The sequence below is a fragment of the Acinetobacter sp. ANC_7588 genome, from assembly GCF_056783995.1.
Genome location: NZ_JBWYIU010000003.1, coordinates 115,343 through 230,685 on the forward strand (window position 1 = coordinate 115,343; position 115,343 = coordinate 230,685).

Sequence of the window (115,343 nt, forward strand, 5' to 3'; positions counted from 1 at the left end):
TTTTGATTAATTTCTTCTAGGTTATAACTGTCTGATGGACGGATGCGATTAACGAGTTCAATGAGTATGTTTTCGTCTGGAGCAGCTTGATGATGGTCAAGTTGCTCCTGCATTTGTTTAAAAAGATCATTAAAGTTTATATGCATACGCAAATTTTTTTAGTTGAAGTTTATTGGATTCGATCTAATGCTAATTGAGCCAAATTATCAAGCGCTTGACGATAAATACTTTCAGGCAGTTGTAACAATGCCTCACGAGCTGCTGTAGTTTCTTCAACAGCACGTTCGCGACAGTAATCTAGTGCACCAGAGTTTTGAACAATTTGAATCACTTGATCCAAATGTTCAGTACCACCTGTAGTGATGCTACGACGGATAATATCGTGCTCTGCTCCAGAAGTTTTTTGTAGAGCAGCAATCAGTGGCAGTGTTGGCTTACCTTCCATTAAGTCATCGCCAATATTTTTACCAAGTGTTTCTGCGTCAGAGGTGTAATCGAGTATGTCATCTATGATTTGAAATGCATTCCCGAAATGACCTGCGTATTTTCTGAGTGCTTCACGATATTGATGTTGATTGGCAAGAATCGCAGCGCCTTCAGTCGCCAATTCAAACAAACGAGATGTTTTGCCGTGAATAATATCTAAATAAGTCGCTTCAGTGGTTTCAGGTTGATGTTGAGATTGCAGTTGAAGTACTTCTCCTTCAGCAATTTCACATGTTCCTGTTGAGAAGTCTTTTAATAACACCATATTGTTCAAATCTACGAGCAAATCGAAAGCTCTAGAAATCAGGAAGTCTCCAACGAGGACAGCGGTTTGGTTATTCCATGTTGCATTCGCTGTAGGACGACCACGGCGTAACCCAGACTCATCTACGACATCATCATGTACCAGTGTAGCGGTATGCAGCATTTCAATAATTGCAGCTAACTTTTGGGCATGCTCTAGGTTAGTTTCACCGCAAGCGCGAGCAGCCAATAAACACATAATAGGACGCATGCGTTTACCACCTGCCTCAACCACATGTTTGCTGACTGACATCACCAAAGCAACTTTAGAGCTGATTCCTTCATTAATAAGTTGGTCCATCGCAGCAAAGTCTGTAGCAACAGGTGCGAGAATGTCTTGCTTAAAATCGATGGCCATAACAATGAAGTCCTTATACAAACAGTAGATGTTACTCAGCTAGTGTAACAATTTAAGTGAAAGTTTTGGTCGCTTTGCCACATGAATATGCATGATTTTCTTAATGTTGTTCAGTTTCTATTCATGTTTGTGATTTAATCTTCATAATACCAATAAAACTTGATACGTTATTTGATATTCGAAGTAGTTCATTTTGTGAATAAATATAGTTTAATCAATCAGCAAATTGTTATTTTCATGTAAGAAATAGATATTTCGGGATGAAAGTTAACTTTTAGACAAAAGACCTTGTTGTTTATTTCATTATCACTTAAAATCTTTGCCCTTGAATAACCCCCAGTGGCGTTCGTTTTAAGATCGATATATTCCTTTATCGGCACGACGACACGGGCCTGTTGGAGTACATTATGTACGCAGTAATCCAAAGCGGTGGTAAACAACACCGTGTTGTTGAGGGTGAAACCCTTAAAGTTGAATTATTGAAAGCTGAAACTGGTTCTACTATTACGTTTGATGACGTATTAATGTTAGTGAACGGTGATAGCATTCAAATTGGTGCTCCAGTTGTTGCTGGTGCTAAAGTAACTGCTGAAGTAGTTAGCCATGGTCGTCACGACAAAATCCGCATCATCAAAATGCGTCGTCGTAAACACTATCGTAAACAACAAGGTCACCGTCAATGGTTCACTGAGTTGAAAATTACAGCTATTTCAGGCTAATTACGAGGAGTAAATAGACATGGCAACTAAAAAAGCCGGTGGTTCGACACGTAACGGTCGTGACTCAAATCCTAAAATGTTAGGTGTTAAAATGTTCGGTGGTCAAGCTGTGACTGCTGGTAACATTATCGTTCGTCAACGTGGTACAGAGTTCCACGCTGGTGCTAACGTTGGTATGGGTCGTGACCATACTTTATTTGCTACCGCTGATGGCGTGATCAAATTCGAAGTTAAAGGTCAATTTGGCCGTCGTTATGTATCTGTTGAAACTGTATAAGTTTTATCAGGCATAATCAAAAAACCCACTCTTGAGTGGGTTTTTTTATATCTGAAAGAAAGTTATTGAACTGAAGTGAATCTTCATCATGATGAAGTATTTTCAACAATTTAGCTAAATAACAATACAAAAGTTCTTATTTTCTCAATTATTAGCGATCAAATTTGGTTTAAGATGACTCCATATCAAATGATGATCAATAACAAAAGGTGGGATCATGACAATGCTTCGTAAAACGATTGGTGCAATTACAATGAGTGCTGCAATGATGGCACCAGTCGCAAGCACTCAAGTTTTCGCAGCGCCAGTGGCTGCTTCGGAGCAACAAGCGACCGCAAACTTGGTTCGTCAATTAAACGGAATAAAAAGTTTAACGGCAAATTTTGAACAAACAACGAAAGCAACTAAATCTAGTAAAGCACCACAAAAACAAGGTTTGAGTGCTCAACATATGAATCAGACTTTTACTGGGGTGATGAAAGTTGCTCGTCCAGGTAAGTTCTATTGGGAAACTACAGCACCAGCAAAACAAACAATTGTGACTTCTGGAAAGATGATTTGGATCTATGACCCAGATCTACAGCAGGCAATTCGTCAAAATATGGATGAGCAAGTTGCCAATACACCAGCATTATTATTGTCTGGTAATACCAACCAAATTATGCAGTCATATCGTGTAACACAGCCAAATAAAGCTAAAACTTATTACACGTTATATCCTAAGCAGAAAGATGGTGCCTTTCAGAGTCTGACCATTAGTTTCGGTGCAAATAAAGCGCCAAGCTTAATGATTTTAGAAGATTCATTAGGACAAACTACACACGTTAAATTTAGTAATGTGAAAGTGAATGAAGGTATTCCGGATTCAACATTTAACTTTACACCGCCTAAAGGCACAGACATTATTGACCAATAATATAAAAGCAGCGTTTATCGCTGCTTTTTTTAACTACAAATTTCAACTGAATTCATGTCATCTAGAATTTATAGTCTCTGTGTTAAACACTCATTTTTATTGGAGGCTATATGCTAAAACACATGAATCGGTTTGGAAAATTGAGTGTTATTTGTGCATCAATGATCATGTTAGGCGCTTGTCAGCCTAAATCAGATGCAGAAACTAAAAAAAGCAATGAGACTGCTGTGCAAGCAAAACAATCAGAATCTTGGTATATCGAATCGAAGAACGTCGAATTAAAGCCTAAACAGAAGCAAGTATGCGATGAGGCAGGGTGTACAGAATATTCATTCCAAACGGTTGAAACTAATCATCCGTGGATTAATACGTATTTTAAAAATCGAATTGAAAAAGCAGACCCTATACCATTCCAATCGGCTACTAAGAATACAGAGACAACTACTGTGGATCCGCTGAAGTTGAGTCAGAGTCAGACTGTGGTACGTTATTTAAGTCAACATCAGAATATAGCGAGTTTTGAATATCTGAGCTATGTATATCCTGCTGGTGCAGCACATGGGATGTACCACAAAGAATATGTTCATTTCGATTTAAAAACTAAAAAAAGAATAGCACTACAAGATTTAATTGTGAAAGGTCAAAATAAAAAGCTATTAGAAACACTTTATAGTGCTAATAGTATGTGGCTTACAGATCACAATATTGAACAAGATAAACTCGAATTAAGTGACAATTTCTATTACGGAGTTGATGGTATCGTCTTTGTTTATCCGCTGTATGAACTCGCGTCCTATGCTGAAGGAATGTCTGAACTCACTTTACCTTATGTGAGTGTGAATGGTTTGATACAGTCAGAATATCTTCCAAACCTACCCAAACTCGCTGCTGAGTAATTGACTCTATTTTAATTTGATTCAATAAGCTTCAGCTGTCAGCGCTTCGACTGTATTTTTTTCAACGAAGCGCTTACACTATAGGCAGTTTTTTTCCCTGAAAAGATTAACCATGATCGACCCGAAATTACTTAGAAATAATATAGAGGCTGTAAATTTAGCCTTAGCTAAACGTGGCGTGCAACTCAACGTAGAAGAATGGGCATCTTTAGAGGCTCGTCGTAAAGAAATTCAGTCTAAGACTGAAGCTTTACAAGCAGAACGTAATTCGGGTGCTAAACAAGTTGGTCAAATCAAAAAAGCAGGTGGTGATGCCTCTGAAATCATGGCTCGTATGAGCGCGATCGGAGATGAAATTAAAGCCGCTGAGCTTGCGTTAACAGAACTACAAGCTGAAATTGAAGCAAAATCACTTTCTATTCCAAACCTACCTCATGAGTCGGTGCCAGAGGGCAAAGATGAGAATGACAACGTTGAAATTTTAAAATGGGGTACGCCTCGTGAATTCAACTTTGAAATTAAAGATCACACTGATCTTGGTGAGTGGATGGGTGGACTCGAGTTTGAAACAGCGACTAAGTTAACAGGTACTCGTTTCAGTGTGCTCAAGGGCCCGCTTGCACGTTTACAACGTGCACTAACGCAGTTCATGTTAGATACACATACATTGAAAAATGGCTATACAGAAGCTTATGTACCGTATTTAGTAAATGCTGATTCATTACGTGGAACTGGTCAGTTGCCTAAATTTGAAGAAGATTTGTTCAAGCTCCAAGGTGACAAAGAATATTACTTGATCCCAACTGCTGAAGTACCTGTGACTAACTTTGTGCGTGATGAGATTATTGATCCTGAGCGTCTACCGTTAAAATATGCTGCTCATACACCTTGTTTCCGTAGTGAAGCTGGTTCTTATGGTCGTGATACACGCGGTTTGATTCGTCAGCACCAATTTGACAAAGTAGAAATGGTTCAAATTGTTAAACCTGAAGACTCTATGCAAGCATTGGAAGAGTTGACAGGGCATGCTGAGGGTATTTTACAGGCGCTTGGATTGCCATATCGTAAAATCATCCTATGCGGTGGTGATATGGGCTTTGGTGCAACGAAGACTTATGACTTAGAAGTTTGGGTACCAAGCCAAAATACCTATCGTGAAATTTCATCGTGTTCAAACATGGGGGATTTCCAGGCTCGTCGTATGAAAGCTCGTTACCGTGCTGATCAAAAGAAAACAGAGTTTGTTCATACTTTGAATGGTTCAGGTTTAGCAGTTGGTCGTACTTTGCTCGCGGTGATGGAAAACTATCAACGTGAAGATGGTTCGATTGAGATTCCTGAAGTCTTACGTCCTTATATGGGTGGACAAAATTTTATCGATTAATCGATAAAACACAAAAAAGCTAACTCAATTGAGTTAGCTTTTTTTTTAGTGTTTTAATGAATGAGTTGAGCACTGCCTGTTTGCCTTTCAATAATTTTTTTTAAGGTCTCACTCGGTTTTTCCCCAAATGCATCTTTATACTCAAGTGAAAAACGACCTAAATGTGTAACACCCCATTTATAAGCAATTTCAGTAATATTAATTTTATGCGTAGACTGTGAAATTTCATTATAAATACATTTAAGTCGGTAATGGCGTATATAAGCATTTGGACTGCATTTTAAATATTTTTTGAAAATTGTATTCAGCTTTTTTTTGCTTAATCCAGATGCATATTCTAAATCTGAAATTTCAATTTTTTGATGTATATTTTTTTGTATGAATTCTAATAAGCGAGTAAAGAAGTCAGGATAATCTAAAGTATTTTTATAAATTAAATCACTATAGTTATTGGGTTGAGATAATAATAATGACTTCACGATAATATATTCAAAATCTGAGCGCATTTCTTGAAAAAATGAAGTATTGGTAAAATTGTTTGTGAAATTTTTAATACTGTCAATTAAATCCCACCATGCTTTAATTTTCGGGTTGTTTTGATCCATCACATTTTGAAATACCAAAGGTTCGGTAACTGGCTGAGAGATTAAATCTGAAAGTATTTTTTCAACAAAAGTCTTTGAAAAAGAAATGAATGTTTGCACACAGTCTTTGTCAATAATTAGTTCAAATTTATCTTCAGGTGAAACAATGGATGCTTGATCATAACAGGCGTAAAAAGTTTGACCATCTTTTTTAAATAGTGGTCGCCCATTTTTAGGGCGCGTTATACAAAAGTGGTTCATATTTTCATGCGTATGCGTTTTGAAAATTACATCTTTACCATATGTTAAATCCCCAATAATCATACGACCGATTTGCGATCCATTAAAACTAAAATCCAATGGTTCATATTGATTAAAATCGACTAAATCATGTGGGCCAATGATTAAATCAAGACAATGGTTGGCATCATGAATATTCTGCGTATGTGATTGAATCGTAGAAATAGACCTGTGTTGCTGGCTATACATAAATACCTCTATCCTTAGCTTGCTTATCATTACTTATGCAAAAATCAATCCATGATTTTGCTTTTTTTGTTTTATCTCAAATAAATAAATTAATCTAAAATAGTAGAATATAAAAATACTCTTTTGGTACTAAATTAGATTAATTTGATATGTTATTTAAAAGTGGTAAGCGACACGTAACATAGGGCTACTCGCGGTCGCTCCTGAACCAGCAACACCAGTTGCATCATTACCATATTTATTTTTCCAGTATTGATAAGCAATCCCAGCTTTCAATTTTGGTTGATTGGCAGATTTATCTTTAAGTAAAGAATACATTAAAGACATGTCTACAAAGATTTCACTGGCGGTAGGCTCACCAAAAGGATCTTTCCCTTTGGTACTCATCCAAACACCTATGCCTTGATAATTCCAATTCGATTGCATAATAGGAAAATCCCAAAGCACTTGAAGTGCTAAGTAAGGATCATAGGTATATTTTTTACTCAGTACATTAGCATCATTGCTCTCGTAATAGCCTAGCAAACTGAGATTAAGATAGCCTGGTGTATTTAATGTAACACTTGGACCAGCAACATACATTTGTCGATTTGAACCATAATCATCATTCTTTGTATTCCAGTCAAAACCTACTGTAAAACCATATGTCTTGAACCAACTAGAATCATTCGGTTTGTGTTGCGTGATACTTGGGATATCTAAGGTATGACGATAAATTGCATATGCCTCTTGAGCTCCTCGACCAGAAGCTTTGTTTGCATTTGGTTCAGCTGAGGATTGATGCATATTGAGTTGAAAAAAATTGGTGCCATATTTATAGCCGCTTAGGTGTACAAGACTAAAAATATATTTGTCAAAATCACCGTCTTTAAATGGTTCTGAGAAATCTTGACCATAACTGACAGCCAGTGAAGTATCACTCCAATTTGCCGCTTGAACTGCAGTGCCTAATGCAAAGCAGATTGATCCAGTGAATAACCCCTTTAAAATATAATTCACAGCTAAATTCCCTCTTAAAATAAATAAGCCGACAGTGAAACGGTCGGCTTAAGTGGTGGATTAACGAATATTATGCTTTTCCAAAATTGGTAAAACATGATCACGGAAATACGGAAATTCGCGGCTATAATCGAGGAATGAAAGAGTCGTTCCTCTAAAACCAGCTTCATGTAAATCTAAAATACCTTGCGCGACTTGTTCAGGTGTACCGACTAATGGAAAGCCACCATGGCCTACACTCATTGCATCACGAATGGATTGTTGAACCTCTTTTGGGAAACTTTGAGCATGTGCAAACATTAAGCTCATCAGATTGTCAACGGCAACAGTATCAGCATTGTTTAATTGACGATCCCATTCTGCTTTGGCTTCCTCTTGTGTAGGTCTGCAAATGACATGGGAGAAGGTCATCACATTGACTTCTCGGTTTACGTCGCGACCTGCTTGTTTAAGCTCATCAATTTCAATCTTGCTTCTGCCCAAGTCTGAAGCTGGTGTAAAAAGAAAGTCCGCATTATTAACGGCAAATTCACGTCCATTTTTTGAACCAGCAGCATTGAAGATAGGCGGATGTACAAGTGGTTTTGGTTTTCCATAAGTTCCTTTGGTTTTGAAAAACTTACTTTCAAAATCAAATTTTTCTTCACTGGTCCATACTTTTTTAATCAGGTCATACCAGTCTTGTGCATAACCATAACGAGTTTCGTGATCATCAGGTAAATGTAGACCGAGTGCTTCATATTCAGGTTTATTCCAGCCTGCAACAATGTTGAGTCCAATACGACCTTGACTAATCTCAGATAGCGTTGCAATCTGCTTGGCAACTACAACTGGATGATTGGGGACAGTCTGAATTGTCGCAAAAACTGTAATGTCTTTGGTTAAAGCCAATAATGCGGCCGCCCAAGTCATGGTCTCTAAAATTGTTCCCTGAAAGTCTGTTTCACCGCCATAGCCTGTAAAGCGAGCAATCGGTAACATGAAGTCGATACCAGCTTCATCTAGCATTTTTCCAAGTTCGAGATTCTTTTCCCAGCTCGCACTCCATCGATCTTCAAGAGTTGAAATGGTCATTCCACCTGAGCAGTTAGAAGCAAATGAGCCGAGTAGAAAGCGATTATCATTGAAAAAGTGATGTTGATTCATTTTAAAAAATCCTTAAATTTCGTGAATTCGCTATACACCAGCAAATGCTTGATGAAGATTTGCTTGTTTATATTGCCCGTTATGGAACACCAATGGATTTCCAAGCTGATTACGGCAGGCTTCAATTTGTCCCACAATAATGTAGTGATCCCCAGCTTCATGAAGCTCATACTGACGACAAACAAAAGTGGTTAAGGATTTATTTAGAATGGGGATGCCCATATACTCATCAACGTCATCTAAGCCTTCGAATTTGTCATCAGAAGATTTTGAGAAATGCTTAGACTCTTGATACTGATCTTCACTCAAGATATTGATGGCAAAATATTCTGCCTGTTTGAAATCTTCGAAATGTGTCGCAGATTTTGCGATGTTCCATAAAATTAAAGGTGGATCAAGCGATACAGAAGTAAATGAGTTCGCTGTCATTCCAATTTTTTTATGATTTGAATCTAATGCAGTTACTACTGTAATCCCAGTTGCATACTGACCTAAGAGTTGGCGTAACGAGCGTTGCTCCAACTGTATTACAGGTGTCATTTCATTTAACATGATCATAATCCTTCATCTTAATTCTGATTGTCAGAATGAGTTCCTTTATTCGCCAATCGGTTTATTTTCACTGGATGGCCAAGTTGGCATCAGTTCATTTGAGGGTAAAGTTTCATCTAAAAGTTTCTTGGCAGTTTCAACACCTGCAACAGGTAGTCCAGTTGGATCTAATACGCCAATTTGCACCAGTAAACTTGCCTGATCCCAATAGATATGCTCATGACATAGTTTCGGTCCACGGAACTTGATAATGCCGAGCATTGGAATCTCTACATATTTTCCCGTCGGTTTAATTCCAGGAATTAACCAATCAATTTCCTCATCATGAGTGAAACTCATAATGAATTCATCAACGACTTGAGTTGCGCCTACAGTTCGTGAAATAGGCGTCAGTTTCATATCTTTTGGATTGTTATGAACAAAATGGTATTGATAGAAGCGAGCTAATTGTTTGTAGCCGACGCCACCTGTCAATGTTGGAATGTGATTGACATAAGGCTCTGCCACCATTGTTGCCATCGTGTCTGGAACATTTCGAGTGTCAAATTCAAATCGAACATGCTCTTCCCATAGCGCAGCAAGGTCGTAATTTGGTCCTATTGCTTTGCGTAAAGCTGTAATGGTTCTTTCATGTGCCATGAGTGCACTAGGCTTGTGATAATGCATACTCTGTGGGCGAGCAAAGGCATGATCGACATCTGGATAAATATATGTTTCGACTTTTGAGTTGTTTTGCAGAGCAAGTAGGATTTGTTCACGAGTGTTAGAATCACAGAATTGATCTTGTTCAGCAAAATGAAGAACCAGTTTGGATTGAATGTTGACTGCTTCTTCTAGGTTTTGCTCGATTCCTACACCGTAGTAAGAAACAGAACACTTTAAATCTGGAATGCGGCAAGCTGCGAGATATGCCAATTTACCGCCTAGGCAGTATCCGACCAATCCAGTACCTGCATCTTGATCAACTGTTTCAAGGGATTTGAGTGTTTCAATTGTAGATTTGATATCCTCAATACCCAGATCTTGATTAAATTGAGTATATAAGTCATATGCTTTTTGAAAGTCTTCTTCGGTATAACCGAGTTCTACATTAGGTTGAATACGCCAAAATAAATCAGGAACAATAACGGTATAACCTTCTTCAGCCAAAAAGTCTGCCTTTTGACGCATAACTTCATTAACACCGAAAATTTCCTGACATAACACAAGACCAGGACCTTTACCTGCTTCAGGTACTGAAAGATATGCTTTAAACGAACCTGCTGATGAATGTACATCAATATATGAACCAGCCATCTCGATAATCTCCTTTACTGTTGAACTTATCATCGGCATCAGCAGGATTTTTGACTATCCAAATAGAGTTCAAGTTTTATCCGTTTTAGGTCCCTTCATCGATATGCATCTGTTAAAAAAGCTACCACTTGCTTACTTTTAAGCAGCTTGAGTCGTGGAGAAGGTGCTAAAATAGAGTGGGCATATGAGGATCGATTCAGTGGATATTTTTCCAATTTCATTAAAATTGCAGCAGCAACCTTGTTTGATTGTCGGTGGAGGGCATATTGCTTATCGCAAAGCACTGTTACTGCAAAAATCAGGAGCAAAAATTTCGGTTATTTCACCTGAGATTGAGGCGCAACTTTTAGAAATTGTCGAGAAAAGCTCTGGTCAATATATTCAAGCTCATTTTGAAGATCACGATTTAAAATTAAACGATTACCGTTTAGTGATTGCTGCCACAGATCAGCCTTTAGTGAATCAACAAGTTTTTGAAGAATGTGAAAACTTAAATGTATTGGTGAATAGTGTTGATGATCCACCACATTGCCGATTTATGGTCCCTGCAATTGTTGATCGCTCTCCACTTGTTATTTCAATTGCGAGTAATGGGACATCCCCAGTATTGTCCAGACAGATTAGAACTCAACTTGAGACTGTAATCCCGCATGGAATCGGAACATTAGCTAAAATCTCTGGTGAATGGCGAAAACGTGTAAAACAAAAAATTGAAAATCCTGATGAACGCCGTATCTTTTGGGAAGAGCTGTATGCTGGACCTTTCAAAGAGCGTGTATTTAATAATAATCTGGCTGAAGCAGAAAAAATTATTCATCAGTCTTTAATAGAATGGAACAAACCCAAAGGTGAAGTTTATTTAGTTGGGGCAGGTCCAGGTGATCCCGAGCTTCTCACACTCAAAGCTTTAAGGTTGATGCAACAAGCAGATGTTGTGATTTATGACCGTTTAGTTTCTGGTGCTATTATGGAGTTATGCCGCCGGGATGCTGAAAAAATCTATGTGGGTAAAGCAAGGTCAAATCATGCTGTTCCACAAGAAGGTATTAATGCTTTACTCGTGAAATATGCGAATGAAGGCAAACGTGTCTGCCGTTTAAAAGGAGGAGATCCTTTTATTTTTGGGCGAGGTGGTGAGGAAATTCAAGAACTCTATGAGGCAGGAATTTCATTTCAGGTCGTTCCCGGAATTACCGCAGCATCAGGGTGTTCAGCATATGCGGGTATCCCTTTAACTCATCGTGATTACGCACAAAGTGTTCGCTTCTTGACTGGACATTTGAAGGAAGGTTCTCCTGAACTTCCATGGAATGAACTCGTGTATGAACACCAAACATTGGTACTGTACATGGGACTTGTTGGATTAGAAAAAATCTGTGAAAAGCTTATTCAACATGGTCAACGAGCAGACATGCCTGTTGCTTTAATTTCTAAAGGTACGACACCAGAACAAAAAGTTGTTGTGGGGACTTTGGCAGATATCGCTTCGAAAGTGTTAGAAAATCAAATTCAGGCGCCAACTTTGACCATTATTGGTGAGGTGGTGAAATTAAGAGAACAGTTGAAATGGCAAGACGAACTGTAAAAGTCTGCTATAAAGTTGAGAAATTATTGTGATTCATGTTGTTTTATACGAACCAGAAATTCCTGCAAATACAGGAAACATTATCCGTTTATGTGCAAATACAGGAGCACAATTACATTTGGTCAAACCGCTAGGTTTTGAGCTGGATGATAAGAAGTTAAAGCGTGCTGGATTAGATTACCATGAATGGGCTCGCATGCAGATATGGGATAATATTGAAGCATGTCTGGAAAATCTAGCGAGTCAAGGTGTGGATCAAGATTCGATTTATCCGTTAACGACCAAAGGTACCGAAACACCACATACCTCGAATCTGAATAGGCCAGTTGCTTTACTCATGGGGCCTGAAACGCGCGGACTACCTGAACATGTCCGTATGATGTTCCCAAAGCAACATTGGATTCGTTTGCCCATGGCACCAAATTCTAGAAGCTTAAATTTATCTAATGCTACGGCAGTGATTGTTTATGAAGCATGGCGACAACAAGGATTTAAAGATTTAACTTAAGTCAGTAAGGTCATCGAAAGGTGACCTTTTTTAATGCATAAAAGTTTAGTAAAACTTGGCTAATATAATGAAATATTCATTAAGAATAAAATTAAAATAATGATTTTAAATACGATTTGATTTTATATTTCGGGAATCCAATTTTTTTGAGTAAAAGTTTAAAAAATATACAAAATGGTCAAATTTTTTATTTGTTAATGAATTTAATATTTATATAAAACAGAGTGTTAGGTTTGATTTTTGTTGATCTTAAACTAGCTGTCATCCAAACGAGATATTAGAAATTCGACCAATTGGTATATTTGTTGCTTAGTTAAAGTGAATATATGGTTCCGATAAATTTGATAGACGAACTGTGATTTGTACTTAAACGAAATGAATTTATCATTGTACAGCCAATGTCTAAAGATGTTCGACATTGGCTCACATTACCAATGGGGTGGTATGTGATGAAAGAGAATTGGTTTTCCAAATTTACTCCTTTTCAAGGAGATATTGAAAAAACTCCCGTTGCCATGAACGAGTACTTGCCTACAGGACAAAGTATTGTACTTGGACTTCAACATACATTTGCCATGTTTGGTGCAACAGTGTTGGCACCGCTGCTCATGGGGTTTGATCCTAGTCTAACGATCCTGTTATCTGGTATAGGCACGATATTATTTTTCCTTATCACAGGGGGGAGAGTGCCAAGCTATCTTGGGGGTAGTTTTGCTTTTATTGGTGCTGTGGTTGCTGTAACAGGCTATACCGGTTCAGGGTTAAATCCAAATATTGGGATTGCCTTAGGTGCAATAGTGGTATGTGGTATTTTCTATGCCTTGATGGGTTTACTTGTAATGAAAACGGGTTCTCAATGGATGGAGAATCTTTTACCACCAGTTGTTGCTGGTGCAATCATTATGATTGTTGGATTAAATTTAGCACCTGGGGCGATTAAAGCCGTATCAGGTAATGAGTTTGATACATGGATGGCTTTATTGACCGCAATGTGTATTGGTGGTGTCGCAGTATTTACAAGAGGAATGTTGAGACGATTATTGCTATTGGTGGGTTTGATAGTTTCGTATCTTGTATATTTTGTTTTAGCTAACATGATGGGAATGGGCAAACCAATCGATTTTAGCTCGGTTTCAAATGCGGCATGGTTTGGTTTACCAACTTTATATCAACCTGAATTTCAAATGAATGCAATTCTGCTGATTCTACCTATCGCATTTATTCTTATTGCTGAAAATCTTGCGCATTTCAAAGTTGTAAGTGAAATGACAGGCAAAAATATTACACCCTATATGGGTAGAGCATTTTTGGCAGATGGGGTATGTACCTCTATGTCTGGTGCAGTAGGAGGAACAGGATTAACTACATATGCAGAGAATATTGGGGTCATGGCGGCAACGCGTATTTACTCTACAGTGGTTTTTGTAATTGCGGGTATTGTCGCCATTATTCTGGGATTATCACCAAAATTTGGAGCACTCATTAGCACATTACCTGTCGCAATTTTGACAGGGACTTCAATGATTGTTTTCGGCTTAATTGTAATCGCTGGTGCGAAAATCTGGATCGAAAATAAAGTCGATTTTACTCAAAACGGCAACATTATTGTGGCATCAGTGACTGTGATTATGGGCGCAGGGAACTATTCGATTATGGTTGGTGGACTTGATCTCGGCGGCATTACAACGGCGACATTTGCGGGAATTATTCTAAATCTGATTTTTAATCGAGCTAAGCAAAAGCAGAATCAAATAGTAGCAGACGTTGTACCAGAAAAAACTTAAGTTTGAGACTTAGCTTTTAAGACAAATTTTAGTCAATCCTAAATTGTCGAAAGTTTCAGCAAGATAATGAAAACGTAAAAGATATATACCTGATACAAGGGGATAAAAATGGGAATACCAGTAATTGATTTAGCAGGCGTAGATATAAACAAACCAGAAAGTGAGGCGACTAAACGTGCAGTTGCTGAACTGAGAAAAGCTGCGATGCATTCAGGTTTTTTCTATGTGAAGAATCATACAGTTCCTTTAGAAATGATGACGCGACAGTTTGCATTAGCAAAAGAATTATTGGCGCTTCCAGAAGACGTTAAGCAAAAATATGATGTACGTAATTTTTTTGGATTCCGTGGATTTGATAAACTAAATGGTCAGCAATTAGACCCTTACGGCAAGCCAGATTATAAAGAAGGGTTTTATTGTGGTCGTAATTATCCTCAAGATCATCCTTTTGCAATCGCTAAATATCAAAACTATGGTCCAAATCAGTGGCCTGAAGAATTACCTCAATGTGAATTGATTTGTCAGGAGTACATCGATGAAATGTATAAACTGGCAAATTTTCTGATGCAACTTTTGGCATTAACGTTAAATCTGCCATCGAACTATTTTGATGCTTCTAGTAAAGATCCTATGGGAACATTACGCATGTTGCGTTATCCACCTACACCTAGAGATGATGAAACATATGGCGTTGGCGCGCATACAGATTGGGGGTCAGTCACCATTTTGGCACAAGATCAAATAGGCGGATTAGAAGTGTGCATGCCTGACGGAGAGTGGGTTGCAGCACCACCAATTGAAGGAACATTTGTAGTTAATCTAGGTGATATGATTCCAAAATGGACCAATGGTCTATATCACTCCAATCCACATCGAGTAAAAAATAGTTTTTCAAATGGTGCTTATCGTTACTCAATTCCATTTTTTTATGAACCAGACTATCACGCTGTGATTGAGCCAGTTCCAGGAACATTGAAAGAAGGTGAATTACCTTTATATGCACCATGTACAGTAGGGGAGCATTTAGAAGAAATGTATAATCGTTCATATAAAAAAGCGGAAGAGAATGCAGTAGCTTAAATCTCGCGATACAAAAAAAGCATTATCTATATAATGCTTTTTTTTAATTATTCTAATGATTTATGAGCGATATTGATTGATAAAGTCCTCAGAACTTAGCCCTTTTTTAGCATAATGAATTGATGCTCTTTCCGCATATATTTGTCTAATATAGCGCGCTATGTCGCAGCTATCTGCAAACATATTATATTTCCAACCCAAACCATAGGACCATAAATTAATATTATCCACGGTCATGATTTCAATATTTGTATCCTCATGATCCAAATAATGGTCAATCATCTTGCGAATGACCTCTTGGGTGCAGCTTAATTTATATGCATGCCATTCATCATGGGGACACGCATTTTTTGGTGGCTGCCTAAATGGGTATTGAATGCCTCTTCCAGGGCGATTAAGACCGTGACCTTCCCATGGGCTGTATTCTTGGGACCATGTATTTAATGGCCCGTTTGGAACCGCAGGACGTATTTGCCCCCAATGTACCAAATTTTGATTTAACCAATCATCTGCAAAACTATCGCAGTTGAAAGGATCAAGCTTTCTAATGGCTTCTTGGTCATGTTGAAAAGAGATATAAGATTCGATTGGATTTTCGATTTTGAAAATACAGTGGCTATAGTCCATCGCCATTTTAAATGGAATACCTTGATGATTGACTAAAGCTGCAACTTTCTCTACCCGGCGATAATCTTCAGACCAATTATCTACGTGATTTTCAAAGGTAATGGTTATACCCTTACTTTGAGCATACTCATAAAAATATAAATAGGCATCAGCAACTTGTTGATCATTAAGATAGTTGAATTTACTGTCTTTTGCTGCAAGCATAATGTTGTGGTATTTGGCGCCTACGGCACATGTAAGCTCGATATTTTCTTTGAATATTTTTTCATGTTCTCCCCAAATATAGCATCCGTAACCTGAATAAACTGGAATATTGTATTTTTGACTCCCTTTAATGTAATCATCAATCATTTCACGATGAGTCGGAATGTGATCGATAAAATCCCACACGCTCGATTCTGCAAGTAGATCGAATTTTTCCATTATTGATGGTTCTTCAAGAGATACTGGATTTTCAAATGATGAGGCTTGTATGCCTAGTCCAGCACAGCCTAATGGAAACATTTTTTTCATAAATTCAATACCAAAAATATATAATTAAATCAGTGAATTGATAATGCAAAAAAAATGCCTTAATCCCTTAATATTTCAATCTATTACATTATTAAAATGGCTTTTTAAAAATATCAGTTGTCTAATACGAACATAAATTTATCGAAATAAATTAGATACGGGGATGTATGATTAAAAACATTAAAAAATACAGCTATGGAATTATAGTAATCATCTGTGCAGGAATGACGACCTCTAAAGTGATGGCACAAAATGAAAATAAAGAACAAGCGGATTTAAATAATATTAATCCATTGACTCAACAGGAAATCGATCAAGCATTAGCTCAGATGAAAGCAAAAATGTTCAAAAATTTGGAAAATTGGAGTGCGGCGTTAAAACGAAATGATTTCGAGCGGACAGGAAAAAATTTGGTGTTAAAAAGTAAGAAACAGCTTGAATTATGTCATATATATCAAGCTTCTGTAGATGAAACATATTCTTTAGCGCAAAAAAATCGCCATCGTATGTCTATAGATGAACAGAAAATTGTGGATGATCGAAATAGGTTTATTGAGTATTTAGGATTCAAAGATAATCAAATTGATACTAAATTAGGTTTTAGTTGTCGATTAATTTAAAAAAAAGCACGGATGAAAAATCCGTGCTTTTTAAACTCTAGAAACGGTAACCAATTTTAAAGCTATATCCAATAGCTGTATTGTCTTTAAAATCTGCATCATAGCGATCGGTTCCGAACCAACTAGCAGATTGAGCTTTTGCATCACCTAACCAAAAATATCGTGCACCCGCTTGAATGAATGTATTTTTATTAAAGCTGTACTGACCACCTAATCCTGCACTCCAAAAACCTTCAGATGGACCTAAGGTAGAAACATATTCACCTGCACCAGAGTCCCATCCTCCGATAATGGTCAATGCGAGTTTTTCATTTAATTTTCTTGCAATACCGAATGTTGCAGATATTTGATCTTTTTCATAAGCGATTAAGTCGAAACCACGAGGTCCTTTACCTTGTCCCTCCGTAATAGAAGAAGTTAAAACTCCAAATTTGTATGGACGGATTTTGAACTCAGACCAATCTACCCAACGTAAATTGATATAAGCTAATGTATCAGCCATGATACCTGATTGGAAATCTAGGTTAACTGATTGTGGAGTTGATGCTGAGGTTTTACCTTCTGTATATTGGTAGTCGGTACCAAGTGCCCCAATTTTATCTACAATATGCCACCCAGGATGTACAATAGGTAATGTATCTGTAATCACTTCAGGCATACTTTCTTCAGCTTGAACTGAATAAGAAATTTTTGATCTGTAGGTTAATGAAGCTCTTAATGCAATTTCAGGAATTTGAAATGCAGCACCCGCTAGCCAACCAAAAGCACCTTCTTCAGGCATACTTGCTTTATAGCCTTGATAATCTTTTCTTGTATCACGACCAAGAAGATCTCTTGAACCTGTACCTTTTTCCTTAAAAGTACTACACAGTGCTACACCACTAGTCTGTGAATTACATAAATAACCTCCCAACAGACTGTAAGCAGTTCCTTGTAAACTAAGATCACCTTTTACTGTTTGATAAACTGGGCCTGCATAAAAATTAAGGTGTTCATTAGGTTGGAAGCCTACGACTAGAGATAAACTATTTGTCGAAACTTCAGCCTCTGTACTGCCATACTCACTGTGAAATGCACCATATTTTGTCGCAGATTCAAGGTCACCTAATGGCAATCGTCCTGAGCTGTTGACTCTGGAATGTTTTTTATCAGAATTTGAATAAGAGGCTTTTGCTCCGAAAGGTTGGTCATAAATTAAACCTAATGAAATATTGTCAGTCACTTGAAATTTTAAATTAATATTTGCAAATCCGAACGTGTCTGCAATATCACTTAAATTTGAGCCCGCAATTTCCCCACCTGCGTTAATATCATCTGCTGTAGGCATATTCCAACCATTCGGGTCTCTTAATCCTGCAGATGCAGGGCCCGAAGGTTCAGTTCTCATTGTTCCTGAAAGATCAGCATCCAAAATTGAATAACTAAAATCAACATAGTTTCCTGGCTGTAAAAAGCCATTCATCGATTGGCCTGAACGATCCATAGCTGCAGCATAAGCGCCCGCGGTTGGAAACATTGCGACCAAAATCGCCCCAGTAAGTGTATTCAAACGCATTATTACATTCCCTGTGTAATGAATATTATTAGAGCTTTTACTCAAATATTTTGCTCTTTATACACATCGTGTAATTTTTGGTCAATGAGTATCCTGACAAATATGTAATTTTTTGCCAATCATTTTTTATTTAATTTCATGTATTTGCGTTTAAATGTGTTATTTGTCTCATTGTTTTGAAATAAAGCTGCCTATTAGGATGTAGAGTTTATTTTTTAAATCAGAAATTTTGATTGATGTTTGATCATTTTGGTCAATTTGCATAATAAAAAAAGGCGCCTAAGCGCCTTTCTAAAAAATCAATTTTTAACGATCATTAAACTCATCATGTTGTGGAGCAGGGTATTTAAAGCCTTTGGTTTTATAACCTAAATACAAAATACCACCAATCGCCCAAATCAAACCATATTTAAGCGATGCTTGATCGACCTCTAACCACAATGCAAATACTGCAATAAAGCCGAGTAATGGTACGATAACGAAATTAATAATTTCTTTCGCTGTTTTAGTACGACCATCGCGTAACGCATAGCGTGAGATAACAGATAAGTTCACAAAGCTAAATGCTGTTAACGCACCGAAGCTAATTAATGAAATGACAAAGTCTAAATCCATAAAACCAGCGGTTAATGCGACTGCACCTACAATCATGATGTTATATGATGGAGTGAAGTTTTTAGGGCTGATGTGACCAAAAATTTTCTTATTGATGACACCATCGCGTCCCATAACATACATAAGGCGTGATACACCTGCATGTGCAGAAATACCTGATGCCATAACAGTAATGATGGCAAATGCAAGCACATAAGACTGGAACAAAGATCCACCAACCAACAACAAAATTTCAGGTTGAGTTTCTGCAATATTCTGGAAGTATGATCCCGGATTATTAGGGAAATAGATCTGCATGAAGTAAGTGCTGACGATAAAGATAATCCCTGCAATTAAAGCAGTTAAGAAAATTGCTTTTGGTAGCGTTTTCTCAGTATCTTTAGTTTCTTCAGCGAGAGAACTGAGTGAGTCAAATCCTGTAAATGAGAAGCAGAGTAATGTTGCACCTGTGATCAAGGCACCCACTGAAGTTAACTCATTCCAAAATGGTTCTAAACTCCAAAGTTGGTAGCGTTGTTCAGCAGAGATTGGACCATCCGCGTTATATCCCATTTGGAGCTTGGTATAGACCATCCATGTAAATACAGCGATCACAATTAATTGTACGAATACAATTAAGCTGTTGAAATTTGCAACAAATCGCGCACCACGAAGGTTAATACCTGTCATAAATGCTGTTAACACAATGACCCAGACCCAATGATTGACATCAGGGAATAAAGCCTCAAGATAAATCACCGCAAGGATGATGTTGACCATGGGGGAGAGCAGGTAATCTAACCATGATGACCAGCCAACCATAAAACCAACGTTAGGGTGGATAGATTTTTGAGCATAGGTATACGCTGAACCTGAAGATGGATATCTACGGATCATATGACCATAACTCAATGAAGTCAGTAGGATTGCAACAAGTGCAAAAATATATGATGTAGGAACGTGGAAATTACTTTCTTCTGATACCAAACCGAAAGTATCAAACAACGTCATTGGCTGAATATAAGCTAAACCGATAATAATGATGTGCCAGAGTCCTAGCGTTTTTTGCAGTTTAGCTGCCGATTGAGTCCCAGTTATATTAGTCAACGGCTTTATCCTCTTAATCGTTGATCAAGGATCAGTCAAATCAATTAAGGATCGTTTGAGACGAACGATCCCCCCTAATGTTTTTTCAAAAGTGCGCCAATCTAAACCAAATTGATGCAGTTTGTCAGTAGTTTGTGCGAGTTTTTTTAGCAGGATTTATGCCAAAGGTATTGAACTCATGAGTTAAAACAACTAACAAATGAAAAGCCTGATGTCTAAAAAAACATCAGGCTAGTTTTAAGCGTATCTTTACTTATTTTGAGAAAATTACCAAGCTTTTTCTAAGATAGATTTCAAATCTTTTAATGTCGCTTCTTTAGGGTTGAAAATGATAGATCCGTCATTTAACGCTTTTTCGGCAACTTCATCTAATTGAGATTGCGTAACTTTGCCTGTCTCACGTAATGTACGTGGCAGTTTAGTTAAATCATAAATGCGATCACGCATTGTGTTGATAATCGCAATAGCTTTATCTGCACGTTGATTTGCTGGTGTCTGTGCATAGATATCAGTACCTGCAAGCGGTAGTAACAGGTCAGCAATCTTATCGCCATTCACATCCTTGTTGTAATCGAGCACATAAGGGAGGAATAAGTTCATGCACAAACCATGTGGTAAGTGAGCAACTGCACCTAGAGCGTGTCCAAGGGAGTGAACAATACCGACCATTGCATTTGAGAATGCAATTCCAGCCATGGTTGATGCTTGAGCAAGTTCTAAACGGGCATCAGCATCTTTTGGATTTTCCAAAACTCTAAACAAGTTTTCACTAATTTTTTTAATTGCAGCAGTAGCGTAAGCATCACTGATAGGATTCGCTGCCAAACACGTATAGGCCTCAACTGCATGTGTCATTGCATCCATTCCTGTCATTGCTGTCAGGTGTGGAGGTAATGTTAAAGTCATACGTGGATCTAAAATTGCAGCACTAGGCATTAAATATTTTGAAGCAAATGCCATTTTTTGATTATTCGCTGTATCTGAAACCACAGCAACCATCGTGACTTCAGAGCCTGTACCTGATGTTGTTGGGATAACAAAAAAAGGCTTTAATGGGCGAGGTAGGTTGTGAGCTCCTGAATATTTCAGCAGATCATCGCCTCCTTCGGAGACGAGAATATTGGCAGCTTTTGCTGTGTCGATGACTGAACCACCCCCAATTGCAATGATGGCATCGCATTGATTGTTACGATACATCTCAGTCACGGCTTTTACTGTTTCTAAACTTGAGTCCGGTGGAACTTCATCAAAAATTGAGCCAATTTTAACTTCTGTCGCTGCAAAAGCAGCTTCCACTGGTTCAAGTAGACCATTGGCACGTACGCCTTTGTCTGTGATGATGAGTGGTTTTTTTGAACCCATTGAATCTAGCTCAAATGGAATGTGTTCAAGCGCAGCATTACCAGCAATCACTTTAACTGGACAGAAAAATTCATAATATGGTTTAGCCATGCTTAAGCACTCCCTTTAATATATGACTGAGCTACTTTGAGATAAATATTTGCTGCACCTGTCAATTTTTCTTTTAATGACAGATTGACCGGATATTCTTTGACTGCAAGTTCAGCGACTAATTTTGGAAGAATAAGGGCTTCCATTTTATTCAGACAACGCACTAAACGTATTGCATGACCTAAATCGCCATCAGCAATCATACGGTCATTTGCAAATGCTTGTGCAGTACTTTCTTGGAAAGAAAATACCAAAAAAGCATGATGCATATGTTTAAAGGTAATCGTTAAATCTGGTTTTTTTGATGCATGGTCGATTAAGACAAGTTGATGTTGTGGATTCACTTGTGCAATAAATGCTGCATCACTGTTGAAAACGTCCATTGAAATCGTGAAGCCGACAGGAAATTTAGCAATTTCCTGTTTTATTTCTTCATCGACTTGACTTGCCATCGCTAAGCCTCTGCCAATCACATCAAGCATGAGTTTGACATAAGCTTGTTCTAGCGCGGGCTTTACAGAGTTAATAGAAATCACTCACTTGTCCCTTATCACATAGTTTTATAATTTAGAGTAAATACTCTAAAATTATCTAATGACAAAGTAAAGGAGTTTTAATGATCATTCACGATAATTTGACTGAACAGGTCACTTTTTTTTAGATAGGCAATGAGGTCTTGAACTAACATATCAAAACTTGGGTAGGGATTTATCAAATCAGAGATTCTGACCATTTCAAGACCTGCATAACCACATGGATTAATAGTTTGGAAGCCTTTCAGGTCACAATCTATATTAAGTGAGAGTCCATGATAACTGCGACCTTTTCGGATTTTAAAGCCCAGAGATCCAATTTTTCTACCATCAACATAAACACCAGGTGCATCTGGTTTAGCATAAGCTTCGATACCGTATTTTTTTAATAAATCGATCATGACATTTTCTGCATAGCTGACTAAAGTACGGACATTCCAGCCTAATCGATTTAAATCAAACATAAAATATGCAACTAATTGTCCTGGACCATGCCAAGTGACTTGTCCACCACGATCAGTTTGAACAACTGGGATATGGCTAGGCACTAATATATGTTCTGGTTTGCCAGCTTGTCCTTGGGTAAGCACAGAATTGTGCTGCAAAATCCAAAATTCATCTGCTGTTTGTTCGTCACGCTGTTCTGTCATCAGCTTCATTTCTTGGAAGCGATCTTCATAAGAAGTGGTTTGGGTATAGTGACGAATAATCAATTGAGGTTTGGTTTTGACATCCACGGAGGTTAAGGCTCACATTCAAAAATGAGTTTTATTATAGACAATATTGTTGAATTAAGTGTGACCTAGGCACATACTTGATGAATAATTAACAAACATAAAAAAACACGCATGAAGCGTGTTTTTTTATTAAAGTGCAGTTTTAATTAAAGGGCAAGCAGCCAAGTCTGCATATACTTGATGTACTTGCTCAAGCTCTTCAAAACGAAGTTGCGCAGTAATTGAATGATACTTGCCTGTACGCGATGGTGTCACTGTCATTGCATTCCCATCAAAATCAGGGAAATGTTTAACAAAAATGTCATTCACGGCTTTGCGTAAATCCTCACCTGCAAGACCAATCAATTTAATTGGATAATCCATCGGAAACACCCAAAGATGTTCTTGTAGTTCGCGTGATGGAGTGCGATCGATCATGTCAGTCATAGGACACCTCATTAGTAAAAATACCTGCTAGGCGCAGGTATTTAGAATTATTTGCTACATGCTTTATATTATGGGGGAGTGTCCCCCATATTCAAGCCTGTATTATCCTATGGATAGATTAGTCATTCTCAAGGAACGAGCGTAAATGTTCAGAACGCGATGGATGACGTAATTTACGTAACGCTTTTGCTTCGATCTGTCGAATACGTTCGCGTGTTACATCAAACTGTTTACCAACTTCTTCCAACGTGTGGTCCGTCGGCATATCAATACCAAAACGCATCTTCAAGACTTTAGCTTCACGTTCAGTGAGGTTTTCAAGTACCTCACGTGTTGCTTCTTTCAAGCCTTCTGAAGTTGCAGCATCAACTGGTGAAGTGATGTTACCATCTTCAATGAAGTCACCAAGATGTGAGTCTTCATCATCACCGATCGGTGTTTCCATCGAAATTGGTTCTTTAGCGATCTTAAGCACTTTACGAACTTTGACTTCGTCCATTTCGAGGCGTTCACCTAACTCTTCAGGTGTAGGTTCACGTCCCATTTCTTGAAGTAATTGACGAGATACGCGGTTGATCTTGTTAATGGTTTCAATCATATGCACAGGAATACGAATTGTGCGTGCTTGGTCAGCAATTGAACGTGTAATCGCCTGACGAATCCACCAAGTTGCATAAGTCGAGAACTTATAACCACGACGGTATTCAAACTTATCTACGGCTTTCATCAAGCCAATGTTACCTTCCTGAATCAGATCGAGGAACTGTAAACCACGGTTGGTATATTTTTTCGCGATGGAGATTACCAAACGTAAGTTCGCCTCAACCATTTCTTTTTTAGCACGACGTGCTTTTGCTTCACCAATCGCCATACGTTTAGAAATATCTTTAATTTCACGTACAGTAAGGTCGAGATCTTTTTCGATATCAGCGATTTTTTGTTGGAAAGCAAGAACGTCAGGGCGTACTTTCTCTAAGTATGGTTTTTGGTCAGCAGTGGCTTTAGCAATTTGCTCATCTAACCAAGCTGGATTTGATTCTTGACCAGGGAACGTTGTACGGAATTGAGTACGATCCATACGACCACGACGAACTGCGTAGCGCATTACTTCACGTTCTGCTGTACGAATTTGTTCATGCGTGCCACGAATCATTTCAGAAATGATGTCAAACAAACGTGGTGTGAACTTAAACATCATAAAGACGGTTGCGAGCGACTCAAGAGCTGCTTTACCTTCTTTACTGTTACGACCATGTTTTGCGATCGCATCTTTAGTCGCATTCCACGCAGCTTCTAGCTCTGCAAAACGCACTTTTGCGATTTCAGGGTCTGGACCTGAATCACCCTCAGAATCATCATCACTTTCAGACTCTTCTTCATCATCGTCATCAAGTTTTACATCTTTAGTTGGTTTAGTCTCTGTTTCTTCTTCAAGATCAGCATCAACTTCTTCTAAAACTTCTGGAATTTCTTCATCAGACTCTGGATCTAAATAGCCTGAAAGGATATCGGCTAAACGACGCTCGCCAGTTTCGTAATCTTTATATTCTTGTAATACAACTTCAACCGCATTTGGCCAATAAGCAATTGAGTTTAAAACGTCACGAATACCTTCTTCGATACGTTTTGCAATCTGAATTTCGCCTTCACGAGTCAACAGTTCAACTGTTCCCATTTCTCGCATATACATACGAACAGGGTCAGTTGTACGACCAGGCTCATTTTCTACAGATGCTAAAACTGCAGCTGCTTCTTCTTCAGCAACTTCGTCAGTCGTTTCTGCGCTACTACCATCAAACATTGCATCGTCAGATTCTGGCGCACGTTCGTGTACAGGAATACCGACGTCTTGAAGCATCTGGATGATATCTTCAATCTGTTCGCTTTCAGTGATCGAGTCTGGGAGATGATCGTTAACCTCAGCGTAGGTTAAGTAACCTTGTTCTTTGCCTCGGCTAATCAGAGCCGCTACTTGTGAAGTAGGGGAATGCATATCGCTCATCTTTGCTCTCTTCTCGTTGAATCTGTGGCGGGGAAAAACCGTGCATTCTAGCACAATTAACTTATCTTTAGTATCGTATTAACTCAGTATAATTGGTTTTGAAAACCAATGAATTAAGTTGTTTAAGTCAATATTGGGTCAAAATTGTTGATTTCAAGCACATCATGCTTTTTATTTTAAACCAGCAATAAGGCTCTGATCCTTGATTAAATAATGACATATTTTTTTGTCCAAAAAAAACTAAAATTTGTATAAATATCAGCGAAAAATAAAATAAAACTTGACAAGTATTCTGAACAAAGATAAATAGCGCCTAGCCCCATTCATTTTTTCACACATGAGGTAGTTTTAGTGTCTTCTACAGATTTTGAACTAGATGATAACTACGGTGATGATGATGTTAGTTTTGATGAAACTACGAGCAAAATTAGCGCCAAAGAATCATTAGAAAAGCGTCGCTTGATTGATGACTTACTTGCACAGCGTCGTTTAGATCGTGAATTGAAAGATCTTGAATATGATTTTGACGATGATGATTTCGACGATGATGAAGACTAAATTAGATTGGGTATCCTGATCTAAAATGTTATTCTACGGAATTAAGATACAACCTTTGGAAATACAATGAGTGCATTAGATTTAGACTTGTTAAGTGACTACTTAGATGGCGACCAAAATGAGCATGGTCTAGATTTTGCTGCAACTCATGGTTTTTTGTGTGCGACAGCTGTAGGTCCTCAATTTGATCGTTGGTTGGATGAGTTATTTGACAATAATCAAAAGAAAGTGCCTGCAGAGATCGTAGCTCAAATTAAACTTTGGTTAGAAGATTTACGTCAAAAACTTGCCAATGAAGAAGGTATTGAATTTCCTTTTGAAATTGAAGAAGCAGATGTAGAGTCAAGCCTTGGGGATTGGAGTGTAGGCTTTGTCGATGCAATGTTCTTAAATGAAGATGCATGGTTCACACCTGAGTTTGAAGAGCAATTGGTTGATCTCACTCTGCCAATCATGGTGTTTAGTGGAGTTGACGAAGAAGATCCTCAAATGGAGTCTTTCCGCCGTAACGGTCAATTGATGGATGAGCTTGCAGAAGAAATTCCAGATAACTTGAATGAATTGTATTTGATGTATCACACGCCGAACTAATTAAAAAGCACCGTAAGGTGCTTTTTTTATTTTGAGTGCTTTCTTTTTTGTCTGCGGTACACAATCCAAATGATTATGCTGATCACAATAGCAATAATTAGATAGCTGACTTGGCTAAATATTTTGTGCATCATTTCAGTATTATTTCCAAAATAATAACCCACATATGCTAAAAAGGTAGTCCATATAATCGTGCCTAAACCACTATAAAACATAAACTTTGCAAAAGGCATTTTGCTCATGCCTGCAGGTATGCTAATCAGAGATCGTACTGCTGGAACCATACGTCCAAAAAAAACGATTCGATGTCCATATCTTTCAAACCATTCTAATGATTTATCAACATCAGCTACTTTAATAAATAAATACTTTCCATATTTATCAACGAATGCATAGAGCTTTTGATCAGAGATCTTACGTCCTAACCAATACAGCGTAGCGGCAGCTAAGAGCGAACCTATACTTCCTGAAATAATGACACCGATCAAAAGTAATTGACCCTGAGAAGCGGTATAGCCAGCTGAAGGCATAATAATCTCAGAGGGTATAGGTGGAAACACATTATCGAGAAACATCAATAGAGCAATGCCGAAATAGCCCAATTGCTCCATCACTGAAATGATCCAATCTTTCATAAGTGATTTGTATTTTAAAGTTAAACCTATGCTAGATGTTTTTAGGAAAAAATACAGTGAAATTAAGTTAATGCATTAATTCAGGATGTTGAATTTGTATAAGTGTATGAACATAGACTTCTCGTAGGATATAGCTGACGAGAAGGGGAGCTATGCTGATGATGAAGATAAGACTCATTGAATTTCTCATCTGAAAACCGATTGCTAAAGCAATAATTGCGCCGATACAAGCACCTAACGTTACGATAAAATAATGGGATTGGTTACGTATATGCAATTTAACACCAGAATTATGTGAATCGATATATGTAAATGTTAAATGTGTCGGTACAGCTGATACACGATCTAAATGATTATGGTGAGCAAAATTCCGTCGAACAGGAAGATATTTGAATGGCACTCGATTCATGACTTTCATCCTTGAGCTAAATTTATTTCCTTCGTATTAAATTTATCTGAATGACTTCATGTGTTTTGTGTTGTTCTAAAATAACTTTGTAATGGTGATATAGCAGAATTGAAATTTTGTTTGTTCAATGTAAAAAGCGTCATCTACACTGTAATGTAGACAACGCTTTTGTAAGTTAAATAAAATATTTTTTATTTATAGGCGTTTACGTTTTGCCGCAATAATCTGAGACTGGCGCATACGGAATCCTTCTTTCTGCTTTTCTGTTGTTTTATCGATACAATAAAGACATGATACGCCATGTTCGTAACTTGGTAATGCTACTTCTTCAGGGGTTAATGGCCAACCACAAGCATGGCACTTCACATTTTGACCTTCTTCCACTCCGTGTGTAACCGCAGTACGACCATCAAAAACAAAGCATTCACCTTCCCATAAACTTTCTTCAGGAGGGGTTTCTTCTAAATATTTAAGAATACCACCTTTGAGGTGATATACCTCTTTAAAGCCTTCTTGAAGAAGTAGTGAAGTTGATTTTTCACAACGAATCCCGCCTGTACAAAACATGGCAATCTTTTTATCTTTATGCTGTTCAAGATTGTTTTTTACATATTCAGGGAATTCGCGGAACGTTTCAGTTTTTGGATCAATTGCCCCTTTGAATGTGCCTGCTTTGTATTCGTAATCATTTCTTGTATCGACTAAGATCACGTCATCACGTGCAATGAGTTCGTTCCATTCTTTAGGGTCTAGATAGTGACCAACTAAGTCGCGTGGCTTCACTGGAACACCTAAAGTCACGATTTCTTTTTTATGTTTGATTTTCATTTTACGGAATGGTTTTTCGTCACTGTGTGACTCTTTATATTCCATATCATTAAATCCTTCATTTAAAAGGAATTGATGAATGACATCAATTGCATGACGGTCACCTGCAACTGTTCCGTTAATCCCTTCATGGGCAACAATAAGAGTACCGCATAGGTTGATGGTTTTTACCAACTCAAGTAATTTTTGTTGAAGTGCTAGAGAATCTTCAACCTCTTTAAATTGATAAAGTGCCGCAACAACCCAACCAGTGGTCGCTTGCTGTTCTACAGGTGCAAGCTGTTCTACAGTAGCGTTCATGGAGTACTCCAAATGTATTAATATAGGGATAAAATCAGGCGCGTATTCTAACGCGATTTTTGAAAATATGCGAGAAAGCCATAGAAAATTTATGGTTTTATATGAGGAAAATATTTTGAATACAGCGCGTCGAATCCCATCATTAACACCATGTGCGGGACGTTGTTCAACAGTGTTTGGTGACGCGGTATGTCGTGGTTGTCGACGTTTTAATCATGAAGTGATTCAATGGAATACTTATAATGAAGAACAACGACTGAGTATTTGGAAGCGTTTAGATCAACAACTGGATCAAATTTTGGTTCCAATGCTTCCTCATGCTCAACTTTCTGAGGTGGAAAAATTCATTGAATCAAAAAGAATCCGAGTATTGGAGAATGCTTCAAAAGGCCGAAAATTATATCATGCGCTTAAAATTTGCGAAAAAAACAAGCATTTAGCAGAGCAGAGTGGTTTAGGTATTTCAGCTCCACATGTTAAACCGATCTGGACTGAGTTTGAACGTCGGGTTCTTGCGTTGGCGAATGCCAGTTATGAATTAGCTTGGTTAAGAGCAGATGGGATTAGCCAGAGCTTGCAGTTGGTGGATGAAGAGTAATTCTATGATAATTTGTTATAAAAAAACTCGCTCAAGTAAGCGAGTTTTTAGTCAATCATTAAGCAACTTGGACAGGAATACAGTTTGCTGTGTGATTCACAGTGTTATCTGGATTTGCATAAACCAAACGTGGTTTATGTGCATCAGCTTCTGCAACAGTAAAATCACCGAAAGTCGCGATAATAATAATGTCACCTAAATCTGCTTGGTGAGCAGCACCACCATTTACAGAAATAATGCCTGAGTTTTCTTCACCACGGATTGCGTAAGTTGTAAAACGCTTGCCATTAGTTACATTCCAAATATGAATTTCTTCATATTCACGAATACCAGCTAAATCTAGTAATACACCATCAATTGCACATGAACCTTCATAATGAAGTTCAGCTTGTGTTACAACTGCACGGTGGATTTTAGCTTTTAATAAACGAGATAGCATGGGAAGCGTCTCCTGAGTTGTTCTAAGATTGTTTTATTATCTAGAAACAACAGTTTTTTAATTTGGGTGAAGCATTTGAAAGCGCATTTTGCCCTCAAATTTTCATCGTGGCAAGAAAAATTGTTGAACAAAAATTAAATTTATCAACTACGGCTTGTAGGCATTTATTTGATTCATTGCCTGCTGAATTTCACCATTCACTAATAATTTTGTACGACTTAGTGCGTGATGAATTGCATCGTCAATGAGCGTTTGTTCACTTGAGGGTGCTTTACCTAGAACATGACCTGATACACGGTCTTTTGATCCAGGGTGTCCAAGTCCAATACGTAAACGATGGAAGTTAGGGCCAGTATGAGGAACAATGTCACGTAAACCGTTATGACCACCATGACCACCACCCGTTTTGAGGCGAATGATACCTGGATCCATATCAAGTTCATCGTGAGCAATAAGCATTGCTTCTGGAGAGATTTGGTAGAATTTTGCGAAGGGTACAACACTTTGACCAGAACGGTTCATAAAGGTTGAAGGTAATAAAAGTCGAACATCTTGTCCTTCTACATTACCGCGACCACTTAATCCATTAAACTTAGGGTCATTTTTAAGTGTTATGCCATATTGTTCTGCAAGACGTTCTACATACCAGAAGCCTGCATTATGGCGGGTTTGAGCATACTCTTTACCAGGGTTGCCCAAACCAACAATCAGTGAAATATGAGACACTAATTTACACCATCAACACTTATGCGCGTTTGAAGTCAGCGTGCATTGGAGTGTTTTTAGCTGGGTGACGTTGTAAAGCTTGGATTTTAACGCTTTCAACTTTACCATCAACATCAATTTCAATTACTTCTTCAAAGAAAGCGTTGTCTTCTAAGTATTTAACAAGCTGACGAAGCTCAAGTGTAATTGCTACAGGTGCAGCATCACCACCATAGATGATAGCAGGAACTTTAGATTGAAGACGAAGGCGGCGGCTCGCACCTTTCCCTTGTACTGCTTCTTCACGTGCTACTGCATTTAATACGAAGTTTGCCATGAGAGACATCCTATTTAAGTTAAGTGAACTAGATCTGCGACCGATCTAGTGATAGAAAGCCCTACCAAAAGGCAGGGCTTTAAAATTTTAGCGCTCTATTATAGATAAGAATCGAACATTGCGCTAATAGATTCTTCGTTGTTAATACGACGAATTGTTTCAGCAACCATACTCGCAACTGAAACTTGGCGAATCTTACCAAGAGCTAAAGCTTCTTCTGAAAGCGGAATTGTATCTGTCACAACAAGTTCATCGATAACAGAGTTTTTCAAATTCTCGATCGCTTTACCAGATAAAACAGGGTGAGTAGCATATGCTACGACACGACGCGCACCAAAAGTCTTCAATGCATCAGCGGCTTTACATAAAGTACCAGCTGTATCAACCATGTCATCAACGATCACACAGTCGCGATCTTTAACATCACCAATCAAATGCATCACTTGTGATTCATTTGCTTTTTGACGACGTTTGTCGATGATAGCTAAATCGATATCGCCCATTTGTTTCGCAACAGCACGAGCACGAACAACACCACCAACGTCTGGCGAAACAACCATAAGGTTGTCATGAGACTGTTGACGTAAGTCAGCTAAAAGCGCTGGCGTACCGTAAATGTTGTCTACAGGGATGTCGAAGAAACCTTGAATTTGGTCAGCATGAAGATCGATCATCACAACACGGTCAATACCTACAGTTGTTAGCATATCTGCTACTACTTTTGCAGTAATTGGAACACGTGAAGAACGAGGACGACGGTCTTGGCGAGCATAACCGAAATAAGGAATCACAGCAGTGATACGACCAGCACTTGCACGACGCAATGCATCTGCCATTACTAAGATTTCCATAAGGTTATCATTAGTTGGAGCACAAGTAGGCTGAACGATGAATACGTCTTTACCACGGACATTCTCAGTGATTTCGACAGCGATTTCACCATCAGAGAATTGACCTACAGATGCAGCACCTAGAGGGATATGCAAGTGGCTAACGACTTTTTGGGCGAATTGTGGATGCGCAGTTCCACTAAAAACGACAAGATTGGGCATGAAGCACCCTTGGCGGTTGAAATGTATATAATGAGATGGCAGGGGCGGCTGGATTCGAACCAACGGATGGCGAGATCAAAACCCGCTGCCTTACCACTTGGCGACGCCCCTAATGCGGCAGAACTTTAATGGTTTTATATGGGTTTGTCAAGATTGTTTGACTCAACTCATGATACCAATGTTCTGTCTTTTTGAACTAAATTGGCAGGGGCGGCTGGATTCGAACCAACGGATGGCGAGATCAAAACCCGCTGCCTTACCACTTGGCGACGCCCCTATCATTTAAACGATGATTTGATTCAATGGTGATTGTTCTAAACTATTCACTAAGTAAGCTTTACAAGGTGAATGAGCAAGAATGTCATCAATGTTCATTTCAGTCGTTACTTCAGTAAAAACACAAGCACCTGTACCTGTAAGTTTTGCAACACCGAACTGATCTAAATATTGCATTGCTTCATCGACTTCAGCATATAGACTTCTTGCCAGAGGTTCAAAGTTATTTCTGAAATCAGATGGCTTTATCTGATAGGCGCAAAATTTAGAGGTCTTCGTGTCTCTTGTCAACGATTTTTGTGAAAAAAGCAGTTGAGTGCTGATAAAACAGTCAGGTTTTAACACAATGTATTGTTTTTGATCTAAGTCTATGAATGTTAAGTGTTCACCAATACCTTCTGCCCATGCATTACGACCATGGATGAAGATGGGAACATCAGCACCCAGTTGTACACCAATTTCTGCTAATTGATCACGATTTAAGCCACATTGCCAAAGTTGATTCATGATTAATAACGCGGTAGCCGCATTTGAAGAGCCACCACCGAGTCCTGCACCCATCGGTATATTTTTTTCGATGTTGACATGAATGCCTAATTTTTCACTTTTGGCATAGGGTTTCAGCATCATCATTGCACGATAAATCAAATTTTGTTCAAGACTTACTTCTGATAGGCCTGAAATGGAGATAGATTGGTTAGAGATTGGAGTAAATTCCATCCAATCACAAAGATCTATCAACTGAAAAATAGTTTGCAACTCATGGTAACCATTTTCACGGCGCCCCGTAATGTGTAAAAACAAATTCAGTTTTGCAGGGGAGGGTACACGAATCATAAATAATCAAACTTAACGATTTTGAATTACCATTGTAATACGATTTTCAGTTCCATCTTCAAGTTGTTGCTTTAAAATCAAACGGTTTGGTTGTGTAGATTGACCGTTGTAAGATAATTGAATATGCCAACCTTGTTCTTTAATTTCACTGATTCGCATCGATTCGTCTTTTTGAATTTCAGCTTCTTCAGTCGCTTGCTTAGCTTGTACCCAATCGACTAAATAAGTAATTGGTGCTTCCCAACCTGTTGCACGAAACAATAACTCTTCAGGTGAGTTGGCTGTAATTTCACCAGTTTTGGCACTGTTCAGTGTCACTTGACCAGGTTGACCTGAGATTTGAGTTTTACCGACTCCAAGAATTCCGCTTAACTCGATATCAAACTGTTCATCTTGCTGTTGCCAAGTAAAAAAAGCACTGCCTGATTGCTTGGGGGTCTTGACGCCAATTTTACCCTGAAGATTAAATTGATTTGATTGTTCAAGGTTTTGCGTTGTTGGCGGTGATGGTTGAGTTTGAATTGCTTGACAGCCAGTTAACCCAAGAAGTGCACTACTTGTGGCAATCAGCAATAATGATTTTAAATTTAAGATCATACAGTATTAACTCTTTTTGATATTTTGTGGCAACAATAAACTATCGAGTTGATCCAATTGAGGATGATTTGGATGATTTTTATGGAGTTGATGTAACACTTGGCTAAATTCTTCCAGTGAACCCAGCATATAAAGCGATTTAGCATATCGAATGCCGATATTTGGACTTTGGCTGAGTTGATATGCTTTCGCAAGTACACGGGTGGAAGTGTCAAAATCGTTTTGAAGAAAGCAGATATAGCCTAAGGTATCTAAGATAGATGCTTGTTCTGGGGCATTGTCTAAAGCTTGTTCGGCATATTGTCTCGCCTCATCTAAACGACGATTTTGCAACGCCAGAGTATATGCATACGCATTCAGATATGTTGGACTATTGGGTTCGATCGTGAGTAATTTTTTAAGCAATTCATCTAATTGATCGCGGTCCGTAAATGGATCAAGTAATAAGACTTGAGAATATAAAATTTCAGGGTCATCAGTTAAATTTTTAGCCGCTTCTTTGAGTAAGCCCAAGGCAGCTTTGTTATTGCCCATTTTTTTGAGTATTTCAGCTTGTGCTTGATATAAGAAACTCGCATGTTGGGGGTAATTCACCCGTTCCTGAGTCAGAAAGCGCAGCGCATCACTTAAGCGATTTTGTTTGTCATAGATTGAAATTAGATTTCGTCTAGAAACCATATATAAATTACCATCTACAAGTCGATAATAAGCTTTAGCTGTTTCAAAATGTTGTTTTCGTTCAGCATTTAATGCCAAATAAAAATAAGCATCATTTTGATACTGTCCAGATGCACGTAGTTCGACCAAATACTGTTCAGCAAGCTCATATTCTTTGAGATCAATTGATGTTAGACCAGCGATAAAAAGAGCTTCTTCCGAATCAGGCCATTTTTTTATGATGCGTTTTAATTTGCTTAACGCCTGTTCATTTTTATTTAGTTTAATTAAGTAGCGGATTTCAGCCAGACTGAGCTCTAAATTATTACGATTTTTACGAGCACTTTTTTCAAACCATTTTAGCGTCTCTTCTTCGTCGCCTAAAGCCATGAGTAAGTTTGCTTTCAGTAAGATAAACCCTGTTGATTTGGGGCGTTTTTTTAATGCTTTATTTAAAGTAATTAAGGCATTTTCGATTTCATTATTTTGTGCTTGTAAACTCGCAATCAAAACGAGAATTGAAGGATTGTTACGCGTTTTACTATTACGCAAAGTGTTTAATAAATATGCTCGATCCTCAGGGGATTCCGGAGAAATTCCTTCAAGAATTTGTTCTAAATCTGATTCAGGATCTAAATTTAAAATATCATCGAGCACATCAGCAGCAAGTTCATATTCGTGTGACTTTAATGCGATATGCGCAAGATAGAATTTTGCAGGTACATCTTTGGGTTCTTGCACGACCCAATGGGTTGCAATATCTAAAGCGGCTTGTAAGTCGTTTTGTTCGAGTGCGACGTTAAGTGCACGTTGTTTTAAAGCTGTTGAACTGGTTTGGATTGCAAGTACGGTATAGTTGTGTAAAGCAGTCGGTGTGTCATGTGCAGCTAAAGCAAATTCTGCAACCATAGCCTGTTGTAAAACTTTATGATTTAAATTGGCATGGTAAAATTCTCCAGATGCTCTAATATGAGCACTGTAAGTCATGCTACTCACTAACAAGAGTGTGGTAGAATACTGTCGAATTGTCATGCCGGTTGTGCGGCTCATTGTTTGACGCAATTTTTTTATCCAAGTACTGCTTTTTATGACACCGTTATTGCACAATAGCATAAATTTAGCCAATTGATGATCTGATATGTCTTTCTTTGCATTGGGTGTCAACCATCAAACAGCCTCAGTTGAATTACGAGAGCAAGTTGCTTTTAACCCTGAAAAGTTAAAACTATTGTTGGCTGAACAAAGTCACCATGACCAGCTGAACGATATGGTTGTGGTGTCAACCTGTAATCGTACTGAAGTCTACGCCATCGCTGATAATGCGGAGATGGTATTAGATTGGCTCGCTCAAAAAAATGGCATTGATGTAAAACAATTACAAAATCATATTTACCGTTATGAAAATACAGATGCTGTGACACATTTGATGCGTGTTGCATCAGGATTAGATTCACTCATGCTTGGAGAGCCTCAGATTATGGGGCAAGTGAAGTCTGCACTTAATTTAGCAAAAGAGTCTGAAGTTGTTTCACAAAATTTAAATCGTATTTTTGAATATGCATTTTATGCTGCTAAGAAAGTGCGTTCAGAAACAGCGGTCGGTAGTCATGCTGTATCCATGGGGTATGCGGTAGCACAGTTAGCACTACAAGTTTTTAGTAAGCCTGAACAATTAACCGTTATGGTGGTTGCAGCAGGTGAAATGAATAGCTTGGTTGCAAAGCACTTAGCTGAAATGGGCGTTGCTAAAATTTTAATTTGTAACCGTGGTCAGGAACGGGCGGAACTTTTAGCGCAAGAAATATCACATCGTGTTGCGGTAGAAATTATTCCTTTTGTTGATTTAGCTCAAAATTTACATCGCGCTGATGTGATTTCAAGTTGTACAGGAAGTTTACATCAGGTCATTTCCTATCAAGATGTTAAGTCAGCACTCAAAAAACGTCGTTACCGTCAAATGTTGATGGTGGATTTGGCTGTTCCTCGCGATATTGAATCTAAGGTTGAAAGTTTGGATGGTGTTTACCTTTATGGGGTGGACGATCTTCAAGGTGTTATTGATGAAAACTTAGCGCAGCGACGCCAAGCCGCTGTTGAAGCTGAAGTGATGGTCAATCAACTAGCAACACAATTGGTGACTCAGCAGAAAGTTTCACAAGCTGGAGCGACAATTAGTGAGTATCGTGCTCATGGAGATAAAGTTAAAGCATTTGAATTAGACCATGCATTAGATCGTTTAGCCTCTGGCGATGATGCAGCCATTGTCATGCAGGAAATGGCGCATCGTTTGACGCAAAAGCTATTACATCCTACATCCATCTTACTCAGAGAAGTCGCTAAAGATGAAAATCCTGATGTCTATGAAACGATTAAAGAACATTTAGAAGATATTTTTAGTGCTCAGCGAAAACTAAAAAAATAAAAGCGGTCACTGACCGCTTTTATTTATTCATGTAGTAAGCGTAGTCCAATTTTTTTGGTTAGCTCATTCAGTTGTTGTCTTAAGTTTTTAGACTCATTTAATGATTTTGCTGCTTTAAATTTGATTCTCAGATATTTTTCTTGGAGTGAAAGTGAGTATTCTGAGGCAAGTTTATCAGCCATTTCAGGGGCTTCAGTGAGTGTTTGAATATTGGTACGTTTTAAAATCTCAGAGAGTTGATGATGAAATGGGCTACATGCACCCAAAATATAATAACTCGCCAACTCTTGGTCATCTGGCAGATCATCAAAAACGACATTAAAAATTTTTAATACTTTTGCAAGCAATTCATCTTCAGGAATCACTGCACGTAATACTTCAAAATGAATATAAAGAAAAGGATGGTACATTAACATTGCCACTGCGAAATCTTCATCTCGTGTGCGAATATTAAATGATAATGAAGCGTCAAGACTCACTTGAGGCTGCCACTTTTTATTGAATCCTAATTTCTCTTTGAAATATTGACGAATCAAATAGCGATATGAACCTTGCTTAGGCATCAGATTGGTGAGTTGATTTAACTCAGCCATGACCTGACTTTTACCTTCAGGTGTATTGATTTGATATTGTTGACTGAGAAGAGAAAAAGCAAACTCTGATAAGAGTGGTGATTGTTGCCAAAGTCGATTGAAAGTTTCAACACCGTCCTTACGAACTAATGAGTCAGGATCATGCTCCGCAGGTAGAATAAAAAATTTCAGTTCACGACCATCATTTAAGAGGGGAAGTGCAATTTCTAAAGTGCGTCGAGCTGCTTTTTGACCAGCCGAATCACCATCAAAAGCAATAGTTAACTGATTGTTTTGTTTAAATAATAGATTCAAATGATCAGCATTGCTCGCCGTCCCCAAGGTGGCAACTGCGCCAGGAATGCCAGCTTGCTGTAATGCGATGACATCCATGTAACCTTCAACCATTAACCAATGATTGGCTTTGAGCTTACGACCTTCATATAAGCCATAGAGTAGTTGGTTTTTATGGAAAACTTCAGAGTCAGGCGAGTTGATATATTTGGGTTTGATCTCGTCATTCAATGCTCGTCCACCAAATCCGACAACGCGACCTTTTGCATCACGTATAGGAAAAATGACACGTTCTCGTAGTAGATCAAAATCACGACCAGAATCACTGGTTCTGATCAAACCGAGTAGTTTTAATCCTTCAATATCTTGCGGAAATGCTTTTTCAAGATGTTGCCAATCTTCTGGCGCATAACCTAATCGCCAATACTTAATCGTGGTATCACTTAGTCCGCGTCGCTGAAAATACTGTTGCGCAATTTGGCTATTTGGAAGTTGTTTTTCATAAAATAAAGCAACATTTTCAAGAAGATCGTATAAATTACCTTCAGGTGCGACCTCAACTGAATTCAAGTCATCTGAATTAAATTGATACTCATCGAATTCATAGTTTTGAAATGCTTCAAAAGGATCTACATCAAAAGCTGAAGCAGGCGGAGAAATGATTTCTCCTGCATCTGCTTCAATGGGTGCCTGCGGTTGCTTTTCTGGGTTAGGTTTAATAGGTTCTCTCTTGTATGAGAGTTTTTTATTATCTTGATTGTCTTTAGGTAATTCGATACCGGTTTGGCTTGCCAGGTCTTTAATCACCTCGATGAAATTGCGATTATCAATATCCATCATAAAGCGAATAGCATTTCCATTGGCTTGGCAACCGAAACAGTGGAAATATTGCTTATCACGGTAGACGTGAAAAGAAGGTGTTTTCTCTTGATGAAAAGGACAACAGCCTGAATAGGTACGACCTGACTTTTTTAATTTCACACGTTGGCCAATAAGATCGACGATGTCAGTTCGATCTAAAATTTGATCAATCGTATGTTGTGGAATTGCCATAATTAAAAAGCCATAAGAATGAGGAATAAAGTGATTGAATTAAGTCTATCCTAAACACTTAAGACGATAAATAAAGCCATGCAATAAAAAAGGTGGGTAATCCCACCTTTTTTGATTCGTAAGAATGGATTATTGACGCTGTGGGTCGTACATACTTTCATTTGCTGGCGCACTTTCCACATTGTGATCTTTATTACCAAGCAAGCCAAAGCTTAAGCGATTCAATAAACCGGGTTGTGTATTGGTGTTGTCAGATTGCTCTGCTGATACTTCAGCCGTTGTTTGACTGCGTGCTTCACGACCTAAAATACCCAAGGTTGCACGATTTAACCAACTTCCATCTTTACGTGCTGCGCGTAAATCGACCTCATCATTAGACTTCACAAGATGAGGGTAGTTTAGCTTTAGCACTTCAACGTATTGTTGAGATGTTGCCTTGTCACCGAGTTTATCGTATCCGTAAGCAATCGTTGCAAGCGCTTCTGGTACTTGAGGTGTTTGAGGGAAATGTTCCACAACCCATTGTCCACGCTCAACTGCTGCAAGCCAAGCTTTACGCTTTAAGTTAAAGCGAGCCGCATTCATTTCACTTTCAGCAAGTTCTTGACCAATAAATTTCATGCGCTGAGCAGCATCTACAGCATACTGACTACTTGGGAAACGACGAATGAAATCAACAAAATTTTGATATGCAACTTTTAAATAGCTGACATCACGATGAGCCTGTTGGAGTGATGTATAGCGGATGAGACCATCATAGTTTTGCTCCATATTCGCCACACCACGAACATAGTAAGCATAATCAACATTAGGATGTTGAGGATTTAAACGAATAAAACGGTCTGCTAGCGCAATAACAGCTTCATAGTCTTTTTGTTGAAAACGAGCATATAAAAGATCGAGTTGAGCTTGTTGAGTATATTGACCTGTAGGGTAATAAGTTTCAATTGCTTCTAATGATTGTGCTGCATCGCTATATTGACCACGATCTAATGCTTTTTGTGCTTTATCGAAATAAGATTGTTCGGTTGATTTAGGTCCAGTATCCACAACATCCTTCTTGGGATTACTGCTACAGCCCACAAATGTTGCTGCTAAGCCTAGCGATAAAGCAAGCATTGTAACTTTATAACGTGGTAGCGACATAAAAATTCCTCTGTTTATACGGGCAATAGGCTACAATTGCACTATTAAACCACTTTTGTCCGAATGAGCAAATGACTTCAGCACAAACTTCTAATTCTAATTTCCCAGAAATCGACATCAATTTACTTGAAGATTCTGAGGATGCAGATAACCATACTTCAGCCCCAACTGCAACACGTTTATCGTTGCAATTTCAAGTGGATGAGAGTTCTCTTGGTCAGCGAATAGATCAAGTTGCAGCACTCGTTTGGAACGAATTTTCGCGTGAAAAATTGAAACAATGGTTAAAGGATGGTCATTTGTTGGTAAATGGTCAAGTTGTGAAACCAAAATATAAAAGTGAAGGGAATGAGCTACTCACGCTTAATGTAGAGCTTGAAGCCCAAGTCACCAGCCAACCTGAAAATATTCCCTTAGATATTATTTATGAAGATGATGATATCTTAGTCATTAACAAGCCAGTGGGGATGGTTGTACATCCTGGTGCAGGAAACCCGAATGGTACTATGGTTAATGCTCTTTTATATCATTTTCCAAAATCAGCAGAATTATCTCGAGCTGGTCTAGTACACCGTATCGATAAAGATACCAGTGGTCTCTTGGTTGTAGCTAAAAATTTAGAAGCTCAATTTTCCTTAAGTAAACAGTTAGCGAAAAAATCAGTTTATCGAATTTATGATTTAATTTGTTATGGCAATATTATTGCAGGCGGTAAAATTGATGAGCCGATTAAACGTCATCCTGTAGATCGTGTAAAAATGGCGATCTTACCAGGTGGTCGTGATGCCGTGACTCACTATAATGTGAAAGAAAGATTCCAAAATTTCACACGTGTTCAAGCACAATTAGAAACTGGACGTACTCATCAGATTCGTGTGCATTTCACTTATATTGGTTTCCCTTTGGTCGGTGATCCAGTGTATGTCAGTCGTGTCAAAGTACCTGCTGGTGCTTCGGAAAAACTTGCTACTCATTTACGAGAGTTTAGACGTCAAGCGCTTCATGCATCAAAATTGGGGTTAATACATCCACGGACAGGTGAAGAAATGATGTTTGAAGCACCATGGCCTGAAGATTTCACAGCATTACTTGAGACTCTTCGTACGGAAAATAAGGCTTACTAAATTAAAGGAAAGTTTACATGCAAATTGTGCAAGGTTTGCCCAAAGGTGTCGTGGTAGGACAAACAGAATTGAGTCACCCTCACGCACTGAAAACACCACAGACTGATTTAGAAGGTTTTAACTTGGCGTTGCATGTAAATGATCAACCAGAACGTGTTCATCGGCATAGAATGAGCTTGTTAAATGACTTTTCAGTCTATGGGGTGAATCGATTAACTTGGATGAACCAAACGCACAGTACAATCTGTCACGTTGTAAATGATGACATGAGCTTACACGCCCTAAATGGCGATGGTTTAGTGACACAGCAAAAACAACATGCATTAATGATGATGACGGCAGATTGTTTGCCAGTGGTTCTCGGTAACAAAGATGGTACTGAAGTCGCTAATTTGCATGCAGGTTGGCGAGGATTGGCAAATGGCATTATTGAAAATACAGTCAATGCCATGAGCACTCAACCCTCTTGGGCGTGGTTAGGTGCGGCAATTAGTCAGCCATGCTTTGAAGTGGGTGAGGAAGTAATGCACACATTCTGCGATAGGATTCCAGAATTAAGTTCAGCATTTCAAAAGGGAGATCTAGAGGGTAAGTATTACGCAGATCTGTATGCGATTGCTCGCCATATATTGAAAAGTTTAGGGGTGGAACAGGTTCTTGGAGGTGAGCGATGTAGCTACACGGAGGATCAAACATATTATTCTCATCGCCGTAATTCAAAAACCGGCCGCATGGCGACATTTGTCTTCATGGAGTGAAAAGAATTTATTTAGTTTCAATCAGATCGTCTGGGTATTTAAATGATGACTTTCTTAAAGCTCATCATCTTTACTTATGTTTGAGATTTTATTTAATCACTTCGATCTGTTGTTTATTTAAATGAAAGATTTAAATAAAAATACATTAATTTACAAGTTGCTAAGTTGATATAAGTGATTCATTACTAGACCATTTTTTTTGAAATATGAATTATTTAAATACAAAAAATGTTAGATCAATCACAATTTGATAGTAAAAATTTATATAATAGTGAATATTACATTGTCTTTTTGTTAGACAAGACATAAAAATAAAAAATTGTGGAGACAATGATGATCTTAATAGGATTCGCGAAATCAAGAAATTTTTGTATTCCTGTCATCTATGGATTGACTTCAATAACATTAGCGTATGCTGCTCCAATGCAAGAACTGACTGACGCTGAACTTTCACATGTTGAAGGTAAAGCACTCATGAGCTTAAGCTATATTTCACCTGCAGATTCCGTCAATAAGAATTCTGGTCAAAATATTGGATTTTATAAAATGGGAATGGAAGCCCAATTAGATTTAAATGCTAACATCAAAAGATTGCAACTTGGATGCGGTGGAGTAAATGGTGCAAACGGTTGTGATATTGATATCGATAACTTAAGTTTGTCAGGGGTTGCAGAAACTCGTGAAGGACGAGTCCAATCAAGTGCCCAACTAACCAATCCATTTTTAGAGTTTGCTATAAAAAACCCAGATTCAGCTTCCACACGTGAAATGGTTGGTGTTCGTTTAAGTGCAGAAAAAGTACTAGGATTATTAACGCTTGGTAGTGAGAACTCTGAAAAACCAAATGGTATCAATAGTTTAAGTGGCTATCTGAAGATTAAGGACGCTGTTGGAACTGCGACAACAGCAGCTCGTTCTGGTGTAAATTTTAACAATCTTGGGGAATTAGTTTACGGAAAAGCAAAGAGTACAACAGGTTTCGTAAGTGCAGACTTTACGTCTAATGATTATGCTTTAAATTTAGCTGAGGGAAGCGGCTCTTTAAAAATTAATGGCCAAACTATTAGTGGTAACAGAATGTCAAATGTTTATTTAACAGGTGTTGCTCGAATAGATAACATTGCATTGTCAGGGAAAATTTCTGCAAGTGCTAAACTCTGGGGGCTTGTGCCTATACCACTATCTGGTGACATTACGGGTAATGTTTCAAACCTAAATGTAGATGTTAAAGTTTCAGAGAACCTTGGATATATTCACCGCTTACCTTTGAGTAATCCATTTTCTCTATCGATGCAAAAACAAGATATACATTGGACTGGAGCGAGTGTTGCTGCTCAGACAGGTTGGTGGCTTTCAATCGAGGACCCAATTGATATAGGTAATGTTACTCCGAGTCAAAAAGTGGTTGTGACAGATGCAGTGATTAAACAAGTTGTACCGCTAATTAGTAATTATTTACAGGCTAATCCAATCGAATGTGGTTTTTTAGCAACAAGTTGTTTAGCAGGTAATTTTAGATTAGGTGAGGTTCCATTAACAAATTCAATAGTGAATATGGATTTGGTAAACTTACAGTTAAAAAATCAATCCTTTGCCCCAAACTGTTATGGAAGTTTAAAATTCTGCTAAATAATAGATATACTTGAGTTTTAAGTTTGCATTTCATCGGATAAATGATTATTTACATCACGCTTTAATGTTGTGTAATGTGATGTAAGTCTCTAAAAAATATTCAATTTTGTTATAATTTCTATATTTCAACCCATTTAGCAAGTTTTTGTGCCTCTTTATTTTTTTCAGTAATTTATAGATAGTAATGCTGTTGCTTATGGATTAAGCCTGAATAAAAATAATACGGAGACTCTAATGTTGAAGAGTTTACTTGTTTCTATCAAATTGATTTTATCAACATCTTGCTTAGTGTTGATTCCTTTGTCTGCAACTGCTAATAACATTCAGAATGATTTAAAAATGATGACTGATGAAGAGTTATCTGCGACAAACGGTCAAGCTTTATTAAGTATGAGTTATATTGATCCCAATGACGGGGCAAACAATATGCGAGGTAAAGGCGTTGGCTTTTATAAGCTTGGAATGGAAGCAGATATAGAACTCAATGCAAATATTAAGCATTTACAACTTGGCTGTGGTGGTATTAATGGAGCAGGTGGATGTGATATTGATATCGAAAATCTGAGTTTGAGTGGTATGTCAGACACTAGAGAGGGTCGTGCGGGTTCTTCAGCCAAGCTAACCAATCCATTTTTAGAGTTTGCGGTAAAAAATCCAACATCTGCATCAACTCGAGAAGTTGTGGGTTTGCGTCTCAGTGCTGAAAAAGTATTAGGTTTACTGACGCTTGGTGATGAAAACTCTGATAAACCGAATGGTATTAACTCACTCAGTGGTTATTTAAAAATTAATCCCACTCAGGGTATGGGCTATACTAATGCTCGAAGTATGACCTATGCCGATACTGGTCAAACTATCGATGGAAAAGTGAATGCAAGAATTTGTTTGATTTGTATTATTGCACCTACTTTGACACTCGATTTTAAATCGAATAATTACAATTTAGCATTACAAGAAACGACTGCACCAATTCAAATTAATGGAACTACGGTCTCTGGTACTCGAATGAGTTCTGCACAATTGACAGGTGTTGCCAATATCAATCAATTGAATTTTGGTGGTAATCTCACGGCTAATATCCAAGTGCTAGGGGTGGGATTACTGAATTTGCAAAAAGAGGTCAGTGGTAACATTACAGGTTTAAAAGCCAACATTACGGTAGATCAAAACTTAGGTTTAATTCATAAAATCCCTGTAAACAATCCATTCTCACTCTCTGTTCAAAACAGTGAAATCTGGTGGCCAAATGCTGACGTTGCTGCACAGCAGGGTTGGTGGATGGCATTTAATGATTCGATCAATATTGGGGATGTAACACCTGAGAAGCGTATCGATATTACGAATGATGTGTTAAAACAAGTGGTTGGACCAATCAGTGATTATATCAGTCGAAATCCTCCATCTTGTAATGCACTTGATTGTCTGTTTGGTGACAAACTTGGTGTTGGGAATGTTCATTTGCCGAATACCAATGTAAATTTTCCATTAAAAGATTTACAACTTAAAAATCAAACCTTTGCTCCAAACTGTTATGGAAATTTAAGGTTTTGTTAATAAAAAAACCGCTCAAATGAGCGGTTTTTTTATTTATGAAAAATTCTTGCTTTATCACGCTGCCAATCGCGGTCTTTTTCAGTGGCACGTTTATCGTGTAATTGTTTACCTTTAACAAGTGCAATTTCGAGTTTGACTAAACGACCTTTCCAATAGCACGCCAAAGGTACACATGTGTAACCTTTTTGATTGATCGCTCCTTGGAGTTTCTCGAGTTCGCGACGTGAAAGAAGTAGCTTACGAGTACGTGTTGCTTCGGGAACGATATGAGTTGAAGCAGAAAGAAGAGGTTGAATTTGAGCACCAAATAAATAAGCTTCATTATTTTTGAAAATAATATAGCTTTCCGTGATACTCATGCGTCCAGCACGAAGAGATTTTACTTCCCAACCTTGTAACGCTAAACCAGCTTCAAATTTTTCTTCAATAAAATAATCGTGACGTGCACGTTTGTTAAGCGCAATAGTGCCACTATTATTTTTTTTTACTACAATCGATTTCGACATAATACAAATATTCCAAGATTAGACCTATTTTGCCTCAAACTTGGCTTGAGGTGAAGTCATTTCACTGTCAACAAGTGTGCGTGTGAATTGAGTTTTTGTTAAACTATGCGCCTACATAATAATCTTAGAGTATAAATGGATGTCTAAAACTCGTGTCATCTATCCGGGAACATTCGATCCTATTACTAATGGTCATATTGATCTTGTATCTCGTGCTGCAAAAATGTTTGATGAAGTTGTAGTTGCGATTGCAATTGGTCATCACAAAAATCCAGTGTTTAGTTTAGATGAGCGAGTTGCGCTTGCAAAATCATCGTTAAGCCATTTAGACAATGTAGAGTTTGTTGGTTTTGACGGTTTATTGGTGAATTTTTTTCAAGAGCAAAAGGCAACAGCTGTACTCAGAGGTTTAAGAGCAGTGTCTGACTTTGAATATGAGTTTCAACTTGCAAATATGAATCGTCAATTAGATTCAAATTTTGAAGCTGTATTTTTAACGCCGTCAGAGCAATACTCGTTTATTTCATCCACATTAGTTCGTGAAATTGCACGTTTGAAAGGTGATGTGACGAAATTTGTGCCAAAAGCAGTTGTTGAGGCATTTGAACGTAAGCATCAGCAAGGTTGGTAGAGTGTCTTTAATTATTACGGATGAGTGCATCAATTGTGACGTTTGTGAGCCTGTATGCCCAAATGAAGCGATTTATATGGGTGAACTGATCTATGAAATTGATCCGAATCTATGTACTGAATGTATTGGTCATTATGACCAACCCCAGTGTTCATTATTCTGCCCGGTAGACTGTATTCCTAAAGATCCTAATCATGTGGAATCTGAGGATGAATTGCTGGAAAAGTATAAAAAACTAATTGCTCAAAAAAGCACGAGCAATTGATCTCAAAGTTTGTTAAGATGCGCCACTTGAAGTGAGCCAGACGATCGCTGCTGTGAAGGTCTTCGTGACTAAAGCAGGGGAGGAAAGTCCGGGCTTCATAGGGCAAGGTGCCAGGTAACGCCTGGGAGGCGTAAGCCTACGGAAAGTGCAGCAGAGAGTAGACCGCCATTTTGCAACTGAACTTCGGTTTAGCCTAGAATATGGTAAGGGTGAAAGGGTGCGGTAAGAGCGCACCGCATGACTGGTAACAGTTCATGGCATGGTAAACCCCACCTGAAGCAAGACCAAATAGGAATCCTTAAGGTATGGCCCATACTGGATTCGGGTAGGTCGCTTGAGCATATGAGTGATTGTATGCCTAGAGGAATGATCGTTCTAGACAGAACCCGGCTTATCGGCTCACTTCAACAAATTTTGATCAAACAGTGCCGATATTACTTGACGGATACATCAATCAAGTAGATAATGCGCCCACAGTTTACGGCTATGTAGCTCAGTTGGTTAGAGCACCGCACTCATAATGCGGGGGTCACAGGTTCAAGTCCCGTCATAGCCACCATTTTTATAGACCACACTCACTAGTGTGGTCTTTTTTTATGTGTGAAATCTTGAGTTTTCATTGGCACTGAATAAGCTGAGAATCTAGCTTAATTTTTGGAAACTCTTGTTCAAATTGTGCTAAAACGGCTGTCTGATTTACATTTGAAAACACAATATTTTGCAAGCTTTCAATTTTTTGCTCAGACAAATAAAGCTGTGCACAATGAAGAGCAACCGCATTCTCTTTACTCACGGCAAGTTTATGATCTTCAGGAATGACATCAATATGCACGAGCTTTTGTTGAGCACGGCTTAATTGAATTAGAGTTCGTTTTTGTTGCATGGTTATAAAGTTTTGAGCATTGATCCATTGAGCGACATCCATGCGTACACCGTGATAATTCACAAATATGGGGTGAGTCGTTTGGCATCCGCTCACAAGGCTTAAACAGCATATGAGAATAAAATATTGAGGATTGAGCATGATTTTGATGTTATTGAAACCTTACTATTACAATAAAATCATATAATTATGGATTAATTTTGTTCAAATAAGGTTTATTTGTATAAAGGGTGATCATTAGTGCTTTCGTATGCTTGACGATACAACGATAACTTAAGATAATGCTCACACAGTTTACGGCTATGTAGCTCAGTTGGTTAGAGCACCGCACTCATAATGCGGGGGTCACAGGTTCAAGTCCCGTCATAGCCACCATTTTTATAGACCATGCTCACCGCATGGTCTTTTTTTTATTTCTCAAAATGTCCTGAGATAAGATCAAGTGTAGATTGTGCTTGATAAAAAGGCTGAATCAAACTTTGAATTAATTGTTCTAGAATGCCAAAATCATTTAACATGGTGATAAGTTGAGGTGCAAAACGATGGGCTTCGATCACTAAATCTTCTTGAGTTAGTCCAACAGCCGTGAGTAAAGCTTGTAAACTGTAATCACCAAAATATTCATAGAACTCATCAACCACTTCTAAAATGATGGACTGAATCTCAGAGGATTGGCGTAAATTTCTCCAGGTTTCATAGACCAAAATAAAAAAATCTTCGACATCAATGGCTTCAATCTGCTCAAGCTGAGCTGAAATTTTTTGAAATTGGAGATCTGACCAAATATGTTGAATGATTTCATAAAGTTCATTTTGAGGCAGTGTGATAATTTCGCCTAATTGAACCAATATTGCATTTGCAAGTTGGGATTCTAGTTTTAACTCTAATGTGTGTTGCTGATCTTGGAGAAAATTAAAAATCTTTGATTTGACCGTATGATTTTGAACTTTATTTTTTCGAAGCCTATCCAGCCAAGGTGTATATTTTTCTAAAATTTGATTTGCTAATTGAAGACTTACTGCATATGCCTTCTCATTACTTAAAATTTGTTGTTTTAAACCATAACGTACTTGATCTAATTCAAGAATTTTATTTAGCCATAGCCCAAAATCATGGTCTGAAATTAAATCTCCGATTAAAGCATTTGAATTCTTTAAATGAAGGTAAATACGTTGTGCAACAGCGCCAATAAACTCTAGTAAATCAGGTCCAAGATTTAACTCAAAAGTATATTTCGAAACAACAGCATGAAGTTGTTCAATATTTACAATATCTTTTAATTTGATTCGATTAAACTGAGCATAAGCTTGTGAAACAAACGTGTCTAATACCGCATTTGATTCAGCATTTAATAAATGTTGTTGGGTAAACCGAATTTGCTCAAGCATAAGTGCTTGAGCAAATTGATTGAGTTGTGTCGAGTTAGACACCTGCTTTCCATCCATTTACGATTGGATAGCGGCGTTCGCGGCTAAATGCACGAGAGGATATACGTGGACCAATTGCACCCTGACGGCGCTTATATTCGTTGCGATCAACCAATCCAATGACTTTAGTCACGATATCTCGATCAAAACCTTTAGAGATAATATCTTCAAGACTCTGATCTTCTTCAATATATGCATATAAAATTGCATCAAGAACATCGTAAGGTGGTAATGAGTCTTGATCTTTTTGATCAGGTCGTAATTCAGCAGAAGGTGGGCGAGTAATCACACGTTCAGGGATTACAGGCGTATCTTCCAAACTATTACGGTATTTCGCTAACTCAAATACAATCGTTTTATAAACATCTTTAAGTACAGCAAAACCACCGACCATATCACCGTACAGTGTGCAGTAACCAACAGATAATTCAGATTTGTTACCTGTAGATAAAACAAGATTACCAAATTTATTAGACAGACCCATTAATAAGGTGCCGCGTGCGCGAGCTTGTAAATTTTCCTCAGTTGCATCAGCAGGAGAATTGCCGAAGAATGGGTGTAATGTCTGCATAAAGCTGTTGACGATTGGGTGAATTTCCGCAATACCAAAAGTGACTCCCATACGTTTTGCCTGCTCAGTCGCGTCTTCAACACTGATTTGAGAGGTATATGTGTAAGGCATCATAACAGCTTGAACTTTATCTGCTCCAATAGCATCGACAGCGATTGCAAGGGTGAGTGCTGAGTCGATACCACCAGAGAGACCAAGAATGACACCAGGGAAACCTGAGCGTTGTACATAATCTCGTGTTGCCAAAACCAAAGCTTGGTAAATTTCTGCAATCGTATCTAATGCAGGTGCTTTGGTAGCGGCTTTAAAAGATTTAAGCTCTGCTTCATATTCAACATGAAAAAGGTCTTCTTTAAAGCTTGGTGCTTCAAGTACAACTTCACCATTTGCATTCACAACGAAACTTGTTCCGTCGAAAATGAGATCATCTTGCCCGCCTACTTGGTTGACATAAACAAGATTGAGATTCAATTGTTTAGCTAACTCTTTAAGCGTAACAACACGGTGTTGAGGCTTTCCAACTTCGTATGGTGAGGCATTTAACACAAGAACAGTTTCAACATTCAGTTTGGCAAGTTGTTGAACACTCTCAAGTGTCCAGACATCTTCGCAAATTAATACACCGAATTTATGTCCTAAATACTCAAATACAAGGTGTTGATGACCCTCAGCGAAATATCTCTTTTCATCAAAAACACTATAATTTGGTAAATTTTGCTTGTTATAAATACCTAATACTTGCCCATCTTTCATAACGGCTGCAGAGTTATAGCGTGCACCCGAATCAGCTTGATTAACAAAACCAAATACCATCACAATGTCTTTCACTTCAGCCAGTTTTTCGAAAGCTGATGCTGTACGTTTGCTTAGGCTTGGACGAAGTAGGAGATCCTCTGCAGGATAACCAATGGTCGAAAGTTCAGGAAACACAATGATATTGGCATTTTGCTGTTTGGCTTCGTTAGCGAGTCCAATCATTCGATGAACATTGGCTTCTAAATTGCCGACAAATGGAGAGAATTGAGCAAGAGAAACTTTAAAACTATTCATTTAAACCAAGTCCTATCCTATAGGTTTATATACAGCACGTGCTGATTTTATTGGAGTAATTATTCAGCTGTGTGTATGTGATATTACATAACTGCCAAATGGCTCAAATTTACATCATTAAAACATGATAAAAGATCTTATTTCTTGCACAGCAAAAACTACGATTCATATGTATTCTATCTAAAATAAAAGTAGATACTAGCTTTTGCCATTGTTTGTACATAAAAAATTAAATCGTAATGGATTTGCGACACAGTAAATCAGATGTCAAAGCTGATATGGTGTTTCTGATTCACAAATCAATAGCTTGAATAAAAAATATTCTTTTAATTTTACAGTTTTTATTGATTCAAAATAATATTCGGAATCTTTTTCAAAAATATATCTCTAGCTATTTCGCCTTGTTGTTCAATGTTGTATTCATTGAAATTTTTTTTAGGGTCAAATTTATAGGCATAAGGATTATACTTTTTGAAGGAAATAAAATACGCACTTTGCAGAAAAGCGCCTTTGAGCAAAACATTTTGTCCTTGTTGGTGTTGTAAAATATGAGTCATCTCGTGAATGAAAATTCCTTGATAGATTTTATTTTCTTTCGAATAGTCAGTTTTGAAATGTTTGTTGCGAATATGCAAATAGCCCTTTGGCGCCATAAATACCGCTGAGGGTTGCCACGGTAGAAACGGATGATTCATGATTTTCACCCTGTTATGATCTATAAGATCACCAAAGACACTTTGGCTTAACGTGATTTCACCTTGGGTGAGTGATCTACATCTAAAAGCGTCAAATTTTATCCATTTTAAAATAAGTGGCATCCACAACATCATACTTATTTCTTAATCTACTTAAAGTTTATGTGACACTCAAAATATCACTAATTTGAATCATTACTTGTTAAAAATGGTGTTGACCTTTAATGATAATGAAATGGTATTTACTGATTAAAACTTAATAATTTTGTTAGACAATCTTGATGAATGAGCAATTATGCCATCTCTAAAGATTTATTATGCAAATGGCTATTTCGTCTTTTTATCTTAATTTTTTAGAAACGTCGAAGAATTCACATTATTTGAATTTATTCACTGAGATAAAAGAGAAGGTTCGCCATGTTATTAACTCAGCCACTAAAAAAAAATTTCAAAATTTCTAAACGGTTCTAAATTTGATTCTGAGAATCAATCAAAAGCTATTCCAATTCGTCATATGAAATTTGATTTTGATCATCAAAAGATTGATCCAAAATTTTATTTGAATGCGGAATTAGCAAGTGCTTACTTTGCCTCACTTTCAATTTTTTTAACCTATGGTGAGGATCTCGTTATTGATACAGCACGTTATCATCGTGACTTTATTCAAGATCCATTACTCAAGCAAAGAGTGACAGCACTGATTGGGCAAGAAGCTTTACATTCTAAACTTCATGAAGAATTAAATGACGCTTTTTTAAAGGCAGATTTGCCTGTCAAATTGTTTAGATTTCTGGCGCATCACGTTTTTGAATATGGTTTTAATCGGTTGCCTCAGCCAATGAAATTATCGCTTATGGCTGGGATTGAGCATTTTACCGCAGTGCTTGCTGAATACATGATGAATCATGAGCATATTTTCTTCGAATCTCAAGATGAGAAACAACGCGCAATTTGGATGTGGCATATGCTTGAGGAATCAGAGCATAAAGATATTGCATATGATGTGTTCCAACTTCTTTCGAGTAACTATGCTTTAAGAATAGCAGGCTTTTTCCCAGCGCTTATTACGATTTTAGTGCTGATTTCTGCTGCATCCTTAATTGTGCCATTTTATCGTAAGCCATCAAATCTAATCAGTTTAAGTTACTACAAAGATATGTACCGAAGTGTAGGTTTGATTTTTGGTCTAAAAGATGGGGTTTATGGCAGTTCGATCAAACATATTTTCGAATATCTCAAACCAGACTTCCATCCGAATGATCATGATACATCAGCGTTTTTAGAGTACTACAAAGAACGTTTATTAAATCCAGTGGATGGTATTTTAACACCATACTTTACGAAGGAATTCATGCCTGCTTTAAAGGTATAAGAATAAGGATAGTTCATGCTTTTTTTTAAGAAGAAAATTAAACCGAGCCATCAGGCTTATGCTGTGGTAACGGGTGCTGGAAGTGGTATTGGACGCAGTTTTGCATTGGAAATTGCAAAACGTGGTGGTCAAGTGGTGTGTGCTGATATTAATTTAGCTGCAGCTGAAGAAACTGTTCAGCTGATTTCTCAGACCACAGGGCAAAAAGCATTTGCTGAATCCTGCGATGTGGGAAAAAAGGAAGATGTTGAGCGATTGGCGAATCAAGCAGAAAACCTTTTTAATCATCCTGTGACACTTGTTATTAATAATGCTGGCGTGGGGTTAGGTGGTAAGTTTGATGAGATAACACTAGAAGATTGGCAATGGTGTATGCATGTCAACTTATGGGGCGTGATTCATGGTTGCCACTTTTTTGTACCGAAGTTTAAACAACAAGGTTATGGGGCAATTATTAATGTTGCTTCAGCAGCAGGATTTACAGCTGCACCTGAAATGACAGCTTATAACGTGACGAAATCTAGTGTACTTGCATTATCTGAAACGTTATCTGCAGAACTACATCAAGATAATATCCGTGTGAATGTGCTTTGCCCAACTTTAGTACCTACTAATATTATGAAGAATGGGCGATTACCTTCCAATTACTCGGGTTTAGCGGATGATTTATTGCAGAATCATGCATTTGTCACAAGCGATCAAGTTGCACAAAAAACCTTAAACAATTTAGATAAAGGCATTCTTTATACGATTCCACAACCAGACGCGAAATTATTTTGGTTGATGAAGCGTGCTTCACCGACCTTATATACCAAAATGTTAGGTGTGGGTTATCCATGGTTTAAGCGTTTTGTAAAATAATAGAGAGATAAAAGAATGACACTCGATAACGAATTAGAGAGCAATGCAGATTTAAAAATTCAAACTGCTGATCAATCTGAAAAAGCAGAAGTAAAAGTAAAGAAAAAAAATAACGCAGATAAAGAACTTAAAGTCGATCAATCACAAAAGGTGTATGACACGATTGTTGTTGGTGCAGGTATTTCCGGTATCGCTGCGGCATATAAAATGAATCAGGCAGGATATCGCGACTACATTGTGCTGGAAAAAGCGAACCGAGTTGGTGGTACATGGCGCGATAATAATTATCCAGGATGTGGATGTGATGTTCCTTCAGCCTTATATTCTTTTTCCTTTTCGCCAAGTCACAAATGGAGTCATTTGTTTGCCAAGCAGCCAGAAATCTTAAGTTATCTTGAGGAAGTGGTTGAGAAGCATCAACTGACTGAAAAAATCCAATTTAATCATGAATTAAAAACAGCACGTTGGGATAACGAGAAGGCGCAGTGGTCGTTAGAAACTTCTCAAGGAAAGTATCTAGCAAAAACGGTAATCTTTACAACGGGACCGATTACTGAGCCATCATTTCCAAAAATTAAGGGCATAGAAAGTTTCAAGGGGGAAATGTTTCACTCTGCAAGATGGAATCATGAGTACGATCTGAAAGGTAAACGTATTGCTGTTATTGGTACAGGTGCTTCAGCGATTCAATTTATTCCTCAGGTTCAGCCATTAGCGAAAGAACTCTTTGTGTTTCAGCGTACAGCACCTTGGGTGTTGCCAAAAGCTGATATGAATTTGAATGATCAAGCGAAATCACTGATCCAGAAATTTCCCGTTATTCAATCCACTTGGCGGAGCAGTATTGCCCAAATTTTAAATGGCATTAACTTTGGTTTGCGTAATCCGAAAGTGCTGAAGCCTGTGAATTTCTTAAGCAAACAATTATTGAAGTTGCAAATTCAAGATGATGAATTAAGAAAAAAAGTCACACCAAATTTTGATATTGGCTGTAAACGTCTTTTATTTGCCAACAATTATTATCCAGCATTGCAACAAGATAATGTGAAACTAATCAATGAGGGGTTGGTTGAGATTGATGGGAATACGGTCGTTGCGGCCAATGGTGAGCGTCATGAAGTAGATGTCATCATTTGGGGTACGGGTTTTGAGGTATCGCATCCGCCAATTGGTAAACGCATTTACGATATGGATGGGAAGCTCTTAGCAGATCGCTGGAAAAATAGTTCACCAGAAGCTTATTTAGGTGCAAGTATTACCAATGTACCAAATGCATTTTTGGTTCTAGGACCAAATATTCTGGTTTATGACTCATTTATTGGTATTGCTGAAGCTCAATTAGATTATATTCTTGATGGCCTACTAAAGATCAAAAAGCAAAATATTAACAAGCTTGTGATTAAAGACGACGTTGTTAAGCGACATAATCAATTGGTTCAAAAGCATCTTAAAACCACTGTATTTAATGCAGGGGGCTGTAAGAGTTACTATTTGGATGAAAATGGTCGTAACTTTGCAGCATGGCCATGGTCTCTTGCAAAATTAAAACAGCAGTTAAGCTCATTAAATTTGGATCATTATTCACAACACTGATCAAAAAAGCCTGATTTAATCAGGCTTTTTTTTGTTTGTAGATATTCTAGATATACGAGGTTTCTATTTCATTAGGGCTGAAAACAATATTTTGTTGTTAATCAGATAATAAAAAACCACCCAAAGGGTGGTTTTTTGACTGTCGACGCAGTTCGAATTAACGAACGATATCGCGTTGAACTTCGCCAGTGTAAAGTTGACGAGGACGTCCAATCTTGTATGGGCCGCTGTGCATTTCTAACCAGTGGCTGATCCAACCAACAGTACGTGCAAGTGCGAAGATTACAGTGAACATTTCTGTTGGGATACCAATCGCTTTAAGGATGATACCTGAATAGAAGTCAACGTTTGGATAAAGGTTACGCTTGATGAAGTATTCATCAGAAAGTGCGATACGCTCCAATTCCATTGCTAAAGCTAACTGTGGATCATTGATACCTAAAGCACCAAGAACTTCATCACAAGTTTCTTTCATTACTTTAGCACGTGGATCGAAGTTTTTATAAACACGGTGACCGAAGCCCATAAGTTTAACTTCTTTAGTCTTCACTTTTTCCATGAAGCCAGCAACGTTTTCTACAGAGCCGATTTCATCAAGCATCTTAAGAACAGCTTCGTTTGCACCACCGTGAGCAGGGCCCCAAAGTGCAGAGATACCAGCAGCGATACATGCATACGGATTAGCACCAGTAGAACCAGCTAAACGTACTGTTGACGTAGAAGCATTTTGTTCATGGTCAGCATGAAGCGTGAAGATACGATCCATTGCTTTTGCAAGAATAGGGTTAACTTTGTAATCACGATCTGCTGGAGTAGCAAACATCATGTACAAGAAGTTTTCTGCATAGCTTAAGTCATTACGTGGGTAAACGAATGGTTGACCAACAGTATACTTGTAGCTCCACGCAGCAAGGGTAGGAATTTTAGCAATCAAACGGATCGCAGTAATTTCACGGTGATCAACATTTTCGATATCAAGGTTGTTGTGATAGAACGCTGATAACGCACCAACAACACCAACCATAATCGCCATAGGGTGTGCATCACGGCGGAAACCGTTATAGAAGCGGCTAACTTGATCGTGAACCATAGTGTGGTTACGAACTTTAGCGTCAAACTCTTCTTTTTGCTCAGCTGTAGGAAGCTCACCATTTAATAATAAGTAGCAAGTTTCTAAATAATCAGCTTTAGTAGCTAGTTGGTCGATTGGATAACCACGGTGTAATAGAACACCTTTATTACCATCGATAAATGTGATTTTAGACTCGCAAGACGCTGTAGCCATAAAACCAGGATCAAAAGTGAAGTGACCTGCGGCCAATACATCTTTAACGTCGATTACATCTGGGCCCAATGTGCCGCTGTAAATTGGTAATTCAATTTCTTTGCCATCAAGCTGTAATACGGCTTTTTTGCCAGTTGCTTCAGACATTCAATAGATCTCCTGTCCTGGTGAATGTTTTATCTAACCCGAAATAATCTGTTGTAATCCGTGAGTTAGACGGTTTCAAAATTTGCTCTAAGCTTAGTGAGTAGTCAAAAATTGTCAATTATACTTATGGATAAAAATGACGACCTAAAGTGACTGGTTCTAAACTCAGTTAATCAGTAGGAATTTATCTGCTTTTCACTAGCGCCGCCGTATAATAAGACAATTTCAACGGTAGTGGCATAAAAAAAAAGACAAAAACGTGCATATTTTGATGATTTAAACCAAGTAATGCTTGATTATTAATACCTTTTATCAATATGTTAAAGGTTGTGAAAAGCGATTGTTTATAGAATTTGTCTGTTTTTTTAAGATGATAGACTGAATAAATAGACCAATAATGACAATGAAATATTTTTTTTCACTTTATTTACTAATTGATTAAAAAGTGTCTAATTTATAATGTTTCATTACATTTTAAGTGGTGAGCTCAACATTAGAAAATGAAGTTTATTTTGTAATTAATTTATAAGTGCATATGATTTTTATCCTTTTTTACATTTGAAATTACTCAATTCAATTAGATAAAAAAACAATGACCATGTGAGCAATATTCATTTTTCTAATTAGTTTTAAAAGTACAAATTATTTGAGAATTAATTTTCTTTAAGTTTTTGAAAAATAAGATGAATATTATATTTCTTAAAAAAATATTTTTTTGTAGTGAGTTGTGCTTTAGTCTAATTAAGACAAATCGAACATTTGAGTTCAGTAACACTAAATTAAAATAAATTGATATAAATATTAATAGCTTAGTGTTTGTATTTAAATAGAGAGATGACTTAACTGTAAGAAAGTAGATGTAAATGATTCTTATTTAAAAATATTTTATGGTTGACGCCTGCTTCGTAGGTTTGTAATTTGAAATTGCACGTTTTATAATTCCGTGTCGTATAAAGGTTTAGACAATTTATTTGTCTAACAAATGCCAGCTTTCCTTCGAATTAATTCCAACAAACTCCGGATGGAGTTTTTAACTACAGGATGCCCGCTGTGAAAAGCAACAGACCTGTCAATTTGTCCATGGGTCAAGTTTTAGACGTAAACTTAAAATCCCCTGTGGCTATTGCATCTATTTTACACCGTCTTTCAGGTGTCATCGTATTTTTACTCGTACCAGTTCTTTTATGGATCTTAGACAAATCATTGTCTTCTCCTGAGGGCTTTGCACAAGTTCAAGCTATTTTTGATAGCTTTATCGTGCGCTTCATCGTATGGGTATTTGTCGCTGGCTTAATCTACCACTTCATCGCAGGTATCAAGCATTTGCTTGCTGATATGGGTATCGCTGAAGAGTTACAAAGTGGTCGTGTAGCAGCAACAATCGCATTAATTTTATCTGCAATTGGTATCGTTGCATCATTTGTATGGATCGTACTCTAATGAAAAGTGCTACTGGTTTAACGGGTTCAGGTTCTCGCGATTGGTTTATCCAGCGTGTAAGTGCTGTAGTTTTAGCTGTTTATACTGTTGTGGTGTTTGGTTGGATCCTTTGTAATGGTGGTTTCAACTTCGAACAGTGGTACGGCTTTATGATGACATTACCGATGAAGATTTTATCTTTATTGGCAGTCTTATCTCTTGTTGCACACGCATGGATTGGTATGTGGCAAGTATTCACTGACTATGTGACGACTCGTCAAATGGGTCCATCAGCATCAGGTTTACGCCTAGTACTGACTTCAGCAGTCATTATTGCTGTATTTGCATATGCGATCTGGGCAATCCAGATTTTTTGGGCGAATTGATAGGAAACAATCATGGGCGCTATAAACCCTAAAGAAGATTATACAAATATTCCACACGAAACTTTCGATGCTGTCATCGTTGGTGGTGGTGGTTCTGGTATGCGTGCTTCTTACCAACTTGCTCAAGCTGGTTTGAAAGTTGCGGTATTGACTAAAGTATTCCCAACGCGTTCTCACACTGTAGCTGCACAGGGTGGTATTGGTGCTTCTCTTGGTAACATGCAAGAAGATAACTGGCACTACCATTTCTATGACACAGTAAAAGGTTCTGACTGGTTAGGTGACCAAGACGCAATTGAGTTTATGACTCGTGAAGCGCCACAAGTTGTATATGAACTTGAACATCTAGGTATGCCATTTGACCGTAACGCTGACGGCACAATTTACCAACGTCCATTCGGTGGTCACTCTGCGAACTATGGTGAAAAAGCTGTTCCTCGTGCTTGTGCTGCTGCCGACCGTACAGGTCACGCACTTCTTCACACGCTTTATCAAAGCAACGTGAAAATGGGTACACAATTCTTCGTAGAATGGATCGCGCTTGATTTGATCCGTAATGAAGCAGGTGATGTACTTGGTGTTACAGCAATTGACCAAGAAACAGGTAAAATTGCAGTATTCCAAGCGAAAGCAACATTGTTCGCAACGGGTGGTGCTGGTCGTGTTTACCGCGCATCTACAAACGCATATATCAACACTGGTGATGGTCTTGGTATGGCTGCTCGTGCAGGTATTCCATTACAAGATATGGAATTCTGGCAATTCCACCCAACGGGTGTTGCAGGCGCAGGCGTATTGTTAACTGAAGGTTGTCGTGGTGAAGGTGCAATCCTTCGTAACAAAGACGGCGAACCGTTTATGGAGCGTTATGCTCCAACTTTGAAAGACTTGGCACCACGTGACTTCGTATCACGTTCTATGGACCAAGAGATCAAAGAAGGCCGTGGTTGTGGTCCTAAAGGTGATTATATCCTTCTTGATATGACGCACTTGGGTGCTGATACGATCATGAAACGTCTTCCATCTGTATTTGAGATTGGTAAGAAGTTCGCGAACGTTGACATCACAAAAGAGCCAATTCCTGTTGTACCAACAATCCATTACCAAATGGGTGGTATTCCAACTAACATTCATGGTCAAGTTGTTGTTCCTGAATCGCGTGAAACTACTCCGCTAGAAGCACATTACGACAAAGACAGCGATACTTATTCTACCAATGCTGCGGATCGCAATTTCACTAAACCAGTGAAAGGTTTCTATGCGATTGGCGAATGTTCATGTGTGTCTGTACATGGTGCTAACCGTTTAGGTACAAACTCATTGCTTGACTTAGTTGTATTTGGTAAAGCTGCTGGCGAACATATCATTGACTATGTGACTAAGCATCACGGTGATGAATATGCGCCGCTTCCAACAACTGTGCTTCAGCAAACTGTCGAGCGTATCCGTCGCTTAGATGAGTCAACTTCTGGTGAGAATGCGCAAGAAGTTGCTGATGCAATTCGCGATATCGTTCAAGATCATGCAGGTGTATTCCGTACAACTGAACTTCTTGAAAAAGGTGTGAAAGAGATTCTGGCACTTGAGCCTCGTATCCGTAATATCCACTTAAAAGACAAATCAAAAGTATTTAATACTGCGCGTATTGAAGCACTTGAAGTGGAAAACTTATACGAAGTTGCAAAAGCAACCTTAATCTCTGCTGCTGCACGTAAAGAATGTCGTGGTGCGCATACTGTTGTAGATTATGAAGAATCTCCAGATCATCCAACATATCCTTACGGCCGTCGTGATGATGAGTGGATGAAGCATACTTTATGGTTCTCTGCTGATAACCGTCTTGAGTACAAGCCAGTACGTTACAAGCCTTTATCAGTTGATGCTATTCCACCTAAACCACGTACATTCTAATTGGGAGAAGTAAGATGAGTAGAGGTACTCGTACATTTAATATCTACCGCTACGATCCTGATAAGGATAAAGCACCGTACATGCAAACATTCAAGCTTGAGTTGACTGATAAGCACCGTATGTTGCTTGATGCGCTACTTGCATTGAAAGTTCAAGACGAAACTTTAACGTTCCGTCGTTCATGCCGTGAAGGTATTTGTGGGTCAGATGGTGTAAACATCAATGGTAAAAATGGTTTAGCGTGTCTTTGGAACCTAAACGATTTGCCAGAAGTAATTACTATTCGTCCATTACCAGGTCTTCCAGTAATCAAAGACTTGGTTGTAGACATGAATCAGTTCTATGATCAGTACGACAAAATTCAACCTTTCTTGATTAATAATCAACCTGCACCACCTAAAGAGCGTTTACAATCTCCAGAAGAGCGTGAGCATCTTGATGGTTTGTATGAGTGTATTCTTTGTGCATGTTGTTCAACGTCTTGCCCATCATTCTGGTGGAACCCTGATAAATTCTTGGGTCCTTCAGCATTGTTGAATGCATATCGTTTCATTATTGATTCGCGTGATACTGCAACTCAAGACCGTTTGGCTCGTTTAGACGATCCTTTCAGTTTATTCCGTTGTAAAGGTATCATGAACTGTGTATCAGTATGCCCTAAAGGTTTAAATCCAACAAAAGCGATTGGTCACATTCGTAGCATGTTGTTAGATCAAGCTGGATAATGCTGATCCAAAAAAAGCACACTTAGGTGTGCTTTTTTTTTAATCAAAACTTGATGTTAAATTTAGTTTTCGAGATATCTTGGTTGAAGTGGTTAGATTTGCCCCAATCATAAAAAAATATGCACTTTAGGGATAAATGAAAACGTTTTGCATCTGCAAATATCTTTTTAAAATGTTAAGATATCGGTTTTATGATCCAAGTTGCATATATTTAAATCTATAATTTTAGGCTTTAGTCTAATAATTATGAATTTTAATAGAATTTATCTAAATGCACCTTATATTATCTCAATGGTTTATAGTTGTATTTAGCTAATTTATGAATGGTATGTGTCAATAAAATCAGTTTGAAGTGAAGTTCATGGTAGGATTTGAACAAAATTTTTAGCATGAATATTATTCAATCTGTACATTAAATCAACATTTTGTTGGTTTGGTGTTAAGCTGAAAGCAGGGATAATGAAATTGAAAAGTTGCTTTAGAAAAGACTAATATTTTTATTTTTTTCTAAGTCAATTTGCAAAAATTGCTCGGTAATTTTATCGAGTATAAAGATGAGTGATGATGCCAATGAGGGCGTTATGATTCGTCATTGGTATTAGAAACTCTCTAATGCTATACGCCCCATGGTCTTTTGTACCAGATGGGTGAATGTCAATTTACCGATTTGGCATTATCAATCATGGGCGAGCTTAGAAAGCTCCCTGTAATGTTTTGCAATAGGAAATGGGTCCACAAATGCAAGAAGTTGCTGACGCATTGCGTCTTGACACTGAACTTTCCGCTGACAGTGCAGCGTATATTGAAGAACTTTATGAGCAGTATTTAGTTGCTCCAGAATCAGTCGGTGCTGATTGGCAAGAATACTTTGGTAAGTTCCCAAAAGGGGATCAACCACACAGCAATGTACGTGAGCAATTCCTTTTATTGGGTCGTAACTCAAACCGTATTCAGCCTGTCGTTCAAAGTTCAGTTAGTTCTGAGCACGAGCGTCGTCAGATTGGCGTATTACAATTAATCGCTGCATACCGTAACCGCGGTCATCAAAAAGCAAAATTAGATCCATTAGGTTTGGCAAAACGAGAAGAAGTGCCTGATCTTGATCTAGCGGCTCATGGTTTAACCAAATCTGACTTAGATACTGTATTCAATACAGGTAATCTTGCAATTGGCAAAACTGAAGCAACTTTAGGTGAAATGGTCAATGCGATGGAGGCGACGTATTGCGCTTCTATTGGTGTTGAATATATGCACATTGTTGACACTAAAGAGAAACGTTGGATTCAACAACGTCTTGAAGGTGTGAAAGGTCAATTTGGTTTTTCAGCAGAACAAAAGAAACATGTTCTTGAACGTTTAACTGCAGCTGAAGGCTTAGAGAAATACTTAGGCAATAAGTATGTTGGTGCTAAGCGCTTTGGTGTGGAAGGCGGTGAATCTTTCATTCCGATGGTTGATGCTGTTATTCAACGCGCAGGTTCTGTGGGATGTAAAGAAGTTGTGATCGGTATGCCACACCGTGGTCGTCTCAACTTGCTTGTCAATATCATGGGTAAAAACCCAGCAGATCTTTTCGGTGAATTTGAAGGTAAATCACTTCACAAGAAAGGTTCTGGTGACGTTAAGTATCACCAAGGTTTCTCGTCAAACGTAATGACTCCAGGTGGCGAAGTTCATTTGGCATTGGCATTTAACCCATCACACTTAGAAATCGTAGGGCCTGTAGTTGAAGGTTCAGTACGTGCTCGTCAAGTTCGTCGTAAAGACATTGGTGGTGATGACGTATTACCAGTAATCGTACATGGTGATGCTGCATTTGCTGGTCAAGGTGTGAACCAAGAAACCTTCCAAATGTCACAAACACGTGGTTATACGGTAGGTGGTACAGTTCATATTGTTGTCAATAACCAAGTTGGTTTTACAACATCAGATCCACGTGATGCACGTTCTACTGAATACTGTACTGATATCGCGAAAATGATTCAGGCACCAATCTTCCATGTGAATGGTGATGATCCTGAAGCTGTATTGTTTGTTGCTCAACTTGCACATGATTTCCGTCATACTTTCCGTAAAGACGTTGTTATCGATATGTTCTGTTACCGTCGTCGCGGTCACAATGAAGCAGATGAGCCAGCAGCAACTCAGCCAATGATGTATCAAGTCATTAATAAGAAAACGACGACTCGTGCATTATATGCTGACAAATTAGTACAAGAAGGTGTAATTGATCGTGCGACTGCAGATCAAATGATCGAAGATTACCGTGCTGATTTAGAAGCAGGTAAACATGTTGCGAATGCACTTGTACTTGAACCGAATAAAAAAATGTTCGTTGACTGGACGCCATACTTAGGTCACGAATACACTGACGTTTGGGATACTACTTTCCCTGAAGAGCGTTTAAAAGAACTTGGTCGCAAAATGCGTGAGCTTCCTGAAGGCTTCGTGATGCAGCGTCAAGTTTCTAAGGTGATCGATGATCGTCTTAAAATGCAAACTGGTGAAATGCCATTGAACTGGGGTGCAGCTGAGACTCTAGCTTATGCTTCGTTATTGGACGAGGGTTATCTTGTTCGTTTAACTGGTGAAGATGTTGGTCGTGGTACATTCTCGCATCGTCATGCGAAGCTTCATAACCAAGTAGACGGTTCGACGTATATTCCACTTTGCCATATTAAAGAAAATCAACCGCGTACAGCGATTTATGACTCATTATTGTCTGAAATGGCAGTATTGGCATTCGAATATGGTTATGCAACAACTCTACCTAAGAGCTTAATTATTTGGGAAGCACAATTTGGTGACTTCGCGAACTGTGCTCAAGTTGTTATTGACCAATTCATTGCTTCTGGTGAGACAAAGTGGGAGCGCGTTTGTGGTTTAACGATGCTTCTTCCACATGGTTTTGAAGGTCAAGGCCCAGAACACTCATCTGCACGTTTAGAGCGTTTCTTACAGCTATGTGCTGAAGAAAACATGCAAGTGATGACGCCTACAACTCCTGCACAGATTTTCCATGCTTTACGTCGTCAGGCGATTCGCCCAATTCGTAAACCAATGATTATCATGTCTCCAAAGTCATTATTACGTCACAAATTAGCGGTATCTAATCTTGATGAATTGGCGAACGGTACTTTCCAAACCGTGATTGATGAAGTTGATAACATTAATAAGTTGGATGTGACTCGTGTAGTGCTTTGCGGTGGTAAGGTTTATTACGATTTACTTGAAAAACGTCGTGAAAATGAATTGAACAACACTGCTATTGTTCGTGTTGAACAATTGTACCCATATCCAGAAGCACGTTTAGCGGAAGTACTTGCACAATATCCAAATATGAAAGAGCTTGTTTGGGCGCAAGAAGAACCGAAGAACCAAGGCGCATGGTTATTCATCGCACCACGTTTATACGAAGGTGTTATGAAGTCAGGTCAACAAATTCAAATCAGCTATGCAGGACGTGAAGCATCTGCTGCACCGGCTTGTGGCTCACCATATTTACATGCAAAACAACAAGCACAACTCGTTAACGAAGCGCTTGCGATCGTAGCAGAATAATCAGGAGAATCTTAAGAATGGCAACCGAAATTAAAGCACCGGTATTCCCAGAGTCAGTTGCAGACGGAACAATTGCAACTTGGCACAAACAACCAGGTGAAGCGGTATCACGTGACGAAGTGATCTGTGATATCGAAACGGATAAAGTTGTACTTGAAGTTGTTGCTCCTGCAGATGGTACGATTGCAAATATCATCAAAGGTGAAGGCGACACAGTTCTTTCTGATGAAGTAATTGCTACATTTGAAGCAGGTGCTGTTTCAGGTGCTTCTCAAACTCAAGCTGTTCAATCTGAAGAGAAAGTTGAGCAAGCTGCTGCTGCTACAGAAGCGGGTGCTGCTCCTGTTGTTGAACGTGCTCAAGCTCCTGTTCAAGACCAAGCTCCAGCTGTTCGTAAGGCATTAACTGAAACTGGTATTAATGCATCAGAAGTTTCAGGTACAGGTCGTGGTGGCCGTATCACTAAAGAAGATGTGGCGAATCACCAATCTAAACCTGCTGCTGCACCATTAAGCGTAGCTGTAGGTGAGCGTATTGAAAAACGTGTTCCTATGACACGTCTTCGTAAGCGTGTGGCTGAGCGTTTACTTGCTGCAACGCAAGAAACAGCAATGTTAACGACGTTCAACGAAGTCAACATGAAGCCAATCATGGACATGCGCGCTCAGTACAAAGATGCTTTTGAAAAGCGTCATGGTGCTCGTTTAGGCTTTATGTCATTCTTTGTTAAAGCTGCAACTGAAGCACTTAAACGCTACCCAGCTGTAAATGCTTCAATTGATGGTGATGATATCGTTTATCACGGTTACTATGACATCGGTGTAGCGGTATCTTCTGACCGTGGTTTAGTAGTTCCAGTATTACGTGATACTGATCGCATGAACTATGCTGAAGTTGAAAATGGTATCCGTGATTACGCATTCAAAGCACGTGATGGTAAGCTGGGCATTGAAGACATGACAGGTGGTACATTCACGATCACTAATGGTGGTACTTTCGGTTCATTGCTTTCAACACCAATTTTAAATACGCCACAAACTGCAATTTTGGGTATGCATAAAATCCAAGAGCGTCCAATGGCGGTAAATGGTCAAGTTGAAATCTTACCAATGATGTATTTAGCGCTTTCTTATGACCACCGTTTAATTGATGGTAAAGAAGCAGTAGGTTTCCTTGTAACAATCAAAGAATTGTTAGAAGAACCAGCTAAACTTATCCTTGATCTTTAATTCTAAAGAATAAATCCATGGGCTTAGAGCGATCCTCTAGGCCCATTTTTGGAGAGAAGAATGTCTCAACAATTTGATTTAGTAGTAATCGGCGGTGGTCCAGGTGGTTATGAAGCTGCTATTCGTGCAGCACAACTGGGTTTCAAAGTTGCGTGTATTGAAAAGCGTATTCATAAAGGAAAACCATCATTAGGTGGTACTTGCTTGAACGTGGGTTGCATCCCATCTAAAGCACTTTTAGATTCTTCACATCGTTATGAAGATACTGTTCATCATTTAGATGATCATGGTATTACAACGGGCGAAGTGAAATTCGATCTTCAAAAATTACTTGCTCGTAAAGATAAAATCGTTAACCAACTTACAATGGGTATTGATGGCCTGTTGAAAGGTAACGGCATTGAATGGTTGCAGGGTACAGGTAAATTATTAGCTGGTAAAAAAGTTGAGTTTGTTCCACATGAAGGTGAAACTCAAATTTTAGAACCTAAATATGTCATTCTTGCCTCTGGTTCTGTTCCTGTAAATATTCCTGTTGCTCCTGTAGATCAAGATCTTATCGTTGATTCTACTGGCGCGCTTGAATTCCAAGAAGTACCTAAGCGTTTAGGTGTAATTGGTGCAGGTGTAATTGGTCTTGAACTTGGATCAGTATGGCGTCGTTTGGGTGCAGAAGTTGTTGTTTTTGAAGCAATGGATGCATTTTTACCAATGGCTGATAAAGCTTTGGCAAAAGATTACCAAAAAGTATTAACTAAGCAAGGTCTTGATATTCGTGTTGGCGCAAAAGTAGCTGGTACAGAAATCAATGGTCGTGAAGTGACAGTTAAGTACACTCAAGGTGGCGAAGACAAAACTCAGACTTTCGACAAATTGATCGTTTGCGTGGGTCGTAAAGCGTATGCAGAAGGTTTATTAGCAGAAGATTCTGGCATTAAACTTACTGAACGTGGTTTGGTTGAAGTAAATGATTGGTGTGCAACTTCTGTTGAAGGTGTATATGCAATTGGTGACTTAGTACGTGGTCCAATGCTTGCACATAAAGCAATGGAAGAAGGCGTAATGGCTGTTGAACGTATTCATGGTCACGCAGCTCAAGTGAACTATGATACGATTATTTCTGTGATTTATACACACCCTGAAGCGGCGTGGGTTGGTTTAACAGAAGAACAAGCGAAAGAAAAAGGTCACGAAGTTAAAACAGGTCAATTTGGTTTCGCAGCAAATGGTCGTGCGATGGCAGCTGGAGAAAATGCTGGTTTCGTAAAATTTGTTGCTGACGCTAAAACGGATCGTTTGCTTGGTATGCACGTGATTGGACCTGCTGCGTCTGATATCGTTCACCAAGGCATGATCGCACTTGAATTTGTATCAAGCGTTGAAGATCTTCAATTAATGACATTTGGTCACCCAACTTTCTCTGAAGTAGTTCATGAAGCTGCGTTAGCAGTAGATGGGCGAGCGATTCACGCGATTCAGCGTAAACGTAAATAACACAAAAAAGAGCGGCTGAGGCCGCTCTTTTTGCATTTGGTGGTTGTTTTTGTTTGAATAATCATCTAAAAATAGAATACTAAATTTAATAAATGCCAATATTTATTGCGAAGGAAGTTTAAATATTGGTGTGTCATAAAAAGTGAAAAGTAGTAAAAGGTAAAACAATGAATTTACACGAGTATCAGGCGAAATCGCTGTTAAAAAAATATGGTATGCCAGTTCAGGAAGGCATCATCGCTACAAATGCAGAGGAAGCAGTAAAAGCATTTGAACAGCTAGGCGGCAAATTCGCTGTTATGAAAGCACAAGTACATGCCGGTGGGCGTGGAAAAGCTGGCGGCGTTAAAGTCGTTAAGTCAGCTGATGAAGCAAAAGAATATGCTTCGCAAATTATTGGTACTCGTTTAGTTACATATCAAACGGATGCAAATGGGCAACCAGTTAACAGTGTACTCGTTGCAGAAGATGTCTATCCAGTTGAGCGTGAATTGTATTTAGGCGCAGTTGTTGATCGTTCATCACGTCGTATTACTTTCATGGCTTCTACTGAAGGTGGTGTCGAAATTGAAAAAGTCGCTGAAGAAACTCCAGAAAAAATTATTAAAGTTGAAGTAGATCCATTGGTTGGCTTACTTCCTTTCCAAGCTCGTGAAGTCGCTTTTGCTTTAGAGCTGAAAGATAAACAGATTAATCAATTTGTTAAAATTATGTCTGCAGCTTATCAAGCGTTCGTAGAAAATGATTTCGCATTGTTTGAAATTAATCCATTGTCAGTTCGTGAAAATGGTGAAATTTTGTGTGTTGATGCCAAGGTCGGTATTGATTCGAATGCTTTATATCGTTTGCCAGAAGTTTCTGCTTTAAGAGATAAATCGCAAGAAAATGAGCGTGAGCTCAAGGCATCTGAGTTTGACCTTAACTATGTTGCTTTAGAAGGTAATATTGGTTGTATGGTGAATGGAGCAGGTCTTGCAATGGCAACCATGGACATCATTAAACTCTATGGTGGTCAACCAGCAAACTTCTTGGATGTAGGTGGTGGCGCAACCAAAGAGCGTGTAATTGAAGCATTCAAGATCATTTTAGCGGATCAGTCAGTACAAGGTGTGCTGATCAATATCTTCGGTGGTATTGTGCGTTGTGACATGATTGCTGAAGCAATTATTGCAGCGGTTCAAGAAGTAAATGTAACAGTGCCTGTTGTTGTTCGCTTAGAAGGGAATAATGCAGAACTAGGTGCAAAATTACTTGATGAATCTGGTCTTAAACTAATTTCTGCAAACGGCTTATCTGATGCCGCAGAAAAAATTGTTGCTGCAGTAAAAGCATAAGGAGTATCAATCATGAGCGTATTAATTAATAAAGACACTAAAGTATTGGTACAGGGCTTTACGGGTAAAAATGGTACATTCCACTCAGAACAAGCTTTGGCTTATGGTACTAAGGTTGTGGGTGGTGTGACTCCAGGTAAAGGCGGTCAAACTCATTTAAATCTACCTGTATTCAATACAATGAAAGATGCAGTGAAAGAGACTGGTGCTGATGCATCGGTCATTTACGTTCCTGCACCATTTGTATTGGATTCTATCGTTGAAGCAGTTGACTCTGGCGTTGGACTGATTGTTGTTATCACTGAAGGTGTACCAACCATTGATATGCTGAAAGCGAAACGCTATCTAGAAACCAATGGAAATGGCACTCGCTTAGTGGGTCCAAACTGTCCAGGTGTTATCACGCCGGGTGAATGTAAGATTGGTATTATGCCAGGACATATTCATCAGCCAGGACGAATCGGTATTATTTCGCGTTCTGGTACGTTGACCTATGAAGCTGTTGCACAAACTACGAAGTTAGGATTAGGTCAATCAACGTGTATTGGTATTGGTGGAGATCCAATCCCTGGTATGAATCAGATTGATGCTTTGAAACTGTTCCAAGATGATCCAGACACAGATGCAATTATTATGATTGGTGAGATTGGTGGTACAGCTGAAGAAGAAGCGGCAGAATATATCCAATCAAATGTGACCAAACCTGTTGTTGGTTATATTGCTGGTGTGACTGCACCGAAAGGTAAGCGAATGGGTCATGCTGGTGCTATTATTTCAGGTGGTAAAGGCACGGCAGAAGAAAAATTTGCTGCGTTTGAACGTGCTGGAATGGCATATACACGTAGCCCAGCTGAACTTGGTTCAACGATGCTAGAAGTACTTAAAGAAAAAGGTCTAGCTTAATGCTTTAAGTAAAAAAGCCTCCTGAGTGGAGGCTTTTTTTCATGCATAATAATAAGATATAGAAACGTAAAATTAATATGATTCAAAATTTAAAACTTTATTTACAAGCTTTGATGTTTTTTTCAATTTCTGCTGTTCACGCGAATTCCTTGGATCATGATGAAAATACGAATGATCAAAATCTCATTTTTAATTTTTTTGAAGCTCAGCAAGAACTTCACTATGAGCCTGCCATAGAGGATTTAAATAGTGAACAGACCAAGATTGCAGAATTAAATGAGAAAGAATATTCGAGATTTGATGTATTGACGCATTCAATTTTTCAATCCGAACGTATTCAATTTTTTAATTTCACGGCTTTTGATCGGAATGAATTGAAGAATAAACTTGATACAGGTCATTTTGACTTATCAAATCTGGCACAATTAAGCATTACGTTTGGATATGGTGTTGAGTATTTGCTGAAACAGAATCAAACGATAGGCTACGAGTTTTTATCCTCGTTTCCCTACGATCGAGGCAGATTGATTCGGATTTTTTGGAATCAGACATTTTAAATGTCTAATCTATTTTTCGATAAAGGCCTGATTTAACTGTTCCAGCTTTGGTTTCTTTTATGAGGTGCCATGAAGAAGGTAGATTAAGTGATGACAATGGTTGATCGGCTTCGACATAAATAAATGCATCTGCTTTGAGTTTTGGGTCAATCAATGAAGCCAACTCCTCCCAAAGATTTAAACTATAGGGAGGATCTAAAAAAACTACATCGAATTGATTGTTTGAAAGTTGTTTTAGCGCGATTTGGGCAGTGCTTTGAATCAGTTTTGCATTATTCACATTTAAAAGCGCTAAGTTTGATTTTAAAAATTTATTTTGCTCTAAATTAGGTTCGATCATCGTGACATGAGCTGCCCCTCGAGATAGCGCTTCAAAACCTAATGCACCAGATCCAGCGCAAACATCTAGCACCTGCGCTTGTTGAATATCCCACATTAACCAATTAAATAAAGTTTCGCGTACACGATCTGGTGTTGGTCTTAAACCCTCAATAGTGGCAAAAGGTAATACACGGCGTTTCCATTCACCACCAATGATGCGGAGTTGATTTTTCATTTATTGACTCGTGTTACGTTGAGTGTCAGTGTTTGCATTCGTTGCATTCGTTGCATTCGTTGCATTCGTTGCATTCGTTGCATTCGTTGCATTCGTTGCATTCGTTGCACTGTTGCTGTTACGTGATGTTTGGAGTTCACGAGGAAGTGCATTTGGATCGGCTGACAAATTAGTAGATCCGCTAGGTAATTCACCAGGCTTAATGCCTGCTGTCATTAAGCCGCCGCTGACAACATGATTCATCGGCTTTATTGGCTTACGATCACGATGGAGTAACCAATAATCTAATACAGGACGTGCGAGCGCGGTTGCTCCTGAACCTCCACGACCATTTTCCCATATCACTGCAATCGCTATTTCTGGGTTGTCGGCAGGGGCGAAGCCTACAAATAAGCCGTGATCGAGTTGACGTTCAGTTAATAAAGCTTCGTTATACTTTTTACCTTGCGCAATACTCTTGACCTGAGCGGTACCTGTTTTACCCGCAATTTGATATTGCAGTCCACCTCGAATCCCTTTACCTGTTCCAGATTGGATCACATCCACCATGGCATCACGCATCTTAATCCAATCTTCATCAGTACCATTGAAGGCAATTTTATAATCTGGTGCATTGTGGACTTTGAATTGCTTTGTTCCTTTGGTTTCACGCAATACATGCGGTGTAACATGGGCGCCATGATTTGCGGTAATTGCAGTTGCCATCGCGAGTTGTAAAGGGGTAGAAGTGAATGCACCTTGCCCAATACTGACTGAGATTGTTTCACCTTTGAGCCATTTAGAATTGCGAGTACGCATTTTCCATTCTGGCGAAGGATACAAGCCTGTGCTTTCGCTAGGAAGGTCTACACCCGTTTTCTCACCAAATCCAAACTGACGCATCCATGTGTTCATACGATCAATCCCCATCTGGTAAGAAAGAACGTAATAGTAAGTATCACATGAGACAACAATGGACTTGTGCATATTGACTACACCATGACCCGTTTTTTTCCAGTCACGGAATTTGTGGGAGTCTCCTGGTAAGTGGAAATAACCTGGATCTGAAATAGCAGTTGACCAATCGACAATACCGTAGTGAATACCCCCTAATGCAGCCATAGGCTTAATGGTAGAACCTGGTGGATAAGTCCCTTGAACTGCGCGGTTATACAACGGCTGATCTAAATTGTCACGCAGCGCACTATAATCTGTATGACTGATACCAGTCACGAATAAATTTGGATTGAAACTTGGACTCGAAACGAGTGCCAAAATTTCACCTGTACGTGGATCCATTGCAACAATTGCACCACGACGCCCCGCAAGTTGCTCAGCAGCTACTGTTTGGAGACCATAATCAAGTGATAAATAGAGGTCATTACCGCGTACAGAATCTTTACGCCCTAATTTCCGTAAAACATTACCGAAAGCATCTGTCTCAATAGATTCAAAGCCAGGTGAGCCATGCAACAGGTCTTCGTAAAATTTTTCTACACCAATTTTACCGATCAGGTTGGTACCTGCGTAAGCATCTTTATCAATGCTTTTGAGTTCTTTATCGTTAATACGACCGACATACCCAATAACATGGGCAAATAATTCACCATGCGGGTAATAACGCGTCATTTGGGTTTCAATAGAAACACCAGGAAATTTAAACTTTACTTCACTAAATTTAGCGATATCTGTTTCAGTTAAGTTTAGTTTAAGCGTGACACGTTCAGTCTTTTTTGCGGTTTTCACACGACTCATGAAGCGTTCGATGTCTTCTTCGCTCAAGTCAATAATCTTTCTAAGGCGTTCTACTGTATCTTCAATATCAGGTACATCCGCTTTACTTAATGTAGCCGTAAAAACTGGATAATTGTCAGCCAGTAGAATGCCGTTACGATCAAAAATATAACCGCGGGCAGGGGAAATCGGTTGTAAACGAATTCGGTTTTTGTCCGATGCATCTTTAAACTGGTCGTAATGCACAATTTGCAAATAAGCATATCGAGACAATAGAACAATTAAAAAAAAGATTACCACGCAAATAGCAAACACCACTCGACTGCGAAAAATTCGCTTTTCTTGTTGTACATTCTTCAGTGGGAACTGCTGCTTCATAGATCTTTACTTTTTTGCGGGTAAAAGCTGACTTTATATCAAAGTATTTTAACTCAGATTGACTATAAAATTTGAAAAATTAATAAATAGTTCGTATGTTATAAAAATTAAAATTTGACCAAATAGACACTAATTTTAAAGCTTGTTGTATATAAGAACGAAAATTATTCTGTTAAAGTCGAATCACTATGGATGAATAATAATATTGTTCTCAGTTTGAGAAAATGGAGAAAATAATGAGAAAAATCGTTTCCTTTGCTGTCATGATGTGGGTAGGGAATTTAGCATACGCAGATTTTTCATCGTTTTATCCTGAAGCAAAATTGAAACCAGAACAATTTTCTAAAATAAATGTGGGTGCTGGTGTTACACAACGGTTAGCGCATGGGAATTTAGAATACGTCACTCCATACGGTATTGGATACGGAAAGCTTGGCGCTTTCTTAAATGACGACCACGATGTGGGTGCTCAAGTCGGTTTTCGTTACCCAATAATTCTCGGAACTAAGGACTTAAATGGATTTTATTTAGGTGCATTTGCTGGTCATCTAAAATCAAAAACAGTCAATGGTGAAAAGGAATCTCAACTCGGTGGTGGTATAGATTTATCTTATGTCATGCTGAATAAAGAAAGAATTAGTACATTTAGTGTAGGGATAAAAGCAGGAGAGGAAATCACGCAAGGAAACCAAGTGATTTTTGAAACTAAACCAGAACTACAGTTTGCTTACACCTTAAGTGTAGGATTTTAGAAAGCTTTATGGTTTTATACCTCAAGTTCGACTGCAATTAGATATATGAATATGAGAGTCATGAATGTTTGGATATGTGAGTGATTTGTGGCAAGCCTTCGTCAATCGACCTGATTTTTATGCAGTACTGAGTATTATCCCAGTAACCGCATTTGTGACTTGGGCTCACGTCTGGATGGCACTCAAGATGGTGTTTTATCCAATTAAGTTTTGGGGTTTTCACTTAGGTCCGCTTCCGGTGGGATGGCAAGGAATTGTTCCACGTAAGGCAGGACGTATATCGGGTATTATTACCGACAATACACTATCAAAACTTGGCTCCTTACGAGAGTTCTTAGATGCGATGGATCCCGAGGATACTGCTCGTATCATTGGTGAACAGGTTGGCTTTGAGTTAGAGCACTTAATTGATGAAGTGATGATGGATCGCAATGCGGTTCTATGGGAAAACTTACCTTACTCAATCAAGAGACGTATTTATGCGCAAGCACATAAGCAACTTCCAAATGTTTTGAAAGAGCTCGTAACCGAATTAACTTTAAATGTTGAGTCGCTCGTGGATATGCGTGCGATGGTAGTGAGTCAAATGGAAGGCGACCGTCAATTGATGGTCAATATGTTCCTAAAAGTGGGTCAAAAAGAAATTAACTTCATTTGGCATATCAGTGCATTAATCGGTATGTTCTTCGGTATCTTCCAAATGATCGTTTGGTTTGTGGTGCCTTGGCATTGGACTGTACCATTCTGGGCAGCAATTTGGGGCTTTTTAACAAATTGGATTGCAATTTGGATGGTATTTAATCCAGTTGAACCACACTATATACGTTATCCACAATTCTTTGAATTAACGAAAGATCGTAAATTCCCTTGGATAAAACCTGTCATTCCACGCATTGGTTCTTATAATATTCAAGGTGCGTTTATGAAGCGCCAAGAAGAAGTATCTGATGTATTTGCACGTGTAGTGACTGAAGATTTGATTACATTGAAATCTATTATGATGGAAATGATGTATGGTGGAAAAAAAGACAAAACACGCCGTATTGTTAAACGTCATATCAATGAAATCATGGAAACACCATTGGTTCGTACATCATTACAGCTATCTTTAGGTCCAAAAGAGTATGCAAAACTCAAGACAGACTTGATCGATCGCTCAATTGAAATTACGATGGTGCCTGTATGCGACCCAGCTTTTAATGCGAGCCGCGCACAGAAAATCTATCAAATGTTTAAAGAACGTATCCGTGAATTAACGCCGCGCGAGTTTCAAAATCTATTACGTCCTGCATTCCAGGAAGACGAATGGATCTTAATTGTGCTAGGTGGGGTAACAGGTTTCTTCGCGGGTCTGATTCATTTATTTGTGGCTTTCTTATAAATAGATGCTGGATTGGTGCCTACCAAAGACATTAACCAAGTATCGTCGATATAGTTAAAATGAGGATGTTTATTTATGCGCATTATATTACTCGGACCACCTGGAGCAGGTAAAGGTACTCAAGCTCAGTTGATCTGCAAGCGCTACAATGTCCCACAAATTTCAACCGGTGATATGCTCCGTGCTGCAATTCGTGAAGGAACTGAACTCGGTCTACAGGCAAAATCTGTAATGGACAATGGTGGTCTAGTTTCTGACGAACTGATTATTGGTCTGGTTAAAGAGCGTATTGCACAACCAGATTGTGCAAATGGTTGTATCTTTGATGGTTTCCCTCGTACGATTCCTCAAGCTGAAGCTTTGGAAAAAGAAGGCATTGATATTGATCACGTGATCGAAATTGATGTGCCTGATGAAGAAATCGTTAAACGCTTATCGGGTCGTCGCCAACATCCAGCATCAGGTCGTGTTTATCATATCGTCTACAACCCACCAAAAGTGGAAGGCAAAGATGATGAAACTGGTGAAGATTTAGTTCAGCGTCCAGATGACCAAGAAGAAACAATTCGTAAGCGCTTAGGTTCGTATCATACTGAAACTGAACAGTTGGTTGGCTTTTACCAAGGGCGTGCAGCTTCAGGTGAAAATGCGCCAACGTATGATAAGTTGAATGGACTTCGTCCTATTGAAGAAGTTCAAAAAGAACTTTTTGCAATTTTAGATCAAACTAAATAACCATTATTCAGCTTTGACAAAAAAGAAGCCCTAAGTCATATTAGGGCTTCTTTTTTATGATGTTAAGGTAAACAAGTGCAAAATATTGCTATTATTTTATTGATGCTTGCATGCTTGGCAGTATTGTCTTTTTTGGTATTTATAAGTTTTAAATTACTTCGCGATAGTCAAAAACAGATGAAATTAGATAAAGAGAAAAAAGATCAAAAAAAATCTCTTGATCGTTAAACCTGTTTTAAATCGATCTGTCTTGTCGCTCCATATTCGAAACGTTCAGGCCAGTTGCACACGTCACTCACAACACATTCATTGCACTTTGGCTTCCGCGCAATACAGCAATAACGTCCATGTAAAATTAACCAATGATGAGCGTCTACAATAAACTCTTTTGGAATCACTTTAACTAGACGGTGTTCAACTTCGAGTACATTTTTTCCTACCGCAAGTCCAGTACGATTACCTAATCGAAAGATGTGGGTATCAACGGCCATGGTTGGTTGACCAAAAGCGGTATTTAATACCACATTTGCAGTTTTTCGACCTACGCCCGGAAGTGCTTCTAAATCAGCACGGTTGTTAGGAACAGTACTGTTGTGTTGTTTAATCAATATTTCACAAGCTTTGATGACATTTTCAGCTTTAGAGTTATAGAGACCTATTGTTTTAATATAAGATTTTAATCCTTCTACACCTAAGGCATAGATTGCTTCAGGTGTGTTTGCTACAGGGAAAAGCTTATCTGTGGCCTTATTTACGCTTACATCAGTGGCTTGTGCTGATAAGGTCACAGCAACTAACAACTCAAAGGGTGAAGAATAATTCAGCTCTGTTTTAGGGTTTGGGCGTTGAGCTCTTAATCTTTCAAAAAAAATTTGAATTTGGTTTTTTGTCATGTTTTTTACAGTTTTAGGTGTTTTAACGTTCATTTAAACACCCTCAATTGAATTGAGTTTTTCATATAAAGTATTGAGTTGCTCTTGCTTATCGACACTCTCACGTACAGCAAGTTGTTTTTCAAGCTTTTTAATTTGTGTACGTAATTTGGCAAGTTCGATTGTAGATTTTGCATCTAATGTCTTATGAAGCGCTGTTTTTTTTATCGTTTGAATAGTAGGTACTGATTGTAATTGTTTTGAAAATTGAGCAAAAAGTGCAGTATCAATTTCAGCTTTAACGACAGGACCTTTGCGATGAAGTCTGCGATTTTCCTCACGTTGAATATGAGCATAATATCGATTTCTAAGATCGTTTTGTTCTAGGATGCGGGCTTGCTCATTTGGTATGGGCTGTAAATCTTCAACGAGATCGATACAGTCGACTGGACAAGGAGGAATACATAATTCGCATCCAGTGCAAAGATCAGTTAACACAGTATGCATTAATTTTCCTGATCCAATAATGGCATCAACAGGGCAAGCACTGATGCATTTAGTGCAACCAATACACTCGTCTTCACGTATGATTGCTTTCATACGCTGTGGACGACCATCAGACTGAATTGGCCAAACGCTTTCTTCAGCTTTAAGCTTAGGGCGATTCAGTACGTGAGCAATTGCGTCAGCAACAGGTTGACCGCCAGGTACACATTTATTTGCGTCTTCTCCTTCTACAATAGCTTTAGCATAAGGTAAACAACCATCACGGTGGCCACATAGGCCACATTGGGTTTGAGGTAGGAAAGCATCAACTTGTTGTATCAATGAGATTTGTGCGTGCATGTACGTTAAAACTTAATCAAGCGAAAAGGAGATCGATCATAGGTGCGAAATATGAATGATTTTAACATGATTAGTATTAGTTTGGGGTGCGCTGTTATGGGTCATTTATTGCGCAATAAAAGCGCTGAATAAGCATCAATACATAATTAAAAGTAATGAATTTGATAATTTAAAATTATTAAATACTATAATTAAGTAATTGAAATTAAAAAAATATTAAAAAAAATTATGAAAACTATTGTACAGTGCCTGTAAAAGATATTTAATACTTTGCGCCAAAACTTATCAATATATTGAAATTTTGACCAATTTTGATCCATTTTCTGCTGAGGATTAAGCGTTGAAATACAACAGCCTTAACGACTTCCTAGACTACGTTAAAACACGTGATGCACATCAACCAGAATTTCTTCAAGCTGTTGAAGAGGTGATGACAAGCTTATGGCCTTTTATTGAAAAGAACCCTAAGTATGCAGCTCATGGTTTATTAGAACGTTTAGTTGAACCTGAACGTGCGATTCAATTCCGCGTTTCTTGGGTTGATGATCAAGGTCAAACACACGTTAACCGTGCGTTCCGTGTTCAGTACAACTCAGCAATTGGTCCATTCAAAGGTGGTATGCGTTTCCACCCTTCAGTGAACCTTTCAATCCTAAAATTCTTAGGTTTTGAACAGACTTTCAAAAATGCGTTAACTACACTACCAATGGGTGGTGGTAAAGGTGGTTCTGATTTTGACCCTAAAGGTAAATCAGAAGGCGAAATCATGCGTTTCTGCCAAGCACTCATGATCGAGTTATACCGTCACTTAGGTTCTGACACAGATATTCCTGCGGGTGATATTGGTGTTGGTGGCCGCGAAGTTGGTTACATGGCGGGTATGATGAAGAAGCTCAGCAATGACACTTCATGCGTATTTACAGGTAAGGGTTTAACTTTTGGTGGTTCACTAGCGCGCCCTGAAGCAACTGGTTACGGTACAGTGTATTTCGCTGAGGAAATGCTTAAGACTCGTAACGACAGTTTCAAAGACAAGGTAGTTACAATTTCTGGTTCGGGTAACGTTGCACAGTTTGCTGCTGACAAAGCAATGTATTTGGGCGCAAAAGTTGTTTCACTTTCAGATTCAGCTGGTACTGTATACATTAAAGATGGTTTAACTCCAGAGCTTTTAGCTGAAGTAATGGAGCTTAAAAACGTTCAACGTGGTCGTATCTCAGAGTTTGCAGCGAAACATGGCTTTGAATATCTTGAAGGGCAACGTCCTTGGGGTATTAAGTGTGATATCGCACTTCCATGTGCAACACAAAATGAATTAGATGCTGATGATGCGGATAAATTGCTTGAAAATGGTGTGATTTGCGTAGCTGAAGGTGCAAATATGCCTTCTACACTTGCAGCAGTTGAAAAATTCGTTGAAGCAAAAATTCTTTATGCTCCAGGTAAGGCATCCAATGCAGGTGGTGTTGCAACTTCTGGTCTTGAAATGTCTCAAAATGCGCTTCGTTTAGGTTGGTCTTTCGAAGAAGTAGATGAGCGTTTACATGCAATCATGAAAGAAATTCACCGTAACTGCGTAAAATTTGGTACTCAAGAAGATGGTACTGTGAATTACGTAGATGGTGCGAACATTGCTGGTTTCGTAAAAGTTGCTGATGCGATGTTAGCTCAGGGTGTATTCTAAGAATATATTCAAGAATAAAAAACCGAGGCTTAGCCTCGGTTTTTTATTATTTATAGAGAACCTTTTACAGCTTCTCGCTCTACAGCCATATCAAAAATATAAGCATACTTAGACTGATCTGCAGCAGGATTTTTGATTTCATAGCGTTTTACACGAATGATTTGACGTTCATTCGGACTATGAGAAAAACCTTCAATTTGATCGTAGAATAAAGTCCAGTCTTTATCGACTTGCGTTTTAATACCACTATCGTTGTATTTTATTTCTCTGACTTGTAGACAAGTTTGGGGAGCTACACCTGTACATTGTTTAGTTTCTGGCGAAATTTCAAGAAATATGGTTTCACCTTGAGTTTTGTATTTGGTTTCAGGTGTCATTTTACCCGTGAAGATAATCTTTTCACCATTCGGCTGTACCAAAGTCAACGTTGGATTATCACGATCATTTAAATTAAGCACGAAAGGAACAGCAGCTTGGGAAAATAGATTTCCAGCAAAGCGTTCTTGTTCGGCAGCCAAACCATTACATCCCTTCATGGTAGATGCAAGTTGAGCAGCTACGATAGTATTGTTTTTTAGCTCAAACCCGCCAAATAAAGTATTGCAGCTCGTATGAATTGAAAGTTTTTTATCAGTGGTGAAGTTTAAAGTGATTGGTTGAGGCGCATTTTGTGGATTGGCTTGCCATTGGTATGCAGAGAGAGTTTGATCAGCATTTTGTTGTTGAAGCACAGACACAGCTAAATCCCCAGCTTTTTGTAGATCGGAAGTCTGACACGCAGCAAGTGTGATAGGCAAAATAGCCAAGGCAATTAATTTTAATTTCATAACAAGTTTTCTAAATTGTATTGATCCGAGGAAGGATAACGCAGGAGATCTAAAAAATTATGGATACATTCTGCACTTTTCAGTATCAAAATGTATCCATTGATCGATGATTATTTCGTGATGGTCATTTAAAAAATGATATTTTATTTTCTCTCAATCAAAGCGATAAATATCCATTCCTAAAGCACCCATGGTAAAACTACTATGTACAATGCTAAAACGATCACCAGTGCCCATAGAGAAAAATAAAGGTGCAAAGTGTTCTATCGTAGGGTGGTTACGATGAACAAAAGGAATCGTATTCCACGCTAAAATAGCAGGATAATCCGAATGAGTGAGCTGCTGCACCACGTAGTTTCTAAAAGTTGATGCCCATTCTGGAACTTCACTCGTTTCACCATGCCAAGCAAGCTCTCTTAAATTATGAGTAATGCTTCCCGAGCCAATTAATAATATTTGCTGATCTCTTAATGGAGCGAGAGCTTGACCAATTTTAAATATCGCTTCAGCAGACATCGTCATGGGTAAAGAGATTTCGACTACGGGGATATCAGCTTCTGGATACATATGTAATAAAGGCATCCATACGCCATGATCACGAGGTCGTGTACTATTGGCATGTGCAGTAATTTGTGCCTCAGCGAATAAATTTAAAACTTGTTCAGCAACATCTGGAGCACCAGGGGCAGGATAGCGAATTTCATACAGTTCATCTGGGAAACCTCGAAAATCGTGCCATGTTTCAGGTCTAGCCCCCGTACTTACTTCGAGTGCATTGCTTTCCCAATGTGCAGACATGACGATTATCGCTCTAGGTTTGGGCAAATTGAGACTCAAGCGATGTAAAGCTGGACCAACCTGTTCAGGATTCAAAGCCAGCATTGGAGAGCCATGTGAGATGAATAAGCCAGGTAGCGTTTGAATAGTCATGAGGTTGGTTCCATTCTTAGGTGTATGAGGTGATCATCGCAAATTTTAGAAGTCAGAGTAACCATTTAAATTTGAACATCATGTTGCAAATTCGGAACGATTATCCAGCACGATGGTACGGATGGTTATGATTAATGCTCATGGCACGGTAAAGTTGTTCAATCAACAGAATGCGAACCATAGGGTGGGGTAGCGTTAATTTAGATAAAGACCAGTGCCAAGCAGCAGCTTTACGAACTGCATCAGAATGTCCATCAGGTCCACCAATCGCGAGTACAACATCATTCCCTTCAAGCATCCAACCTTTCATGGTTTCAGCTAATTTTTCTGTACTAAACTCTTTTCCTCCCACTTCAAGTGCAATTAAAAGTTCATTTCCTTTCAGTGCATTTAAAATGCTATCGCCTTCGATATTACGGTATTTTAAAATATCAGCTTCAGAGTCATTCTTTCCGCGTTTCGCCATAGGAAGCTCAACAATTTGAGTTTGTACAAAAGGTTGAATTCTTTTGAAATAATCTTCAAAACCAGTAAGAACCCATGCTGGCATTTTTTGACCAATGGTCAAGATACGAATTTTCATGAAAATGTGTCACTAGAAGTTTCACGATATTATACATTTCAAAGTGATGAATTTATAAATTCAAAAGTTAAAACATAATGGGTTGTTAATTTTGCATCCATTGACATCTTATAAAAAAGAGAGCCTAAGCTCTCTTTCTTCACTTAAAAGACCGATTAGTGTCGTGCAGATTTTGATTCGTCAACTGCTTTCACAATGGGTGTTTTTACTAATGGTTTAGGCATAGAGGTTAATGCTAGTGGTAAAATTTCATCAATTGATTTTACAACTTTGATATCTAAACCTTCTTTCACATTATCAGGAATTTCGACTAAATCACGTGCATTTTCCTGTGGAATAAAGACCATTTTTACACCGCCACGATGTGCAGCCAGTAATTTTTCCTTTAAACCACCAATACGCATTGCACGGCCACTCAAGCTAGTTTCACCAGTCATTGCAATATCAGGTCGAATCGCAATGCCAGTAAACGCTGAAACTAATGCTGTCGTCAAAGCAAGACCAGCTGAAGGACCATCTTTAGGCGTAGCGCCTTCAGGTAAGTGCACGTGAATATCGGTTTCTTCAAAGCGAGTAGAATCGATACCCAAAGCATCAGCTCGTGTACGCACTACGGTCATCGCTGCAGTAATAGACTCCTTCATAACATCACCTAAAGAACCAGTGGTTACAAATTTGCCTTTACCTTTCATTGCTGCAACTTCAATTGTCAGTAGTTCACCACCAACTGAAGTCCAAGCTAGACCATTAACACGACCGACTTGAGCTTCTTCTTCCGCCATACCAAAATCGAATTTATGCGGCCCTAAGTAGTCAGGTAGATTTGCCGAATTAACTTCAATTTGAAGATTTTTCGCTTTTTTACTAACCGCTTCTTTAACCACTTTACGTGCGATTTTAGAGACTTCACGCTCTAAACTTCGAACACCAGCTTCACGTGTATAGCGTTGTACGATATCTCGAATTGCTTCTTCGTGTACACTTAATTCCTTAGCACGTAAGCCATTATTCTTGATTGCTTTAGGTACTAAGTAACGCTCAGCAATATTGATTTTCTCTTCCTCTGTATAACCAGGAAGGCGAATGACCTCCATACGATCTAACAAAGCTTCAGGTATATTCATACTGTTTGCAGTACAAATAAACATGACTTCAGATAAATCAAGATCAAGATCGAGATAGTGATCGTTGAATTTGTGATTCTGTGAAGGATCAAGCACTTCTAACAAGGCAGATGCAGGATCACCACGATGATCTTGAGCCATTTTGTCAATTTCATCGAGTAGGAATAAAGGGTTTTTTACACCGACTTTAGAAAGTGATTGCACAATCTTACCTGGCATCGCACCAATATAAGTTCTGCGATGTCCACGAATCTCAGCCTCATCACGAACACCACCAAGTGCCATTCGAACGAATTCGCGACCTGTTGCTTTAGCTACAGACTCACCTAATGAGGTTTTACCTACACCAGGAGGACCTACGAGACACAATACTGGTCCACGTAGTTTTTTTACACGTGATTGAACAGCGAGATATTCAACGATACGCTCTTTAACTTCATCCAAACCATAATGATCAGCATCAAGAATATCTTGAGCTTTAGCAAGATTAATACTTACTTTGCTCGCCTTATTCCATGGTGTATCTAAAATAGTTTCGATGTAATTTCGAACGACCGCAGCTTCACTCGATGCAGGCTGCATTGCTTTGAGCTTACGGAATTCACCTTCTGCTTTTTTACGAACATGCTCAGGAAGATCAGCTTCAGCTAAACGTTTTTCAATCTCTGCGATATCATCTTCAGCACCGCCATTCATGTCAGAAAGTTCACGCTGAATAACTTTCATTTTTTCATTTAGAAAATATTCGCGCTGATTCTTTTCCATTTGACGTTTTACATTGTCATGTAAATTTTGCTCAATCTGTTGTTCTTCAGACTGTTGAAGCAAATAAGTCATTAACTCTTGTAAATGAGCTTCAAATTCATCGTGTTCGAGGAATTTTTGTTTCACTTCGATATTTAACGGCACGCGTGTTGCGACGAAGAACATGAGTTGCAATAAATCATCGATTTTATTTGCAGCATTAATTAACTCACGCGCATTACGTAGTTTTGCTTCAGCGTATTGGCTGAAAAGACCACGTAATTCTTCGAGGCGAGTTTGTTGAGTTGCCGATTCCATACGGATCGTCATTGGGCTAAGGCTGTGCTCAGCTTCTAAATAATCGTTTTGATCGTAAATATTAATCAATTTAGAGCGATAAATACCCTCGATTAAAACCTTAATGCAGTTTTCATCGTTCTCATGATTTACGACTTGCACAATCTTCGCGACAGTACCGTATTGATATAAATTGTCGTGATCAATTTCTTCTGTAAGAGAATCTTGTTGAGCTACTACAAAAACTAAATTGTCACTGTTACGAGCTACATCAACTGCTTTAATCGATTTTTCACGGCCGACAAAAAGCGCAATTTGCATGTGTGGATAAACCACAACATCACGCAAAGCTAATAGCGGTAACACGCTAGGGGTCTGAAGTTCTAAGTTTTCTTCATTCATAATAATATCAGTCATGAGCACTCCTAATGAGTGACAACGGTGTTGCCATATTTTTATAGTGATGTGTAATTTAAAAAATACAAGGGTGAAAATCGATAAAATTCGATTTATTTCTACTAATCTTGATAAATTCAGTTGGATTTAGGGTGAATTAATATTCTTCGTTTGAATTTTAATCGTTTTCTAGGGGTGATTAACTCATCTAATGGCTGATCCCAAGGTTGGCGCTTTAAAGGATCTAAGATTAATTGAAAGTCATGCGCTAAACCGATGCGATAGGGTTGATTGCTCGCATGCTTTAAAGTTCTATCATAAAAGCCACCTCCCATACCCATACGTGTTCCATGATAATCACAGGCTACTAGGGGCATCAACAGTAAATCAATTTGTTTTACATTTTGCCCCAATCTATGCATAGGCTCATACATGCCTAATTTATGTTTAGTAAAACGTTTATTTAGATATTGATGCTTTGAAATTGGAACCCATTTTAAAGTTGAATCAAGTCTGGAGACTTTTGGGAGATAAACGACTTTATGCTTCGAAAAGCAATGCATGATTAGGATATGTGTTTGAACTTCACCGAATGCATCTAAATAAATCCCAATTTTTTGTGCAGATTTAAATTTAGAGTGAGATTGGATTTTTGACAAAACCTGAAAAGCAGAACGTCGTTGCGTAAAAATTGAGAGTTGTCTTCTACGAGAGCGTAGAGTTTTTCTTAAAAGTTGTGTTTGCAACTGCATTTCAAACTATACCAATCTAAGTGCATGTGTAAGGTAAGTAGTTTATCGATTTTTACTCAGATTTAATCAACCTGATTTGAATATTTTCGATAGTATATTTTTCATTTACTCTAGGTGTAACAAATAAAAGATTAGGGTCAATTTAATTTTAAATTGAAGCCGATAAGCTGAACTCTATCGGATCAATTAAGGTCTGATCATAAAAAATAGAAAAGGGAACGATAATGAAAAATAAAAAATACGGTATTCTATTTAAAAAGAGCAAGCATGCTTATCGTATGGTTATGCTCACGACAGTAATTAGTCTTTCTGGTCTAATCACAAATCATGTAAATGCTCAAACTAGATCTAAGTTGGATTTATCACTGTCCAGCCATTCTGTGAATAAAATAAAAAAACTACTGAATGATCCAAAAGTTTGGCAACAGATTCCGAAACAAGTCACCTTATGTGTGTATTCACCGAGCGGTGCTCATGGTGAAGCATTTGAGCAAGCGACGAGCTATATGAGTGAATTACCACGAATTGCTAAAGTTGCTCAAGATTTCGGCGTGCAAATGACTGTCAATCGTACGGCTAAGCTACAAATGCAGATAGATTTGAATTATCCAAAATTAAAGCAAAAAACATCCACTGAAGTTAATTTAAAAGTCTATACAGATGAACGGGTTTTAACTGAAGACTTTAGAAGTAAACGTTGTGATGGTGCTGGAATAAGTAATTTACGTGCCAAGCAATTCAACTCTTTTGTTGGAAGTATTGATGCAATAGGTGCAGTTCAAAACTATAAACAACTGACTAAAGTGATTCAGCTGTTAGCAAGACCTGAATTTGACTCGAAAATGGTCAATAAGGATTATGAGGTTGTTGGTATTGTGCCTTTAGGTGCTGCTTATATAATGGTAAATGATCGTAAAATTGATACTTTATCTAAAGCGGCTGGGAAAAAAGTCGCTGTAATGAGTTTTGACGCAACCCAAAAAAAATTAGTCCAAAATGTTGGTGCTCAACCAGTTACAGTGGATTTAACTTCGGTAGGCGGGAAATTCAACAATAAGGAAGTTGATATTATCGCAGCGCCTGCAATCTTATTTGAACCTTTAGAACTCTATCGTGGAATGACAAGCAAGGGCGAGGTACGAGGCGCAATTATTCGTTTTCCACTCGTTCAAGTAACGGGTACATTGATTATGCATCGAAATAAATTTCCTGCTGGAATGGGGCCCATAGCAAGGGAGATTATTTCCAAGCAATTAACACCAGCTTATAAATTTATTGATCAAACTGAATCTAAAATTGATTCTCAATTTTGGATGAATATAAGAGATGCTGAGAAACCTGGATATTTGAAAATTATGCGCGAAGCTAGAATTCAGATGACAAAAGAAGGGCATTATCATCCTGAAATGATGTCTATCCTTAAAAAGATACGATGTAGTGATGATCCTAAGAATTATGAGTGTGCGCTTCAAGATGAGTAACTAATAATCTATAAAATAGATGGTTTTTATAATTTTAATTGGTTTTATTTGTTTTTAGCCATGCTTTAAATTACTCACATCTTGGTTCATGAGTAAACGTGAGATGAAAATTTTTATCGCAGTGGTTACTTATACTTTGTTGATAAGTGCATGCGCATATGATCCAGTGCATTATGAGCAGCTTAGAATGTCAGAGAACGCGCAACACATGAAATTAAATGGTTAAAAAAGCCCCCAGATGGGGGCTTTATGCCTATTTCTTTTTAACGATATCGCTCCAAGACACATTAGCTGGCACGCCTGAATTAAAGCGAACTGATGCGGATGATGAATAATCTTTAGTTTGTTCAACGACAATCTTTTGATTGTACTCATCAATAATTTCTAACTTACCGCCTGCTTTCGGGTAAATTCTCCACGACTCTTTTTCGAAGGGTTGAGTTACACTGAAGTTGAATGCATATGAAAAATTAGCATCTTTAGGTTGGCCAACGATTGTACCTTTACTTGACACACTTTGTAATTGATCATCAAAGAAACGGTATTCATAATCTTGTAGCCCCATATATTCCAATGTAGTGCTAGGGTTGTTTTTATCTAAAATCTGGAATTTTAAAGGATCTTTTACAGAATAAATTGCGCCATTAGAACCAACTGTATCTTTTACAATTTTACCAGTGACTAAATATAGTTTAGATGTATCAGTCCACGGTGTATAAAGCGCATTATTAAACTCTACTGTGGTTGAGCTTAATGTTTCAGTAAGCGAAATAGATCCTCCTTTAAATGTTACGACTTCCTTGCCGAAACTAGTAGCACAAGAATCATTACCACTTTTTAGCTTGATTATTTGAGTAGTTCCACTTTTAGTTAGCTCAGTACAAATTAAATTTCTAAAAATTGTAAATGCACTTGTTCCTTGATCTGTTAATTCAATTACTCTACCTGTACGAGTAATGGGTCCATCACCCAATGTTTCGCCAATCATGTGCCCTAATGCTTGATTAAATCGATCATCCATGACATTTAAAGATTCTGAAAAACCAAGCGTTTCTTTAAGTTTTGTTAAAAAATCTTTATCTTTAAAAGGTATAAATGTAGAGCTCACATCGCCTGGTTTAATATAATTATCATTTGGCGTGTCAAGCTTCGAGTCACTTCCACCACCACATGCACTTAGTAATGCAGCAATACTCGCAACCCCAGCCAATTTTGCTAATTTAGACATATTCTCTTCCTTTAAATATAAATCTATTCTCATTGTTTATAATGTTTGACTAATAATATGAAGTCTTTAAACAATAAGAAGACATTAAAATGAAATACTTTTTGTGTAATTTCTATTATGGGGAATAATAATTTAAATTTTAGAAAAGTTACTAGGTCATTATTAACCAAATTTACAAATAATATGTCAATTTTTTTATATTGTTAAATATATATAAAGCAATAGGTTTAAATAATTAAATAATATTGAGGATTAAATATATTTATTTTAGAAAAGTGTGTAATAATTTGTTTATGGTGATGATAATGTGATAAAAATCAAAAAATATTAATATTGATTATTAATTTGGGATAAAGCACAAGGATGTTTATTCAAAAATAAGAAAAAAGAGAAAATAAAATAAGAAGAAAAAAGAGAAAATAAAATAAAGACTCCGGAGATGCCGCTGCATGTGTCGTTACCCTGAACCCGACGAGTTCAAGGTGGACGCGACGTATACTTGCTGGGTTTCCCACTCGAGGTGGGCATACGCTCTAAATATACAGAACACAATCCATAAGTTTAAGTATCGGCAGGGGAATAGACCCGCTGGCGAACATCCCAGAGTTAAATTAAGTATAACGAAATGAGTGAGATTGGCAAACCTTGGTGTACCCATTATTTGCGTGATAATTCACTCAGTAAAACTGACTGTGCAAACTTAGATCAAATTTATACAGTTTTTTCAACGTCTTCCAAGATTGTTGCAAGTAAGCGTTCACAATGAGAATATTCTTGTAAGGATTTGTTCATTGTTAAAACTTCTTGCATAAGCTCTAAAGCCACCATGATAACGAGCTTATTGTGTTCTACGTTAGGTGCTTTTCTACGAAATTCTTGAAATTTCTCATTCAGCAAATCACCAGCACGTTGTAAATCATCTTTCCGATCTTGAGTGGTTGAAAGTCTAAATGTTTGTTCAATTAGTCTTAACTCGACTGTAACGACTTCAGACATAATTATGCTTCCTCATTTTGTTCAGCCGGATTTTCTAATTGTTGGATTTCTTGGGCATGATGATCTTGATCAGTACCTAAAATGGCCAATCGTTGAATGATTTGCTCAACCTTAGTTTTAGCGAGTTCATTTTTTTTGATTAAACGTTGATTTTCAGCCTTCAATTCATCAATTTCTTTTTGAGCTTGACGTTGTTCAGCCAACATTTTTTCTTTGATGACTCTCAACTCATTCCTTTCAGCCAAGATTTCCTGAAATCTATTTTTTAAATCAGTACAACTCTTTTCTAAACGACTATAACGTTCTGCTAAAGCAGTAGCATCTTGATTTAAAGTTTTATAAATACCATCCAATTGATTGTATTTGTCATTTAGACTTTCAATCTGTTCTTGCTTTTGAGTGATGACGCTATTTTTTTGAGCAGTTTGAGTTTGATGAGTTTCCTGAAGTTCTTTCTGCTTAGCTTCAAGAGAACTATTCATTTGTTCGGTTTCGGACAAACGATGTTTAAGCGTGCCTAAATGCGTTTGTAAACGCTGTAATTGTTCTAACATAACGAGGTCGCGTAGTTTCGCAATCAAAGGTAATATATACAGAAGTATAGAGATTGGAAAAGCGAATGCAAGACGATATTTCAGGTTGGACAGATTGGAACCAACAATTCGGTTCAATTGAGGAAATTACTAGTCCTAGTGAGTTACATGGTCTACTTACAGGTATTGTTTGTGTAACTGAACCGCCATCTCATGAGGAGTGGATACAAATTTTGTCTACATTGAATGTGCCTCAATTAGAACCTACGGCGCTTAATTTACTGGCTGAGGAATCTGAAGATGTTTCGCATGCTTTATCAGAAGATGAATTAGATTATTTACCCATTTTGCCTGATGATGAACATGTATTGTCTGAGCGTGTTCAAGCTTTAGCAGATTGGTGTGCAGGAGTGGTATTGGGGTTTGGATTAGCGTCTGGGCATATTCGTGCTGATGAAGCTGAGTTGATTGAACACTTGCAAGATATTGCAGCAGTCGAGTTTGAAGATTCTGATAATGATGAAGAAGGTGAAATTAGCTATCAAGAACTTTATGAATTTGTTCGATTAATTCCAGTGAGTTTATCTGTTGGACGAACCAAGATTGCTGTTGAAGAAAGCTCATTACTGAAACATGTAAAACCAACAATTTCGAAAAAAAATGAGCAAAGTGTCGTTGAGATGTTTACACCTCATCGACCAAGTTGATTACATTCAATCAAGAGTACTACTTAACATATAAGTAGTACTGTATTTTCTTAAATTAAATAGCCTAAGCTGCAGAAAAGATATGAAACTTACTCAATCAGATTTTCAAAAACGACGTGATCAATTAGCCGCTGAAATAGGCCTAAGAAGCATTGCAATTATTGCAACACGTGAAGAAATGTTTAGAAATCGTGATGCTGATTATAAATATCGCGCTGATAGCAGCTTTTTTTATCTAACAGGATTTGCAGAGCCTGAAGCAGTTGCTGTAATTGAAACATTTGATACTGAAGAAGAAGGTTATACCTACAGTTTATTTTGTCGTGAACGCAATCGACAGATGGAAATCTGGACAGGTTACCGTGCAGGGATTGATGGTGCAGTCGATGATTATGATGCGGATGAAGCTTATGCGATTGATCTACTAGACGAAGAAATGATCGCAAAGCTTCAAGGAAAAGAAAGATTATTTTATAGAATTGGTCAACAAGCCAGTTTTGATGCAAAAATTACAAAATGGATTGCAGAAGCAAGTGGTGAAAGCCGACGTGGTACCGCTGCACCGACACAATTGATTCAGTTAGATACAATTTTAGATGAGATGCGTCTACACAAAGAGCCAAAAGAAATAGAGTTAATGCAAATCGCATCTGATATTTCTGCTCAAGCACATATGCAAGCGATGAAATCTGTACGACCAGGAATGATGGAATATGCTTTAGAAGCGGAGCTGAATTATATTTTTGGTAAAAATGGTTGTGTACCATCGTATAACAGTATTGTGGGTGGTGGTGAAAATGCTTGTATATTGCACTATGTTGAAAATAACAAACAACTTAATGACGGCGATTTAGTTTTAATAGATGCAGCTTGTGAATATGAATTTTACGCGTCAGATATCACTCGGACATTTCCAGTAAATGGTAAATTTAATCCTGAACAAAAGGCGCTTTATAATATAGTGCTTGATGCTCAAATCGCTGCAATAGATGCGGTTAGAATTGGTAACTCTTACAAAGAGCCACACTACGTTGCTGTTCGTATTTTAGTGCAAGGCTTGCTTAATCTTGGAATCATGCAGGGTGATCTCGATGAAATCATTGAGACAGAAGCCTATCGTCAATTTTATATGCATGGAACTGGTCACTGGTTAGGCATGGATGTTCATGACGTAGGGGCATATAAAGTCGATGGAGAATGGCGAACATATCAAGAAGGTATGGTGGTGACCATTGAACCAGGTTTATATATTGCCCCTGATGATGAAACTGTCGATCCAAAATGGAGAGGGATTGGTATTCGCATTGAAGATGATATTGTGGTCACTCAAGATGGACCGAGAAACCTGACTGCTAAAGTAGTAAAAACCATTGAAGATATCGAAGCCTTGATGGCGAGTTAACCATTTTCACAAATCTAAAAAGTCGATGGAAACATCGGCTTTTTTTTAATGTCATATTCAATATTGAAAAATGAATTATGGCTTCATCTTCAATAACGCTAATTCATTATAAAAAGTAAAAACTTTATTGTAAGATGAATTTGATTAAGAATTTATGTGTATGCAGCTATTGCTTGCTTTTATAAGGATCAAAACATGCAACAAGAAGTCATCATTGTCGGTGGTGGAATGGTCGGATTAAGCCTTGCTCTTATGCTGGCTAAAACTAACATTGCAGTGAAATTGTTAGAGGCGATCAGCTATCCTAACTATGATGATGCTAACCTTGCACCATATCATTCAAGTTTTGATGCCCGTAATAGTGCGCTGTCACGTCGAAGCGTGCAAATTTATCAAGAATTGGAAATTTGGGATTCACTGCAACAATATGCAACGCCTATTTTAGAAGTAAATATCACAGAAGAAGGAAGCTTCGGTAAGGCACGTTTAATCGCGGCTCAAGAGAAAGTAGAGAGCTTTGGTCAAGTGATTGAGAATGCATGGCTTGGACGAGTATTGTTATCAGAGGTCAAAAAAAATCCACTCATTGAGTTAATTGATGGTGTTCAAGTGACGTCGCTTAAACAGGATGAGAATTTAGCTTATCTTGAAGCATTAAAAGCGAATGAACATTTGCAGTTTCAATCCAAATTAGTCATAGCAGCAGATGGACGTGATTCTTTCTGTCGAAAAGCACTCGGTGTTGGTGCATCAGTGTGTGATTATGATCAAGTGGCGATTGTCACTACAGTGCAGACATCCAAACCTCACTCCCATGTCGGTTTTGAACGTTTCAGCCCACTTGGTCCTTTAGCATTGTTGCCTTTACCTGGTGAATACCGTCGCTCTGTTGTTTGGCCAGTGCCTAAAGGTACTGAGGGAGAGTGGCTAGGTGATGGAAATGATCAGCATTTTTTAGATGCTCTTCAAAAAACGTATGGCGATCGAGCTGGAAAATTTGAGAAAACTGGACGTAGATTTAGTTTTCCTTTGTCTCAGGTTTTGGCTGAAAAACAAGCAGTAGGACGAGTTGTACTTATGGGTAATGCTGCTCATACGATTCATCCAGTCGCAGGTCAGGGTTTTAATTTGTGTATGCGTGATGCATATGTATTGACCCGATATTTAAAACAACAAGTCATCAAAAATGCCGATTTAGGTGAAGCTGCTGTACTGAAAGAGTATGAAAAATCTCGACTCAAAGATCAGCAACGTGTGATCAAGTTTTGTGATTCTGTGGTGCGAGGCTTTAGTAATCAAAATCCAATCCTAAAATTTGTGCGAAATACAGGTCTAATGTGCTTTGAAAATATTCCAGGTATTAAGCCACTCGTTGCCAATTATGCAATGGGGTTAAAAGCATGAATGATGCTATTTTAGATGTCGTGATTGTGGGCGGTGGTTTAGTCGGAGGATTAGCTGCTTTATTGCTGGCTAAAGGTGGAGTTCAAGCGACTGTACTTGATGCAGCACCGATATTGGATCACGAGAAGACCTTAAAATCATTGAATCCTCGTGTACTTGCATTGAGTCAAGCCACTATTCATTTGCTTAAGCATGTTGATGTATGGGATAAGTTGGCTCGTCAACAACCCTACACGGGAATGCAGGTGTGGAACAAAAATGGCTTTGGTGAAATCAATTTTGGAACATCAGCGCATTCTAAACCTGATCAAGCACAAATATTAGGTTCAATGGTCGAACCAAGTATCTTGAACCTTGCGATTCAGAGCATGATGATCGACCAGATTGATGATTACCGTACTCAGATTCAAGTGAAACGTATTGAGCAAGGAAATGGTTGTTGGATTCTTCATCTCGCTGATCAAACTCAATTGAAAACGAAACTTTTAATTGGTGCGGATGGTGCAAACTCATTCGTACGTGAACAAGCCATGATTGATTTGGATGTTTTGGATTATCATCAGGCTGGTATTAGCTGTGCGATCAAGACGGAACAAGCTCATCAACATGTTGCGAGACAAATCTTCTTAGAAACAGGGCCACTGGCTTTTCTCCCAATGGCAAGTTTAGAAGATCAAGAATATGGTCATTGGCAATCCATTGTATGGACTTTACCAGATGATTATGCAGACGAATTTGCGTCACTCTCAGATGAAGATTTTGTACAATTACTGACAAGAGAGAGTCATCATATGTTGGGCAAAGTATTAGCCGCAACGCCTCGAGCAAAATTCCCACTGAAAGCACGAGCTGCTCAACGATATATTAAAAATGGCTTAGCGCTAATTGGTGATGCAGCCCATGTTATTCATCCACTTGCAGGTCAGGGGGTGAATATTGGTTGCCTTGATGCAGCAATTCTATGCGATGCGCTACTTTCGGACTACGCACGTGGCGTTTGGGCTCATGAGCAAACTTTATTGAAATATGAGCATCGCCGTAAATTTCAAAACGATGCCATGATGCATAGTATGTCTATGATTGGGTGGATGGAATCTGCTCCTGTTTTTCCTATTGTTTGGGCGAGAAACTTTGGTTTGAAACAAGTTGAAAATATCAGTGCGTTAAAATCGGCGTTTATGTCGCAAGCGAATGGTTTGAGTCAGCTCAGTAATACAAGATATCAAGTGAATTGAAATCTGATCTAAAAAGAATCATCAGTATATATTTTTTTACCAATATGATTAAAAAATATACAAATGAGGTGCTTTAGATACTATGCGAACGATAAAGAGCTTGATACATTTCTCTAAAAATCAAAGCACGTTCCAATCAGGTGCGTGAAAACATTGATGGGGAGTTTGAAATGACAGACGCAAATGATTTTGATGACAACGAAGACAGTGTTGTAGACGAAAATGAATCACAAGCAGCAGAAAAAGGTGCGGCCGTAAGTGACGTTACTGTATCTGATGCCGATGTCGCGGAAGCTGAAACATTAACAGTGACAGCTAAACTCAAACAACGTCAGGCACTGGAAGATGAAGTTGCTGCTTTTCTAGCACGTGGTGGTCGTATTACTGAAGTTCCACCTGATGAATCAATAAAAGATTAATAAAAAAGCACCATCAATATGGTGCTTTTTTTATTTTGCTTAATCATTCGCACCACTGAGCTCTAGCGCGCGTTGATATGCGACTTTCTTTTTGATTCCGGTGAGATCAGCTGCAAGTTGAGATGCTGCTTTTACAGATAAATCTTGCAATAAGCGATTGAGTAATTTATCTAATTCTTCTTGATGCATGTCTTTTTCAGTGGCTGCTCCAGCAATGACCAGTACAATTTCACCTTTTTGCTGGTGATGATCATTTGCAATAAATGATTGTAAATCTCCAAGGGTCATTTTTTTGATTGTTTCGAAGGTTTTGGTAATTTCACGTGCAAACCCGACTTCACGGTCAGCCCCGAACACAGAGACCATATCCGTTACAGAGTCTAGGATTCGATGTGGTGCCTCATAGATGATCATGGTATGCGTGTTGTCTTTCAGTTTATTTAATTGAATAAGACGTTGTGATTGTTTCGAAGATAGAAATCCTTCAAAACTAAAGTGATCACTGGGTAGACCTACAGCGCTTAATGCTGCAATAGCTGCACATGCACCTGGAACAGGAACGACACGAATACCATGCTCCTGAGCTGCACGAACCAATTTAAAACCAGGATCACTAATCAATGGTGTACCTGCATCACTGACGAGTGCAACATTTTCACCATTTTTTAACTTATCGATAATTATATCAATTTTGTTACTTTCATTGTGATCATGGCACGCTGTAAGCGGAGTTGAGATATTATAGTGTTTCATTAAAAGAGCGGACTGACGTGTGTCTTCTGCCGCGATAAGAGAGACAGACTTTAAAACATCAATTGCTCTATAAGTCATGTCATCTAAGTGCCCAATTGGCGTCGCTACAACAAATAACTGAGCACTCATAAGGTTTCTCCATGTTGGATCTATTAAGAATAAAAAAAGAATTCATTGGTATTGGCTTATGTGGAATGATTTTCCAAGCCCAAGCGGAAGTATTGGTTATTTTACCTGATTCAGGCCCTATGGCGCGAGCAAGTAATAGTATTAAAAATGGTATTGATGAGGCTTATCAAAAGTCTAAAAGTGAAATGCCAATAAGATATGTCAATTCGGATCAAAAACGATTAAAAGAGATCCTAAAGATGCAAGTCAGTCAAAACACCAAACTTATTATTGGTCCATTAGCCAGACAGGATGTCGAAGCAATAATGAAAGAACCGCTTAAAATTCCTGTTTTAGCACTGAATGAAGTTCCTTCTAAGCATGCAAAAGTGTGGCAGTTTAGTTTATCGAAAACTGATGATGCTCAAGTTTTAATTAAACAGATTGAAAGTGATCGAGTTCAGCATCTCTATATCTTGCGTGAGTCTGGTACTGAGTCTGAGAGCTTAAGCTTTGTAAATGCCGTGTTTAAAAATTTTCATGGTAAATTTTCTCTAGTCCAACAATTGCCTGATATAAAGTCAAATGAAGGTGTGTTGCTTTTAGGCAGTATGGCGTGGATCAACTCATTGAAGAATAAGCCTTCAAAACGTTTGTATGTTCAGGCTTTTGCTATTGATCATAATATGGATATTCCGAGGGGAACTAAATTCTGTGATGTTCCAGTCATGGTTCAATTTTTAAAAAAACCTAATCAAACAACAGAAAATACTGCTGCATTCCAACGTCTCAATGCCTTCGGTCAAGATGTTTGGCGTTTGGCGGATTTGATGTTGAAAACGAAGAATCCTGATCAGATATCAATTCAAGGTCAGACTGGGCATTTGAGTTTTAAAGAGCATCGGATCGAAAGAAAACCTGCGTGTTTCGAGAAAACATGGTTTAGATTAAAAAATATTTAAGAGGACTTAAATGGATGAGTTCTCAACAATTAGGTATATGGGCTGAAGACCAAACTGAAAAAATCTTGATCTCACAGGGTTATATTGTGCTGGCTCGAAATTTTCATTCTCTTTATGGTGAGATAGATCTGATTGCTCAACGTGATCTTGAGCTTATATTTGTTGAGGTCAAAGCCAGATCAAAAACAACCTATGCTTCAGCCCTAGAATCAATATCATCGAGCAAGCAAATTAAAATTGCGAAAACAGCAATGTCATTTCTTCAAAAATTTCCAAGCTATACAGAGTTTTATTATCGTTTTGATGTGTTTTGTTTTGATTTTCATAAAAAAATTGCAAAACCGTTACAGCATGAAATTTCTGATATGGATTATGATCTTGAGTGGATTGAAAATGCATTTACAATAAATGCAGACTTGATTAATCTATGAACCGAATGAGCTAAGCCATTTCCAACAATAGAAAAAATTCAAGTTTCACGAGGAGACGGATTGAGTGTTGAAGCGTATTGTAATTTCGATGGCGTGTGTTGCTAGTCTTTCAGGCTGTGCAAGTTTTATTTCAGGTGGAACTGGCGCAGAACCAGTTGGGGTGGTGAGTGGAGCTCGTTCTTTAGGTCAGGTATTTATTGACTCTTCAATTGAACGTACAGCAAAGATCAATTTATACAAATTGGATGCTCGTTTTAAACAATCTCGAGTCAATGTGAATAGCTTTCACAGTAATGTCTTGTTAACAGGTCAAGTGCCTGATGCGCATTTGAAACAGTTAGCAGAAGATAACGTTCGAGCGATGAGTGATGTGAAATCTATTCATAATTACATCACAGTTGGTCCTCAAATTGGTTACTCTACCATCATGCAAGATGCGACTGCGACAGCGAATACACGTGGCTTAATTATGCGTGCGCCAGTTGTTTCAGACAGTAAAGTCTTGGTTCATACTGAAGATGGCGTGTTATATGTGATGGGACGCTTAAATACAGCTGAAGAGCAAGATCTCATTGAAGTTTTACAACGAGTAGGGAATGTCACGAAAATTGTTACTTTGATTGATAACGTGGAATCTGCTCAAGTAGGCGCAGGTGTTCAATCATCATCACTTATGAACCCTTCAGCGGTGAGTACTCAACCTTATGTTGAAACACCCGTCGCAATTGATCCTGATGCTGGTGTTAGTTACCAATAATGTCGAATAAGATTGCGCAATTTTTTCCGAAATCAGTTCAGTTAAAACTTACCCAGTTGAATCAAAAACTGAATGCTTTTCGCCCATATAATTTGGGTGGTTTGGCATTAAATCAATTGACCTCAAATAAAGGCTATTCTGTAAAAAGAAATATTGCTTATGGTCTTAAAGCTCGGCAACGACTGGATCTTTATGTTTGCCAAGCGCCAGCGAATAAACCTTTAGTTATATTCGTGCATGGTGGTGCATGGAGTAGAGGAAGTAAGGACGATTACAAGTTTCTTGGAGAAAGTTTGACACGTGCTGGATATAACCTCGCCGTAATAAACTATCATCTGGCGCCAGAACATATTTTTCCTCGTTACGTAACTGACCTTGCAGATTCAATTCAATATTTAATCAAAAGTGCTGATAAATATGGTATTTGTGCAGATCAAATAGCGCTTATCGGACATTCTGCTGGTGCTTTTAATGTGATGTCACTGATTTACCATCCTTCATTCATTGACTTTGAAGGACGAGATCGAATTAAAGCGTTGATTGGTTTGGCTGGACCCTATCACTTTAACTATCTAGGTGATCATTTATCTGAACATGCATTCGATAAAGCAGTAAATTTCAAAGCGGTGATGCCATACTATTTTGTAGAGAAAAATAATATTCAGCACTATATTTTTCTAGCAGATCAAGATACGTTGGTAAAAGATCATAATTCTGAAGAGATGCATCAAGCACTGTTAGCTGTAGAGAATCATAGCCAGCTCATTCGGGTGCCTCGTACTGGACATGTATCAATCATGGCAACAACTGCCACATTATTTGATCGACTCTTCAAAACTCGATCTCTCATCCTGAAAGTTTTAGAAGAGTCCTTCAAATAAATCTATAACGATTCGGATTTGAGTTATTCAGATTTGAAAGGAGTATTGTGAATGACATGTTGAATCATGGCATGCGCAATACTTCCTGCAAATGGAATTTCTGGTAAGTCATCAAATTTAAAGAATTGGGCATCACTAATTTCATCTTCTTGAAGCACAATTTCACCTGAATCATACTCGGCTCGAAAAGCAATCATTAAATTACTTGGGAATGGCCAAGGTTGGCTGGCAAGATATTGAATATTTTTAACGTTTAGACCAATTTCTTCCATGGTTTCGCGTTGCACAGCCTCTTCTAAAGTTTCACCAACTTCGACAAAACCTGCAATCAAACCATACATATTGGATTTATTTTTTGCATTTTTCGCGAGCAAAATTTCATTGTCACCTCGTGTAATTACCGTAATGACACAAGGTTGAACACGAGGGTATTGGTGATAATTACATGCTGGGCAGATCATGGCATATTCTGAACGGTGCACATCTGTTACTGTACCGCAATGACTGCAAAATTTATGATTACGACGCCATTCTAATAATTGAACTGCTCGACTCGCTTGTTCAAATTGTTGCTTAGACCATTGAGTGATCAACTGTCGGATTGGCACAAGTTGATAACCTTTAGGAATTGCTTCTTCAATATGTAGATCTCGTGCAATTACTTGATCACCAGATTGGAAAATCAGATCACTCTCTAAACGTTCAACACGTGGTAATTGGAAGTTTTCATCGACGAGAAGTTGATGTTGTTTAAAAATATAAGCAACAGAGAGTTCAGACATTAGGCAACCGCTTTAATTTTTTGACTGCTGATGAGTGCAGTCTCAGATACTGATTTATGAATAGGATAATCATACTTCAAGCCATCAAGATGAAGTTCTAGACTGGCAAGCACATCTAGAATGTGCTGAAGTTGTTGGTGGGTGAGTGATTTCTGAATATCGTAATAGTGTTCAACCGCCTCAGCACTATTTTTTAGCGCATTACTTAATATTTGAGCATCAAGAAATAGAGCAGCACCGCTTAATTGTCTTAAATTGGTTGTGATGTTTAATAAATCATTTGTGTCTTGAGCATCATTGTTTTGAAAAAGTTTATCGCCTAGTTCTTGCAAGAGAATTCGAGCTTCTTTTTGCAGCGTTTCATGCGCATCATCTAACCGATCCAGTGATATATTCATATTATTCACATCAAGTTGAATGCGAGTTGGTGCAAAATTTCGCTTCAAAATCCCGATAGAGTTCATAGCCGACAGCATGCTGTTCATTAATCGTTGAGCAAAATCGGCATTTTGTTGAATATAGGTTCGATGAAAATGCTCTGCTTGCAGTTTCATTTCTGCATAAGCTTCATTAAGATTCATCACTAAAAAGATATTTGCCATACGATAGAGCTTTAAGCGAATATCTAAAATTTGATCGTCAGTAAAACTTTGATAGTGACTTTCAATATCTAACCTTAATTGATTCAATTCTTCTGTAATCAAGTGAGCAACGGTATCGATTGTTCTTTGATCAGGTCCAAACAGATGGCGACTAAAAATTTGTAGTTGAACATCAGTCAAAATGTTGTCCGAGATTTGAAAATACTCACGAAGCATTTGTGAATCGTAGTTTTCTTGGCTAATACAAATCGCTAAAGCATTAGCAAAGTCAGTTTCATCGACCTGAAAATGCTGGGGTGCATTTAAAAACTCTCGGATCTGACTGCCAACTTTAGCCAACCATTTTAGGCGTGCATCACTGAGAATGAGTTGGTCAAGTTGATTAAATGCGATTTGCATCAGAAGCCAATATTGTTGACTCGGTGTTTCAAGAGAGAGCAGTGCTATATGATCTACAATGAGTTTAAAACGATCAAAATAGTCTTCAGTTTCATTTTGCGTCACTAATTTTATTAAACAATCTTTATATAGTGTATTCCAATAATCAGATGAATTAATCTGATTCGATGAAGCTTGCGGTGTTAAAGTTAATTGTTTCTGAGTGGTCTGAATTCCATTACCCAAAGCTGTGCAAGGGATGTTCAATACTCGCTCAAGATGGTTAAGTGTATCTAAGAGAAATTGGGGGACATCGACTTCACGTAAGCAAATAAATTCGATATATCGCTTTAGCATCGTTGTACCATCACTTAATGCAGCAGCGTATTTCAGGTTTTTTGCAGTTGGATTTTGCATCATCTTTGACATGACTTGCGCGCAGTAGTGTGCAAGTTGTGCGAGATGAGGAAGCTGGATCATGGCAAAAACTTGATTGGATTGTTCAAGTCGAATGAATGAGTCATCTATCCCAAAAGGAAGTGTTTGATCCTCAATAAGCTCTGATACTGTATTTTCGACCTGATCGATGATTTGATCAATTTCTTTTTTAACAATAAGTAATGCTGTAGGGTCTAAATAAATTGAACTTTGATAAGACATCGATCGAAACCTATGTTGGCCGTTAATTTTGCTCAGACCCAGATAAGGGGAATTTTTGCTCTAAATGAATATAGCCGAACTGATCGTACTTTACAAAATGAATCAAGCAGATGGAAGATTATTTAGCAAATAAGCACGGCTCGCCATTTTTTTCTTGGTAATCTTCGATCCATTTTTGGTGTGCTGCTAATTCCTCATCAGAAGCATAAATGATTGGTAAATCTACCTCAATTTTTTGGTACTGATTTTGTCCAGTTTCAGAATGATGATCATGCGCTGAGAGTGCATCGATATCAAATGAAACTTGACCACCTGTCATGGCTAAATAAACATCTGACAGAATTTCTGCATCCAGTAAAGCACCGTGGAAGGTACGATCACGCTGTGGAACTTCGTAGCGCTTCACTAATGCATCCAATGAGTTCTTTTGACCTGGATGTTTCGCTTTTGCCATTGCAAGTGTATCAGTCACTGTGCAGACTTCTGAAAGCGTACCAAAGCCAGCACGTTTGAACTCCATATCTAAGAAGTTCATATCGAAAGTTGCGTTGTGTGCGATAATTTCTGCACCTTTTAAGTACTTGTACAGTTCAGCAGCGATTTCTTCAAATATAGGTTTATCTTTCAAAAAATCATCAGAAATACCGTGAATTGCTTCAGATTCACCGACTGGTTTTTTGGGATTGATATAAATGTGAATTGAACTTCCTGTCAGTTTACGATTGATCATTTCAATCGCACCCACCTCGATAATACGGTCTGTATCTTGATAATAAAAACCTGTAGTTTCCGTATCTAAAATCAGTTGGCGTGGTCCTTGTAAATTTAAACGAGCAGGCGTGACCACAATATGTGGATGCGATTTTTCAGCTAACTGAGGAACGCTTTGATCTACAGATTCAGAACCTAAGTCCTGTGCATCAACTGTCTTAATAATATCCTTAATAATATCTGAGGAGTTTGAGGTGACTTCGTCCGTGCGGTATTTAGCTTGATCATCATTTTGTGCTAAATCAATTTCCACTTCTTCTTCGACTTCTTCATCTTGATCATTGAGATCTAAACCAAACGGATCATTGAGCAACCAATCTTCAGACTGTTTTTTTTTATCATTCGCTTGCAGGGAATTTTTTAATTGTTCAGCCGTTTGGTCAGCGCCTTGATTAGCTAACTGATCTGCCATTTCATTGCCTGGATGTCCTGCATGACCTTTAATCCAGTTCCATTCAATGTCTCGACCTTGACAAACTTGATCCAAAGTTTGCCATAAATCAGGATTTTTTACGTCTTTCCAATTTTTCTTTTTCCAACCACTGATCCATTCAGTAATACCGCGTTTTACATAGTTTGAGTCTGTCCAAATGATAAGCTTTGTATCAACAGGACAAAATTTGATTCCTTCGATTGCAGCGGTTAACTCCATACGATTATTGGTCGTGTCTGGTTCACCACCACATATTTTATGTTCTGTATCCTTAGTGATGATGTAAGCACCCCAGCCACCTAGCCCAGGATTACCACGACATGCGCCATCAACATAAAGTGTTATTTCAGACATAGTTTGAACCAATCAATCGAATAAAGTGTTGAACATCAAGTTCGGAAATTTTATTGTATACGTAAATGCGAAACATCAGTGCGATAACTGGATATTTTTTAATGTCTTGTAACATTTATAAGCAATTACTCATCAAGAAGAGACTTGCCTGAACAACGAGCTCCTCTAAAATGGCTTATATACAATAAATTTACTATGCGTCTTTCGGAATTTGTATGTCTAAAACAACCACCGCAGTGTGGCAGCCATCTGCAACTTTTTTATTTAAAATTTCAGTAATTACTTCCGCAGTAACCGGATTAGGCGTAATGACTGGCTGTACAGCGAGTCCCACTTCTGCAAAGACGCAAAAGTCGAATCAACTCGGCATGTTAGATGCCAGTAGCTTAGATTCACTTGAAGATCTTTTATCTGCAACTGATATGCGTGCAGTTGAAGGTGATCGTTTACTTATTTTAAAACACGGCGATGTTTGGAAACGTATGACCGTTGGTTTTAAAATGGATGAAACAAAGTGGGATCCACGGATTGATGCTCAAAGAAGTTGGTTTATTACGCGTCAGCCTTATCTGGATCGTTTATCCGCTCGAGCTTCTCGTTATCTTTATCATACTGTAAAGGAAGCAGAGCGCCGTGGATTACCTACTGAACTTGCTTTACTTCCCGTCATTGAGAGTTCCTATGATCCAGCTGCAACGAGTTCAGCGGCAGCTGCAGGGATGTGGCAATTCATCCCAAGTACAGGTCGTATTTATGGATTAAGACAGACCAATTTGTATGATGGACGTCGTGATGTAGTTGAGTCTACACGTGCAGCCTACGAGTTTTTAGGAAGTTTATATAACCAATTCGGTTCATGGGAATTAGCTTTAGCGGCTTATAACGCTGGTCCTGGACGTATTCAACAAGCGATTAACCGTAATAAGGCTGCTGGCTTGCCTACAGATTATTGGTCATTACGTTTGCCTCAAGAGACAATGAACTATGTTCCACGTTTCCTTGCGGTTGCACAGATTATCAAATCCCCTGAAAAGTATGGCGTCAGATTACCACCAATTGCGAATCGTCCTCACTTTAGAGAAGTTCCAGTTCCAGCAGGTGCGAGTTTAAACGAAATTGCTTCTCTGACAGGCTTAAGTCGTGCAGAACTTTATCAACTGAATCCAGGGCATCGTGGTGATATCATTGATCCTCAAAGTCCACAGCGAATTTTAATTCCAGCAGATTTAAATCCAAATATTGATCGTAAACTGAAAGCACTCAAACCAAGCAGTACAGGTCTATGGACGAGCGCTTCAAGCCCTGTTTCTACATCTACGCCAGCAACCACAATTACAACGACAGTAAATACACCAAAAGCTTCAAATGCTTCCGTATTGGCAACTCAAACAGTGAAGCCAGTTAATAATACTCAAACAGCTTCAGTTTCTACAACAATTTCAACTTCGAAGGGTAGGACTCCTTCTGGTTCTGATGCATTGGCAGCTTTTGCTGCTTCGGCAGTGGTGCCAAGCGCACCTCGTATACCTGTTGCTGTTACACCGGCGCAAAATGTTAAACCTGTACGTGTCGAACCCGAAATCACTGCTGAAGAAAAAGCCAAAATCTTAGCTTCAATTGCACCTGAAAAAACTACAACAACTACGAGTTCTGATCAAATTATTGCCTCGGTCATTGAACCACAGGCCACTGAAGCAGAAAAAGCGGAAGTCGTTAGAGAGATTAGCGCCATTGCACCTCAAGGTACTGAGATTGTCGATCCGTTGGATGGCAAGATTAAATTAACTGCGATTCAAACAAGTCAATCTGTGGCAGCAGGACAAGGTTCAGAAGTTAAAGTTGGCTTTGCTTATCCTAAATCTGTGGCAGAAAGTACATTGCCTACTTCTGAGGAAGCCCAGCTTAATCAAGGTAAGGCATTTAAGAAAACTGAAAGTGAAGTGGTTGTAGAACCACCTAAGGGTAAGCGTAGTACGTATACGGTACTCCCTGGTGACACGCTAGCAATTATTGCAATGAAAAACGGCGTAAGTTGGAGAGATATTGCAAAATGGAACCAAGTAGATCCAAATGCAACCTTATATGTAGGTGCGACTCTATATCTCTACGATGCTAAACCAGTAGCATCTGCTCAGAAAACGGATATAAAGCCAGCAAGTTATATTGTAAAAGCAAATGATAGTCTGACTAGTGTTGCAAACCAGTTTGATTTGAGTGTCCAACAATTGGCTGAATTGAATGGTCTAACTATCAATAGTAATTTACTGGTTGGACAGAAGTTAAATCTAATCCAGTCTCAAGCATCTAAATCAAGCAAAACAGAACAAGCTGTAACAAAGGTCCAAACGAAATCTTATACGGTTAAACGTGGCGAATACTTAAAGTTAATCGCTGATCGATATGGACTTTCGACTCAAGAGTTAGCGTCATTAAGCTCAGGACTGAAAGCTGATAGTAGCCTGTACGCGGGTCAAAAAATTAATGTTCCTTTAGAAGAAGTGCAATCTGCTACAGCTTCATCAACAACTCGCGCGAGTAATGCTAAAACTGTACCTGAAATTCAGACTGAAACTTACCGCGTACAACGAGGAGATACGTTGTACAACATTGCAAATGCGCATAAGTTAACCGTTGTTGAGTTGGCGACACTGAATAATTTGGATATTGAAAAAGGATTGATGGTTGGTCAAACCATTAAAGTACCAGCGGGATCTAAAGTACCAGAGCAATATGTTGTTCAATCAGGCGATAGCCTGAATGCCATTGCAAGCAAATATAATCTTTCTGTTGCACAGTTAGCAGAAATGAATGGCTTGCGAACGAATGCTGGATTACAAGTTGGGCAAAAGCTGAATTTGAAAGAAGATGAAAATAAAGCTTCCACTAAGCAGAGTTCGACACGAAATAATTCGGTTGCTGAGAAAGTGGAGTTTCACACTGTGAAGAGTGGAGAGACCTTAGCAAGTATTGCGCGACAATATGATATGCCGCTTCAATCATTACTTACGTTGAATGATCTAAACTCGAGATCAGTCCTTCAAATTGGTCAAAAATTAAAAGTAAGTGGCGATGTTGAAAAGACGGCTGCAAGTACAGAAAAAACACCAGTCCGTCAATCAAAATCGCGTGATACAGAGGATTATGCTGTCAAATCAGGCGAGTCTCTTCATGTTATTGCTACACGATTTGACATGACTGCAAAAGAACTTGCAGACCTCAATAAGTTAAACCTACGTGCTGGATTGCAAAGAGGCCAAATTATTCAAGTTCCTAAAGTGGTCACAGATTATAAAGTCCGTAGTGGTGATTCCCTGTACAGAATTGCGAATCGATTTGGTATAGACATTGATCAGCTTGCAGAAATGAATGGTTTGAAACCAAACACACCTTTACAGATTGGTGCTACGATTAAAGTTCCACATTCTTAAGTCTGCTTAAGCAATCAGGAATTTCATATCGAGATGCGCATTTCATCAACTTTGTCAAAAGCAAAGTTTATTTTCCTCGTCTTGCCCATTCATATCAGTGCATGGGCAAATCTTCAAACGACGCCTTATATTGCTTTACAGTCAAAACCGAAATATCTGAATTTAGATGCGATGCCATATGCCAACCCAGACGCACCAAAGGGTGGAAAGTTGGTGAAAGCGGCTGATGGGACATTTGATAATCTAAACGGTATGAATGGGCAAGGAAGTTGGGTTGAAGGTACAAATTACTTGTTCGATACGCTATTTTCCAAGTCATTAGATGAACCAAATGTGTTTTATCCACTTTTGGCTGAGAAAATTCAGTTTGATCCAACCCGAACAAAATTTGTGATTTTTCATTTAAATCCACGTGCTCGATTTAGTGATGGATCTCCTGTACTGGCTGATGATGTTAAATTCACGTTTGAAATGTATTTAACCAAAACCAATCCCGGTTTACAGATGTATTTGTCTGATTTAGATAAAATTCAGGTTCTGTCTAAACATGCCGTAAAAATGGTATTTAAATCAGAAAGTAATACTGAAATGCCAGCAATACTTTCACAGATGCCAATTTTTTCTAAAAAAGATTGGCAATCTAAAGATTTTAGTCGAGCAACACTCAAACCCATTTTAGGATCAGGGCCATATACAATTAAAAATCTTGATGCTGGTCGTAGTATTACCTATCAGCGTAATCCCCATTATTGGGCTAAGGATTTACTTGTAAATCGTGGTCGTTATAATTTTGATCAAATTAAATATGTTTATTACCGTAGTTCGGACATTGCATTTGAAGGATTTAAGGCTGGACAATATACATTTCACCAAGAGAAATTTGCTCGTAAATGGAAGACGGAATACAACTTTCCAGCATTTAACTCAGGGTTGGTTAAAAAATATAGTGTAGCTTTACAAAACCCTGCTCCGACACAAAGTATCGTTTTTAACACACGAAAAAAACCGCTAAACGATATCTATTTTAGACAAGCAATGACCTATGCTTATGACTTTGAATGGCAAAATAAAGCATTGTTTTATCAACAATATCAACGTTTACAAAGTCATTTTCAGTTTAGTGAGCTCGAAGCAAAGTCAGTCCCAAGTCCAAAAGAGTTAACAATATTAAAACCTTATTTATCTCGGTTGCATCCTTTACAACGAGAAGGGGTATTAAAAGCGTGGAAATATCCCATCACTGATGGTACAGGCTACAATCGTAAAGGCTTACTCACTGCTCGGAAAATTTTAATTGAGCAGGGGTATTCATTTAAAAATGGTAGTTTGCATGCGCGTGATGGAAAACCAATTCAATTAGAATTGCTTCTTCATCAAGAAGGCTTACAACGGACGCTCATGCCTTATATTCGAAATTTAAAAAAATTGGGTATTCAGGTTTCGATTCGGCAAGTCGATATGCCTCAATATTTACAGCGGATGCGTCAATATGATTTTGATTTAACCACGATGGTGATGCCGCAATCGCTTAATCCTGGGAATGAGCAAGCGCAATTTTGGAGTAGCCATGCTGCAAATGAAGAGGGAAATTATAATTTTTCTGGTGTAAAAAATAGCGTTATAGATGAAATTATACAACGTATTATCCATGCGCCTAATCGTGAAAAATTAATATTAAATACACGTATCTTGGATCGTTTATTACGTGCAGGATATTATCAGATACTTACTTATGGAAATGATCGTGAATGGTATGCGTATTGGAATATGTATAAACAACCACAGATTAAACCCAAACTCGCTGTTGGTGAAGATTATTGGTGGGTAGATCAACAGCAAGCTCGCAAAGTGTCTGCTTATCTTGGTCGAAGTAAAGGCTCACGTTAAAGGTTAAATTTATGGGTCTTTATATACTTAAACGACTTTTGCTGATCATTCCCACTTTATTTTTGATAATGCTGATCAATTTCGCCGTCGTTCAAATTGCTCCTGGTGGACCTGTAGAACAGGCAATACAGAGAGCTGAACAGTTTCAAGGCATTGGTGTTGTGTCTGGTTCGACATCTCATATCAATGAAGTCCAGAGTCATTATCAGGGTACACGAGGACTCAGTCCTGAAATGGTCGAGCAGATCAAAGCGCAATATGGATTTGACTGCCCTGTGCATGAGCGCTTTTTTCTAATGCTAAAAGGATATTTTCAACTCGATTTTGGAACGAGCTTTTTTAAAAATAAATCAGTAACAACATTAATTTTGGAAAAAATGCCAGTCACGATCTCCCTTGGATTATGGAGTACCTTACTGATCTACAGTATCGCCATTCCTCTAGGGATCAGCAAAGCGAAAAGACATGGCAGTCTGTTTGATCAAACGACCTCCTTAATATTGGCGGTAGGTTATGCAGTGCCAACTTTTGTATTTGCTATTCTACTTATTATGATTTTTTCGGGGGGATCGTATTTACAATGGTTCCCATTACAAGGATTGGTCTCTGAGAATTTTGCTGAACTCAGTTTTATTGATAAAGTTAGAGATTATTTTTGGCATCTTACATTGCCTGTCCTTACTATTATATTAGGTGGATTTGCGACCCTCACATATCTAACAAAATACTCTTTTATGGAAGAGTTAAATAAACAATATGTGACGGCAGCTCGTGCTAAAGGTCTGACCGAGCAACGCGTTTTATACAATCATGTTTTCCGTAACGCCATGTTAATCGTTATTGCAGGATTACCTGAAGCACTGATCGGAATTTTTTTTGTTGGTAATCTATTTGTAGAAATTATATTTAATCTTGATGGTTTGGGTTTGCTTGGATTTGAGGCAATTCAGCAGCGTGATTATCCCGTGATTTTTGGAACATTGTTTATCTTTACGTTGGTCGGTCTAATTTTGAGATTACTCAGTGATGTTCTATATCAATTGATTGATCCAAGAATCAATTTTGATCGTCGAGGAGCATAAAAATGTCTCCACTTTTCGATCAACGAGTTTCAAAATTTAAGTCACATCGACTCGGATACTTCAGCTTCATTTTATTTATCGCGATCTTTATTTTATCCTTGGGGGCAGAGTTTATTGCCAACGAAAAACCAATACTTATTTATTATAAAGAAGAAATTTATTTCCCAATTTTTAAGCCTTATCCTGAAACAACATTCGGTGGTGTCTTTGAGACTGAGGCTGATTATAAAGATCCAGCTGTTCAAGAATTGATTAATGAGCATGGATGGCAGATTTGGCCTATCATCCCATTTTCATATCAAACACCTAATTATGAATTGGCAGAAGCTGTACCATCTCCACCGACCTCCGTGAATTGGTTAGGCACAGATGATCAAGGTCGTGATGTCTTGGCAAGATTAATATATGGTATTCGTATCTCTTTGCTGTTCGGCATTGCACTTACTATTGGATCTGCATTCATAGGAATTACCATTGGTGCTGTCCAAGGCTACTTTGGCGGTTGGTTGGATCTGATCGGTCAAAGGCTGTTAGAGGTGTGGGGTGGTCTACCAATGTTATTTATTGTGATGATCTTAGTGAGCATGTTTACACCAAGCGTATATTGGCTGTTTTTAATTATGCTGATGTTTGGTTGGACTGCGTTAGTTGGTCTTGTTCGTGCAGAGTTTCTGAAAGCCAGAAATTTGGACTATGTGCGAGCTGCGAGATCACTCGGTGCTACAGATAGTCAAATTATTATCAAACATATTTTACCCAATGCTATAAGTTCGTCACTCTCACAGCTTCCTTTCATTCTTACCGCTAATATTACCGCACTTACAGCTTTGGATTTTCTGGGCTATGGTTTGCCACCTGATACAGCCTCAATTGGTGAAATTTTACTGCAGGGTAAGAATAATCTATCAGCACCGTGGCTGGTTTTATCTGGATTTTTTAGTCTAGCAGTTGTGTTATCTATTCTTATTTATATTGGGGAGGCAGCTCGAGATGCATTTGATCCAAGAGGCTAAACCAATACTTGAAGTCAACAAGCTCAATATTCAGTTGAATGAACAAAAAATCTTAACTGATTTGTCTTTTAAGCTAAATGCGGGTGAGACAGTAGCCATTGTTGGTGAAAGTGGTTCAGGAAAATCTCTAGTTTGTCTAAGTCTTCTAGGTCTTCAAGATCGCGCTCTAGACTTAAGTGGTGAAATCATATTTCAAAATGAAGATCTGCGTCTAAAACACGAAGATCAGTTGCGCTTAATACGTGGCAATAAGATCGCGATGATATTTCAAGAGCCAATGACGGCACTAAATCCATTACATACAATTGAAAAAATTATTTCAGAACCTTTATGGCTGATGGGGCTTAAGAAAAAAACCATTCGAAAAAAAATAGAAGAAGTGCTTTGTGATGTAGGGTTGGGGAGTTCATCAGACATCCTCAAGCGATATCCACATCAGTTGTCTGGTGGACAGCGTCAAAGGGTGATGATCGCAACAGCTCTGATTTCGGAACCTCAAATTTTAATTGCAGATGAACCAACAACAGCCCTTGATGTATCACTACAGAAGCAAATTTTAAATTTAATTAAAGACCAAGCGCATCAAAAAAATATGGCCTTAGTTTTGGTTAGTCATGATTTAAGGTTGGTGCAACAATATGCTGATCAAGTATTGGTTTTGTCTAAAGGTGTCACAGTTGAACAGGGTGATGTCTCTCAAATATTCCTGCAGCCTCGCCATGAATATACTCGACTGCTCCTTAATCAGCAGTTTGATTCGATTTCACCTATCAGTGAACAGGCCAAAGAACTTTTAAATACTGAACATCTTCGAGTGCGGTATCCACCTAAGCTGAATTTTCTGAATGTATTTAAAACTCAATTTATAGCGGTGGAAGATTTAAGTTTCCAGCTTAAACAAGGAGAGTCGCTTGGTATTGTAGGTGAAAGTGGGTCTGGAAAAACCAGTGCTGCACTCGCGCTTGCACGACTCATAGAGTCAACAGGTACCATTGAATTAAATCGTATCAATCTCAATCAGTTGTCTGACAAGCAACTTAGAGCGCATCGAAAAGATTTTCAAATCGTTTTTCAAGATCCTTTTTCGAGTCTCAATCCAAGAATGGATGTTTTGTCGTTATTAACTGAAGGGTTAAGATTAAAAAAATTGAGAAAGAGTGAAAAATTAAATCTCGCGATTCAAGCCCTTGAAGAGGTTAATCTCACAAAAGAATTTCTTGATCGTTATCCTCATCAAATGTCGGGTGGACAGCGACAAAGAGTATCGCTGGCCAGAGCACTTATTCTGAAACCTCAATTACTCATTCTGGATGAGCCAACATCTGCATTAGATCGCAATACACAAATAAAATTGGTGAAATTACTTCAAGATATACAGCAGAGAACAGGGATCAGTTACATCTTTATTAGTCATGATCTGAAAATTGTGAAAGCGTTATGCCATCGAGTTATGGTGATGAAAGATGCAAAAGTTTTAGAAATTCAAGAGACAGAACGTTTATTCCGTGCACCGATTCATGCTTATACGCAACATCTTATACAAAGTAGTTTATAAAAGTTATTTGACAAGAAGGATTGTCAATTCTAGACTGAAATTCAGGGAAGTCACGCCTAATTGGTTTTAGGTTTAGATAAGCACAAAATTGAGAACTTCAAGATGAGTAAAATTGCTGAGCCGATTCAAATTCGCAATACAACTTTCAAAAATCGCATTATTAAAGGCGCAATGAGTGAAGCTCTAGCGAATGCTGCTGGTGAACCAAATCATTTGCACACAGGCTTGTATGAAGCTTGGGCAAGAGGAGGTTTAGGGTGTTCAATCACAGGAAATGTGATGGTTGATCTACGTGCGAAGAATGAGCCTGGTGTCGTCGTGGTCGAAAATGAGCGAGATTTACCTAAATTAAAGGCATGGGCTGACCTAGGTAAACGTTATGGTATGGTCCAGCTTGTTCAATTGTCTCATCCGGGCAGACAGTGTCCTAAAGGCTTAAATAAAGAAACTGTTGCACCGTCTGCTGTTCCATTTAGTGCTATGTTGGCTACTACCTTTGCTACTCCACGGGCTCTCGAGCATGAGGAAATCCTAGATCTAATCCTAAGGTTTGCAACCTCTGCAGCGATATGCGAAAAAGCGGGCTTTGAAGGTGTTCAATTACACGGTGCTCATGGATATTTAATCAGTGAATTTCTATCGCCACTGACCAATAAGCGTAATGATCAATGGGGTGGCAGCATTGAAAATCGTATGCGTTTCTTATTAGAAATTTATAAAGCTGTTCGAGCTGCAACATCCGAGAATTTTATCGTTTCAGTGAAATTGAATTCCGCAGATTTTCAACGAGGTGGAATTACTGAAGAAGAAGTGATTCAAGTATTTAAAGCTATTGATGATGCAGGAATCGATTTAATTGAAATTTCAGGCGGTACGTATGAAGCGCCCGCAATGGCAGGTGCTAAAGCTGAACAGCGTAAAGCAAGTACCATTGCACGTGAGGCTTACTTTTTAGATTTCGCAGAGAAAATACGTCAAGAAGTAAAATGCAAACTGATGGTTACAGGTGGATTCAGAACCGTTAAAGGGATGAATGATGCTTTAGAAAGTGGTGCATGTGACTTTATTGGAATTGCACGCCCGCTCGCTGTAGAAACGGATTTAACTGATCGTTTGATTGCAGGACACGATGTTAGATATGCAGTAAAACCAATTAAAACAGGGATTCCATTTATTGATAAAATGGCAATTATGGAAATTATTTGGTATGCGGCACAATTCAAAGCGATTGGTGAGGGTAATCAACCTAATCCAAAACTTTCACCTTTAAAAGTTTTTCTGAATTATGCAAAAGGAAATGTGAAGGCTATCATTCAGGGCAAAGTTAATTCAAGAAAATCTGCATAGTATAAATCAATACATATAAGGAGCCTTTATGGCTCCTTATTTTATGCGGCGAGTTAAAACTAAAGCGCAAGTGTTTGAAAAGGGAAAAGTAACTTAGAGACTTCTTGGGTTGCCCATAATCCGATCGCTCGTGGATGATAGTAAGGTGATAGATATGGAATTAATAATGCGAGTTTATCGTTTGTATCATCTAATGAATGACATTGATGTTTGATCTGTTCAAGTTCATGTTGATTATTGTATTTTGATAGCCAGTTTTGATCTCCTGTTACAGGCATTCTTTTTAAACGAACAGTTAATGATTCCCCTTGAATCCAGTCTTTGATCAGCATTTTCTCAGTTGCATTAAACACACCAAACATTTTGCCATCACTATCGTGAATAAGTTTCCAAAAACGACTTTCTTCGACAGGCCTGTTTTTAATAATCCATTGTTTATCAATTAAGATTTGAATAAATTCAGATATTAATTCAGGTTGAGCGAGCCATTCGTTAATTGATCTGCCATTAAATTGACATTTTTGGTTATGGATATGTTGACCGACAACTGCTTTTCTTTGCAGAAGTTGATAAACGCTTTGAGTCAGATCAATTTCTCGGATGATATTTGTTGAGCTCAAGCCAAGATCATTCATTTGGAAACCCATTTTCACCAGTTCAAGATATTTTGATTTATCTTGAGCTTGATGATAATGATCAATAAATGCCTGTATTGATTTTTCAGCATGTCCATTGTGTGCATTATCAATTGTAATATGAACATTAAAATAATGAGGATCAATTCCAAGTTCTGCTAACTCATAATTGGTGATTAACAGGTGTAGTGGTAATTGTTCATAACCCAAGTTAAATCCAATTACCAGTGGAAATAAATCATGTGATATATATGCGAGAGCAAGTTGAACAGCGGCTTGTTCAAAATAAATATCATCTAAATAATTAATGTACGGTTCAAGCTCGAAATGTCGTAGTAAGCTTTGATACATGCAAACATGATTTGCTTTAGCATCTCCCAAGCCAAGTTCTTCTAAGTAGATATAGCTTAGATCTTTGTTCTCAAACAAAGAGGGGTGCGTAAGAGATGAATATAGCCATGAGCCATCTGCATATTTAACTGGAGCAACTTTATATAAAAACTCTAAAGCATGAGAGATGGTTGGAAAGTAGTCACGCCCAAGGCCTGATTTTCGTTGATCTAGATAACTTTGAAATTTAGAACAAGTTTGATCATGTTCGTGTTGTATATGTTGCCTAACTTGGTCTACCTGATCAATCCATGATAAATGAGTCGTATTGAGTTGATCGAATAGGGAAAGAACATAGCTTTCGGCATATTCTGTTTTACATTCACGATTCACTTTAGGGTCTAAAAAAAACTCAACCCAGTCTTTATTTGTTTTAGGACTAATTGTATTTAATTGTGATGGGGATGCTAGGGGATTAAGTACGGTGTTGTCCAACATCATCTTCTCCAAGCGTTATTAAGGGTTTAAACCACCATAACCTGCAAAGATGATAATGTTGTTTATTTTGTGTTCGATTTTTAGGGTGACTAAGTTATAAAAAAAAGCCCAAGTCTTAAATGCTTGGGCTTTTTTATGAGATGTATCATCTCGAATATGGCGTCCCTACGGGGATTCGAACCCCGGTTACCGCCGTGAAAGGGCGATGTCCTAGGCCTCTAGACGATAGGGACAGTGCAGAAATATATTTTAAACCATGTTATTTCAATTGAAATTAATGGCGTCCCTACGGGGATTCGAACCCCGGTTACCGCCGTGAAAGGGCGATGTCCTAGGCCTCTAGACGATAGGGACTTAATAAAATCTACTTCTGAAAATTGGCGTCCCTACGGGGATTCGAACCCCGGTTACCGCCGTGAAAGGGCGATGTCCTAGGCCTCTAGACGATAGGGACGTTTCAGAGGTGGGCGTATAATAGGGTGAAAATAGGGGGGTGTCAAACGCATTTCAGCAAAAAAATTAAAAAAATGGTGTGTTCGTATGAAAATAAAACAATATTGAATTTAAAGGCTAAATTTAGATCAAATCTCCAAGAAATATTAGAAAAGCATTGGAAAAATAGGAACTGTCTAAGCAAAAAAATAGCGACCGAAGTCGCTATTTCAAAATCAAGATTTATCGTGATAAAACAGGTAATAACTGGCATAGCATACAGCAATGAACGCTAAACACCCGAAAAAGCTAATACGCATACTTGGATCAAATACCATACTTAAGCATGTGATAAAACAGAACACAAAACCTAAGATTGGGACAATTGGAAATAATGGAGCAGCAAAGCCCAGCTCTTCTTTTTTGCGCCCTTGCTTATACCAATCGCGTCTGAAATTAAATTGGCTTAAACAAATACTCATCCACACAACGACCATTGTAAAAGCAGCAATACCTAATAAATTGGTAAAAATAGTCTCAGGTGCGAATTGTTCTGACAATAAGCCTGGTAACCCACCGATCATTGTCACGATCACTGCAACATAGGGGATACCACGTGCATTCACTCTAGAAAATACTGCAGGGAGCTGCTTTTTGTAAGATAAAGACCACATCATGCGTGACGCAGCAAACAAACCAGAGTTAGCAGCTGATAATAAAGCGGTAATAATTACAAAACGGATGATATCTTCTGCATAGGGAATACCAATATGCTGGAAAACAGTCACAAATGGAGAGCTACTCACACCTTCAGCAGCTAAGCCAGCTTCTTGATGTGGAAGAAGTGACGTTACTACAATGATTGTACCTACGAAGAAAATCAACAGACGAAAAATCGCTGTATTAATCGCTTTAGGAACATTTTTAGCTGGGTCTTTAGTTTCACCAGCAGCAACCCCAATTAATTCTGTTCCAGAGAATGCGAAGTTTACGATAAGCATCGTAGCAAAAATTGGGAATAGACCTTCAGGGAACCAACCTTGAGCAGTTAAATTGCTAAATAAAGGCGCCGTTTCGTAACCTTGATAGCCAATTACGCCAAAAATTGCGAGTAGGCCTAAGAGAATAAATGCAACAACAGTAATAACTTTAACTAAGGCCAGCCAAAATTCAGATTCTGCGAACCATTTTGTGGAAATCATATTTAAAACAAATACGAATACACCAAAGACTATAGTCCACATCCACATGGAACTATCTGGGAACCATTCCTGCATGAGGAGGGCGGCGGCTGTAAATTCAGTTCCTAAAGTAACCGACCAAGTTAACCAATATAACCAAGTGATGGTATAGCCTGTTCCTGGTCCAATATATCTTTTGGCATAAGCACCAAACGAACCAGACTCAGGCATATGAACGGCAAGCTCACCTAAACACAGCATAACCATGTAGGCGATAATCCCGCCAAGGATATAAGAAATAATGGCACCTACAGGCCCCGTTTGTGCAATGACTTCACCCGAACCTAAGAAAAGTCCAGTACCGATTGCGCCGCCAAGCGAAATCATAACCAGATGTCGAG

104 protein-coding genes, 7 tRNA genes, 2 other RNA genes and 1 pseudogene (2 of these 114 running past the window's edge) are annotated in these 115,343 nt (G+C 38.3%); 57 read left to right on the forward strand and 57 right to left on the reverse strand.

Annotated features, from left to right (window positions below; all coding sequences use genetic code 11):
- Positions 1 to 146: the 5' portion of a site-specific recombinase gene (locus tag AC1M9J_RS04325; protein ID WP_180027964.1), read on the reverse strand. It extends 1,906 nt beyond the left edge of the window; only the first 146 of its 2,052 coding nucleotides appear in the window; it begins with the start codon at positions 144 to 146; its stop codon lies off the left edge, out of view.
- A gap of 23 nt (positions 147 to 169) precedes the next feature.
- Positions 170 to 1,147 carry an All-trans-nonaprenyl-diphosphate synthase gene (sdsA, locus tag AC1M9J_RS04330; protein ID WP_035267858.1) on the reverse strand — a complete coding sequence of 326 codons (978 nt, stop codon included), beginning with the start codon at positions 1,145 to 1,147 and terminating at the stop codon, positions 170 to 172.
- 407 nt (positions 1,148 to 1,554) lie between these two features.
- Here sdsA and rplU point away from each other — a divergent pair, with 407 nt between their 5' ends.
- From rplU to serS, 5 genes are all read left to right on the forward strand, one after another.
- Positions 1,555 to 1,866 carry a 50S ribosomal protein L21 gene (rplU, locus tag AC1M9J_RS04335; protein WP_035267860.1) on the forward strand — a complete coding sequence of 104 codons (312 nt, stop codon included), beginning with the start codon at positions 1,555 to 1,557 and terminating at the stop codon, positions 1,864 to 1,866.
- A 19-nt stretch (positions 1,867 to 1,885) separates the two neighbouring features.
- Positions 1,886 to 2,143: a 50S ribosomal protein L27 gene (gene rpmA, locus AC1M9J_RS04340; protein ID WP_035267862.1), complete on the forward strand. Its 258-nt coding sequence runs from the start codon at positions 1,886 to 1,888 to the stop codon at positions 2,141 to 2,143.
- A gap of 217 nt (positions 2,144 to 2,360) precedes the next feature.
- Positions 2,361 to 3,059 carry an outer membrane lipoprotein periplasmic chaperone LolA gene (lolA, locus tag AC1M9J_RS04345; RefSeq protein WP_481595836.1) on the forward strand — a complete coding sequence of 233 codons (699 nt, stop codon included), beginning with the start codon at positions 2,361 to 2,363 and terminating at the stop codon, positions 3,057 to 3,059.
- A gap of 110 nt (positions 3,060 to 3,169) precedes the next feature.
- Positions 3,170 to 3,955 (forward strand): RsiV family protein, encoded by a 786-nt coding sequence (locus tag AC1M9J_RS04350; RefSeq protein ID WP_481593101.1) that lies wholly within the window; start codon positions 3,170 to 3,172, stop codon positions 3,953 to 3,955.
- A gap of 112 nt (positions 3,956 to 4,067) precedes the next feature.
- On the forward strand, positions 4,068 to 5,339 hold the full coding sequence (gene serS, locus AC1M9J_RS04355; RefSeq protein ID WP_035267865.1) for a serine--tRNA ligase: 1,272 nt from the start codon (positions 4,068 to 4,070) through the stop codon (positions 5,337 to 5,339).
- 53 nt (positions 5,340 to 5,392) lie between these two features.
- Here serS and AC1M9J_RS04360 read toward each other — a convergent pair whose 3' ends face one another.
- The 5 genes from AC1M9J_RS04360 to AC1M9J_RS04380 all read right to left on the reverse strand — a co-directional run bounded on the left by AC1M9J_RS04360 (position 5,393) and on the right by AC1M9J_RS04380 (position 10,405).
- Entirely contained in the window at positions 5,393 to 6,412 is a 1,020-nt protein-coding gene (locus AC1M9J_RS04360; protein WP_481590631.1) for an AraC family transcriptional regulator, read from the reverse strand.
- A 156-nt stretch (positions 6,413 to 6,568) separates the two neighbouring features.
- Positions 6,569 to 7,411, reverse strand: coding sequence for a hypothetical protein (locus tag AC1M9J_RS04365; RefSeq protein WP_481951957.1), 843 nt, complete (start codon positions 7,409 to 7,411; stop codon positions 6,569 to 6,571).
- 60 nt (positions 7,412 to 7,471) lie between these two features.
- Positions 7,472 to 8,557 (reverse strand): LLM class flavin-dependent oxidoreductase, encoded by a 1,086-nt coding sequence (locus AC1M9J_RS04370; RefSeq protein ID WP_179997731.1) that lies wholly within the window; start codon positions 8,555 to 8,557, stop codon positions 7,472 to 7,474.
- Between the two features lie 30 nt (positions 8,558 to 8,587).
- Entirely contained in the window at positions 8,588 to 9,109 is a 522-nt protein-coding gene (locus AC1M9J_RS04375) for a flavin reductase family protein (protein WP_179997732.1), read from the reverse strand.
- A gap of 45 nt (positions 9,110 to 9,154) precedes the next feature.
- Positions 9,155 to 10,405, reverse strand: a complete 1,251-nt coding sequence (locus tag AC1M9J_RS04380) for a dienelactone hydrolase family protein (RefSeq protein ID WP_481595838.1) — start codon at positions 10,403 to 10,405, stop codon at positions 9,155 to 9,157.
- Positions 10,406 to 10,604: 199 nt separating this feature from the next.
- Here AC1M9J_RS04380 and cysG point away from each other — a divergent pair, with 199 nt between their 5' ends.
- The 4 genes from cysG (at position 10,605) to AC1M9J_RS04400 (ending at position 15,362) form a co-directional block, all read left to right on the forward strand.
- Positions 10,605 to 11,990, forward strand: a complete 1,386-nt coding sequence (cysG, locus tag AC1M9J_RS04385) for a siroheme synthase CysG (protein ID WP_481595839.1) — start codon at positions 10,605 to 10,607, stop codon at positions 11,988 to 11,990.
- Between the two features lie 28 nt (positions 11,991 to 12,018).
- A complete protein-coding gene (locus AC1M9J_RS04390; protein WP_035267879.1) occupies positions 12,019 to 12,498 on the forward strand; it encodes a tRNA (cytidine(34)-2'-O)-methyltransferase in 480 nt (159 codons plus the stop codon).
- 449 nt (positions 12,499 to 12,947) lie between these two features.
- The gene (locus AC1M9J_RS04395; protein WP_481595892.1) at positions 12,948 to 14,282 is read left to right on the forward strand and encodes a solute carrier family 23 protein; all 1,335 of its coding nucleotides are present in this window, start codon (positions 12,948 to 12,950) and stop codon (positions 14,280 to 14,282) included.
- Positions 14,283 to 14,390: 108 nt separating this feature from the next.
- On the forward strand, positions 14,391 to 15,362 hold the full coding sequence (locus AC1M9J_RS04400; RefSeq protein ID WP_481595840.1) for an isopenicillin N synthase family dioxygenase: 972 nt from the start codon (positions 14,391 to 14,393) through the stop codon (positions 15,360 to 15,362).
- 60 nt (positions 15,363 to 15,422) lie between these two features.
- Here the strand turns inward: AC1M9J_RS04400 and AC1M9J_RS04405 are convergent, their stop codons facing one another.
- Positions 15,423 to 16,502 carry a TIM barrel protein gene (locus tag AC1M9J_RS04405; RefSeq protein WP_035267883.1) on the reverse strand — a complete coding sequence of 360 codons (1,080 nt, stop codon included), beginning with the start codon at positions 16,500 to 16,502 and terminating at the stop codon, positions 15,423 to 15,425.
- A gap of 167 nt (positions 16,503 to 16,669) precedes the next feature.
- Here AC1M9J_RS04405 and AC1M9J_RS04410 point away from each other — a divergent pair, with 167 nt between their 5' ends.
- A complete protein-coding gene (locus AC1M9J_RS04410) occupies positions 16,670 to 17,122 on the forward strand; it encodes a hypothetical protein (RefSeq protein WP_481591775.1) in 453 nt (150 codons plus the stop codon).
- A gap of 37 nt (positions 17,123 to 17,159) precedes the next feature.
- On the opposite strand, the gene AC1M9J_RS04415 is transcribed toward AC1M9J_RS04410, so the two are convergent.
- The 7 genes from AC1M9J_RS04415 to rpoD form a co-directional block, all read right to left on the reverse strand.
- Positions 17,160 to 18,677 carry an outer membrane protein transport protein gene (locus AC1M9J_RS04415; protein ID WP_092766849.1) on the reverse strand — a complete coding sequence of 506 codons (1,518 nt, stop codon included), beginning with the start codon at positions 18,675 to 18,677 and terminating at the stop codon, positions 17,160 to 17,162.
- Between the two features lie 306 nt (positions 18,678 to 18,983).
- Complete coding sequence (locus AC1M9J_RS04420; protein WP_035267885.1) at positions 18,984 to 20,378, reverse strand: APC family permease; 1,395 nt, start codon at positions 20,376 to 20,378, stop codon at positions 18,984 to 18,986.
- Between the two features lie 267 nt (positions 20,379 to 20,645).
- Positions 20,646 to 21,830: an iron-containing alcohol dehydrogenase gene (locus tag AC1M9J_RS04425; protein WP_035267887.1), complete on the reverse strand. Its 1,185-nt coding sequence runs from the start codon at positions 21,828 to 21,830 to the stop codon at positions 20,646 to 20,648.
- Between the two features lie 2 nt (positions 21,831 to 21,832).
- A complete protein-coding gene (locus AC1M9J_RS04430; protein ID WP_035267888.1) occupies positions 21,833 to 22,366 on the reverse strand; it encodes a hypothetical protein in 534 nt (177 codons plus the stop codon).
- Between the two features lie 77 nt (positions 22,367 to 22,443).
- Positions 22,444 to 23,100, reverse strand: a complete 657-nt coding sequence (gene lipB / locus AC1M9J_RS04435) for a lipoyl(octanoyl) transferase LipB (protein WP_481951958.1) — start codon at positions 23,098 to 23,100, stop codon at positions 22,444 to 22,446.
- 129 nt (positions 23,101 to 23,229) lie between these two features.
- On the reverse strand, positions 23,230 to 23,517 hold the full coding sequence (locus tag AC1M9J_RS04440) for a YbeD family protein (RefSeq protein ID WP_035270687.1): 288 nt from the start codon (positions 23,515 to 23,517) through the stop codon (positions 23,230 to 23,232).
- A 127-nt stretch (positions 23,518 to 23,644) separates the two neighbouring features.
- Complete coding sequence (gene rpoD / locus AC1M9J_RS04445; protein WP_228133303.1) at positions 23,645 to 25,582, reverse strand: RNA polymerase sigma factor RpoD; 1,938 nt, start codon at positions 25,580 to 25,582, stop codon at positions 23,645 to 23,647.
- A 297-nt stretch (positions 25,583 to 25,879) separates the two neighbouring features.
- Between rpoD and AC1M9J_RS04450 the strand changes: the two genes are divergently transcribed.
- Together AC1M9J_RS04450 and AC1M9J_RS04455 are read left to right on the forward strand one after the other, a co-directional pair.
- On the forward strand, positions 25,880 to 26,086 hold the full coding sequence (locus AC1M9J_RS04450) for a PA3496 family putative envelope integrity protein (RefSeq protein WP_092766845.1): 207 nt from the start codon (positions 25,880 to 25,882) through the stop codon (positions 26,084 to 26,086).
- 66 nt (positions 26,087 to 26,152) lie between these two features.
- A complete protein-coding gene (locus tag AC1M9J_RS04455) occupies positions 26,153 to 26,677 on the forward strand; it encodes a YecA/YgfB family protein (RefSeq protein ID WP_179997742.1) in 525 nt (174 codons plus the stop codon).
- Positions 26,678 to 26,703: 26 nt separating this feature from the next.
- Here the strand turns inward: AC1M9J_RS04455 and AC1M9J_RS04460 are convergent, their stop codons facing one another.
- From AC1M9J_RS04460 to trhO, 3 genes are all read right to left on the reverse strand, one after another.
- The gene (locus AC1M9J_RS04460) at positions 26,704 to 27,312 is read right to left on the reverse strand and encodes a DedA family protein (RefSeq protein WP_035270685.1); all 609 of its coding nucleotides are present in this window, start codon (positions 27,310 to 27,312) and stop codon (positions 26,704 to 26,706) included.
- 67 nt (positions 27,313 to 27,379) lie between these two features.
- Positions 27,380 to 27,721: a hypothetical protein gene (locus tag AC1M9J_RS04465; RefSeq protein WP_481586491.1), complete on the reverse strand. Its 342-nt coding sequence runs from the start codon at positions 27,719 to 27,721 to the stop codon at positions 27,380 to 27,382.
- Between the two features lie 195 nt (positions 27,722 to 27,916).
- Positions 27,917 to 28,849, reverse strand: coding sequence for an oxygen-dependent tRNA uridine(34) hydroxylase TrhO (gene trhO / locus AC1M9J_RS04470; protein ID WP_481586490.1), 933 nt, complete (start codon positions 28,847 to 28,849; stop codon positions 27,917 to 27,919).
- Positions 28,850 to 28,940: 91 nt separating this feature from the next.
- Here trhO and AC1M9J_RS04475 point away from each other — a divergent pair, with 91 nt between their 5' ends.
- The gene (locus AC1M9J_RS04475) at positions 28,941 to 29,447 is read left to right on the forward strand and encodes a DUF1289 domain-containing protein (protein WP_171076814.1); all 507 of its coding nucleotides are present in this window, start codon (positions 28,941 to 28,943) and stop codon (positions 29,445 to 29,447) included.
- Between the two features lie 58 nt (positions 29,448 to 29,505).
- Here the strand turns inward: AC1M9J_RS04475 and panD are convergent, their stop codons facing one another.
- The 9 genes from panD to AC1M9J_RS04520 all read right to left on the reverse strand — a co-directional run bounded on the left by panD (position 29,506) and on the right by AC1M9J_RS04520 (position 35,409).
- The gene (gene panD, locus AC1M9J_RS04480; protein ID WP_035269276.1) at positions 29,506 to 29,886 is read right to left on the reverse strand and encodes an aspartate 1-decarboxylase; all 381 of its coding nucleotides are present in this window, start codon (positions 29,884 to 29,886) and stop codon (positions 29,506 to 29,508) included.
- 147 nt (positions 29,887 to 30,033) lie between these two features.
- Entirely contained in the window at positions 30,034 to 30,612 is a 579-nt protein-coding gene (gene pth, locus AC1M9J_RS04485; protein ID WP_481951959.1) for an aminoacyl-tRNA hydrolase, read from the reverse strand.
- A 19-nt stretch (positions 30,613 to 30,631) separates the two neighbouring features.
- Positions 30,632 to 30,928, reverse strand: coding sequence for a 50S ribosomal protein L25 (gene rplY / locus AC1M9J_RS04490; protein WP_035269282.1), 297 nt, complete (start codon positions 30,926 to 30,928; stop codon positions 30,632 to 30,634).
- A 98-nt stretch (positions 30,929 to 31,026) separates the two neighbouring features.
- Complete coding sequence (locus tag AC1M9J_RS04495) at positions 31,027 to 31,980, reverse strand: ribose-phosphate pyrophosphokinase (protein WP_035269283.1); 954 nt, start codon at positions 31,978 to 31,980, stop codon at positions 31,027 to 31,029.
- 36 nt (positions 31,981 to 32,016) lie between these two features.
- Positions 32,017 to 32,091, reverse strand: a tRNA-Gln gene (locus AC1M9J_RS04500).
- A gap of 91 nt (positions 32,092 to 32,182) precedes the next feature.
- A tRNA-Gln gene (locus AC1M9J_RS04505) sits at positions 32,183 to 32,257 on the reverse strand.
- Between the two features lie 5 nt (positions 32,258 to 32,262).
- The gene (ispE, locus tag AC1M9J_RS04510; RefSeq protein WP_035269285.1) at positions 32,263 to 33,093 is read right to left on the reverse strand and encodes a 4-(cytidine 5'-diphospho)-2-C-methyl-D-erythritol kinase; all 831 of its coding nucleotides are present in this window, start codon (positions 33,091 to 33,093) and stop codon (positions 32,263 to 32,265) included.
- 12 nt (positions 33,094 to 33,105) lie between these two features.
- A complete protein-coding gene (lolB, locus tag AC1M9J_RS04515; RefSeq protein WP_092766842.1) occupies positions 33,106 to 33,690 on the reverse strand; it encodes a lipoprotein insertase outer membrane protein LolB in 585 nt (194 codons plus the stop codon).
- A 6-nt stretch (positions 33,691 to 33,696) separates the two neighbouring features.
- Positions 33,697 to 35,409, reverse strand: a complete 1,713-nt coding sequence (locus AC1M9J_RS04520; RefSeq protein WP_481595844.1) for a tetratricopeptide repeat protein — start codon at positions 35,407 to 35,409, stop codon at positions 33,697 to 33,699.
- A 76-nt stretch (positions 35,410 to 35,485) separates the two neighbouring features.
- Between AC1M9J_RS04520 and hemA the strand changes: the two genes are divergently transcribed.
- Complete coding sequence (gene hemA / locus AC1M9J_RS04525) at positions 35,486 to 36,769, forward strand: glutamyl-tRNA reductase (RefSeq protein ID WP_481951960.1); 1,284 nt, start codon at positions 35,486 to 35,488, stop codon at positions 36,767 to 36,769.
- A gap of 23 nt (positions 36,770 to 36,792) precedes the next feature.
- Here the strand turns inward: hemA and AC1M9J_RS04530 are convergent, their stop codons facing one another.
- Both AC1M9J_RS04530 and AC1M9J_RS04535 read right to left on the reverse strand, forming a co-directional pair.
- Entirely contained in the window at positions 36,793 to 38,688 is a 1,896-nt protein-coding gene (locus tag AC1M9J_RS04530; RefSeq protein WP_481951961.1) for a DNA primase, read from the reverse strand.
- A 129-nt stretch (positions 38,689 to 38,817) separates the two neighbouring features.
- Positions 38,818 to 39,834, reverse strand: a complete 1,017-nt coding sequence (locus AC1M9J_RS04535) for an outer membrane protein assembly factor BamD (protein WP_481951962.1) — start codon at positions 39,832 to 39,834, stop codon at positions 38,818 to 38,820.
- Positions 39,835 to 39,905: 71 nt separating this feature from the next.
- Between AC1M9J_RS04535 and rluD the strand changes: the two genes are divergently transcribed.
- The 4 genes from rluD (at position 39,906) to AC1M9J_RS04555 (ending at position 44,902) form a co-directional block, all read left to right on the forward strand.
- A complete protein-coding gene (gene rluD, locus AC1M9J_RS04540; RefSeq protein WP_481951963.1) occupies positions 39,906 to 40,958 on the forward strand; it encodes a 23S rRNA pseudouridine(1911/1915/1917) synthase RluD in 1,053 nt (350 codons plus the stop codon).
- Positions 40,959 to 40,975: 17 nt separating this feature from the next.
- A complete protein-coding gene (pgeF, locus tag AC1M9J_RS04545; protein ID WP_481951964.1) occupies positions 40,976 to 41,716 on the forward strand; it encodes a peptidoglycan editing factor PgeF in 741 nt (246 codons plus the stop codon).
- Between the two features lie 333 nt (positions 41,717 to 42,049).
- The gene (locus AC1M9J_RS04550) at positions 42,050 to 43,345 is read left to right on the forward strand and encodes a hypothetical protein (RefSeq protein WP_481609802.1); all 1,296 of its coding nucleotides are present in this window, start codon (positions 42,050 to 42,052) and stop codon (positions 43,343 to 43,345) included.
- Between the two features lie 237 nt (positions 43,346 to 43,582).
- A complete protein-coding gene (locus AC1M9J_RS04555) occupies positions 43,583 to 44,902 on the forward strand; it encodes a hypothetical protein (protein WP_481586481.1) in 1,320 nt (439 codons plus the stop codon).
- Positions 44,903 to 44,931: 29 nt separating this feature from the next.
- On the opposite strand, the gene smpB is transcribed toward AC1M9J_RS04555, so the two are convergent.
- Positions 44,932 to 45,408 carry an SsrA-binding protein SmpB gene (gene smpB / locus AC1M9J_RS04560; protein WP_035269908.1) on the reverse strand — a complete coding sequence of 159 codons (477 nt, stop codon included), beginning with the start codon at positions 45,406 to 45,408 and terminating at the stop codon, positions 44,932 to 44,934.
- 139 nt (positions 45,409 to 45,547) lie between these two features.
- Here smpB and coaD point away from each other — a divergent pair, with 139 nt between their 5' ends.
- From coaD to AC1M9J_RS04580, 4 genes are all read left to right on the forward strand, one after another.
- On the forward strand, positions 45,548 to 46,039 hold the full coding sequence (gene coaD, locus AC1M9J_RS04565) for a pantetheine-phosphate adenylyltransferase (RefSeq protein ID WP_035269911.1): 492 nt from the start codon (positions 45,548 to 45,550) through the stop codon (positions 46,037 to 46,039).
- 1 nt (position 46,040) lies between these two features.
- Positions 46,041 to 46,304 (forward strand): YfhL family 4Fe-4S dicluster ferredoxin, encoded by a 264-nt coding sequence (locus tag AC1M9J_RS04570; RefSeq protein ID WP_180027945.1) that lies wholly within the window; start codon positions 46,041 to 46,043, stop codon positions 46,302 to 46,304.
- 28 nt (positions 46,305 to 46,332) lie between these two features.
- An RNA gene (gene rnpB, locus AC1M9J_RS04575) (RNase P RNA component class A) lies at positions 46,333 to 46,714 on the forward strand.
- A 72-nt stretch (positions 46,715 to 46,786) separates the two neighbouring features.
- Positions 46,787 to 46,863 (forward strand) — tRNA-Met (locus AC1M9J_RS04580).
- 57 nt (positions 46,864 to 46,920) lie between these two features.
- On the opposite strand, the gene AC1M9J_RS04585 is transcribed toward AC1M9J_RS04580, so the two are convergent.
- Positions 46,921 to 47,229: a hypothetical protein gene (locus AC1M9J_RS04585; protein WP_481951965.1), complete on the reverse strand. Its 309-nt coding sequence runs from the start codon at positions 47,227 to 47,229 to the stop codon at positions 46,921 to 46,923.
- Between the two features lie 256 nt (positions 47,230 to 47,485).
- Here AC1M9J_RS04585 and AC1M9J_RS04590 point away from each other — a divergent pair.
- Positions 47,486 to 47,562, forward strand: a tRNA-Met gene (locus tag AC1M9J_RS04590).
- Between the two features lie 35 nt (positions 47,563 to 47,597).
- On the opposite strand, the gene AC1M9J_RS04595 is transcribed toward AC1M9J_RS04590, so the two are convergent.
- The 3 genes from AC1M9J_RS04595 to AC1M9J_RS04605 all read right to left on the reverse strand — a co-directional run bounded on the left by AC1M9J_RS04595 (position 47,598) and on the right by AC1M9J_RS04605 (position 51,065).
- Positions 47,598 to 48,617 (reverse strand): hypothetical protein, encoded by a 1,020-nt coding sequence (locus AC1M9J_RS04595; protein WP_481612956.1) that lies wholly within the window; start codon positions 48,615 to 48,617, stop codon positions 47,598 to 47,600.
- Positions 48,610 to 50,235, reverse strand: coding sequence for an NAD+ synthase (locus AC1M9J_RS04600; protein WP_481588917.1), 1,626 nt, complete (start codon positions 50,233 to 50,235; stop codon positions 48,610 to 48,612). Before AC1M9J_RS04600 ends, AC1M9J_RS04595 begins: the two co-directional genes overlap by 8 nt.
- Positions 50,236 to 50,576: 341 nt before the next feature.
- Entirely contained in the window at positions 50,577 to 51,065 is a 489-nt protein-coding gene (locus AC1M9J_RS04605; protein WP_481951966.1) for a hypothetical protein, read from the reverse strand.
- A 282-nt stretch (positions 51,066 to 51,347) separates the two neighbouring features.
- Between AC1M9J_RS04605 and AC1M9J_RS04610 the strand changes: the two are divergent.
- The 3 genes and pseudogenes from AC1M9J_RS04610 (at position 51,348) to AC1M9J_RS04620 (ending at position 54,756) form a co-directional block, all read left to right on the forward strand.
- Positions 51,348 to 52,302 (forward strand): annotated as a pseudogene (locus AC1M9J_RS04610) (metal-dependent hydrolase).
- Between the two features lie 15 nt (positions 52,303 to 52,317).
- Positions 52,318 to 53,163 (forward strand): SDR family NAD(P)-dependent oxidoreductase, encoded by an 846-nt coding sequence (locus AC1M9J_RS04615; protein ID WP_035269936.1) that lies wholly within the window; start codon positions 52,318 to 52,320, stop codon positions 53,161 to 53,163.
- A gap of 15 nt (positions 53,164 to 53,178) precedes the next feature.
- The gene (locus AC1M9J_RS04620; RefSeq protein WP_481951967.1) at positions 53,179 to 54,756 is read left to right on the forward strand and encodes a flavin-containing monooxygenase; all 1,578 of its coding nucleotides are present in this window, start codon (positions 53,179 to 53,181) and stop codon (positions 54,754 to 54,756) included.
- Positions 54,757 to 54,913: 157 nt separating this feature from the next.
- Here AC1M9J_RS04620 and gltA read toward each other — a convergent pair whose 3' ends face one another.
- Positions 54,914 to 56,188 (reverse strand): citrate synthase, encoded by a 1,275-nt coding sequence (gene gltA, locus AC1M9J_RS04625; protein ID WP_035269948.1) that lies wholly within the window; start codon positions 56,186 to 56,188, stop codon positions 54,914 to 54,916.
- 1,041 nt (positions 56,189 to 57,229) lie between these two features.
- On the opposite strand from gltA, the gene sdhC reads away from it, so the two are divergent.
- The 10 genes from sdhC to AC1M9J_RS04675 all read left to right on the forward strand — a co-directional run bounded on the left by sdhC (position 57,230) and on the right by AC1M9J_RS04675 (position 69,707).
- Complete coding sequence (gene sdhC / locus AC1M9J_RS04630) at positions 57,230 to 57,628, forward strand: succinate dehydrogenase, cytochrome b556 subunit (RefSeq protein WP_179997761.1); 399 nt, start codon at positions 57,230 to 57,232, stop codon at positions 57,626 to 57,628.
- Positions 57,628 to 57,993 carry a succinate dehydrogenase, hydrophobic membrane anchor protein gene (gene sdhD / locus AC1M9J_RS04635; RefSeq protein ID WP_035268511.1) on the forward strand — a complete coding sequence of 122 codons (366 nt, stop codon included), beginning with the start codon at positions 57,628 to 57,630 and terminating at the stop codon, positions 57,991 to 57,993. Before sdhC ends, sdhD begins: the two co-directional genes overlap by 1 nt.
- A 12-nt stretch (positions 57,994 to 58,005) precedes the next feature.
- The gene (sdhA, locus tag AC1M9J_RS04640; RefSeq protein ID WP_481951968.1) at positions 58,006 to 59,904 is read left to right on the forward strand and encodes a succinate dehydrogenase flavoprotein subunit; all 1,899 of its coding nucleotides are present in this window, start codon (positions 58,006 to 58,008) and stop codon (positions 59,902 to 59,904) included.
- A 14-nt stretch (positions 59,905 to 59,918) separates the two neighbouring features.
- Positions 59,919 to 60,629, forward strand: coding sequence for a succinate dehydrogenase iron-sulfur subunit (locus AC1M9J_RS04645; RefSeq protein WP_035268507.1), 711 nt, complete (start codon positions 59,919 to 59,921; stop codon positions 60,627 to 60,629).
- Positions 60,630 to 61,367: 738 nt separating this feature from the next.
- Positions 61,368 to 64,190, forward strand: coding sequence for a 2-oxoglutarate dehydrogenase E1 component (locus AC1M9J_RS04650; protein ID WP_035268518.1), 2,823 nt, complete (start codon positions 61,368 to 61,370; stop codon positions 64,188 to 64,190).
- Positions 64,191 to 64,207: 17 nt separating this feature from the next.
- A complete protein-coding gene (gene odhB / locus AC1M9J_RS04655; protein ID WP_092766828.1) occupies positions 64,208 to 65,419 on the forward strand; it encodes a 2-oxoglutarate dehydrogenase complex dihydrolipoyllysine-residue succinyltransferase in 1,212 nt (403 codons plus the stop codon).
- A 60-nt stretch (positions 65,420 to 65,479) separates the two neighbouring features.
- Entirely contained in the window at positions 65,480 to 66,913 is a 1,434-nt protein-coding gene (lpdA, locus tag AC1M9J_RS04660; RefSeq protein WP_035268502.1) for a dihydrolipoyl dehydrogenase, read from the forward strand.
- A 167-nt stretch (positions 66,914 to 67,080) separates the two neighbouring features.
- A complete protein-coding gene (gene sucC, locus AC1M9J_RS04665) occupies positions 67,081 to 68,247 on the forward strand; it encodes an ADP-forming succinate--CoA ligase subunit beta (RefSeq protein WP_035268500.1) in 1,167 nt (388 codons plus the stop codon).
- Positions 68,248 to 68,259: 12 nt separating this feature from the next.
- Positions 68,260 to 69,150 carry a succinate--CoA ligase subunit alpha gene (gene sucD, locus AC1M9J_RS04670; RefSeq protein ID WP_035268498.1) on the forward strand — a complete coding sequence of 297 codons (891 nt, stop codon included), beginning with the start codon at positions 68,260 to 68,262 and terminating at the stop codon, positions 69,148 to 69,150.
- A gap of 77 nt (positions 69,151 to 69,227) precedes the next feature.
- Entirely contained in the window at positions 69,228 to 69,707 is a 480-nt protein-coding gene (locus AC1M9J_RS04675) for a hypothetical protein (protein ID WP_481951969.1), read from the forward strand.
- A gap of 4 nt (positions 69,708 to 69,711) precedes the next feature.
- On the opposite strand, the gene rsmD is transcribed toward AC1M9J_RS04675, so the two are convergent.
- Both rsmD and mrdA read right to left on the reverse strand, forming a co-directional pair.
- Positions 69,712 to 70,263, reverse strand: coding sequence for a 16S rRNA (guanine(966)-N(2))-methyltransferase RsmD (rsmD, locus tag AC1M9J_RS04680; RefSeq protein WP_035268497.1), 552 nt, complete (start codon positions 70,261 to 70,263; stop codon positions 69,712 to 69,714).
- Positions 70,264 to 72,354 carry a penicillin-binding protein 2 gene (gene mrdA, locus AC1M9J_RS04685; RefSeq protein WP_481951970.1) on the reverse strand — a complete coding sequence of 697 codons (2,091 nt, stop codon included), beginning with the start codon at positions 72,352 to 72,354 and terminating at the stop codon, positions 70,264 to 70,266. It abuts the gene before it with no gap.
- Between the two features lie 236 nt (positions 72,355 to 72,590).
- Here mrdA and AC1M9J_RS04690 point away from each other — a divergent pair, with 236 nt between their 5' ends.
- From AC1M9J_RS04690 to AC1M9J_RS04705, 4 genes are all read left to right on the forward strand, one after another.
- Positions 72,591 to 73,106: a hypothetical protein gene (locus AC1M9J_RS04690; RefSeq protein ID WP_035268492.1), complete on the forward strand. Its 516-nt coding sequence runs from the start codon at positions 72,591 to 72,593 to the stop codon at positions 73,104 to 73,106.
- Positions 73,107 to 73,170: 64 nt separating this feature from the next.
- On the forward strand, positions 73,171 to 74,487 hold the full coding sequence (locus AC1M9J_RS04695) for a DUF445 domain-containing protein (protein ID WP_035268489.1): 1,317 nt from the start codon (positions 73,171 to 73,173) through the stop codon (positions 74,485 to 74,487).
- Between the two features lie 75 nt (positions 74,488 to 74,562).
- Positions 74,563 to 75,222: an adenylate kinase gene (gene adk, locus AC1M9J_RS04700; RefSeq protein ID WP_035268488.1), complete on the forward strand. Its 660-nt coding sequence runs from the start codon at positions 74,563 to 74,565 to the stop codon at positions 75,220 to 75,222.
- Positions 75,223 to 75,297: 75 nt separating this feature from the next.
- On the forward strand, positions 75,298 to 75,450 hold the full coding sequence (locus tag AC1M9J_RS04705) for a hypothetical protein (RefSeq protein WP_171076785.1): 153 nt from the start codon (positions 75,298 to 75,300) through the stop codon (positions 75,448 to 75,450).
- Here the strand turns inward: AC1M9J_RS04705 and nth are convergent.
- Together nth and AC1M9J_RS04715 are read right to left on the reverse strand one after the other, a co-directional pair.
- A complete protein-coding gene (gene nth, locus AC1M9J_RS04710; protein WP_481597251.1) occupies positions 75,447 to 76,148 on the reverse strand; it encodes an endonuclease III in 702 nt (233 codons plus the stop codon). The genes AC1M9J_RS04705 and nth overlap by 4 nt on opposite strands.
- On the reverse strand, positions 76,149 to 76,940 hold the full coding sequence (locus AC1M9J_RS04715; protein ID WP_481951971.1) for an RnfABCDGE type electron transport complex subunit B: 792 nt from the start codon (positions 76,938 to 76,940) through the stop codon (positions 76,149 to 76,151).
- A 340-nt stretch (positions 76,941 to 77,280) separates the two neighbouring features.
- Here AC1M9J_RS04715 and gdhA point away from each other — a divergent pair, with 340 nt between their 5' ends.
- Entirely contained in the window at positions 77,281 to 78,624 is a 1,344-nt protein-coding gene (gdhA, locus tag AC1M9J_RS04720) for an NADP-specific glutamate dehydrogenase (protein WP_481593067.1), read from the forward strand.
- A gap of 50 nt (positions 78,625 to 78,674) precedes the next feature.
- Here the strand turns inward: gdhA and AC1M9J_RS04725 are convergent, their stop codons facing one another.
- From AC1M9J_RS04725 to AC1M9J_RS04745, 5 genes are all read right to left on the reverse strand, one after another.
- On the reverse strand, positions 78,675 to 79,451 hold the full coding sequence (locus tag AC1M9J_RS04725) for an META and DUF4377 domain-containing protein (RefSeq protein WP_035268475.1): 777 nt from the start codon (positions 79,449 to 79,451) through the stop codon (positions 78,675 to 78,677).
- Between the two features lie 153 nt (positions 79,452 to 79,604).
- Positions 79,605 to 80,381: a DODA-type extradiol aromatic ring-opening family dioxygenase gene (locus AC1M9J_RS04730; protein WP_481593066.1), complete on the reverse strand. Its 777-nt coding sequence runs from the start codon at positions 80,379 to 80,381 to the stop codon at positions 79,605 to 79,607.
- 100 nt (positions 80,382 to 80,481) lie between these two features.
- Positions 80,482 to 80,964: a 23S rRNA (pseudouridine(1915)-N(3))-methyltransferase RlmH gene (rlmH, locus tag AC1M9J_RS04735; protein ID WP_035268469.1), complete on the reverse strand. Its 483-nt coding sequence runs from the start codon at positions 80,962 to 80,964 to the stop codon at positions 80,482 to 80,484.
- A 155-nt stretch (positions 80,965 to 81,119) separates the two neighbouring features.
- Complete coding sequence (gene lon, locus AC1M9J_RS04740; protein WP_035269773.1) at positions 81,120 to 83,546, reverse strand: endopeptidase La; 2,427 nt, start codon at positions 83,544 to 83,546, stop codon at positions 81,120 to 81,122.
- Positions 83,547 to 83,662: 116 nt separating this feature from the next.
- On the reverse strand, positions 83,663 to 84,277 hold the full coding sequence (locus AC1M9J_RS04745; protein WP_481593065.1) for a 5-formyltetrahydrofolate cyclo-ligase: 615 nt from the start codon (positions 84,275 to 84,277) through the stop codon (positions 83,663 to 83,665).
- 224 nt (positions 84,278 to 84,501) lie between these two features.
- Here AC1M9J_RS04745 and AC1M9J_RS04750 point away from each other — a divergent pair, with 224 nt between their 5' ends.
- Positions 84,502 to 85,758: a putative solute-binding protein gene (locus tag AC1M9J_RS04750; RefSeq protein WP_481951972.1), complete on the forward strand. Its 1,257-nt coding sequence runs from the start codon at positions 84,502 to 84,504 to the stop codon at positions 85,756 to 85,758.
- Positions 85,759 to 86,011: 253 nt separating this feature from the next.
- Here the strand turns inward: AC1M9J_RS04750 and AC1M9J_RS04755 are convergent, their stop codons facing one another.
- The 4 genes from AC1M9J_RS04755 to AC1M9J_RS04770 form a co-directional block, all read right to left on the reverse strand.
- Positions 86,012 to 86,986: a hypothetical protein gene (locus tag AC1M9J_RS04755; RefSeq protein ID WP_481595860.1), complete on the reverse strand. Its 975-nt coding sequence runs from the start codon at positions 86,984 to 86,986 to the stop codon at positions 86,012 to 86,014.
- Positions 86,987 to 87,412: 426 nt separating this feature from the next.
- Positions 87,413 to 87,596, reverse strand: a non-coding RNA gene (ssrS, locus tag AC1M9J_RS04760) — 6S RNA.
- Positions 87,597 to 87,697: 101 nt separating this feature from the next.
- Positions 87,698 to 87,982, reverse strand: a complete 285-nt coding sequence (locus tag AC1M9J_RS04765; protein ID WP_180027932.1) for a cell division protein ZapA — start codon at positions 87,980 to 87,982, stop codon at positions 87,698 to 87,700.
- Between the two features lie 2 nt (positions 87,983 to 87,984).
- Positions 87,985 to 88,536 (reverse strand): hypothetical protein, encoded by a 552-nt coding sequence (locus tag AC1M9J_RS04770; protein ID WP_035269763.1) that lies wholly within the window; start codon positions 88,534 to 88,536, stop codon positions 87,985 to 87,987.
- Positions 88,537 to 88,601: 65 nt separating this feature from the next.
- On the opposite strand from AC1M9J_RS04770, the gene AC1M9J_RS04775 reads away from it, so the two are divergent.
- The 5 genes from AC1M9J_RS04775 to AC1M9J_RS04795 all read left to right on the forward strand — a co-directional run bounded on the left by AC1M9J_RS04775 (position 88,602) and on the right by AC1M9J_RS04795 (position 93,682).
- Entirely contained in the window at positions 88,602 to 89,222 is a 621-nt protein-coding gene (locus AC1M9J_RS04775; RefSeq protein WP_092766815.1) for a UPF0149 family protein, read from the forward strand.
- A gap of 82 nt (positions 89,223 to 89,304) precedes the next feature.
- Positions 89,305 to 90,624, forward strand: coding sequence for a Xaa-Pro aminopeptidase (gene pepP / locus AC1M9J_RS04780; protein WP_481951973.1), 1,320 nt, complete (start codon positions 89,305 to 89,307; stop codon positions 90,622 to 90,624).
- Positions 90,625 to 90,819: 195 nt separating this feature from the next.
- Entirely contained in the window at positions 90,820 to 92,028 is a 1,209-nt protein-coding gene (locus tag AC1M9J_RS04785) for an FAD-dependent oxidoreductase (protein ID WP_481595863.1), read from the forward strand.
- A complete protein-coding gene (locus AC1M9J_RS04790; protein ID WP_481595864.1) occupies positions 92,025 to 93,263 on the forward strand; it encodes an FAD-dependent monooxygenase in 1,239 nt (412 codons plus the stop codon). The genes AC1M9J_RS04785 and AC1M9J_RS04790 overlap by 4 nt, the downstream gene beginning before the upstream one ends.
- Positions 93,264 to 93,433: 170 nt before the next feature.
- The gene (locus AC1M9J_RS04795; RefSeq protein WP_035269751.1) at positions 93,434 to 93,682 is read left to right on the forward strand and encodes a hypothetical protein; all 249 of its coding nucleotides are present in this window, start codon (positions 93,434 to 93,436) and stop codon (positions 93,680 to 93,682) included.
- 39 nt (positions 93,683 to 93,721) lie between these two features.
- Here AC1M9J_RS04795 and rsmI read toward each other — a convergent pair whose 3' ends face one another.
- A complete protein-coding gene (rsmI, locus tag AC1M9J_RS04800) occupies positions 93,722 to 94,564 on the reverse strand; it encodes a 16S rRNA (cytidine(1402)-2'-O)-methyltransferase (RefSeq protein WP_481595865.1) in 843 nt (280 codons plus the stop codon).
- An 11-nt stretch (positions 94,565 to 94,575) separates the two neighbouring features.
- Between rsmI and AC1M9J_RS04805 the strand changes: the two genes are divergently transcribed.
- The 4 genes from AC1M9J_RS04805 to AC1M9J_RS04820 all read left to right on the forward strand — a co-directional run bounded on the left by AC1M9J_RS04805 (position 94,576) and on the right by AC1M9J_RS04820 (position 97,574).
- Positions 94,576 to 95,505: a penicillin-binding protein activator gene (locus tag AC1M9J_RS04805; RefSeq protein ID WP_481951974.1), complete on the forward strand. Its 930-nt coding sequence runs from the start codon at positions 94,576 to 94,578 to the stop codon at positions 95,503 to 95,505.
- Positions 95,506 to 95,519: 14 nt separating this feature from the next.
- A complete protein-coding gene (locus tag AC1M9J_RS04810) occupies positions 95,520 to 95,936 on the forward strand; it encodes a YraN family protein (protein ID WP_180027924.1) in 417 nt (138 codons plus the stop codon).
- A gap of 64 nt (positions 95,937 to 96,000) precedes the next feature.
- A complete protein-coding gene (locus tag AC1M9J_RS04815; protein WP_035266827.1) occupies positions 96,001 to 96,693 on the forward strand; it encodes a BON domain-containing protein in 693 nt (230 codons plus the stop codon).
- Positions 96,693 to 97,574 (forward strand): alpha/beta hydrolase, encoded by an 882-nt coding sequence (locus AC1M9J_RS04820; protein WP_092766808.1) that lies wholly within the window; start codon positions 96,693 to 96,695, stop codon positions 97,572 to 97,574. Before AC1M9J_RS04815 ends, AC1M9J_RS04820 begins: the two co-directional genes overlap by 1 nt.
- 23 nt (positions 97,575 to 97,597) lie before the next feature.
- Here AC1M9J_RS04820 and nudC read toward each other — a convergent pair whose 3' ends face one another.
- From nudC to dnaQ, 3 genes are all read right to left on the reverse strand, one after another.
- Entirely contained in the window at positions 97,598 to 98,356 is a 759-nt protein-coding gene (gene nudC, locus AC1M9J_RS04825; RefSeq protein WP_481595867.1) for an NAD(+) diphosphatase, read from the reverse strand.
- Positions 98,356 to 99,996 carry a chemotaxis protein gene (locus AC1M9J_RS04830; protein ID WP_481951975.1) on the reverse strand — a complete coding sequence of 547 codons (1,641 nt, stop codon included), beginning with the start codon at positions 99,994 to 99,996 and terminating at the stop codon, positions 98,356 to 98,358. Before AC1M9J_RS04830 ends, nudC begins: the two co-directional genes overlap by 1 nt.
- A 118-nt stretch (positions 99,997 to 100,114) precedes the next feature.
- Positions 100,115 to 101,554: a DNA polymerase III subunit epsilon gene (gene dnaQ / locus AC1M9J_RS04835; protein WP_481595869.1), complete on the reverse strand. Its 1,440-nt coding sequence runs from the start codon at positions 101,552 to 101,554 to the stop codon at positions 100,115 to 100,117.
- 215 nt (positions 101,555 to 101,769) lie between these two features.
- Here dnaQ and AC1M9J_RS04840 point away from each other — a divergent pair, with 215 nt between their 5' ends.
- From AC1M9J_RS04840 to AC1M9J_RS04865, 6 genes are all read left to right on the forward strand, one after another.
- On the forward strand, positions 101,770 to 104,982 hold the full coding sequence (locus AC1M9J_RS04840) for a LysM peptidoglycan-binding domain-containing protein (RefSeq protein WP_481951976.1): 3,213 nt from the start codon (positions 101,770 to 101,772) through the stop codon (positions 104,980 to 104,982).
- Positions 104,983 to 105,015: 33 nt separating this feature from the next.
- Positions 105,016 to 106,869, forward strand: a complete 1,854-nt coding sequence (locus AC1M9J_RS04845) for an extracellular solute-binding protein (protein ID WP_481951977.1) — start codon at positions 105,016 to 105,018, stop codon at positions 106,867 to 106,869.
- A gap of 11 nt (positions 106,870 to 106,880) precedes the next feature.
- Positions 106,881 to 107,951 (forward strand): microcin C ABC transporter permease YejB, encoded by a 1,071-nt coding sequence (locus AC1M9J_RS04850; RefSeq protein WP_481951978.1) that lies wholly within the window; start codon positions 106,881 to 106,883, stop codon positions 107,949 to 107,951.
- A gap of 2 nt (positions 107,952 to 107,953) precedes the next feature.
- Positions 107,954 to 108,964: an ABC transporter permease gene (locus tag AC1M9J_RS04855; RefSeq protein ID WP_481591818.1), complete on the forward strand. Its 1,011-nt coding sequence runs from the start codon at positions 107,954 to 107,956 to the stop codon at positions 108,962 to 108,964.
- Positions 108,942 to 110,519 carry a dipeptide ABC transporter ATP-binding protein gene (locus AC1M9J_RS04860; protein WP_481951979.1) on the forward strand — a complete coding sequence of 526 codons (1,578 nt, stop codon included), beginning with the start codon at positions 108,942 to 108,944 and terminating at the stop codon, positions 110,517 to 110,519. Before AC1M9J_RS04855 ends, AC1M9J_RS04860 begins: the two co-directional genes overlap by 23 nt.
- Before the next feature lie 102 nt (positions 110,520 to 110,621).
- A complete protein-coding gene (locus AC1M9J_RS04865; protein WP_481951980.1) occupies positions 110,622 to 111,866 on the forward strand; it encodes an NADH:flavin oxidoreductase/NADH oxidase family protein in 1,245 nt (414 codons plus the stop codon).
- A 59-nt stretch (positions 111,867 to 111,925) separates the two neighbouring features.
- Here AC1M9J_RS04865 and AC1M9J_RS04870 read toward each other — a convergent pair whose 3' ends face one another.
- The 5 genes from AC1M9J_RS04870 to AC1M9J_RS04890 form a co-directional block, all read right to left on the reverse strand.
- Positions 111,926 to 113,329 (reverse strand): iron-containing redox enzyme family protein, encoded by a 1,404-nt coding sequence (locus AC1M9J_RS04870; RefSeq protein WP_481608708.1) that lies wholly within the window; start codon positions 113,327 to 113,329, stop codon positions 111,926 to 111,928.
- A gap of 157 nt (positions 113,330 to 113,486) precedes the next feature.
- Positions 113,487 to 113,562, reverse strand: a tRNA-Glu gene (locus AC1M9J_RS04875).
- 45 nt (positions 113,563 to 113,607) lie between these two features.
- Positions 113,608 to 113,683, reverse strand: a tRNA-Glu gene (locus AC1M9J_RS04880).
- A 24-nt stretch (positions 113,684 to 113,707) separates the two neighbouring features.
- Positions 113,708 to 113,783 (reverse strand) — tRNA-Glu (locus AC1M9J_RS04885).
- 214 nt (positions 113,784 to 113,997) lie between these two features.
- A protein-coding gene (locus AC1M9J_RS04890) for an amino acid permease (protein ID WP_035266846.1) crosses the window boundary here: on the reverse strand, positions 113,998 to 115,343 show its 3' portion. Its footprint extends 67 nt past the window's final position; 1,346 of the gene's 1,413 nt are visible here — the last part of the coding sequence; its start codon lies off the right edge, out of view; it ends in the stop codon at positions 113,998 to 114,000.

Coding starts and splice junctions, on each gene's coding strand:
- AC1M9J_RS04405 (WP_035267883.1), bottom strand. CDS start 16,502: ATGAAAAAAATGTTTCCATTAGGCTGTGCTGGACTAGGCATACAAGCC.
- AC1M9J_RS04675 (WP_481951969.1), top strand. CDS start 69,228: ATGATTCAAAATTTAAAACTTTATTTACAAGCTTTGATGTTTTTTTCA.
- AC1M9J_RS04730 (WP_481593066.1), bottom strand. CDS start 80,381: ATGACTATTCAAACGCTACCTGGCTTATTCATCTCACATGGCTCTCCA.
- sdhA (WP_481951968.1), top strand. CDS start 58,006: ATGGGCGCTATAAACCCTAAAGAAGATTATACAAATATTCCACACGAA.
- smpB (WP_035269908.1), bottom strand. CDS start 45,408: ATGTCGAAATCGATTGTAGTAAAAAAAAATAATAGTGGCACTATTGCG.
- rpmA (WP_035267862.1), top strand. CDS start 1,886: ATGGCAACTAAAAAAGCCGGTGGTTCGACACGTAACGGTCGTGACTCA.
- AC1M9J_RS04415 (WP_092766849.1), bottom strand. CDS start 18,677: ATGCGTTTGAATACACTTACTGGGGCGATTTTGGTCGCAATGTTTCCA.
- sdsA (WP_035267858.1), bottom strand. CDS start 1,147: ATGGCCATCGATTTTAAGCAAGACATTCTCGCACCTGTTGCTACAGAC.
- rlmH (WP_035268469.1), bottom strand. CDS start 80,964: ATGAAAATTCGTATCTTGACCATTGGTCAAAAAATGCCAGCATGGGTT.
- AC1M9J_RS04425 (WP_035267887.1), bottom strand. CDS start 21,830: ATGGCTAAACCATATTATGAATTTTTCTGTCCAGTTAAAGTGATTGCT.
- odhB (WP_092766828.1), top strand. CDS start 64,208: ATGGCAACCGAAATTAAAGCACCGGTATTCCCAGAGTCAGTTGCAGAC.
- AC1M9J_RS04375 (WP_179997732.1), bottom strand. CDS start 9,109: ATGTTAAATGAAATGACACCTGTAATACAGTTGGAGCAACGCTCGTTA.
- AC1M9J_RS04410 (WP_481591775.1), top strand. CDS start 16,670: ATGATTAAAAACATTAAAAAATACAGCTATGGAATTATAGTAATCATC.
- AC1M9J_RS04350 (WP_481593101.1), top strand. CDS start 3,170: ATGCTAAAACACATGAATCGGTTTGGAAAATTGAGTGTTATTTGTGCA.
- lpdA (WP_035268502.1), top strand. CDS start 65,480: ATGTCTCAACAATTTGATTTAGTAGTAATCGGCGGTGGTCCAGGTGGT.
- lon (WP_035269773.1), bottom strand. CDS start 83,546: ATGACTGATATTATTATGAATGAAGAAAACTTAGAACTTCAGACCCCT.
- AC1M9J_RS04785 (WP_481595863.1), top strand. CDS start 90,820: ATGCAACAAGAAGTCATCATTGTCGGTGGTGGAATGGTCGGATTAAGC.
- AC1M9J_RS04615 (WP_035269936.1), top strand. CDS start 52,318: ATGCTTTTTTTTAAGAAGAAAATTAAACCGAGCCATCAGGCTTATGCT.
- trhO (WP_481586490.1), bottom strand. CDS start 28,849: ATGAACGCTACTGTAGAACAGCTTGCACCTGTAGAACAGCAAGCGACC.
- sdhC (WP_179997761.1), top strand. CDS start 57,230: ATGCCCGCTGTGAAAAGCAACAGACCTGTCAATTTGTCCATGGGTCAA.
- rplU (WP_035267860.1), top strand. CDS start 1,555: ATGTACGCAGTAATCCAAAGCGGTGGTAAACAACACCGTGTTGTTGAG.
- AC1M9J_RS04810 (WP_180027924.1), top strand. CDS start 95,520: ATGAGTTCTCAACAATTAGGTATATGGGCTGAAGACCAAACTGAAAAA.
- AC1M9J_RS04645 (WP_035268507.1), top strand. CDS start 59,919: ATGAGTAGAGGTACTCGTACATTTAATATCTACCGCTACGATCCTGAT.
- nudC (WP_481595867.1), bottom strand. CDS start 98,356: ATGTCTGAACTCTCTGTTGCTTATATTTTTAAACAACATCAACTTCTC.
- AC1M9J_RS04765 (WP_180027932.1), bottom strand. CDS start 87,982: ATGTCTGAAGTCGTTACAGTCGAGTTAAGACTAATTGAACAAACATTT.
- rluD (WP_481951963.1), top strand. CDS start 39,906: ATGACTTCAGCACAAACTTCTAATTCTAATTTCCCAGAAATCGACATC.
- panD (WP_035269276.1), bottom strand. CDS start 29,886: ATGCTATCTCGTTTATTAAAAGCTAAAATCCACCGTGCAGTTGTAACA.
- AC1M9J_RS04695 (WP_035268489.1), top strand. CDS start 73,171: ATGTTTGGATATGTGAGTGATTTGTGGCAAGCCTTCGTCAATCGACCT.
- AC1M9J_RS04475 (WP_171076814.1), top strand. CDS start 28,941: ATGGTTTTATATGAGGAAAATATTTTGAATACAGCGCGTCGAATCCCA.
- rplY (WP_035269282.1), bottom strand. CDS start 30,928: ATGGCAAACTTCGTATTAAATGCAGTAGCACGTGAAGAAGCAGTACAA.
- pgeF (WP_481951964.1), top strand. CDS start 40,976: ATGCAAATTGTGCAAGGTTTGCCCAAAGGTGTCGTGGTAGGACAAACA.
- AC1M9J_RS04440 (WP_035270687.1), bottom strand. CDS start 23,517: ATGATCGATCGCACTCCATCACGCGAACTACAAGAACATCTTTGGGTG.
- AC1M9J_RS04455 (WP_179997742.1), top strand. CDS start 26,153: ATGAGTGCATTAGATTTAGACTTGTTAAGTGACTACTTAGATGGCGAC.
- AC1M9J_RS04495 (WP_035269283.1), bottom strand. CDS start 31,980: ATGCCCAATCTTGTCGTTTTTAGTGGAACTGCGCATCCACAATTCGCC.
- serS (WP_035267865.1), top strand. CDS start 4,068: ATGATCGACCCGAAATTACTTAGAAATAATATAGAGGCTGTAAATTTA.
- AC1M9J_RS04715 (WP_481951971.1), bottom strand. CDS start 76,940: ATGCACGCACAAATCTCATTGATACAACAAGTTGATGCTTTCCTACCT.
- lolA (WP_481595836.1), top strand. CDS start 2,361: ATGACAATGCTTCGTAAAACGATTGGTGCAATTACAATGAGTGCTGCA.
- AC1M9J_RS04585 (WP_481951965.1), bottom strand. CDS start 47,229: ATGGATGTCGCTCAATGGATCAATGCTCAAAACTTTATAACCATGCAA.
- coaD (WP_035269911.1), top strand. CDS start 45,548: ATGTCTAAAACTCGTGTCATCTATCCGGGAACATTCGATCCTATTACT.
- AC1M9J_RS04830 (WP_481951975.1), bottom strand. CDS start 99,996: ATGTCTTATCAAAGTTCAATTTATTTAGACCCTACAGCATTACTTATT.
- nth (WP_481597251.1), bottom strand. CDS start 76,148: ATGAACGTTAAAACACCTAAAACTGTAAAAAACATGACAAAAAACCAA.
- AC1M9J_RS04370 (WP_179997731.1), bottom strand. CDS start 8,557: ATGAATCAACATCACTTTTTCAATGATAATCGCTTTCTACTCGGCTCA.
- AC1M9J_RS04395 (WP_481595892.1), top strand. CDS start 12,948: ATGAAAGAGAATTGGTTTTCCAAATTTACTCCTTTTCAAGGAGATATT.
- AC1M9J_RS04465 (WP_481586491.1), bottom strand. CDS start 27,721: ATGAATCGAGTGCCATTCAAATATCTTCCTGTTCGACGGAATTTTGCT.
- AC1M9J_RS04605 (WP_481951966.1), bottom strand. CDS start 51,065: ATGATGTTGTGGATGCCACTTATTTTAAAATGGATAAAATTTGACGCT.
- AC1M9J_RS04745 (WP_481593065.1), bottom strand. CDS start 84,277: ATGCAGTTGCAAACACAACTTTTAAGAAAAACTCTACGCTCTCGTAGA.
- rsmD (WP_035268497.1), bottom strand. CDS start 70,263: ATGAAAAATCAACTCCGCATCATTGGTGGTGAATGGAAACGCCGTGTA.
- AC1M9J_RS04855 (WP_481591818.1), top strand. CDS start 107,954: ATGTCTCCACTTTTCGATCAACGAGTTTCAAAATTTAAGTCACATCGA.
- AC1M9J_RS04460 (WP_035270685.1), bottom strand. CDS start 27,312: ATGAAAGATTGGATCATTTCAGTGATGGAGCAATTGGGCTATTTCGGC.
- AC1M9J_RS04650 (WP_035268518.1), top strand. CDS start 61,368: ATGCAAGAAGTTGCTGACGCATTGCGTCTTGACACTGAACTTTCCGCT.
- AC1M9J_RS04755 (WP_481595860.1), bottom strand. CDS start 86,986: ATGTCTAAATTAGCAAAATTGGCTGGGGTTGCGAGTATTGCTGCATTA.
- AC1M9J_RS04550 (WP_481609802.1), top strand. CDS start 42,050: ATGATCTTAATAGGATTCGCGAAATCAAGAAATTTTTGTATTCCTGTC.
- AC1M9J_RS04845 (WP_481951977.1), top strand. CDS start 105,016: ATGCGCATTTCATCAACTTTGTCAAAAGCAAAGTTTATTTTCCTCGTC.
- sucC (WP_035268500.1), top strand. CDS start 67,081: ATGAATTTACACGAGTATCAGGCGAAATCGCTGTTAAAAAAATATGGT.
- AC1M9J_RS04750 (WP_481951972.1), top strand. CDS start 84,502: ATGAAAAATAAAAAATACGGTATTCTATTTAAAAAGAGCAAGCATGCT.
- AC1M9J_RS04400 (WP_481595840.1), top strand. CDS start 14,391: ATGGGAATACCAGTAATTGATTTAGCAGGCGTAGATATAAACAAACCA.
- AC1M9J_RS04535 (WP_481951962.1), bottom strand. CDS start 39,834: ATGTCGCTACCACGTTATAAAGTTACAATGCTTGCTTTATCGCTAGGC.
- AC1M9J_RS04530 (WP_481951961.1), bottom strand. CDS start 38,688: ATGGCAATTCCACAACATACGATTGATCAAATTTTAGATCGAACTGAC.
- AC1M9J_RS04870 (WP_481608708.1), bottom strand. CDS start 113,329: ATGTTGGACAACACCGTACTTAATCCCCTAGCATCCCCATCACAATTA.
- lolB (WP_092766842.1), bottom strand. CDS start 33,690: ATGATCTTAAATTTAAAATCATTATTGCTGATTGCCACAAGTAGTGCA.
- AC1M9J_RS04620 (WP_481951967.1), top strand. CDS start 53,179: ATGACACTCGATAACGAATTAGAGAGCAATGCAGATTTAAAAATTCAA.
- mrdA (WP_481951970.1), bottom strand. CDS start 72,354: ATGAAGCAGCAGTTCCCACTGAAGAATGTACAACAAGAAAAGCGAATT.
- adk (WP_035268488.1), top strand. CDS start 74,563: ATGCGCATTATATTACTCGGACCACCTGGAGCAGGTAAAGGTACTCAA.
- AC1M9J_RS04360 (WP_481590631.1), bottom strand. CDS start 6,412: ATGTATAGCCAGCAACACAGGTCTATTTCTACGATTCAATCACATACG.
- AC1M9J_RS04790 (WP_481595864.1), top strand. CDS start 92,025: ATGAATGATGCTATTTTAGATGTCGTGATTGTGGGCGGTGGTTTAGTC.
- AC1M9J_RS04600 (WP_481588917.1), bottom strand. CDS start 50,235: ATGAATAGTTTTAAAGTTTCTCTTGCTCAATTCTCTCCATTTGTCGGC.
- AC1M9J_RS04820 (WP_092766808.1), top strand. CDS start 96,693: ATGTCGAATAAGATTGCGCAATTTTTTCCGAAATCAGTTCAGTTAAAA.
- AC1M9J_RS04860 (WP_481951979.1), top strand. CDS start 108,942: ATGCATTTGATCCAAGAGGCTAAACCAATACTTGAAGTCAACAAGCTC.
- hemA (WP_481951960.1), top strand. CDS start 35,486: ATGTCTTTCTTTGCATTGGGTGTCAACCATCAAACAGCCTCAGTTGAA.
- dnaQ (WP_481595869.1), bottom strand. CDS start 101,554: ATGTCTGAAATAACACTTTATGTTGATGGCGCATGTCGTGGTAATCCT.
- AC1M9J_RS04725 (WP_035268475.1), bottom strand. CDS start 79,451: ATGAAATTAAAATTAATTGCCTTGGCTATTTTGCCTATCACACTTGCT.
- AC1M9J_RS04850 (WP_481951978.1), top strand. CDS start 106,881: ATGGGTCTTTATATACTTAAACGACTTTTGCTGATCATTCCCACTTTA.
- AC1M9J_RS04805 (WP_481951974.1), top strand. CDS start 94,576: ATGTTGGATCTATTAAGAATAAAAAAAGAATTCATTGGTATTGGCTTA.
- AC1M9J_RS04690 (WP_035268492.1), top strand. CDS start 72,591: ATGAGAAAAATCGTTTCCTTTGCTGTCATGATGTGGGTAGGGAATTTA.
- AC1M9J_RS04380 (WP_481595838.1), bottom strand. CDS start 10,405: ATGGCTGGTTCATATATTGATGTACATTCATCAGCAGGTTCGTTTAAA.
- ispE (WP_035269285.1), bottom strand. CDS start 33,093: ATGATTCGTGTACCCTCCCCTGCAAAACTGAATTTGTTTTTACACATT.
- gltA (WP_035269948.1), bottom strand. CDS start 56,188: ATGTCTGAAGCAACTGGCAAAAAAGCCGTATTACAGCTTGATGGCAAA.
- AC1M9J_RS04775 (WP_092766815.1), top strand. CDS start 88,602: ATGCAAGACGATATTTCAGGTTGGACAGATTGGAACCAACAATTCGGT.
- AC1M9J_RS04865 (WP_481951980.1), top strand. CDS start 110,622: ATGAGTAAAATTGCTGAGCCGATTCAAATTCGCAATACAACTTTCAAA.
- pepP (WP_481951973.1), top strand. CDS start 89,305: ATGAAACTTACTCAATCAGATTTTCAAAAACGACGTGATCAATTAGCC.
- AC1M9J_RS04795 (WP_035269751.1), top strand. CDS start 93,434: ATGACAGACGCAAATGATTTTGATGACAACGAAGACAGTGTTGTAGAC.
- sucD (WP_035268498.1), top strand. CDS start 68,260: ATGAGCGTATTAATTAATAAAGACACTAAAGTATTGGTACAGGGCTTT.
- AC1M9J_RS04770 (WP_035269763.1), bottom strand. CDS start 88,536: ATGTTAGAACAATTACAGCGTTTACAAACGCATTTAGGCACGCTTAAA.
- AC1M9J_RS04840 (WP_481951976.1), top strand. CDS start 101,770: ATGTCTAAAACAACCACCGCAGTGTGGCAGCCATCTGCAACTTTTTTA.
- sdhD (WP_035268511.1), top strand. CDS start 57,628: ATGAAAAGTGCTACTGGTTTAACGGGTTCAGGTTCTCGCGATTGGTTT.
- AC1M9J_RS04555 (WP_481586481.1), top strand. CDS start 43,583: ATGTTGAAGAGTTTACTTGTTTCTATCAAATTGATTTTATCAACATCT.
- rsmI (WP_481595865.1), bottom strand. CDS start 94,564: ATGAGTGCTCAGTTATTTGTTGTAGCGACGCCAATTGGGCACTTAGAT.